Source organism: Streptomyces fragilis (genome assembly GCF_003112515.1).
GTDB lineage: Bacteria > Actinomycetota > Actinomycetes > Streptomycetales > Streptomycetaceae > Streptomyces > Streptomyces fragilis.
In genome coordinates, this window is the sequence record NZ_BEVZ01000007.1 from 1 (window position 1) to 109693 (window position 109693).

Below are 109693 nucleotides of genomic sequence, written 5' to 3' on the forward strand. Positions count from 1 at the left end.
GGCAGGTTCAGCGCGAAGCCGATGCCGGGGCCGAGCAGCGACATGATCGTGTAGGTCAGGACCGCGGAGACCGCCAGCGACAGCAGCGCGACGAAACCGAGGCCGCGGTAGTACGTCAGCAGGTAGATCACGACGAGCGCGAGGCCGATGGCGCCGGCGATCAGACCGCCCTGGAGCTGTTCGCTGCCGAGGGCCGGGGTGACCGTGGTGACGCTGTCCTCCTCGAAGGTCAGCGGGAGGGCGCCGTAGGACAGCATGTTCGCCAGGGCCTGGGCCTCCTCCTGGCCGAAGCTGCCGGAGATCTCGGCGTTGCCGCCGGTCAGCGCCTCGCTGACGCGCGGGTCGGAGACGACCTCGCCGTCGAGCACGATGGCGAACTGGTTCTGCGGGCTGGGCTGGGTGGCCAGCTTGCCGGTGATGTCGCCGAACTTCTTCCGGCCCTCGGAGGTGAACTCCATGGTGACGGTCCAGCCGGCGCCGGTCTGGGTGTTCAGGACGGCCTGGGCGTCGTCGACGTCGGTGCCGTCGACCTCGGCGGGGCCGAGGATGTACTTCTGCCACGGACCCTCGCCGTTGCGGCCGCAGGCGACGGTGGCGTCCTCGGGCTTGCTGTCCTTGCCGGCGGTGGCGCGCTGCTCGGGGTCGGTGCAGTCGAGCTTGGCGTAGGCGGCCTGCACCTTCTCGTCGACCGGCGCGGTGGTCTGCGCGGGCACGGGGTTCTCCGCCGGGGCCTCGGAGGCGCCGGTGGCGTCCGGGGAGGGGGTGGCGGTGGCGGCCTTGAGGCCCTCGGTCAGCGCACGGCCCTGGGGCGAGGCGGAGGCCTTCGCGGACGGGTCGGAGGCCTCGGGGGCGGAGGGCGACGCGTCGGTCTTGCCCGACGGATCGGCCTTGCCCGTGGGGTCGGCCGACGGGGAGGCCCCGTCGGTGGCGCCCGGCGTCGGAACCGCGGCCTCGCCGCCGGAGACGTCGAGCTGCACCACGGGACGGAAGTACAGCTTGGCGGTGGTGCCGACCTGGTCCCGGGCCTGCTGCGAGTTGGTGCCCTTGGGGACGTTGACGATGATGTTCTTGTCGCCCTGGGTCTGAACCTCGGCCTCGGAGACGCCCAGGCCGTTGACCCGGCGCTCCATGATGTCGACCGCCGTGGCCATGTTCGTCGGGTTGATCGCCGACTCCTGACCCTTCTCGGCGACCGCGCGCAGCGTGATGCTGGTGCCGCCGGCCAGGTCGATGCCGAGACGCGGGGTGGTGTGGCCGGAGACGAACATGCCTCCGGTGAGCGCCACCAGGGCGATCAGGATCAGGGCGAGGGCGCGTCCCGGCTTGCCCGGCGCGTTCGCGCTGCGGCCCTTCTTAGGTGCTGCCACCTTCTCGTACTCCCTCTCGGGCCGCCGCGCGCACCTGTGCGGTCGGCGGACGGCCATGACAAGTTCGGACCCCGTACGGAACGCGGGCGTTCCCCCCCGGGGTGCGCGGGGCGCGACCGGTCACCCCCCACGCCGGAGCGTGCCTACTTGGCGTCGGACTCGCCGTCGGTCTTCCTCGGCTCGTCCTCGGCCTTCTTGCCCAGGTCGACGACCTGCTCGTCGGCGACGGCACGGGTGTCCGCGTCGGCGTCCTCGTCGGTGAGGGAGGAGGCGTCGTCGGGGACGACGTCGTCCTTCAGCTCGGCCTCGATGCCGTGCACGATGCGGTTGTACTCGTCATCGGTCAGGACCGCGCCGATGGAGTTCTTCGCGAAGAGCAGCTCCACGCCGGGACCCGCGTCGAGCAGGACCGTCTCGTCGCTGACCTCCTTGACCGTGGCGTACATGCCCCCGATCGTCCGGACGCCGGTACCGGGCTGCATCTGATTCCGCATCTCGGCGGCCTGCTGCTGCTTCTTCTTGGCCGAGCGGGTCATCAGGAACATGGCCCCGATAAGAATGATGAACGGGAAAAGGGTCAAGATATCCACGGGACGGAGATTTCCTTCGCACGACCGCGATCGTGAGCGGCCTGTTGACGGGGGCTGGGGTGGGCGCCGCCCACAGGGGCGGCATCGGCGGAGTCTAAGCGAGCCCGCGCGCATGGAACAACGCCCAGCATGTCACCGGGGTTCCTTCCGTAGCGAGCTTTACCTCCCGTCACACGCCCCTCACGCCCCGAACAGGTCGCCTTGTCCGTTCCCCGCCGTCCTGCCCGCGGCGCCGGGCGCCGAGGCGCCCGGCGGGGTGAGCCCCAGGTGGGCCCAGGCCGCGGGGGTGGCGATCCGGCCGCGGGGCGTGCGGGCCAGCAGGCCCTCCCGCACCAGGAACGGCTCGGCGACCTCCTCGACCGTCTCGCGCTCCTCCCCCACGGCCACGGCCAGCGTGGACAGACCCACCGGGCCGCCGCCGAACAGCTTGAGCAGCGCCTCCAGCACGCCCCGGTCCAGCCGGTCCAGCCCGCGGGTGTCCACCTCGTACACCTGGAGCGCCGCGGAAGCCACCTCACGGGTGATGACGCCGTCCGCCTTGACCTGCGCGTAGTCGCGCACGCGGCGCAGCAGCCGGTTGGCGATGCGGGGGGTGCCGCGGGAGCGGCCGGCGATCTCGGCGGCGCCCTCGGCGTCGATCTCCACGTCGAGCAGCCGGGCCGAGCGGTGGATGACGCGCTCCAGCTCGTCGGGGGCGTAGAACTCCATGTGCGCGGTGAACCCGAAGCGGTCCCGCAGCGGCGGCGGCAGCAGTCCGGCCCGGGTGGTGGCCCCGACCAGGGTGAACGGGGGCAGTTCCAGCGGGATGGCGGTCGCGCCGGGGCCCTTGCCGACGACCACGTCGACCCGGAAGTCCTCCATGGCCATGTACAGCATCTCCTCGGCGGGCCGCGACATGCGGTGGATCTCGTCGAGGAAGAGGACCTCGCCCTCCTGGAGCGAGGAGAGGATCGCGGCGAGGTCGCCGGCGTGCTGGATGGCCGGGCCGCTGGTGATGCGGATCGGGGCGCCCATCTCGGCCGCGATGATCATGGAGAGGGTGGTCTTGCCCAGGCCGGGCGCGCCGGAGAGCAGCACGTGGTCGGCGGTGGCGCCGCGGGCGCGGGCGGCCCGCAGCACCAGGTCGAGCTGCTCGCGGACCTTCTCCTGACCGATGAACTCGCCCAGGTCCTTGGGGCGCAGCGCGGCCTCGACGGCCTGGTCCTCGCCGTCCGCGGAGGCGCCGACCAGCCGCTCGGGGGCGGTGAGGTCGTCGGTGGTGTCGTCCCAGTTCACCCAGGTCTCCTAGCGGGCTCGGTTGAGGGTCTGCAGCGCGGCCTTCAGCAGGCGCCCGACCTGCGGGTCGGCCTCCGCCTCGGCCTGCGGGGCGACCGCGTCGACGGCCTCGTCGGCCTCGCGGGCCGCGTAGCCGAGGCCGACCAGGGCGGCGTGCAGCTGCTCGCGCCAGCCGGCCGGGCCGGGAGCGAGGCCGGCTGCGGGGCGGGCGGGCGAGCCGACGGGCGCGCCGAGCCGGTCCTTGAGCTCCAGCAGCAGCTTCTGGGCGCCCTTCTTGCCGATGCCGGGGACGGCGGTGAGCGCCTTCTCGTCGCCGGAGGCCACCGCGCGGCGCAGCGCGTCGGGGCTGTGCACGGCGAGCATGGCCTGGGCGAGGCGGGGGCCGACGCCGCTGGCCGTCTGCAGCAGCTCGAAGACCTGCCGCTCGTCGTCGTCGGCGAAGCCGTAGAGCGTCAGGGAGTCCTCGCGCACCACCAGCGAGGTGGCCAGGCGGGCGTTCTCCCCCTGGCGGAGCCGGGAGAGGGTGTCGGGGGTGCACTGGACGGCGATGCCGATGCCGCCCACCTCGACCACGGCGGAGTCCGGGGCGAGGGCGGCGACCGGGCCGCTCACGAAGACGATCATGACGGGCGGCCTTTCGGTTGCGGGGTGTCGGCCTGCGGGGGGTCGACCGGGGAGGACGGGGCGCCGGGTGAGGGCTCCGGGGGGCGGGCCCTGGCCGGACGGGGCCGGCCGAGGGTGCGCGTGGTGTGCTGGTTGCGCAGTGCCTGCCGGTCCACCGCCATCTGCAGGCGGTTCTGCGCGGGGGCGCGCCAGATGTGGCAGATGGCCAGCGCCAGCGCGTCCGCCGCGTCGGCCGGCTTCGGCGGCGCGTCCAGCCGCAGCAGGCGCGTGACCATGGCCCCGACCTGCGCCTTGTCGGCGCGGCCGCTGCCGGTGACGGCGGCCTTGACCTCGCTGGGGGTGTGCAGCGCGACGGGGATGCCCCGCCGGGCCGCGCAGACCATGGCGACGGCGCTGGCCTGGGCGGTGCCCATCACGGTGCTGACGTTGTGCTGGGCGAAGACCCGCTCCACGGCGACGAACTCGGGCCGGTACTCGTCCAGCCACCGCTCGAGCCCTTGCTCCAGGGCGACCAGCCGGAGCGCGGGCTCGGCGTCCACGGGCGTGCGGACCACGCCGACGCCGCGCATGGTCAGCGGCCGCCCGGCGACCCCTTCCACCACGCCGACGCCGCACCGGGTCAGCCCCGGGTCCACCCCCAGTACCCGCACAGCGTTCGCCTCCTGGCTCGTTCCCGCGTTCGTTCACCTGTTCCCGCAGGCAGGAAGGCTATCGCGCCGCACCGACAGCAGGGCCGAAGCGAACGGCGGGCCGGGGGAACGTGTCCGTCCCGCCGGCCCGCCGCGGCGCCGCGTCCAGGTGACGCCCCTCAGGCGTCGACCTTCTCCATGACCTCGTCGGAGACGTCGAAGTTGGCGTAGACGTTCTGCACGTCGTCGCTGTCCTCGAGCGCGTCGATCAGCTTGAAGATCTTGCGCGCGCCCTCCTCGTCCAGCTCGACCTGCATGGTCGGGACGAAGTTGGCGTCGGCCGAGTCGTAGTCGATGCCGGCCTCCTGGAGGGCGGTGCGGACCGCGACCAGGTCGGTGGCCTCGCTGATGACCTCGAAGGTCTCGCCGAGGTCGTTGACCTCCTCGGCGCCCGCGTCCAGGACCGCGCCGAGGACGTCGTCCTCGGTCAGCTCGCCCTTGGGGACGATCACCACGCCCTTGCGGTGGAAGAGGTACGACACCGAACCGGGGTCGGCCATCGAACCGCCGTTGCGGGTCATGGCGACCCGGACGTCGGAGGCGGCGCGGTTGCGGTTGTCGGTGAGGCACTCGATGAGCACCGCGACGCCGTTGGGGCCGTAGCCCTCGTACATGATCGTCTCGTAGTCGACGCCGCCGGCCTCGAGGCCGCCGCCGCGCTTGACGGCCGAGTCGATGTTCTTGTTCGGGACCGACGACTTCTTGGCCTTCTGGATGGCGTCGAAGAGCGTCGGGTTGCCGTCCGGGTCGGCGCCGCCGGTCCGCGCAGCGACCTCGATGTTCTTGATCAGCTTCGCGAAGAGCTTGCCGCGCTTGGCGTCGATGACGGCCTTCTTGTGCTTCGTCGTGGCCCATTTAGAGTGGCCGGACATCTGCCTGTCTCCTTCGCGTAACCCATCACCTACGAACGGCAGAGATCCTACAAGGCTCCCGCTGTCCGCTTCGCCCGCACCATGTCGGTGAAGAGCGCGTGCACCCGGTGGTCGCCGGTCAGCTCCGGGTGGAACGCGGTGGCCAGGGCGTCGCCCTGACGCACGGCGACCACCGCGCCCTCGTGCCGGGCGAGGACCTCCACGCCCTGCCCGACCTTCTCGGCCAGGGGCGCGCGGATGAACACCCCCGTCACCGGACCGCCCTCCACGCCGGCCACCTTCAGCGGCGCCTCGAAGGACTCGTTCTGCCGCCCGAAGGCATTGCGGCGCACGGTCATGTCGATGCCGCCGACGCTCTGCTGGCCCGAGCGCGGATCGGCGATCCGGTCGGCGAGCAGGATCATCCCGGCGCAGGTCCCGTACACCGGCATCCCGGCCCGCACCCGCTCGCGCAGCGGCTCCAGCAGTCCGAACGTCTCGGCCAGCTTGGAGATCACGGTCGACTCCCCGCCCGGCAGGACCAGGCCGTCGACGGCGGCCAGCTCCTGCGGGCGGCGGACCGTGACCGGCGCGGCGCCGGCCCGGTCCAGCGCCGCGAGGTGTTCCCTGACGTCGCCCTGCAGGGCCAGGACGCCGATCACAGGACGGTCGTGCTCCGTCGTCATCTGCTGTGTCACCAGCCGCGGTTGGCGTAGCGCTCCGACTCGGGGAGCACGTCGCAGTTGATGCCGACCATGGCCTCGCCCAGGTTGCGGGAGGCGTCCGCGACCACCTTGGGGTCGTCGTAGAAGGTGGTGGCCTTGACGATGGCCGCGGCGCGCTTGGCCGGGTCGCCCGACTTGAAGATGCCGGAGCCGACGAAGACGCCCTCGGCGCCGAGCTGGCGCATCAGCGCCGCGTCCGCCGGAGTGGCGACGCCGCCGGCCGAGAACAGCACCACCGGCAGCTTGCCCAGCTGCGCGACCTCGCGCACCAGCTCGTAGGGGGCGCGCAGCTCCTTGGCGGCGGCGTACAGCTCGTGCTCGTCCAGGCCGCGCAGGCGGGAGATGTCGCCCTTGATCTGACGCAGGTGGCGGACCGCCTCGACGACGTTTCCGGTACCGGCCTCGCCCTTGGAGCGGATCATCGCCGCGCCCTCGGAGATCCGGCGCAGCGCCTCGCCCAGGTTGGTCGCGCCGCAGACGAACGGGGTGGTGAAGCCCCACTTGTCGGAGTGGTTGACCTCGTCGGCCGGGGTCAGCACCTCGGACTCGTCGATGTAGTCGACGCCGAGCGCCTGCAGCACCTGCGCCTCGACGAAGTGACCGATGCGGGACTTGGCCATGACGGGGATCGAAACGGCGTCGATGATGCCTTCGATCATGTCCGGGTCGGACATCCGGGCCACGCCGCCGTCCTTGCGGATGTCGGCCGGAACACGCTCCAGCGCCATCACGGCGACCGCGCCGGCGTCCTCGGCGATCTTCGCCTGCTCAGGGGTGACGACGTCCATGATGACGCCGCCCTTGAGCTGCTCGGCCATGCCGCGCTTGACGCGGGCGGTGCCGGTGACGGGGGCGGGCTCGGTGCCGTTGAGGGTGGACATGGTCATGCCTCACAGGGGGTAAAGAGGGGTGTTGTCCTTGTGAGGAAACGCCGCGGGGCGGGGGCGGGACAAGAGCCAATGTTCAGGTCGTGGCCTGCCCCGGGCACCCGCGCGGTGCGCCGCCGGGTCAGTTCACCCGCTCGACGAGGGCGGCGGGCGCCTCGTCGTCCATCTCGAAGGCCATCGGGAACGGGGCGTGCCCGGCCAGGCGGAACCAGCGCACCTTGCGGTGGCGGCGCAGGGCGCGGGCGGCGCGGACGGCGTCGTTGTGGAAGCGGCGGGCCATCGGCACGCGGCGCACCGCCTCGGCGAGTTCGCGGACCGTCTCCTCGCCGCCGGGGGCCTCGCGGACGCCCTCGACCTGCTGCGCCTCGGCGAACACCGCGCGCAGCGCCTGGCTGAGCTCGCTCTCGGCGATCTCCCGGTGTTCCTCCTCCGCCTGGCGGGCGGCGTGGGCCGCCTCGTACAGCACGATCGACGCGGCCGGGTCGAGCACGCCGGCGGTCGCCAGCTCCTGGGCGACGGAGGCGCGGCGCAGCAGCTGCGCGTCCAGGGCGGCGCGGGCGGCGTCGATCCGGGCGTGCAGGCGGTCGAGGCGGCCGGCGGTCCAGCTCAGGTACAGCCCGATCGCGACGAGGGCGACGAGGATCCAGATCAGCGTTGCGGTCACGCCCGGCAGCGTATCCGCCCGGCCCGAGCCCCCGTGCGGGACGGTTCCCGCCGGGGGCCGCGGCCCTGCGGAGCGGGGTCCCCGTGCGGACGGGGCCGACGGGGCCGGGGCCCTGGGGCCCTCAGGGGGCGAGGGCAGGCTCGTTCACCCCGCGGGCAATCGTGCCGCTGAGCGGTGCGGGTCCCCTCGGACGAAGTCCGGGGGGAGGGTGGGCGCAGGGCGGTGGGTACGCGCGGGACGGTTCGCTCCACGGGACCCGAGCCGCCCCGGGAGGCTGCCCGGACGTACCGGGAGCGGGCCGCACGGCCGAAGGCTCACGCCGGAGGGGAGGTGCCGCCCGCGCGGGGGTCAGTCGCGGGCGAGTCCCCAGCGGCGGGGGCGCAGACCCGTGGTGGCCTCGTCCGCCCCGACCGCCGCCGCTCCCGCCGTCACCGTCTCGTAGACGGACATGATGTCGGCGCCGACCGTCGCCCAGTCGAACCGCCGCACGTGCGCACTGCCCCGCTCCCGCAGCTCCGCACGGCGCGCGGGATCGCCCAGCAGCCGCACCGCCGCCTCCGCCAGCGCGTCCGCGTCCTCGTTGGCGAACAGCTCCCCCGCCACCCCGTGGTCCAGCACCTGCGCGAACGCGTCCAGGTCGGAGGCCAGCACCGGCGCTCCCGCCGACAGCGCCTCGACCAGGATGATCCCGAAGCTCTCCCCGCCCGTGTTGGGCGCCACGTACAGGTCGACGGACCGCAGCAGGCGCGCCTTGTCCTCGTCGCTGACCATGCCGAGGAACTCCACCCGGGAGCGCAGCTCCGCGGGGAGCGAGGCCACCGCCTCCTCCTCGTCGCCGCGCCCCGCGACCAGCAGCCGCGTCTCCGGCCGGGCGGCGAGGATCCCCGGCAGCGCCCGCATCAGCACCGGCAGTCCCTTGCGCGGCTCGTCGATCCGTCCTATGAACCCGATCGTGCCGCCCTGCCAGTCGGGGTTCGGCTCGGCCTCGGCGAAGAAGTCGACGTCGACGCCGTTGGGGATGACCACCGCGTCGCCGCCCAGGTGCTCCACCAGTGTGCGCCGGGCATACTCGCTGACCGCGATCCGCGCGCTGATCTTCTCCAGCGCGGCCTGCAGGATCGAGTACGCGGCGATCATCGCCCGGGAGCGGGGGTTGGAGGTGTGGAAGGTGGCCACGATGGGTCCCGACGCCGCCCAGCACGCGAGCAGTCCCAGCGAGGGCGAGGCCGGCTCGTGGATGTGGATGACGTCGAACGCCCCGTCGTGCAGCCAGCGCCGCACCCGCGCCGCGGACAGGAACCCGAAGTTGAGCCGCGCCACCGAGCCGTTGTACGGCACCGGCACCGCGCGCCCGGCGGAGACCACGTAGGGCGGCAGCGGGGTGTCGTCGTCGGCCGGGGCCAGCACGGACACCTCGTGGCCCTGCCGCACGAAGTACTCGGCCAGGTCCCGGATGTGGAACTGGACGCCGCCGGGCACGTCCCAGGAGTACGGGCAGACGATGCCGATCCTCACGCGGCCTCCTCCTTCACGTCCCGGTCGCCCTTGTCGTCCCGGTCGTCGAGGTCCGCGAGCCACAGCCGTTGCAGCATGTGCCAGTCCTCGGGGTGTTCGGCGATGCCGGACGCGAAGGCGTCGGCGACCCGCTGCGCCATGACCGCGCTCTTCTCGGCGCGCGTCCCGCTCTCCGGCACCTCCACCGGCGGGTGGATCCGCGCCTTCATCACCGGGGTGTCGTCGAACCAGAGCGTCACCGGCAGCAGCAGCGCCCCGGTCTGCTGCGCGAGTATCGCCGGGCCGGCCGGCATCCGCGCCTTCTCCCCGAAGAAGTCCACCTCGACGCCGGAGGCGGACAGGTCGCGGTCGGCGACCAGGCAGACCATCCCGCCCTTGCGCAGCCGTCGCGCCAGCGCGCCGAAGGCGGAGCCGCCGGTGTGCGGCAGCACCTCCATGCCCAGGCCCTCGCGGTAGGCGACGAACCGGTCGTACAGCGTCTCGGGCTTGAGGCGCTCGGCGACGGTGGTGAACGGGGTGCCCAGGTGGGTGGTGACCCAGGCGCCGGCGAGGTCCCAGTTGGCCATGTGCGGCAGCGCTATGATCACGCCGCGCCCGCCGCCCAGCACGTCGGTGAGCAGGTGCAGGTCCTCGGCCTCCACGCCGGCGGCGATCCGCTCCCTGCTCCACGCGGGCAGGCGGAACGACTCCATCCAGTACCGCAGGTAGGAGCGCATGCCGGCCTTCGACAGCTGGGCGAGCCGCTCGGGCGTGGCGTCCGGCACGACCCGGGCCAGGTTGCGCTCCAGCCGCAGCACGCCCGCGCCGCGGCGGCGCCACGCGGTGTCCGCGATGACGTGCCCCAGCCGCACGGCGGCCGGCTCCGGCAGCCGCTTCACGGTCGCCCAGCCCAGCCCGTACAGCGAGTCGGCGAGCTTCTCCCGCGCGCTCACCAGGCCCGCACGCTTCTCCCGCGCGCTCACGAGGCCGCCCCGGCGGTCCCCGCGGTGCCGGTGGTCCCCGCGTCCGCCTCGGCGGCCTCCCGGCGCACCGTGACCACGCGCTGGACCAGCGTCACCAGGCTGCCCACGGCGACGATCCACAGCGCGATCGGCAGCAGCACGTCGATGCCCGGCACCCCGAAGGCGTGCAGACCGGCCAGTCCGGCGGCCACCAGGGTGACCACCAGCCGCTCCGCGCGCTCGACCAGGCCGTTCACCGCGACCGGCAGGCCGATCGACTCGCCGCGCGCCTTGGTGTACGACACCACCTGGCCGCTGGCCAGGCAGAAGATCGCCACCGCGCACAGCAGCACGCTGTCCCCGCCGCCGGCGTACCACAGGGCGATGCCGCCGAAGATCGCTCCGTCGGCGACGCGGTCCAGGGTGGAGTCCAGGAAGGCGCCCCAGCGGCTGGAGCGGCCCAGCTGGCGGGCCATGTTGCCGTCCACCAGGTCGGAGAACACGAACAGCGTGATCACGATCGTGCCCCAGAAGAACTCACCCACCGGGAAGAAGGCCAGCGCCCCGGCGACCACTCCGGCGGTCCCCAGCACGGTGACCACGTCGGGGCTGACGCCCAGGCGGATGAGAAACGCGGCGAACGGTGTGAGAACACGCGTGAAGAATGCACGCGCGTACTTGTTCAGCATGGCCTTCCCGAGGGTCGTGGCGGCCGGCGCCCCTGCTGGCCACCGGCCCGGCCCATCGTAGCCACGCGCCCTGTGCGCCGAGGGCGGGGCACCCGCGGGGCAAGGTCACGTCCTGGCCACGGCCCCGCCTCGTCCAGGTCACGCCGGGCCTTTCGTTCCCTCGGATGGACGAGTCCCGGCGGCGGTGCGAAGCTCGAAGGGAACCGCGGGCGCGCGCCGGGCGCCGCCGCCGCGGTCCTCGGGACCGGGCGTCCGCTCCGGCCGGTGACGCTCACCGTCGCCGGCAGCCACTCACCGTGCACGGGAGGGCAGGATCATGGGCGACAGGAACAGCCACCACCCCGGGGCCGCCGGCAGGGCGACGACGGCCGACCGGCCCGCCTCCATCCGCAACGTGGTGCTGGTCGGCCCCACCGGATCGGGCAAGACCACGCTGGTGGAGGCGCTCGCCCAGACCGCGGGGGCGGTCAACCGGGCGGGCCGGGTCGAGGACGGCGCCACCGTCTCCGACCACGACGAGATCGAACAGCGCCGCCACCGGTCGGTGCAGCTCTCCCTGGTCCCGCTCGAATGGGACGGGATCAAGATCAACCTGCTGGACACCCCCGGCTACGCCGACTTCGTCGGAGAGCTCAGGGCCGGTCTGCGCGCGGCGGACGCGGCCCTCTTCGTGGTCTCCGCCTCCGACGGCGTGGACGGCGCCACCCGGGCGATGTGGGACGAGTGCGCGGCCGTCGGCATGCCGCGCGCCATCGTCGTCACCCACCTCGAGTCGGCCCGCACCGGTGTGGAGGAGATGACCCGGCTGTGCGCCGAGGCCTTCGGCGGCGACGACCCCGACGCCGTCCTTCCCCTCTACCTCCCGCTGCGCGGCCCCGCGGGCCCCGACGGACAGGCCCCGGTGACCGGGCTGGTCGGCCTGCTCACCAAGAAGCTCTTCGACTACTCCACCGGCGGGCGCGCCGAGCTCGAACCCGACGCGGACCGGATCCCGCTGATCGACGAAGCCCGCGACCGCCTGATCGAGGGCATCATCGCCGAGAGCGAGGACGAGGGCCTCATGGACCGTTACGTCGGCGGCGAGACCCTCGACCCCGGCGTGCTGATCGCGGACCTGGAGAAGGCCGTCTCGCGCGCCTCCTTCCACCCCGTCCTGTGCGCCGCGCCCGCCCCGCCCGGCGCCCGCCAGGGCCTGGGCACCGTGGAACTCCTCGACCTGATCACCCGCGGCTGCCCCGCCCCGCCCGAGCGCCACGCCCCGGTGGTGACCTCCCTCGACGGCACGCCCCGCGAGCTGCGGCTCGGCGACCCCGACGGGCCGCTGGTGGCCGAGGTCGTCAAGACCGCCTCCGACCCCTATGTCGGCCGCATGTCCCTGGTCCGGGTCTTCTCCGGCACCCTGCGCCCCGACACCGTCGTGCACGTCGGCGGACACGGCCTGACCGACCGCGGCCACCAGGACCACGACGTCGACGAGCGGGTCTCCGCGCTCACCAGCCCCTTCGGCAAGCAGCAGCGCCCGGTCACCCACGCCGTCGCCGGAGACCTGGTGTGCGTGGCGAAGCTCGCCCGCGCGGAGACCGGCGACACCCTCTCCGCCAAGGACGACCCGCTGCTGATGGCGCCCTGGGCGCTGCCCGACCCGCTGCTGCCGCTGGCCGTCGAGGCGCACTCCAGGACCGACGAGGACCGCCTCTCCGAGGGCCTGTCGCGCCTCGCCGCCGAGGACCCCACCATGCGGCTCGAGCAGAACCGCGACACCCGTCAGGTCGTCCTGTGGTGCCTGGGCGAGGCCCACGCCGAGGTCGCGCTGGAGCGGCTGCGGACCCGCTACGGCGTCCAGGTCGACGTCGTCCCGCACCGGGTGGCGCTGCGCGAGACCTTCGCGGGGCCCGCCGCCGGGCGCGGACGGCACGTCAAACAGTCCGGCGGACACGGGCAGTTCGCGATCTGCGAGATCCGGGTGGAGCCGCTGCCCGCGGGCTCCGGCGTCGAGTTCGTCGACCGGGTGGTCGGCGGCGCGGTGCCCCGGCAGTTCGTCCCCTCCGTCGAGAAGGGCGTCCGCGCCCAGGCCGCCAAGGGGCTCGGCTCCGGCCACCCGCTCACCGACGTGCGGGTCACCCTCCTCGACGGCAAGGCCCACTCGGTGGACTCCTCCGACGCCGCCTTCCAGACGGCCGGCGCGCTCGCCCTGCGGGAGGCCGCCGCCGGTGCGCGGCTGCACGTCCTGGAACCGGTGGCCGAGGTGGACGTGTTGATCGGCGACGAGTACGTCGGCTCCGTGATGAGCGACCTGTCCACCCGCCGCGGCCGGGTCCTGGGCACCGAACAGGCCGAGCCGGGACGGATGCTGGTGCGCGCCGAGATCCCCGAGCTGGAGATCGACCGCTACGCGGTGGAACTGCGCTCGCTCTCGCACGGCACCGCCGGCTTCGCCCGCCGGTACCTGCGCCACGAACCCGTCCCCGAGCACGTGGTGAAGCGGCTGCGCGAGAAGGTGGCGGCGCCCGCCTGACCTCCCGGAACCGGGCGGCCCCGCAACAGTGCGCCCCGGAACGGGGGTTGACCACGCCCCCGTCCTGGGCAGTCTGTGTAGTGCGCGACCGCGGCCCGGCCGGCCGGCGTCCGGCGGACGATTCCGCCGGGGACCGCCGGACGGCCGGCAGGGCCGATAGGCTGACGAACCGATGGTCCGGTCGCGCGGGCAGGCCAGGACACACCGCCGCGGAGGAACCGTGGCAGGGGGGCGGAGACAACCGTGTCGAGCGACGCATTCGGGCCGATGGTGCCGGCGGCCGGCGGCGAGGGGCAGAAGGCCACCTTCGCGCTGGCCTCCGCGGCCTACCGGGACGACCCGGTCGAGAAGATCCTCGACGCCGACAACGAGTGGCACCGCTCCACCGTCAACCCGGGCAGGTCCTGGGCCAGGATCTTCCGTCCCAACCTCGGCGAGGCCTTCTCCCGCGCGGTGGTCGACCGGCTCCTCACGCCCGGCCGCAAGCCCGTCGTCCAGTCCTTCGGCATGGACCCGCAGACCGTCGTCGAGCACTGCCTGGCCGCCAACGGCCTGCGCCGCACCCGCGACATCCGCCTCACCGCCGTGATGCTGCTGTGCGGTGTGCTCTTCCTGCCGGGCCTGCTCGCCTGGCTGCTGGTCTTCACCATCCGGGCCACCCTCGCCAAGGTCGAGAACCGCCGGACCTCCGGCATGGGCAACGTCCTGCTGACCGCCTTCGGCCTGCTCGCCGTCGTCTTCCTCGTACAGATGCCCTTCGGCGGCATTTGGGCCTGGTACTCGCGCGGCGCGGTGATCGCGCCGGTGATCGGCTGGGTGGTCGCCAAGCGGATCTGCGAAGGCACCGCCCGGGACCTGCGCGACCGGTGGGCCAGCCTGCTCTCCGGCTCCAGCATCGGCGCCAAGGTCCCCGAGGCCGTCCCCTCCAACCCGGGCGAGACCGCCGCCGAGCAGCTGCGCCAGTCCCTCACCCGGCTCGGCGCCGAGCAGCGGTCCAACGTCGTCTTCTACGCCGGCCCCAAGGGCATCCTCGGCATGGGCACCCGCTGGGGCAGCTGGCAGCTCGCCGAGGACCTGGAACCCGCCGAGGAGGACAAGGAGATCTACGCCTTCCGCAGCTGGGACGTGGTCCGCGCCATTCACGCCAAGCTCTCCCTGATGGACCGCACCCCGGTCCCCACCGAGGGCATCTCCAAGCCCTCGATAGAGCACTGGATCGTCTCCCCCGTCGGTGAGGGCGCCGACGCCGTCGCCCGGCCCGAGGGTTCCGACGTCGACGGCTTCCGCTACAAGTCGCACGCCATACAGCAGATCTGCAACCGTCAGCAGTTCGGCAGCGGCGACCGCCACTACCTGGGCGTCCAGTGGGTCACCTGGGAGGGCCAGCTGGTCCTCAGCATGCTGATCACGGTGACGGTGCTCTACCAGACCCTGCGCATCGAGGTCACCGGCCACGCGCTGGGCCCGGTGCACGGCCTGTTCAACTCCAAGCCGGCGGCCAAGGAGAAGACCGTCGAGAAGGCGTTCAAGCCCTGGGAGAAGCGGACCGTCACCCTCCCGCTCGTCGACAGCGACGAGGTGGTGCGTCTGGCCGCCCGCGCGCCGATGACCTGGTTCCCCAAGCAGCTCAACTGGCTCGGCGGCAGCCTCACCCTGCCGGAGCCGTTCGGCCTGCGCCACGCCTGGGCCGAGCAGCCCTGGCGCCACCGCTTCATGGCCGACGACGCCATGCGGGTGGCCACGCCGGTGCTGCGGGCCGTCCACCAGGCGGTGATCGGCATGCTGCGCGAGCACGGGGTCAACACCGAGAAGTTCGGCGCGCGGTCCTCCGTCGTCAGCGGCGCGGTGCAGGACCCCACGCCGCGCAAGGCGGACACCTACGACGCGTAGGGCAGGCGCCCTGCACCCGGGCCCGCGCGCCCGTCAGGCCGCGGGCCCGACGGGACGAGGCTTCCGTCAGGCCTCGGGCCAGGCCGCGGCGATCATGGCGCGGGTGTCGGCCAGCAGCTGCGGCAGCACCTTGGTCTGCCCCACCACCGGCATGAAGTTGGTGTCCCCGCCCCAGCGGGGCACCACGTGCTGGTGCAGGTGCGCGGCGATCCCGGCCCCGGCGACCGTCCCCTGGTTCATGCCGATGTTGAACCCGTGCGCCCCGGAGCAGACCCGCAGCGCCTTCATCGCCTGCTTGGTGAGCTCCCCCAGCTCCGCCGTCTCCTCGGCGGTCAGCCCCGTGTAGTCGGCGACGTGCCGGTAGGGCACCACCATCAGGTGGCCGCCGGTGTACGGGTAGAGGTTCAGCACGGCGTACACGTGAGCCCCGCGCCGGACCACCAGCCCGTCCTCGTCCGACTTGGCCGGGATCGAACAGAACGGGCACCCGTCGCCGGCCTCGGGCCCGGTGGGCTTGTTCTCGCCCTGGACGTAGGCCATGCGGTGGGGGGTCCACAGCCGCTGGAAGGCGTCCGGCGAACCCACCCCGATCTGCAGCTCCGGCTCACTCGTCATACCACGCAGCATATGGCGTCGCCCGTACGGAACGTGTCGCCGGGGGCGCACGGCCCGGGTCGCCCGCCAGGCTGGCGGGATGGACAACCGTGACCCCCGCGAGGACCGCGCGGAGATCCCGCTCGCCGTGGCCTCGCTGCTGTTCCTCGCCGCCTACGCCCTCCTGGTCCTGAGCAGCGGGCTGCCCGACGTGTGGCACAGCCTCGCCCTCGCGGTGATCGCCGCGGTGTGGCTGCTCTTCGCCCTCGACTACGCGGCCCGCTGGCGCCGCAGCGGCCAGGGCCCGCGCTTCGTGCGCACCCACTGGCTGGACACGCTGGTCCTGCTCCTGCCCCTGCTGCGCCCGCTGCGGATCGTCCGGCTCTACGAGGCGGTGACGCGGCGGCGCGGGCAGCCGCGGTTCTCCCTGCAGGCGCGGGTGATGTTCTACGCCGGGGTGTCCGTGCTGCTGATCGGCTTCGCCGGGGCTCTGGCCGTCTACCAGCAGGAGCGGGGCGCCCCCGGCGCCACCATCCGCACCTTCGGCGACTCGGTGTGGTGGGCCTGTTCCACCCTGGCCACCGTCGGCTACGGCGACGTGACCCCGGTGACGTTCATGGGGCGGACCATCGCGGTCGCCCTGATGGCCTGCGGTCTCGCCCTGCTCGGCGCGGTCACCGGCTCCTTCGCCTCGTGGCTGATGACGGTCTTCTCCACGGACGAGGAACGCGGAAGGCCCCCGGGGAGCTGAGCCTCCCGGGGGCCTTCCGTCAGGACGTCACACCTGGACGCGGCGCTCCACGACGTCGACGAGCTTGGCGATCGCCTCGTCCCGCGCGATGCCGTTCTCCTGGGAACCGTCGCGGTAGCGGAAGGAGACCGTGCCGGCGTGCATGTCGTCGTCACCGACGATGATCATGAACGGCACCTTCTGCTTCTGCGCGTTGCGGATCTTCTTCTGCATGCGGTCCGAGGAGGCGTCGACCTCCACGCGCAGGCCCTTCCTCTTCGCCTCGGCGGCGAACTCCCGCAGGTACTCCACGTGCGCGTCGCCGATCGGGATGCCGACCGCCTGCACCGGGGCCAGCCACGCCGGGAACGCGCCCGCGTAGTGCTCGAGCAGCACCGCGAAGAACCGCTCGATGGACCCGAACAGCGCGCGGTGGATCATCACCGGCCGCTGCTTGGTGCCGTCGGCCGCGGTGTACTCGAGGTTGAACCGCTCCGGCAGGTTGAAGTCGAGCTGCACGGTGGACATCTGCCAGGTCCGGCCGATCGCGTCCTTGGCCTGGACGGAGATCTTCGGACCGTAGAACGCCGCGCCGCCCGGGTCCGGGACCAGCGGGAGGCCCTGCTTCTCGGCCACCTGCCGCAGCGTCTCGGTGGCCTCCTCCCACACCTCGTCGGAGCCGACGAACTTCTCCGGGTCCTTGGTGGAGAGCTCCAGGTAGAAGTCGGTGAGGCCGTAGTCGCGCAGCAGGTTCAGGACGAAGGTGAGCGTCTTGTCGAGCTCCTCCGCCATCTGCTCCTTGGTGCAGTAGATGTGCGCGTCGTCCTGGGTGAAGCCGCGGGCGCGGGTCAGGCCGTGCACCACGCCGGACTTCTCGTACCGGTACACCGTCCCGAACTCGAAGAGGCGCAGCGGCAGTTCACGGTAGGACCGGCCGCGCGCGTCGAAGACGAGGTTGTGCATCGGGCAGTTCATGGGCTTGAGGTAGTAGTCCACGCCCTCGTCGAGCTGCATGGGCGGGTACATGCCGTCGGCGTACCAGTCCAGGTGGCCCGAGGTCTCGAAGAGCTTCCCCTTCGTCGCGTGCGGGGTGTAGACGAACTCGTAGCCCTCCTCCTCGTGGCGGCGGCGCGAGTAGTCCTCCATGACCCGGCGGACGATGCCGCCCCTGGGGTGGAAGACGGCGAGGCCGGAACCGATCTGCTCGGGGATCGAGAACAGGTCGAGCTCGCTGCCCAGCTTGCGGTGGTCGCGCTTCTCCGCCTCGGCGAGGAACTCCAGGTGCTGCTTCAGCTCGTCCTTGGACGGCCACGCGGTGCCGTAGATGCGCTGCAGCATCGGGTTCTTCTCGCTGCCCCGCCAGTACGCAGCCGCGTTGCGCATCAGCTTGAACGCCGGGATCAGACGGGTCGAGGGCAGGTGGGGACCGCGGCAGAGGTCCTTCCAGCACAGCTCGCCGGTCTTGGCGTCCAGGTTGTCGTAGATGGTCAGCTCGCCGGCGCCCACCTCGACGTCCGCGCCGTCGTCGGAGGAGGCGGAGCCCTTGAGGCCGATCAGCTCGAGCTTGTACGGCTCGTCCGCGAGCTCCTCGCGGGCGGCCTCGTCGCTCACCACGCGGCGGGAGAACCTCTGGCCGCGCTTCTGGATCTCCTGCATCTTCTTCTCGACGGCCTTGAGATCCTCCGGCGTGAACGGCTTCTCGACGTCGAAGTCGTAGTAGAAGCCGTCCTTGACCGGCGGGCCGATGCCCAGCTTGGCCTCCGGGAAGAGCTCCTGGACGGCCTGCGCCATGACGTGCGCGGTGGAGTGGCGCAGGATGTCGAGACCGTCCGCGGAGGAGATCTCGACGCCCTCGACGCTCTCGCCGTCCTTCAGCTCGTACGCGAGGTCCCGCAGCTCGCCGTCGACGCGGGCGGCCACGATCGAGCGCTCGCCGGCGAAGAGGTCGGCGGCCGTAGTGCCCGTCGTCACCACGCGCTCTTCCCGCTCGGAATCGCGTTGGATGATCACACGGACGTCTGACACCGGTCTCTCCTGACTGAAGGCCCTGCTGAGGTGAAGGTCTCGCCACGTCACGGGCGACGTGTACGGGAATCCTACCGAGCCGCGCGCACCCCGCGCGAAGCGGTTACCCTCCGCAGTCCTCCCCGCACGCCTCCTCGAAGAAGTCCAGGTTCTCCTGCAGGGACTTCATCAGCCGCTCGCGTTCGTCCTCGTCCACGGTGACCGGGGAGAGCCCGCGGGCGCCGGTGAGGCGGCGGAAGCCGGCCTTGCTGTCCAGCCGCCCGTCCAGCCGGACCGGCAGCCCGACCAGGTGCGCCTGGCCCGCGATCCGGTACGACTCCTCGTCCAGGGTGACGCGCACGTGCGGGACCTCCGCCCCGGCCAGCACCCGCAGCCGCACGGTGCCGGCCCCGTCGGCGCGGTCGCGCCGCATCCGCTCCACGGTGCCGGTGAGCCGCACCGCGACGGAGGGCTCCGCGCGCTGGTAGCGGGCGCCGGCCTCGCGCAGTGCGGGCAGGTCGCCGGGCGAGAACTCCACCGGCTCGGCGTCGGGGCCGCAGCCCGGGGGGATGCCGGCCGCGGGCGCCCAGGAGATAGTCACGCCCGCTCCCTCGGTTCCCCGCACCAGGGTGATCAGCGCCTCGGTCAGCTCCCGGCTCACCCCGGCCCCGACGGCGGCGTCGAAGGCGTCCATTCCTCCGGTGGCCCGCCGGTGGTCGACGGCCTCCCGGGCGGCGCGGAGGGCCTGGTGCAGCCGGACCGCCAGCGGCCGGGCCGGCACGACGGGGGCGAAGGCGGTGAGGACGCGGCCGCCGGACGAGACGCCCAGCGGCAGCACGTCCTCCAGCGCGGCCGCGGCGGCCCGGCGGTGGCGGGCACCGTGGTAGCCGGTGCGGGCGCGCCCGGCCAGCGCGGCGGCGAGCAGGGTGTGGCGGGCGGCCGAGCGCAGGCCCTCCTCGGCCGTCCAGGGCGCCGCCGGGCTCCCGGCGGCGCGGCCCTCGGGGACGTCGCGCCGCCAGCGGATCTCGTCGCTGGGGACGGCGAGGCCGAGCAGGATCTCGCGGGCGGCGCCGTCCCCGGTCCGCGCGAGGGCGTCCAGGGCCTCGCCGAGCAGGTCGGCGCTGTCGGGGAAGGCGCGGCTCTCCGGAACGAGCAGGCTGGTGCGCGCGCCGCCCGGCCCGGGCGGCGTCCACCTGCCGTACCGGCCGGGCGCTCCCCCGCGCCGGCGCCAGCCGTGGCGGGCCAGCAGGGCGGCGAGGACGGCGGGGTCGGCCTGCGCGGCGTCGGGCGGGACGTCCGGGGGCCGCGGTGCGGAGGCCCTCCGGAGCCCGCGCGCGCTCGGCAGCAGGGGGCGGACCGTCTCCCCCGCGGGGTCGGCGGGGTGGGCGCGGGCCGGGCGTCCGCGGCGCGGTCCGGGCCCTGGTTCGTCGATCGGTCGGTGCGTCACGGCATGCCTCCCCTGCCGACCCGGTTCATGATCTCGCAGAGCGCCCGGTCGTCGAAGATGCGCGAGGTCGGCACCCGCACGGTGGTGCGGGTGCGGCCGGTGACCGGGTGGCCGGCGAGGTTGACCCAGTAGCAGCAGTGCCTGAGGTCGAGCCGGTCGTGCCCCGCGGACAGCCACTGGTCGCGCGAGCGGGGCACCAGCATCACCACGAGGATCTTGTGGACGGTGACGGGAGTGCGGGCCAGCTTCGCCAGGTGGCTGTTGTCCAGCGTGAAGGAGAAGTGCCGTCCCGGCGGACGGGGCGGTATCTGGTAGGTGGCCTTCAGCTGGACCTTGATGGTGACCTCGTCGTCCACGGTGTGGCCGGGCGAGCTGTGGCTGACGTGCCAGTCGATGCCGTTGTCCGGGAACGGCTGGGACAGCGAGCAGCCGGCCGCCGCCGCGACGGCGTGCAGATATCCCACCTGCAGGGTCTCCATGCAGGCGGTGGTGGCGAGTGTGCCGCGCTGGTGCGCCGCGCGGTCGGGCAGCAGCCCCCCGCGCTCGGGCTGCGCCGTGGCCATGCCCAACAGCCTCTCCGGCCGGACGGTTCGAGGTGCGGGCCGCTGAACTGCGCGGACCCGTATCTCTGTTGTCTCCTCGCGGCGTACGCCGCAAACGGTCCGGGTATCACCGCTGCACGACGGACGATCCGTCTGCCGCCTTGCGTGTGCGGGGAGTTGAGCGAGGGGTTGCGGGGACATGACGTGCTGGTACGAGGGCCCACTGGCCGCCTTCGACACGGAGACGACCGGGGTGGACGTGGAGACGGACCGGGTGGTGTCGGCCGCCCTGGTGGTGCAGGACGCGCCGGGGACCCGGCCGCGCGTGACGCGCTGGCTGGTGAACCCGGGCGTGCCGGTGCCCGAGGAGGCGACGGCGGTGCACGGACTGACGCAGGACCACCTGGAGCGCAACGGCCGCTGGCCGGCGCCGGTGATGTACGAGATAGGCCGGGCGCTGGGTGAGCAGGCCGCGGCGGGGCGGCCGCTGGTGGTGATGAACGCGCCGTTCGACCTGACGCTGCTGGACCGGGAGCTGCGCCGCCACCGGGCGTCCTCGCTGGAGCGCTGGTTCCGTTCGGCGCCGCTGAGGGTCCTCGACCCGCGGGTGCTGGACAAGCACTTCGACCGGTACCGCAAGGGGCGCCGGACCCTGGCCGACCTGTGCGAGTACTACGGCGTGGAGCTGGCCGAGGCGCACGACGCGGCGGCGGACGCGCTGGCGGCGCTGGACGTGACGCGTGCGGTGGGGCGGCGGTTCGCCTCCCGGCTGGAGCGGCTGAGCCCGGCGGAGCTGCACACGCTGCAGCAGACCTGGCACGCGGCGCAGGCCAGGGGGCTGGAGGCGTGGTTCGCGCGCAGCGGCGTGCCGGAGGCGGTGGACCGGTCCTGGCCGCTGCGCCCGGGCCTGACCGCGGCGGCGTGAACGCACGACGTCCGGACGAACGACGGAGGCGACCCGGCCGCAGTACTGCGGACTCGGATCGCCTCCGGTGGTGTGGGCGATACTGGGTTCGAACCAGTGACCTCTTCGGTGTGAACGAAGCGCTCTCCCGCTGAGCTAATCGCCCGGGAACGCACTGAACAATACAGGTCCGACGGCCCTTCGTTCAAACCGCTTCCCCGCCGCCCGTCAGGAACGCCTCCAGGCCGCGGCGCCCGCCGCGCATCATCAGGGCGTGGTTGGCCCGCAGCAGCGGCCGGCCGGGCACGCCGAGCAGGCGCAACAGGGGTTTGGCGAGGTCGGTGTCCTGGTCGTGGAGGACCAGGGTGCCGGCGCCGGCCGGGCGGACGGTCCAGCGCATCCAGCCCTCCAGGTCACCGAAGAGCGCGGCCTCGAGCACACCGTCGTCCGGTTCGTGACGGACGGCCCTGAGCTCCATGCGCAGGTCGTACGGGAGGAGCGAGCGGACCAGGACCCGCCCGGAGGCCTCCCCGGTCCGCTCCGCCTCCCGCACCTGTGGCCACCAGCGGGGGTAGTCGTCGACGCGTTCCAGGACGCCGTAGACCTCCGCGGGCGGCGCGGACAGGCTCCAGCGCCCCCTGAAGCGGTACCGGGTGAGCTCGCTCGGTCTCATGCCCCCAGTGTCCACGAGGCGTTCGGCGCCCCTCCGCGGGGCGGCCGGCGAACGCGCGCGCGGCCCCGTCGAGTTGCGGCGCGCCCTCCGCGGAGGACGGTGTTCCTTTTTCGCGCATTCACTTCCGGCCGTGAATTGACGCACTTGGGCAGACACTTGACGGACCGCCGGATAAACGGAGGAAGAGGGTCCGCGAACGCCGTGGGAATTGCGCGGTGTTCCACGAAAAAGAATCGTCGAATTCCGGACCGAATTATTCGGCCCGGCTGCGGGCCCGCGGCCGGGGGACGCAAAGCGAGGAGGGCCCGGTTCCGCGTTTCGGCGGATCCGGGCCCTCCTCGTCGGTGGGCGATACTGGGTTCGAACCAGTGACCTCTTCGGTGTGAACGAAGCGCTCTCCCGCTGAGCTAATCGCCCGGGCGCAGGAAGAACATTACCCCATGTCAGGCGGTGCTCCGCACCACCCCGGTCAGCGCCGCCCGGCGTTCCAGGGCATGACGAGACCGAACTTCCAGAGGTAGACGCCCACCAGGGTGCCGACGATCACCAGCGCGACGGCGGTGAGGATCAGGTTGCGGCGTCGCACCCTGGGGTCCAGCGCCTTCTGCGCGGCCTCGGTGACCTTGCGCTTCGTCCAGCGCAGCACCAGCTGGGCCCAGACGAACTCGGTGGCCCAGATCGCCATGCCGGCGAAGATGACCACCCAGCCGGGACCGGGCAGCGGCAGCAGCAGCACGCCGCCGCCGACCACGGCGAGGCCGATCAGGAAGACGCCGACCTGCCAGCTCAGGTGGAGCGGCCGGCTCCGGCGGACGAACCGGGGGGCGCGCGAGCCGAGGCCCCGGCCGTGCCCGCCGTCCCCCGCTCCGGAGCCCTCCGTGTCCGCCACCTCGCTCATGGTGGCGCCGGTGCCCGGCGCGCCGCCTTCCGTGCCGTCGGCCGGGGTCCCACGATCGTCCTGTGTCACGTCGGATTCCACCTCGCCCGCTGTCGTGCGCATCCCCCGCGTCCCCCCAGGTTCGTCACTCCCCGTATTCATCACCGAAACCCTACCCGAGGGAAAGTGATCACCGGAATGGTCGCTTCAAAGGAAGTACCCTCGGCCAGAAGAGGTACATAAACGCACGCAAAACCCTCAGAGGGGTTTACAACGGCATCGTGTGTGGCATGTCGATTTCGCCGACGTGCGAATCCCCGAGCGCACACTGAGCGAAAGGCCCTGGCGCTTATGAACACCACGGTCAGCTGCGAGCTGCACCTGCGCCTCGTTGTATCGAGCGAGTCCTCACTGCCTGTCCCCGCAGGCCTGCGGTACGACACGGCCGACCCCTACGCCGTGCACGCCACCTTCCACACCGGAGCCGAGGAGACGGTCGAATGGGTGTTCGCCCGTGACCTCCTCGCCGAAGGGCTGCACCGGCCCACCGGCACGGGCGACGTCCGTGTCTGGCCGTCCCGCAGTCACGGTCAGGGGGTCGTCTGCATCGCCCTCAGCTCCCCCGAGGGCGAGGCCCTGCTCGAGGCCCCGGCGCGGGCCCTGGAGTCCTTCCTGAAGCGTACGGACGCCGCCGTGCCACCCGGCACGGAGCACCGGCACTTCGATCTCGACCAGGAGCTCTCGCACATCCTGGCGGAGAGCTAGGGCGGGAGACCCCCGGGGCGCCTCCGGCCCCGGTCCCCACCACCACTCCAGCAACCTCGGCCGTCCACTCGGGGAGACGGCCGGGGCCGGCGCAAGCACCACGCGAGCCGGCGCGACTCCACCCACACACCGGCGCCGTCGCCGCGGTCACCCTCCGCGGCGGCGGCGCCGGTGCGTCCGGGGGCGGACAGCCGTGACGGACGTTCGCTCCCGGCGTGCGGATCGGCCCCTCCTCCTGCCCGAAAAGCCATTACGATCGGCCACCATCGGCGGGCGGCCCACGCAAGCCAGGCAGGGAGCGACACGTGCTGATCACCCACGACACCCGGTGTGCCCTCGACGCGGTGGTGGATCTGGTGAACACCGCGCCGGAGGACGGCGTGGCGGAGGGACTGCCGGACGTCGGCGCGCTCCGGGAGTTCGTGGCGGGGCACCGGATCAGCGACGTGGGAACCCTGTCCGAGCTGGACCTCTCCGCGGTCCGGCGGCTCCGGGGCCGGTTCGCGGCGGTGTTCGCCGCCCCGGACGCCCGGATCGCCGCCGGGCTGATCAACGAGCTGGTCGCGGCCGCGGGCACCACGCCCCGGCTGACCGACCACGACGGCTACGACTGGCACGTCCACTACTTCGCGCCCGGGGCCTCCGTCGCCGACCACCTGGCCGCGGACTGCGGGATGGCGCTGGCCTTCTTCGTGGTCGCCGGGGAGCAGGAGAGGCTGCGGCGGTGCGAGGCGCCCGACTGCCGGCGCGCGTTCGTCGACCTCTCGCGCAACCGTTCGCGGCGCTACTGCGACAGCCGCACCTGCGGGAACCGCCTCCACGTCGCGGCCTACCGGGCCCGGCGCAAGGAGGCCGCGGGCTGAGCCGCGCCCTCGCCCCCCGGGACCCCTCGGCGGGCCGTGCGGGAACGCCGCCCCCGACGGGTGTCGCCGGGGACGCGCGCGGTCGGCTCACAGCAGCAGCAGGTCGTGCAGCGCTGCCATGAGGAAGAGGCTCCCGATCACCGCCAGGAAGATCATCAGCGGCGGCTGGGAGAGGGCGAAGAGGCACCCGCGGGGCTCGTGCTCGTCTCCTTCCGGAGACGTGGCGGCCTCGCTCCGAGTCGTGTCCAGCATCTCGGGAGCATCATGGGTCAGCGCGGGACCCGTGGGCCAACGGCGGCCGCGTCGTGCCAGGTAGTGCGCCCGGCAGGCGTCGACGGGCACGGTTCGCGACCGGAACGGACCGCTCGCGGGGCGCAGCATGATCACCGACCGAAAAGGTCGGATCATATGCCTCTCGGATCCGGAGACCCGACGACCTCAGATGCCGTGCTTCTTCAGGATCGCCTCGATGTCGCTGAAGTCGTCCTGGTCGCCGGACCCGGCCGCGGGCCCACGGCCCCCGCCCTCCTTGGCCGGGGGCACCGCGCGGCGCGGGGGCGCCGCCGCGGCGGCGGGCCGTCCGCCCTCGCCGGAGGGCGCCGCCTCCGCCCTGCGCAGCCGGCGTCGCTCCACGGCGCGGGTCAGCAGGAAGAGCAGCCAGGCGGCGCCGAGCAGGCCGAAACCGGCCCAGGCCATCGGGCTGAAGGCGGTCTCCGCGGCCCAGGCGACCGCGCCGGTCATCACCAGGCCGAGCGGTATCAGGGCGTACGCGGCGATCCGGGCGGCCGTCAGGAAACGGCGCCGGAAGGCGGTGATCGCGGCGATGCCCAGGCCTGCCGCGGACACCGCGCTGCAGATGGTCTCGGCGAGCATCGGGCCTCCTGACGGACGGGGCGGGGCGGTCACGCTCCCTCCATCGTGCCCCCGCGGCACACCGCGGCGCCACGGATCCGGGCCGAAATCAGGGACATCCCCCAGGCCGCCCCTGAGGAGCGGGCGGCGTGGCGCGGCTGGGAGACTGGTCCCATGAGCGACACCTCCTCCAGCACCCCCGCCCCCCTCGTGCTCGACGTCTGGTGCGAGCTGCAGTGCCCCGACTGCCGCACCGCCCTGGACGACGTCCGCGCCCTCCGCGCCCGCTACGGCGACCGGCTGGAGGTACGGCTGCGCCACTTCCCGCTGGAGAAGCACAAGCACGCCTTCGCCGCGGCGCAGGCCGCCGAGGAGGCGCTGGAGCAGGGCAAGGGCTGGGAGTACGTGGAGGCCGTCCTCGGCAGGGTCGAGGAGCTGGACCGCCGCGGAGAGCCGCTGCTGGTCGACGTCGCGCGCGACCTCGGGCTCGACGCGGAGGAGTTCGACACGGCGCTGGTCGACGGCCGGCACATCCTGGTCGTCGACGCCGACCAGGCCGAGGGCAAGGCGATCGGGGTCACGGGGACGCCGACGTACGTCATCGACGGTGAGCGCCTCGACGGCGGCAGGTCCCAGGACGGCCTCCGCGCCCGGATCGAGTCCATCGCCGACCGCCTCCTCGCCTGAGGTTCCCGGCCGGCGGCGGGCCGGGGCGTACGGTGCCGCGCGGATCACGGCGTGGTCCGCGCGGGCGGCCCGCGGGTCAGAGCAGGGGCTTGTACAGGTGGTGGTGGGTGGGGCGGTAGCCGAGGGAGGCGTAGAGGCGTTCCGCGGGGACGTTGCCCGCGAAGACGTTGAGGCACACGGCAGAGTGTCCCGCCGCCCCCGCCCGCTCCTCCGCGAGCCGCATCAGCAGCCGCCCGAACCCCCGCCCGCGCACCGCCTCCTCGGTCATGACCTGGTAGACGTACGCCGGCTCCGTCTCCCCCGCGCCCAGCCGCAGCCACAGCAGTCCCGCCCGCTCCCCCTGGAACTCCAGCACCCGGAACTCCATGCCCGCGGTGGCGAGTCCGTCCGGCAGCAGCCGCCGCTGGTCCGCGCGGGACCTGGCGAGGGCCTCGGCCTCGGGCACCCCGCGGGCGATCCAGTCGCGGGCGTACTGCTCGGCCTCCGTCGCGCGCCAGGCCTCGAACTCCTCGGGCGTCATGGACCGCACGCGGCTGCCGGCCGGCAGTTCCACCGGCGCGGCCCCCGACGCGGGCGGGACGGCGAGCCGCTTCTCCAGGTTCCGGTTGCGTTCGGTGTACCCGAGCGCGGCGGCCAGCCGCAGGCCCGCCTCGGCCTCCGCCGGCACCGTGGCCTCGATCCGCCGGCAGCCCCAGATCCGGGCGACCTCCTCGGCGGCCAGCGCGGCCACCGTGGCCCGGCCGCGCCGGCGGTCCGCCTCGTCGATCCGCAGGTCCAGCACGCGTGCCACCGTGTCCCCGAACACCGGCGAGGTGCCCAGGCGCACGGCGCCGACGGGCCTGCTGTTCACGCACACCTGGAAGCGGCGCGAGCGGGTCCCGTCGGCCTCCTGCTGCAACGGCTCGGTGGGCCGCAGGGTGGTGGTCATGCCGTGTTCCTACCCCACCGGCGGCCCCACGGCCACCTGGTGCCCCGACCGTTTCCCGCGCCGGTTCAGGGGTCGAGGTCGTCGCCCGACCGCTCCGCGAAGAGCCGCATCGCCTTCGCCGTCAACGGACCCTCGACACCGGGCAGTTCACGGTCGTCCACGCGGTGCACCGCCTGCACGTCGCGGAGCGAGGAGGTCAGGAACACCTCGTCGGCGCGCTCCAGGACGTCCAGCGGCAGGTCGGTCTCCCGCGCGCCGGTCCACTCGGCCACCAGCTCGCGGGTGATGCCGGCCAGGCACCCGGAGGCGAGCGGCGGGGTGAGGATCTCGCCGCCCAGGACGACGAAGACGTTGGAGCCGGTCCCCTCGCAGAGCTGCCCGACGGTGTTGCCGAACAGGGCCTCGGAAGCGCCGTGTTCGTGTGCGCGGGCGAGCGCGACGACGTTCTCCGCGTAGGAGGTGGTCTTCAGTCCGGTGAGCGCGCCGCGTTCGTTGCGGGTCCACGGCACGGTGATCACCGCGGTGGAGTCGGGGCGTGCCTTGGCCTCGCCGAGCGCCACCACCAGCGTGGTGCCCCGGTCACCGCGGTCGGAGCCGAGCGGGCCGTGGCCGCCTGTGTAGGTGATCCGCAGCCGCCCCAGCGGGAGGCCCGGGTTGGCGTCGATCACGGCCTCGCAGGCGCGGCGGACCTCGCCGGCGTCCGGGGCGGGAAGGCCCAGCCCCCGGGCCGACCGGGCGAGCCGGTCCAGGTGGCGGGTGAGGGCGAAGGGCTTCCCGTCGACCGTCTTCACCGTCTCGAAGATGCCGTCCCCCACGGTCAGGCCGTGGTCGAGGACGGAGACGCGGGCGGACTCGATGTCCTTGAGCCCGCCGTCGAGCCATATCTTCACGAAAGGGTCCCTCCACTGGTGTCGTGCGTTCCCGACGCTACCGCGAGCAGCCGGGACGCCTTGAGCTCGGTCTCCGCCCACTCCCGCTCCGGGTCGGAGTCCCAGGTGATCCCGGCGCCGGTCCCGAAGCGCAGCACGGCGGAGCCGGAGCCGTCCCGGTCGATCCAGAAGGTGCGGATGCCGACGGCCAGCTCGGCGCGGCCGCGGTCGGCGTCGACCCAGCCGATGCCCCCGCAGTAGGGGCCGCGCGGCCCCCGCTCGAGGGCGGCGAGGATCGTCAGGGCGCTCTCCTTGGGGGCGCCGGTCACCGAGCCGGGCGGGAAGGCGGCGGTCAGGAGCTCGGGCCAGCCGGCCCCGGGCAGCAGCTCGCCGCGCACCGTGGAGACCAGGTGGACCAGGCCGGGGTGCTTCTCGACCACGCACAGGTCGGGCACGGTGACGCTGCCGGTGCGGCAGACCCGGCCCAGGTCGTTGCGGACCAGGTCGACGATCATCACGTTCTCGGCCGTGTCCTTGGGCAGCAGGTCGGCCTCGGTCCGCCCGGTGCCCTTGATCGGGCCGGACTCCACGGTCCGCCCGTCGCGGCTGAGGAAGAGCTCCGGGGAGGCGGTGGCGATCTCCACCCCGTGTTCCGGCAGACGGATCGTTCCTGCGTACGGCGCCGGGTTGCCGCGCGCCAGCAGCGCCGTGAGGTCGTCGACGTCGGCGTGCGGGGCGACGGGCGCGGTGAGCACGCGGCAGAGGTTGGCCTGGTAGACCTCGCCGGCCGCGATGTGCCGGTGGATGCTCCGCACGCCTTCGGTGTACGCGGCGCGGTCGAGCGAGGACGTCCAGTCGCCGGAGGCGGGCGCGGGCCACCGTCCGGGGACGGGCGCGGGGACCGGCTCGGTGCGGACGTCGGCGAAGCGGGCGCAGGTCAGGCGGCCCTCGTAGTCCGCGGCGACGGCCCAGAAGCCGCTGGAGTCGAGCGCGGCGGGGTCGTCGGTGACGTCGAGCAGGCCGGTGGCGACCAGGCCGCCGAACCGGGCGAGGGGTGGGAGGTGCTGCACGCCGCCGAGTGTAGGTCGGGACCGGGCGGGGCTTCCCGGGCCGGTGGGGAGCGGGCGCCGCGGGACCTGCCGGAACGCGGTCCGGGGAGGTCCGCCGCGGCATGCTGGGCAAACGCGTTTTTGTACTGGCCCGGGAATGGGCTAAAGTTCAACACGTCGCCGGGACGCGGAAGCGGACCGAAACGACAGGCGGACGTAGCTCAGTTGGTAGAGCGCAACCTTGCCAAGGTTGAGGTCGCGAGTTCGAGCCTCGTCGTCCGCTCGCATGAAGAGCAGGGGATCTTCCCGAACCCCTGTGCTCCTGGTGGAGTGGCCGAGAGGCGAGGCAACGGCCTGCAAAGCCGTCTACACGGGTTCAAATCCCGTCTCCACCTCCAAGGACGATTAGCTCAGCGGGAGAGCGCTTCCCTGACACGGAAGAGGTCACTGGTTCAATCCCAGTATCGTCCACCGGTCCGCAAGGACCTGATCCGCAAGGATCCCCGCGCGATTAGCTCAGCGGGAGAGCGCTTCCCTGACACGGAAGAGGTCACTGGTTCAATCCCAGTATCGCGCACGCGGTAGGCACGGCCCCCGGGCCGCGCACCTGTCCCGAGGACGATTAGCTCAGCGGGAGAGCGCTTCCCTGACACGGAAGAGGTCACTGGTTCAATCCCAGTATCGTCCACACCGGCGCGAAGCCCCCGTCCACCTCGGTGGACGGGGGCTTCCGCGTTCTCCGTCCCCCGCGGCCTCGCCGCCCCGCGGCCTCGCGGCCTCGCCGCCCCGCGGCCGAGACCGCAGGGACGCCAGGGCGACGTCAGGCGGCGTCAGGACGAGAAGAGCATCCGGCCGAAGCTGTGCGGGCGGTGGTGTCCGCCGTGGCCGTGGTGGCCGGCGTGCGGCGCGCCCCAGGCCGGGGCACCCGGGGCCGCGGGCGGGGCGGGCTGGGCCCACTGGGCCTCCAGCCGGGTCAGCGTCTCCAGCTCGCCGTAGTCGAGGAAGATGCCCCGGCAGCCCGAGCACTGCTCGATCTGGACCCCGTTGCGGTTGTAGGTGTGCATCGGCGCGTGACACTTCGGACAGTGCATCGACGGATCAACTCCTCGTTTCGCGGTGCGTGTTCCTGTGGTGCTGCGGCTCTCGCCCTCACAGACTCTCCCCCGGACGCGGCCGGTTGCACCTCGAACGGACGGATTCGTCACACCGGACCGCCTCCGGGGGCCACCATGCGCCCGCAGGCGTCGACCAGCGCCTCCTCCGCCTCGTCCAGCGGCCGCCCCGCGAGGGCGGCCTTGGTGACGGACCTGGCGGCGGTCTGCACGGTCAGGGCGCGGGCGGGTACGTCCAGCGTCGGCCACGGGTCGCCCTCGGCGGGCACGGCGGGGCCCCGGGCGGCCCGGTAGGCGCGCAGGAAGCGCTGCCACTCCTCGGCGGGCAGCAGACCGCAGGCGTACCAGGAGGCGGGCCTGGCGAGGTCCCAGGCGGGGACGCCGACGCCGAGGTCGTCGACGTCTATGAGCCGCCACGGACCGTCCGGCGCGGGGTGGCGGACCAGCTGGCCCAGGTGCAGGTCTCCGTGGCAGAGCGCGGTCACGGCGCCGGGCGGGGCGGGCTCCTCGTCGCGGGCCCAGGGCGGCAGGGCCCGCCAGGCGCCCAGCAGCGCCGGGACGGCGGGGTGGCCCGGCGCGTCGGCGGCGAGCCGGGCGACCGCCAGGGCCGCCTTGCCGGGGCCGCGCATGGCGGGCAGGCCGGGGGGCGGCGGGGTGCGGTGCAGTCGCGCGGTGAGGGTGGCGGCGTCCTCCCAGGGGGCGGCGTCCGGGTCGTCGGGGTCGACGGGCCGGCCCAGCGGCCAGTGGGTCACCAGGCGCCCGCCCAGGGGGACGGGGGCCGGGTCCAGGGGCGGCAGCAGGATGTCCGGCAGGGCGGCCGCCACCGCGACGCGGGCGCGCAGGGCGGCGGGGTCGGTGCCGGGGGCGTGGGCCTTGACGACGGTGCGGTGGTGGCGGACGACGGTGGCGTCGGGGCGGTCGGCCAGGGTGTCGGTGACACAGCCCGGGCAGGGCCGGGCGGCGGGGTGGGCCGCGGCGCGCGCGTGCTCGTGGAGGTCTGCCGGCATGGCGGTGAGCGTACGCGGGCAGTGGATCACGGTGTGGACGAGGACGATGGGGCGGGACGACGCCCGTGAAAACCCCACGCCGGCGCGGCGATCGTGCCGCACCGGCGTGGTGCCGTCCGTCGTACCCCCGTCCCCACGGGGTTCGTTCGGGCCGATGTCCCCACCCGGACCGCTCTTCCGGGCCCGGGACGCGCTCGGCGCCCCGGCACCACGCCCTCGGACGACGTCTGCGTGGTCACAGGGGAAATACTCGCGCGGATTCGGGGCCGCGGCGTCATGCCCTCGGATGAACCGGGTCGCCGCGGCTACTTCCCAGGGTGGAGAAGCGGAGGCCGGAGCTTCGCCTCGTACGGGACGGCTGGTGATGTGGCTCACGCGGCGGTACGGTCGCCAAACCCCTTGTGGAGGCGGCATCTTGGCAGCCGCGAGCCCGCAAACGCGTTCCCGCGGGGGTGAGCGGGCGCGGCCTGAACGCGCGGCGCGGCCGGGAAACGTAAGCTGTTGGCTCGTCAGACGGACCGGGCAGCGGGGATGAACATGGCGATGATGCGCCTCAGGCGCGAGGACCCGCGCGTCGTCGGCTCGTTCAGGCTGCACCGGCGGCTCGGCGCGGGCGGGATGGGCGTGGTCTACCTGGGCTCCGACCGGCGGGGCCAGCGGGTCGCGCTCAAGGTGATCCGGCCGGACCTGGCCGAGGACCAGGAGTTCCGGTCGCGTTTCGCCCGCGAGGTGTCGGCGGCGCGGCGGATCCGGGGCGGCTGCACGGCGCGGCTGGTGGCGGCGGACCTGGAGGCCGAGCGGCCCTGGTTCGCCACGCAGTACGTGCCGGGGCCCTCGCTGCACGACAAGGTCGCCGAGGAGGGTCCGCTGCCGGCGGCGGAGGTCGCGGCGGTCGGTGCGGCGCTCTCCGAGGGGCTGGTCGCGGTGCACGAGGCCGGGGTGGTGCACCGGGACCTGAAGCCGTCCAACATCCTGCTCTCCCCCAAGGGCCCCCGGATCATCGACTTCGGCATCGCCTGGGCGATGGGGGCGTCCACGCTCACCCACGTCGGCACGGCGGTGGGCTCCCCCGGGTTCCTCGCCCCGGAGCAGGTGCGGGGGGCGGCGGTGACGCCGGCCACCGACGTGTTCGCGCTGGGCGCCACGCTGGCGTACGCCTCGACGGGGGACTCGCCGTTCGGGCACGGCAGCTCCGAGGTGATGCTGTACCGCGTGGTCCACGAGGAGCCGCAGCTGCGGGGCGTGCCGGGGGCGCTGGCGCCGCTGGTGCGGGCCTGTCTGGCCAAGGACCCCGAGCAGCGGCCCACGACGCTGCAGCTGTCGCTGCGGCTGAAGGAGATCGCGGCGCGGGAGGCGCAGGGGCTGGGATTGGGCGAGGCCCGGTCCGCCGGACGGGACGACGGTGCGGCGGGCTCGGCCTCGGCCGCGACGGTGCGGACGCCGGTGCCGCGGGGGTCCGCGCCGTCCGCCTCGGCGGGGCGCACGCCGGTGCGGTCCCCGGGGGGCGCTGCTTCGCCCTCCCCTGCCGAGGCGCGGCGGGCCTCCGCCTCCCCCACGCCGGCGCGGCGGCGGCCTCCCTCCACCGGGGGGAGCCGGCCGGGCCGCAAGGGGGCCGCCCCCTCGCGGGGCGGTCGCGCGGCGCCCGGGACGGGTGCGGGCACGGGCGGCTCGCGCAGCGGGACGAAGCTGCGGCCGGCCAATCCGCGGCTGCTGCGGCAGCGGCTGACCGTGTTCGTGGTGGTGACACTGCTGGCGGCGCTGGGGATCGCCACGGTCCAGGGCTGTCAGGGGCCTTCCGACGCGGCGGGGCTCGGCCCCGGTCCGGGTCATGCCGCCACGGCGGCGGGCGCCCCGCCGGGCTGACCCCTCCGCGGCCGCCCGCGGCGGGCCGCACGGAACCGCGGCGGGCTCGGGGACGGCCGCGGGGTGCGGCGACGGGCCGAGGGCACCCGGCGGGCTCACGCAGCCGTGGCGGGCTCACGGAGGGTCGCCGGGTGCGGCGGAGGGCCTCAGGCCGGGCGGGGGCGGGTGGCGTAGAAGGCCACGGCGGAGGCGGCGGCGACGTTGAGGGAGTCGACGCCCTCGGCCATGGGGATGGTGACGTGGAGGTCCGCCTCGGCCAGGACGCGCGGGCTGAGGCCGTCGCCCTCGGTGCCGAAGACGAGGGCCAGGCGCTCGTCTTCGCGCGCGGCCAGCTCGTCCAGCGTGACGGCCTGCTCGCTCAGGCAGAACGCGGCCACCGTGAAGCCCGCCTCCCGCAGCCGCCCGACGTCCGCGGGCCACGTCTCCAGCCGGGTCCACGGCACCTGGAACACCGTGCCCATCGACACCTTCACCGCCCGCCGGTACAGCGGGTCCGCGCACCGCGGGGTGAGCAGCACCGCGTCGACGCCCAGCGCGGCGGCGTTGCGGAAGGCGGCGCCGATGTTGGCGTGGTCGACGATGTCCTCGAAGACGGCCACCCTCCGCGCCCCCGGCAGGAGTTCCGCGACGTCGCGCAGCGGCTCGCGCGCCATGGAGGCGAGCGCCCCGCGGTGCACGTGGTAGCCGGTGACCTGTTCGGCGACCTCGGGCGTCACCAGGAGGACGGGCGCGTCGGTCGCCTCGACGACGTCGGCCATCACGCCCGCCCACTTGGGCGTGAGCATCATCGACCGCATGGCGTGGCCGCCGTCGACGGCCCGCCGGATCACCTTCTCGCCCTCGGCGATGAACAGGCCTTCGGCGGGTTCCCGGCGGCGGCGCAGCTCGACGTCGGTGAGGTCGGTGTAGTCGGCGAGCCGGGGGTCGGCGGGGTCGTCGACGAGGACGGGTTCGGCCATGGGGTGCGGTGCCTTCACGTGAGCGTGGCGGCGCCGACGGAGACCACCGGGCCGATGACGATGACGGCGGGCGGCCGGACGTCCTCGGCGCGGACGACCTCGCCGACGGTCGCCAGGGTGGCGTCCACCCGCCGCTGGGCGCTGGTGGTGCCCTCCTGGACGAGGGCGACGGGGGTGTCGGGCGCCTTGCCGTGGGCGATCAGCGCCTCGGCGATGCGGCCGATCTTGTCGACGCCCATCAGGATGACGAGCGTGCCGGTGAGCTTCGCCATGGCCGCCCAGTCGACCAGCGAGCGCGCGTCGTCGGGGGCGACGTGGCCGCTGAGGACGGTGAACTCGTGGGCGACGCCCCGGTGGGTGACCGGGATGCCGGCGGCGGCCGGGACGGAGATGGACGAGGAGATGCCGGGGACCACGGTGCAGGGGATGCCGGCCTCGGCGAGCGCCTGGGCCTCCTCCATGCCGCGGCCGAAGACGAACGGATCGCCGCCCTTGAGGCGGACCACGGCCTTGCCCTGCTGGGCGTGCTCGATCAGGGCGTTGTTGATGGCCTCCTGGGCCATGTAGCGCCCGTAGGGGATCTTCGCCGCGTCGATGACCTCGACGTGCGGCGGGAGTTCGTCGAGCAGGTCGCGGGGGCCGAGCCGGTCGGCGATGACGACGTCGGCCTCGGCGAGCAGCCTGCGGCCGCGCACGGTGATCAGGTCGGGGTCGCCGGGGCCGCCGCCGACCAGGGCGACGCCGGGGCTCTTGATGCGGTGCTGCGGGGCGACCAGGGTGTTGTCGCGCAGGCCCTCGACGACGGCGTCGCGGATGGCGGCGGTGTGGCGCGGGTCGCGGTCCTTGGCCTCGGTGGTGAGGACGGCGACGGTGACGCCTCCGGCGCGGCCGGTGGCGGGGGTCCAGGCGGTGGCGGCGTCGGCGTCGTCGGAGCGGACGCACCAGACGCGGCCGCGCTCGGCCTCGGCGGAGGCGGCGGCGTTGGCCTCGGGGTCGCTGGTGGCGACGACGGCGTACCAGGCGCCCTCCAGGTCGCCGTCGGCGTAGCGGCGGCGCTGCCAGGCGATCTCGCCGGCGTCGGCCATCGCCTCGACGGACGGGGTGGCGGACGGGGAGACCAGGGTGACGTCGGCGCCGGCCGCGACCAGGGCGGGGAGGCGGCGCTGGGCGACCTGCCCGCCGCCGAGCACGACCACTCGACGGCCGGTGAGGCGCAGGCCCACGGGGTAGGCGGGGTGTTCGGCCATGGGGCGGCTCCCTGGGAACGGGCTGCTGGGGACGCTGCCGGGCCGCTTCGGGCATGCCCGGCAGGGGTGGGAGCTGCGCCGTCGGAGCTGCCCTGACAGGGGGAGTTTATGGCGTGCGGCGGGCCCGGACCGGGGCAGGGCGGTGTGATCTTCGCACGATCTCCCGCCCCGCCCGGTCCTGGCGGTGCTACTTCTCGGTGACGCCGGCCGAGTCGAAGGTGGCCACCTCGTGCATGGCACGGGCGGTGGACTGCACCAGCGGCAGCGCCAGCAGGGCGCCGGTGCCCTCGCCGAGGCGCAGGTCCAGGTCGACCAGCGGGCGCAGGCCCAGCTTGTTGAGCGCGGCGACGTGCCCCGGCTCGGCGCTGCGGTGGCCGGCGATGCAGGCGGCCAGCACCTCGGGGGCGATGGCGCGGGCCACCAGGGCGGCGGCTCCGGCGCTGACGCCGTCCAGGATGACCGGCGTGCGCAGGCAGGCGCCGCCGAGCAGCAGACCGACCATGGCGGCGTGCTCCAGGCCGCCGACGGCGGCGAGGACGCCGATCGGGTCGGCCGGGTCGGGCCGGTGCACCTCGAGGGCGCGGCGCACCACGTCGGTCTTGCGGGCCAGCGTCTCGTCGTCGATGCCGGTGCCGCGGCCGGTGACCTCGGCCGGGTCGGTCTCGGTGTAGACGGAGATCAGGGCCGCGGAGGCGGTGGTGTTGGCGATGCCCATCTCGCCGGTGAGCAGCGCCTTGTTGCCGGCGGCGACCAGGTCGCGGGCGGTCTCGATGCCCACCTCGATGGCGGCCTTGACCTCCTCGCGGGTCATCGCGGGCCCCTGCGTCATGTCGGCCGTGCCGGGCCGCACCTTGCGGGGCAGCAGGCCCTGCTGGGGCGGCAGTTCGGCGGCCACGCCGACGTCCACCACGCACAGTTCGGCGCCCACCTGGGTGGCGAAGGCGTTGCTGACCGCGCCGCCGCCGAGCATGTTGGCCACCATCTGGGCGGTGACCTCCTGCGGCCACGGGGTCACGCCCTGGGCGTGGACGCCGTGGTCGCCGGCGAACACCGCGACGGCGGCGGGCTCGGGGATCGGCGGCGGGCACTGCCGGGACAGGCCGCACAGCTGGGCGGAGATGATCTCCAGCATGCCGAGCGCGCCGGCCGGCTTGGTCATCCGCTTCTGCCGCTCCCACGCCTCGCCGAGCGCCTTGGCGTCCAGCGGGCGGATCCCGGCGATGGTCTCGGCGAGCAGGTCGTGCGGCTCCTCGCCGGGCAGCGCGCGGCGGCCGTAGGCCTCCTCGTGCACCGCCCAGGACAGCGGGCGCCGCTTGGACCAGCCGGCCTGCACCAGTTCCGGCTCGTCCGGGAACTCGTCGACGTAGCCCACGCAGAGGTAGGCGACGACCTCGAGGTACTCGGGCAGGCCGAGGGCGCGGACCATCTCCCGCTCGTCGAAGAAGCTCACCCAGCCGACGCCGAGGCCCTCGGCGCGCGCGGCGAGCCAGAGGTTCTCGACGGCCAGGGCCGCGGAGTAGGGGGCCATCTGCGGCTGGGTGTACCGGCCGAGTGTGTGCTGTCCGCCGCGGGTCGGGTCGGCGGTGACGACGATGTTCACCGGAGTGTCGAGGATGGCCTCGATCTTCATCTCCTTGAACTTCTTCGCCCGGCCCTTGGGCAGCGACTTGGCGTACGCCTCGCGCTGGGCCATGGCCAGTTCGTGCATCTGCTGCCGGGTCTCCTCGGAGCGGATGACGACGAAGTCCCAGGGCTGGGAGTGCCCGACGGACGGCGCATGGTGCGCGGCCTCCAGGACGCGGCGCAGCACCTCGTGCGGGATCGGGTCGGGGCGGAAGCCCTGGCGGATGTCGCGGCGCTCGCGCATCACGCGGAGCACGGCCTCGCGTTCGGCCTCGGCGTATCCCGGTGCGGCGGGCTGGGGCTCGGCGTCCTGGCCGGCGGCCGGCTCGGCGAGTTCCTCCGCCACGGCGGGGGTGTCCTCGCCGACGGGGGCGGGCCGGACGGGGGCCGTGTCCGCGGCCTCGGCCTCGGCCTCGGGGAGCGCCTGCTCCTCGGCCCGCTCCGCCTCCGCGTCCTCGGCCGGTGCGGCCGGTGCGGCCTCGGCGGCGTCCGGCTGCGGGGTCCCGAGGTTCTCGGGCTCCACCGCCGTCGGCTCGGGGGCGATGCTCTCGCCCTCGCGGGGGGCGGGGACGAGCGCGACGGGGGCCTGCGGCTGCTCGGCTGCCGTGGCCTCGGCGGGGGCCTCCGCGGGCTGCTCGGGAGCGGTCTGGGCCCCGTGGTCGGCGACGGCGTCGGTGAGCGGGGCGGGGCCGGTCCGGAACTGCTCGAACTCCCCGTCCGCGACTGCCTGCTCGGCTTCGGCGTGCTCGGCTGCGGCGTGCTGAGCAGCGGCGTGCTCGGCGGCAGCCTGTTCCGCCGCGGCGTGCTCGGCGGCGGCCTGCTCGGCCGCGGCCTGCTCGGCGGCGGCCTGCTCGGCTGCGGCCTGCTGGGCGAGGGCCTGCTCCGCGGCAGCCTGCTCCGCGGCGGCGTGCTCCGCCGCCTGGGCGGCCGGGTCGGCGGACTCCGCGTCCGGGGCCTGGGCGGGCCACGCCTCCCCCGCAGCGGCCGCGGGGTAACCGGGGGCGGGGGCCAGGTGCGGCGGGGCCGGGACGGTGCCGGGGACCGGCACGAACTCGCCCAGCGGCTGCTCGGCCAGGGCGAACTGCCCGGAGGCGTCCGGCCCGTGGGCCGCGGCCTGCTGCGCCGCGGCGGCCTGCTGCGCGGCGGCCAGGTCGTGGGCCGCGATGCCGTGCCGGCCGCCGAGCGTGCCGTGCCCGGAGAGGGTGTCGTTGGGGAAGCTCTGCTGCAGGGCGGCGGCGTCCTGACCCGCGTACGTGTCCTGCGCGCCGCCGTGGGCGTCCTGCGGGGCGCCGTGGGCGTCCTGCGGCGCGGTGGCGAACGGCTCCTGCCCGGCGAACGTGTCCTGCCCCGCGGTCTCCTGGCCGGCGTAGGCCTGCTGTGCGGCGGCGGGGTACTGGCCGGTGCCGCCGTCGGCCTGGGCGGCGTAGGGCTCGCCCGCGCCGAGGGAGGCGTCGGCGGCCGGGTAGGCCTCCCCGCCCGTGGCGTAGGCGTCCGCGGCCGCCTGCCCGTTCCGGGCGGCGGCGGTCTGCTCGGGGTGGTCCTGGGCCGTCTCCTGCCCGGTGGGCACGCCGCCCCACGGCGTGGGGTGCTGAGTGGCGGGGCCGCCGCCCGGGGTCTCCGGGGCCGCGCCCTGCTGCCCCGACTGCCGGACGACGGTGGCGGGTCCGCGGTCGGCGAGGGACCGCACGGGGCTCATCGAGGCGTCGGGGGTCGGCGGGCCGAGGTGCAGCGGGCGACGCGGGCCGGCCCGTCCGGGCGCCTGGGCGGCGGCGCCGAGGTCGTAACTCCCGCTGTCGTGGACGCCGGTGGCGTGCGAGGTCGCTCCGGCGCCCTGCGGGACGGAGCCCGGGACGCCCTGCTCGGGCAGACCCGGCAGGCCGTGGTGCCCCGGGCCGCCGTGCTCCGGCGCGCCCTGGGCCGCGCCGCCGGTCTGGTCCGCTCCGGCGGTCTGCTCGGCGTAGGCCGGGTACCCGGCCGCGCCCTGCTGCTCCGCGTAGGCCTGCTGCTCCGGGTACGCCTGTTCCGCGTAGACCTGCTGACCATGGGCCTGCTGACCGTGGGCCTGCTGGGCGTGACCGTGCTGGTCCGCGTAGGCGCCCTCCGGGTAGCCGCCCTCGGCGTAACCGCCCTCCGGGTACGCGCCTTCCTGCCCCGGCGGCACCTCGTTGCCCCAGGCGCCCTGGGCGCCCGGCAGCAGGAGCTGGTCTTCCTCGGCGGTCGGCTCGGAGAGGTAGGTGTAGGAACCCGGCGCGGGGACGCCCGGCTGTTCCACCGTGCCTGCGCTCTCCGGCAGTCCCTCGCCCGGGACCTGGCCGGTGTCGGTCATGCGTACCCCTCGCCCATCGGTTGGTGCTTCTGACGACCTGCTCGTCCGGAGCGGCGCGCGGACCGCCCGTCCTGTTGAACGAGCGGGCCCGCCGAGCGGCACGAGAGACCCGCCCAGTCGGACGAGGAGCCGACGACTCGTATTGTCGCCGTCCCCCGCCCTCCGGTGCAGGCCGATGCGGCAAGGTCCGTGGTGGAACCCGCCCTCTCGTGCGCCTCCGGCGCCGTCGTACCGCACCCGTCCTCCGGCCGGCGGTCTTGTCCGGACATGGTCCGACGAGAACCGAATTCCAGGCGTAGTACAACGATCGGCCAGCCTACCCCGCGCCCCGAGACCGTTCGATCACGGGGCGCTACTGACGGCGGACGGCGCCGTGCCGCCGCGCGTCACCGGGCCCGCTCGCGCAGCCTCTCCCCGCAGAGCAGGAATCCGACGCTGCGGCCCTTCTCGGTCCACTGTTCGGCGTCGAGGGCGACGGACTGCAGGAGCGAACAGTCGACCGCGAACCCGCGCTCGGCCAGGCGGCGGCCCGCGAGTTCGGCGGCGTCCCGGGTGGGGACGTGGGCGACGATCCGCTCGGGCCGGCGGTCGGCGACGGCGGCGATCACCTCCGCTCCCCCGTCGGCGATCCGCACCACGTCGGGCTCGGGCAGGTCCTCCAGGACGTGCGGGGCGGCGCCCCGGACGGTCTGGAGCTGGACGCCTGAGCGGCGGGCGGCGCGCTCGGTGCGGGCGCAGGCCTCCAGGTCGCGGTCGACGGCGATCACGGCGGCCCCGGCGCGGGCGGCCTCGACGGCGAACGCGCCGCTGCCGCAGCCGATGTCCCAGACGAGGTCGCCCAGGCGCGGGCCCAGCCGGGACAGCTGGGCGGCCCGCAGGGGTTCCGCCTCCGCCTCGCCCAGCGGCCCGTCGTAGCAGTCGGAGGGCAGCACCCAGCCGCGGGGGCCGGTGGGCGCGCGGCCGGCGATCCAGGGGGCGGACTCCGCGTTGGTCGGGGCGCCGATGGCGATCACCACGTTGGGGTCGCGCCAGCTGTGGTCGGCGGCGCGGTCGGAGGTGACGATGCTCACCTGCTCGCGGTCGGTGCCGAGTTCCTCGCAGACCACGAAGGTGCGGGGCGCGCCCTCGAGGAGCAGCCCGAGTTCGGCGGGCCCGGCGCCCGGGGCGGTGAGGACGGCGACCTTGGTGTGGGCGCGGCAGACGTTGACGGCCCGGCGCAGGGTGCGCGGCTGGGCGACGACGACCAGGGCGTCGTCCCAGGGCATTCCGGCGCGGGCGAAGGCGGCGGCGACGGAGGAGACGGCCGGGACCACCTCGACCTCGAGCCCGAACTCCGGTGCGCGCAGGGTGCGGACGACGCCGAAGAAGCCGGGGTCCCCGTCGGCGAGGACCACGGCGGTGCCGCGGTGGCCGGCGATCCGGCGGGCGGCGAGCGGGAGACTGCCGAGGGGGACGCGTTCGGCGGTGGGCGGCACCTCGGGCAGGGCCAGGTGGTGGGGGGCTCCGGCCACCAGGGTGGCGGCGCCGAGCGCGGAGAGTCCGGCGGCGGTCAGAGGCGAGCCGTCCCAGCCGATCACGGTGACGCGGTCGGCCATCGTCGTCAGTCTCCAGGGGGTGGTGGGCGGTGCTGTCCGCGGGCGGTCGGGCGGGCCCTGTCGTGGGCGCGCTGTGAGGTTACCCCGCGGACGGGGGACCAAGGGTCAGTCCCAGTCCGCGTACTCGCCGGCGCCCTCGAAGTCCTCCGGGAGCAGGCTCCAGACGATGAGGTCGGTGCGTACGTCGCTCCACACGCCGGTGTCGTCCTTCGCCCGGGCTATGAAGGCGCCGCGCAGCACGCCCTCGCTGATGCAGCCGATCTTCTGCGCGACCTGCTGGGAGGCGGCGTTGTCGGCGGCGGTGCGCAGTTCCATGCGCTCGAACTTCTGGTCGCGGAAGAGCCACTGGGCGGCGGCCAGGACGGCCTCGGTGGCGTAGCCCTCGCCGCGTGCCCAGGGGGCGATCACGTAGGCGACCTCGGCGGAGCGGAGCCGCCAGTCGGTGTGGTGCAGGCGGAGCGTGCCGACCAGGCGCTGGGTGAGGAACTCGGTGACGGCCAGGACGATGCCGCGGCCCTCGGTGCGCTCGGCGGGGGCGCCCTCGGCGATCCAGCGCCGGGCGTGCTCCTCGGTGTAGGGGTGCGGGACGGAGGTCCAGGCGACGACCTGCTCGTCGTTCAGCATCTCGGTGTAGGCGGGGACGTCCGCCTCCTCGAGCGGACGCAGGACCAACCGCTCCGTGCTGATGGAGATGTCGGGGAAGGTGCCGTTCATGCGCCGCTCCGTGGTGTCGGGGAACCGTTCGGACCTGCTGAACTTTTCAGCATGCAGCATGAAATCACCGATCAGGACGGCGGGGTCCACTCCGGCGGCCGGAGTGGACCCCGCTTTCCTGACGGAGCGTCGGTCAGGACGTGTCGTCGTTCCGGAAGGGTCAGAACGAGGCGATGACGGAGCCGGCGTACTTGTCCTCGATGAACTTCTTCACCTCGGGGGAGGTGAGCAGCTTGGCGAGCTTCTTGACGCGGGGGTCGTCCTCGGAGCCCTCCTTGACGGCGAGGAAGTTGCCGTAGGGGTTGTTCTCCGCGGACTCCAGGACCAGGGCGTCCTCGGCGGGCTGCAGGTCGGACTCGATGGCGTAGTTGCCGTTGACGACGGCGGCGTCGACGTCGTCGAGGGAGCGCGGGGTCTGCGCGGCCTCGAGCTCCTTGAACTGGAGCTTCTTGGGGTTCTTGACGATGTCTGCGGGGGTGGCCGAGCTGTCGGCGCCCTTCTTGAGCTCGATCAGGCCGTTGTCGGCGAGGAGCTTGAGCGCGCGGGCCTCGTTCACCGTGTCGTTGGGGACGGCGATGGTGGCGCCGCTCTTCAGGTCGTCGGCGCTCTTGATCTTGTGCGAGTAGAGGCCGAGCGGCTCGAGGTGGACGGTGACGACCGGCGCGATGTGGGTGCCGTTTTTCTTGTTGAAGTCGTCGAGGTACGGCTGGTTCTGGAAGTAGTTGGCGTCGACCGACCCGTCCTCGGTGGCGGTGTTCGGAGTCACGTAGTCGGTGAACTCCTTGACCTCGAGGTCCAGACCGGCCTTCTCCGCCAGGTTGTCCTTGACGAAGGTGAGGATCTCCGCGTGGGGGACGGGGCTGGCGGCGACGACCAGCGGGTCGTCGGAGGAGGCGGCCTTGTCGTCACCGGAGCCGCCGCAGGCGGTCAGGCCCAGCGAGAGGGCTCCGGCGGTCAGGACGGCGGTGGCGACCTTGACGTTGAAAAGCTTGGCGGTGTTACGCACGAAAAGTGCCTTTCCGTTGCGGCACGCGGGGCGTGCCTGGTGGTGCTCCCCCGCGTCGGGTGGTGCGGGGAGGTCTGGGGGTGGGGCCGGCCGTGGAGCCGGCCCCGCTTCGGCCGTGGGGCCTGCCCGGCCTAGGCGGTCCTGCGGATCCCGGCGGCGTCGGTGGCCGTCGCGGTGTCGGGCTCCTTGGCCTTCAGCAGCCGCAGCCGTGGCGCGGGGCCGCCGCGTCCGCCGCGGCGGTGCAGGGCGCGGGCCCCGGCGTCGCCGGCGAACTGGATGAGGGCGATCACCACGGCGAGGACCGCCACGGTGACCCACATCAGCCCGGTCTCGAACCGCTGGTAGCCGTAGCGGATGGCGATGTCGCCGAGTCCGCCGGCGCCGACCGTGCCGGCCATCGCGGAGTAGCCGATGAGCGCGACGACGGTGGTGGTGGCGGAGGAGATCAGCGAGGGCAGCGCCTCGGGGACGAGGACCTTGCGGACGATCGTCCAGGTGTTGCCGCCCATCGCCTGCACGGCCTCGACCAGTCCGTGGTCGACCTCGCGGACGGCGGTCTCGACCAGGCGGGCGAAGAACGGGATGGCGCCGATGGCCAGCGGCACGATGGCGGCGTCGCGGCCGATGGTGGTGCCCGTGATCAGGCGGGTGAAGCTCATCAGCGCGACCATCAGGATGATGAACGGCAGCGAGCGGGCGATGTTGACGACCTGGCCGATCACCTTGTTGGCGACGACGTTCTGCAGCAGGCCGCCGCGGTCGGTGAGGACCAGCAGGACGCCCAGCGGCAGGCCGCCGACGATCGCGATCAGGGTGGACCAGCCGACCATGTACAGGGTGTCCCAGCTGGCCTGGCTGAGCAGCGGCTGCATTTCGGACCAGGTCACTTGGTCACTTCCTTCGCGTTGACGACGGCCTTCGCGTTGACGACGGCCTCCTCGTCGGGGTCGACGGCCTCTTCGTCGGGGTCGACGAGCTCGACCTGGAGGCCCTGCTCGCGCAGGAAGCCGACGGGAACGACGTTGTCCTCGTAGCGGCCGGGCAGTTCGATGCGCATCCGGCCGATCTGGGCGCCGCCGACGGTGTCGACCGCGGCGCCCAGGATGGAGACGTCCACGTTGTAGTTGCGGGCGAGCTGGGAGATGACCGGGCGGCCGGTGGACTCGCCGTGGAAGGTGATGTCCAGGACGGTGCCGGCCGGGCCGGAGGGGTCGCCGCCGACCGGGAAGAGCGCGGCGGCGAGCTGGGAGCCGGGGGTGGCGAGCAGTTCGCCGACGGTGCCGGACTCGACGACGCGGCCGCGCTCCATGAGGGCCGCGGAGTCGCAGACCGTCTTGACGACGTCCATCTCGTGGGTGATCAGCAGCACGGTCAGGCCGAGCTGCCGGTTGAGGTCGCGCAGCAGCTGGAGGATCGAGCGGGTGGTCTCCGGGTCGAGGGCGCTGGTCGCCTCGTCGGACAGGAGGACCTTGGGGTCGCCGGCCAGGGCGCGGGCGATGCCGACGCGCTGCTTCTGACCGCCGGAGAGCTGGGCCGGGTAGGCCTTGGCCTTGTCGGCGAGGCCGACCAGGTCGAGCAGTTCGAGGGCCTTGGCGGAGCGCTCGCGGCCGGAGCGGCCGAGGATCTCCAGGGGGAGCTCGACGTTCTCCTGCACGGTGCGCGAGGAGAGCAGGTTGAAGTGCTGGAAGACCATGCCGATGCGGCTGCGGGCCTGGCGCAGCGCCTTGGAGGCGCGGGGGCCGCGCCCGGCGAGGGCGGTGAGGTCCTGGCCGTCGACCGTGACCGTGCCGGAGGTGGGCCGCTCCAGGAGGTTGACGCAGCGGATAAGGGAGGACTTGCCGGCGCCGGACTGGCCGATGACGCCGAAGACCTCACCTTCGCGGACGTGGAGGTCGACGCCGTCGATGGCGGTGACCTCACGGCCGCCGGAGCGGTAGATCTTGGTCAGACCCGAGGTGGTGATCACAGGGGTTTCCGTCACTGTCGAGTGCCGGGGGCGCTGTGGCGCCCCGGTCACGGGTGCATTCGGTCGGACCGCGGCACGGCGCGTCGCTCCGGCTCCGGCCACAGCGGGGCGGCGGAGGGAGGACGGGGGATCCGTGGTGCGCGGGCGGCACGGTGAGGCCGCGGGGCTCGCTTCGGGGCGCGAGGCCAAACGTCTTGCAGGGGCCCTCTAACAGGCGCACATTCGACACAGACAACGAGCACCGGGCGTCGGGGTCGCCTCGGTCGCAGGGGTGGTGCGGCTCGTCGTGGTCATGGGCGCAAGTAAATCAGACGATCACAGGCAAGAGGGGCAGGGTGTCCGGCATGCGGACACCCTGTCCGGTCGGCGGCCGGGTAGGTGTCCGGTTCGACCCGGTTCAGGCGATGCGGGAGACCGCGATGCCGTCCGGCGTGACCTGGGCCGACAGGGCGGACAGGTCCGGGACCACCAGGTCGGCCTCCAGTTCGTGCGCCGGGTGGGTTGTGGCCAACGCCACCGTGCGCATGCCGGCCGCGCGGCCGGAGCGCAGGCCGGCGGGTGCGTCCTCGAAGACGAGGCAGCGGGACGGGTCGACGCCCAGCGCCTCGGCGGCGAGCAGGTAGGGCTCCGGATCGGGCTTGCCGCGGGTGATGTCGTCGGCGGCGACCAGGGTCGTGGCCGTGAGGCCGACCCAGGCGAGCCGGGCCTCGGCGAGCCGGCGGGAGGCGGAGGTGACGACGGCCCACCGGTCGGCGGGCAGACCGTGCAGGAACTCCCGGGTGCCGGGAAGCGCGGCCACTCCCCCGTGCGGGACGTCCTCCACCTCGATCTCCTCGATCCGGGCGACGGCGGCGGGCACCCGGTCGGCGGGCAGCAGGTCGGCGACTATCTCCGCGGCGGGGCGGCCGTGCAGCTCGATCGCACCGAACTGCTCGCGGGTGACGCCGTGCTCGTGGGCCCAGGCCGTCCAGGAGCGGGTGACGGAGTCCAGGGAGGACAGGAGCGTGCCGTCGTTGTCGAACAGCAGGGCGTCGGCGTGGAGGATCGTCATGCCCGTGACCCTAGCCAAGGCCCCGGGGCGGCCTCGCGGGGCCGCCCCGGGCGCTCGCGCGCGGGCCCGGAGGGCGGGGGCGAGCGGGCCCGGAGGGCGGGGGCGGGCGACGGGGGGACATTCCTCCCGTAATACAGTCTCCGCATGCTCGTAGCCCTGACCGTGGCGACCGCCGTGGCCGCACTCCTCCTCGCCGCCTGGTGCGGCTGGGCCGCCTGGCGCGACCAGCCGACCAAGGACTGGCACTTCATCGGCATGGGTGTGGTCGCGCTGCTGGCCACCGTGCAGCTGGTGGTCGGTGTGGTGCAGCTGGCCCGCGGCGAGAAGCCGGAGCAGGGCACGGTGATCTACGTGGCCTACCTGCTCGGCGCCTTCGCCTGCGTGCCGGCGGCGGGCTTCATGTCGCTGGCCGAGCGCACCCGCTGGGGTTCGCTCACGGTGGCGGCGGGCGGTTTCGTCCTGGCCGTGCTGCAGGTGCGGCTCTACGACATCTGGGGAGCCTGAGATGGAGCCGGAGCGCACGACCGCACCCCGCCGGAGGCTGATCTCCGGGCCGGGCGTCCTCCTGGTGTGGCTGTACGGCGTGATGGTGGTCGGAGCGGTGTCCCGCTCGGCCTACCAGATCTCCACCGAGTTCGACCGGGCGCCGCTGGCCTACTCGCTGTCGGCGCTGGCCGGTGTGGTCTACGGCTTCATCACCTACACGCTGGTGCGCGGCGGCGAGCGGGCCCGGCGGGCGGCGGTGGTGTGCTGCGCCGCCGAGCTGCTCGGTGTCCTGGTGGTGGGCGCCTGGACGCTGGCCGACCCCGGGGCGTTCCCGGACGCGACGGTCTGGTCGGACTTCGGGATGGGCTACCTCTTCATCCCGGTGCTGCTGCCGGTGACCGCCCTGTACTGGCTGGTCCGGGGCGCCGCCGGGGACCGCTGGACCGTCACGGCGTAGACCGCCGCCGGGTTGTCCCCACCCGGACGGCGGTCAGGCCGTCGCCACGCGGACCGCGGCCAGGCCCTCACGGCGCGGACCGCGGTCAGGCCGTCACGGCGTGGACCGCGGTCAGGCCGTCGCCGCGTAGACGGCCGTCCCGGCGTCCGGGTCCTGGCCCACGGCCGCCGTCCGCTCGAGGACGATCCGCGGGATGCCGTCGGGCCCCTCGGCGCGGCCGGTGGCCCGGTAGCCGAGGCGGCGGTAGAGCCGCAGCCCGGGCTCGCTGCGGTTGCCGGCGCTCAGCCGGAAGGCCGCCACCTGGGAGCTCTCGGTCACCGCGGCCTCGGCGGCGCGCAGCAGCCGGGCGCCGATGCCGTGGCCCTGCAGGCGGGGGTGGACGCACAGTCCGTCGATCTCGCCCGCGCCGTCGGCGGTCACCCGGCCGTAGACGGCGCCGATCACCTCCTCGCCCAGGCGGGCCACGCAGACGATGCCCGAGGCGATCTCCGCGCGGACGTCGGCGAGGGCCTCCGTCAGCGGGCCCAGGCGGTGGTCGCCGTAGATCACGGCCTCGCTCTGGAAGCACAGATACCTGAGCCGGAAGATCTGCTCGGCGTCCTGCTCGGTCGCCCTGGAGATGGTCACGCTCATGCCCATGTGTGCATGCCTCCCGCTCACTTGCTCACCAGTGGTCCATCACACCTATCCCCGCCTCGGACGCGGCGCAACCTCCGGACCGAGCAGCCGCCGCAGACATCCCAGACATCGGGAGCGTTCCGGTCCGAGACTGCCCTGTGAGATACCCAACTCCCGGGCGATCTCCCGGTAGGTGAGGTCGCGCGGCGAGAAGAGCGCGGTGAGCAGCCGGGGGCAGCGGCCGGGCAGCCGCCGGACGGCGTCCTGCAGGGTGCGGCGGCGGGCCGAGGCCAGGGCCAGCTGCTCGGGACCGGGCCACGTCTCGTCTGCCGGGTCGCGGCGCAGGGCGCGTTCCCGGTGTGCGGCGCGGCGGACGGCGCGGGCCTCGGCGCGTACCGCCCCGCGCACCCAGCGGGCGGGGTCGTGCGGCGGGTCGGCCCGCTGGAGGCGTTCCAGGAGCCGGAGCCATACGGCCTGTTCCAGGTCCCGCGCCTCGGCTCCGGCGGCGACGGCCTCGGCCGCGGCCTCGGCGGCCAGCAGGGGGCGCAGCCGGGCCACCATGTCGTGCGGCTTCATACGCTCTCAGGACGGCGGTCCGGCGGCGGCGGTTGCCGCCCGAGGACCGATTTCACCCGGGGGAAGGCCCCCGGGTGCGCCCGGTTGACGCCGGTCGCACCCGGGGGCTCCGAGGCCGTGGGCCGTCACCCGCCGGGTGGACGGTCGGCCGGGCGGCCGGCGGGTCAGCGTGCCGCGCGCCAGAGCTCGCGGGCCAGCAGGCCGGTGTCGGGCTGGTCGGTGAAGACGCCGTCGATGCCCGTGTCGAAGTAGACGCTGAAGGCCGCGAGCGCGTCGCCGTAGGCGTCGGGCTCCCCGCCGCGGCGGAAGTCCGCCGGGAGGAACGGGTTCTCGTTGCGCATCGTGTACGGGTGGAGCACCAGGCCCGCCCGGTGCGCGTCGGCGACCAGGGTGGTCGGCGAGGTCAGCTTCCCGGCCGCGTCACGCGGGACGATCAGGTCGAGGGTGGGTCCGATGCCGTCCGCGAAGGTGGCGATCCAGGCGAGGCCCTGCGGGGTGATCAGGTCGGAGACCTTGCGCGGGTCGCCCTGCTGCTGGAGGTCCCAGGGGCGCGTGCCCGCCGAGGACAGCAGCACGGCGAGCGGGTTGTCGACCAGTTCGCGCATCCTGCGGATGCTGGTCGGCTCGAAGGACTGCAGGAGCACGGGCGAGGTGCGGCGGTGCTTGCCGTGCCGCCGCAGCACCTTGGCGAGACGTTCCTCCAGCGGCAGGCCCTGCTCGCGGAAGTAGGTGGGGTGCTTGAGTTCCGGGTAGACGAAGACCGGCCTGCCGCGCCTGCGGGTCTGCTCGTCCTGCCAGCGCAGCACCTCCTCGAAGGTGGGGATCTCCCACACGCCGTCGTAGAGGGTGTTGTGCGGGCGGTTGGCCGGCACGCGCTCCTTGGCGCGCAGGGTCTTCAGCTCGGCCAGCGTGAAGTCCTCGGCGAACCAGCCGGTGGTGGGGACGCCGTCCAGCGACTTGGTGGTGCGGCGGCCGGCGAACTCGGGATGGGCGGCGACGTCGGTGGTGCCGCCGATCTCGGGCTCGTGGCGGCACACCAGGTGGCCGTCCTTGGTGATCACCAGGTCGCCGGCCTCGACGATGTCCGCGCCCATGTCCAGGGCGAGCTGGTACGCGCCGAGGGTGTGCTCGGGGCGGTAGCCGCTGGCGCCCCGGTGGGCGATCACGGCGGGCTTCGGCAGCCCGGCAAGGCCCCGGCCGCGCCCCGCGTCTCCCTCGGCGGCCACCGCGGCGCCGCCCGTCCCCAGCGCGGCCGCGGAGGCGCCCAGCAGCGCGGCCCCCAGCACGGCCCGCCGTCCGGCGCCCCGGGCGGGCCCGCCGGAGGCCGCCGCCGGGCCTGCGGCTTCCGCCGGTCCTGCGGGTCCTGCGGGTCCTTCGCATCTCGCCATCGGTGCTCCCTCGTGAGATCAGGGACAACAGGTCGGCCGGATCGTAGGTGCGCGTCCGTGACGGTTGAAGGTCCCCGGAACGACGGGGCGGAAAACAGCGGGTGTCCGCTCGGGCTCGTGCCGTGTTCCACCCGTGTGACGTACCGATGTCGCATCCAGCCGGTCAGGTGACGCGAGGTCAACAGTGTGCAACGGACCCGTCAAGCGGATGTGCGCCGTGGGCATCCGCGCGAGTATCGTCCTCACCTGCACGGACTCGTCCGTTTCCGTCGGACCCCTTGACATGGGAGGGCTCGTTGTCCCGCTTCGCGCTCATCAAGGCAGTGCTCGGACCGATCATGCGCCTGATGTTCCGCCCGCGCGTCGAAGGCGCGGAGAACATTCCCGGGACGGGAGCGGTGATCCTGGCCGGAAACCACCTCACCTTCATCGACTCCATCGTGCTCCCCCTGGTCACCGACCGGCAGGTCCTCTTCATCGGCAAGGACGAGTACGTCACCGGCAAGGGGATCAAGGGCCGCCTGATGGCCTGGTTCTTCACCGGCGTCGGCATGATCCCGGTCGACCGTGACGGTGCGAACGGCGGCGTGGCGGCCCTGATGACGGGCCGGCGGGTGCTGGAGGAGGGCAAGGTCTTCGGCATCTACCCGGAGGGCACCCGCTCCCCCGACGGCCGCCTCTACCGGGGCCGCACCGGCATCGCGCGGCTGACCCTGATGACCGGCGCGCCGGTGGTGCCGTTCGCCATGATCGGCACGGACAAGCTGCAGCCCGGCGGCAACGGCATCCCGCGGCCCGGCCGGGTCACGGTGCGGTTCGGCGAGCCGATGGAGTTCTCCCGCTACGAGGGCATGGACCGCGACCGGTACGTGCTGCGGGCGGTCACCGACTCGGTCATGACCGAGGTCATGCGGCTGTCGGGCCAGGAGTACGTCGACATGTACGCCACCAAGGCCAAGGCGGCCTGACGGGAGCCGCCTTCCGATGCGGGAGCCGCCTTCCCGTTCGGGAGGCGTCTTCCCGTTCCCCCGCACGGCTTCGGCCCCGTCCCGCTGACGTCAGCGGGACGGGGCCGAAGCCGTGCGGGGGCGTGGGATCAGCCGCGGTGGGCGGCGGCCCAGGCGTGCTGGGCGGCGACGTTCTGCTTGACCTCGGCGAGCTGGACGGCGACCGCGCTCGGGGCGGTGCCGCCGCGGCCGTCGCGGGAGGCCAGGGCGCCGGGGACGTTCAGGACGGTCCGCACCTCGGGGGTGAGGTGCTCGCTGATCTTGGCGAACTGCTCGTCGGTCAGCTCGTCGAGCTCCTTGCCGTCCGCCTCCGCGGCCTTCACGCACTCCCCGGCCACCTCGTGCGCGACCCGGAACGGCACACCCTGCTTGACCAGCCACTCCGCGATGTCGGTGGCCAGCGAGAACCCGGCCGGGGCCAGCTCCTCCATCCGCTCACGGTGCACGGTGAGGGTGGCCATCATGCCGGTGAAGGCGGGGAGCAGGACCTCGAGCTGGTCGATGGAGTCGAAGACCGGCTCCTTGTCCTCCTGCAGGTCGCGGTTGTACGCGAGCGGGAGGGCCTTGAGGGTGGCCATCAGCCCCGTGAGGTTGCCGATCAGCCGGCCGGACTTGCCGCGCGCCAGCTCGGCGATGTCCGGGTTCTTCTTCTGCGGCATGATCGAGGAGCCGGTGGAGAAGGCGTCGTGCAGGGTGACGAAGGAGAACTCCTTCGTGTTCCAGATGATGATCTCCTCGGCGATCCGGGAGACGTTGACGCCGATCATCGCGGTGATGAACGCGAATTCCGCGACGAAGTCCCGCGAGGCGGTGCCGTCGATGGAGTTGGCCACGGAGCCGTGCTCGAAGCCGAGGTCCTTGGCGACCGCCTCCGGGTCGAGGCCGAGCGAGGACCCGGCCAGCGCGCCCGAGCCGTAGGGGGAGACGGCGGTGCGCTCGTCCCACTGCCGCAGCCGCTCGGCGTCCCGGGTGAGGGCCTGGACGTGGGCCAGCACGTGGTGCGCGAAGAGCACCGGCTGGGCGTGCTGCAGGTGGGTGCGGCCGGGCATGGCGACGTCCGGGTGGGCCTCGGCGAGGCCGATCAGCGCGTCCTGGAGGTCGGCGATCAGCCCGCCGACGATCCGCGCGTGGTCGCGCAGGTACATCCGGAACAGCGTGGCGACCTGGTCGTTGCGGGACCGGCCGGCGCGCAGCTTGCCGCCGAGGTCCGGGCCGAGCCGCTCCAGCAGCCCGCGCTCGAGTGCGGTGTGGACGTCCTCGTCGGCGATGGTGCCCACGAAGGCGCCGGAGGCGACGTCCTGCTCGAGCTGGTCGAGCCCGGCGGTCATGCGCTCGAGCTCGTCGGCGGTGAGCAGTCCGGCCTGGTGCAGCACACGGGCGTGGGCGCGGGAGCCCGCGATGTCGTAGGGCGCCAGCCGCCAGTCGAAGTGGACCGACGCCGAGAGCTTCGCCAGCGCCTCGGCGGGACCGTCGGCGAACCGGCCGCCCCAGAGGCGGACGTCACCGCTGTTGCTGCTCACTTGCTGCTCCTCGTTGCCGAAGGCCGATGGGGTGCGACCGGCGTGACCCGTCGCCGCACCGTCGTTCTGCATGATTATGCATTGCTCCGCATGAATCGTCAATCCGCACCTCCGGTGGCGTCGCCACCGCCGGCGGCCCGGTCCGTCGTGCCGCCGCGTCCACACCTCGGAACTCCCGTACGCCGCGGACGACTTCGCAGGAGGATGGCCGCATGGGTAAGTCATACGACCGGATCGACGACCGGCTCCGCGCTTTCATCGAGGCTCAGCCCGTCTTCTTCACCGCCACCGCTCCGCTCGCCGCCGATGGCACGGTGAACCTGTCCCCCAAGGGCCTCAAGGGGTCCCTGGCCGTGCTGGACGACCACACCGTCGCGTACCTCGACTTCGCCGGGTCGAACGCCGAGACCGTGGCGCACCTGCGTGAGAACGGGCGGATCACCCTGATGTGGTGCGCCTGGCAGGGCCCGCCGACCGTGCTGCGGGTGCACGGTACCGGTGAGGCCGTCTTCCGCGACGATCCCCGCTTCCCGGAGCTGCTCGCGCACTTCCCGGACATCGAGCCCGGCGATCACGGGCTGCGGGCGATCGTCGTGGTGACCGCCCGGACGGTGCGGGACGCCTGCGGGTACGCCGTCCCGTACATGAGCTACGAGAGCGACCGGGAGCTGCACGGGAAGCGGTTCTCGCGGGACGACGACGATTCGCTGAGCGCGTACTTCGCCAAGAAGGACCACATCGCGACCAGCATCGACGGCCTGCCCGGCGTGCCGCTCCCGCTGCCTCCGGTGGCTCGCTGACGATGGGCACATGCGCCTGCGCCCCGGTGTCGCCGCGATCGCCCTGTGCCTGCCCCTGCTCGCCGCCCAGGCCGCGCCGGGCCCTCCCCCGCCGCTGCCCGCGCGGATGGCGGACACCGGCGGCGGGTCCCAGCTGATCACCGCGGAGGCGGCGACCGCCGGCAGCACCACCGGCACGCTCACCTGGTGGGACCGCACTCCCGCCGGCTGGACGCGGGCCGGGTCGGCGCCCGCCCGGTTCGGGGCGAACGGGCCGGCCGACGGGGCGACCCGCCGGCAGGGCACCGCCACCACGCCCACCGGCCTGTACGACCTGCCGTTCGCCTTCGGCGTCAAGCCCGCTCCCGCGGACGTGCGCGTGCGGTACCGGCGGGTGGGGCCCGACTCCTGGTGGTGCCAGGACAACGACTCGCGCGCCTACAACCGCTGGAGCGAGCCGCTGGCCGCGGACTGCCGGCCCGGCGAGGCCGAGCACCTGATCGCCTACCGCGAGCAGTACGCGCACGCCCTGGTGATCGGCTTCAACTACCGCCGGCCGGTGCGGGAGCGCGGCGCGGGCATCTTCCTGCACGTGCACGGCCGCGGCGCGACGGCCGGCTGCGTCTCCGTGCCGGCCGACGCGATGCGCCGCGTCCTGCGCTGGACCGACCCGGCCCGCGACCCGCACATCGCCATCGGCACGGCGGACGGGCCGACGGCGATCACGCGGTACTGAGCGGCCGCCGGGCGAACCGGGACGGCAGCCGGGCGAACCGGGACGGCAGCCGGGCGAACCGGGTCGACCGCCGGGCGTGCCCGGCGCGCTGTCAGGGGGTGGTCCGGCGGCTGTTCTGGGCCAGCGACAGCAGGTGGTCGGCGAGCGCCTGGCCGCCGGTGGGCTCCCGGCTGATCAGCAGCAGGGTGTCGTCGCCGGCGATGGTGCCCAGGATGTCGTGCAGCTCCGCCTGGTCGATGGCCGAGGCGAGGAACTGGGCGGCCCCGGGAGGGGTGCGCAGGACCACGAGGTTGGCGGAGGCCTCCGCGGAGATCAGCAGCTCCCCGGAGAGCCGCCGCATCCGCTCCTCCTTGGCGGACTCCCCCAGCGGCGCGCGCGGGGTGCGGAAGCCGCCCTCGCTGGGCACCGCGTAGATCAGTTCGCCGTCGGTGTTGCGGATCTTCACCGCGTTCAGCTCGTCGAGGTCCCGGGAGAGTGTCGCCTGGGTGACGCTCAGCCCGTCGTCGGCGAGCAGCTTGGCGAGCTGGCTCTGCGAGCGCACCGGCTGCCGGTTGAGGATGTCGACGATCCGGCGGTGCCGGGCGGTGCGGGTCTGCGGCACGGCGGGCCCGCCCTGCTGCTCGTGGTCCTGCGCCTGACTCATCGTGTTCTTCGTCTCCGGATCCGGTTCGTCCGCCCCTCGGCGGTTGTTCCGCCCTCGGCGGTTCTTCCGCCTAGCGGGTCGTGGCGTCGGCCGTCGCGGCGGCCGTGGCGAGGATGCCGGGGAGCGCCTGGAGGAAGGCGTCCGTCTCCGCGTCGCTCAGGGTCAGCGGGGGCATCAGCCGCACGACGTCGGGGGCGGGCGCGTTCACCAGGAACCCGGCCTCCTGGGCCGCCTGTTGCACGCGGGGTGCGAGCGGCCCGGTGAGCACGATACCCAGCAGCAGCCCCTCGCCCCGGACGTGGGAGACCGCCGCGTCTCCGAGCGCCTCGATCCCGGTGACCAGACGCTCGCTCTGCCGCTTGACGTTGTCGAGCAGTCCGTCGGCGGCGATGGTGTCCAGGACGGCGAGGCCGGCCGCGCAGGCGACCGGGTTGCCGCCGAACGTGGTGCCGTGGTGGCCGGGCAGGAACAGCTCGGCGGCGCGGCCGAAGGCGACGACGGCGCCGAGCGGCAGACCGCCGCCGAGGCCCTTGGCCAGCGTGACCACGTCGGGCAGCACGCCCTCGTGGGCCTGGTAGGCGAACCAGTGGCCGGTGCGGCCGACGCCGGTCTGGACCTCGTCGAGGACCAGCAGCGCGCCGTTCGCGGCGGTGATGGCCCGGGCGGCCTTGAGGTAGCCGGCCGGGGGCACCACCACGCCGTTCTCGCCCTGCACCGGCTCGATGATCACCATGGCGGTGTCCTCGGTGACGGCGGCCGCGAGGGCCTGCGCGTCGCCGTAGGGCACGTGGGTGACGTCGCCGGGCAGCGGGAGGAAGGGTTCCCGCTTGCCGGGCTGGCCGGTGAGGGCCAGCGCGCCCATGGTGCGGCCGTGGAAGCCGCCCTCGGTGGCCACCACGTGGCCGCGGCCGGTGAGCCGGCCGAGCTTGAAGGCGGCTTCGTTGGCCTCGGTGCCGGAGTTGCAGAAGAAGACCCGGCCGGCCCGCCCGAACAGCTCGAGCAGACGCTCGGCGAGGGCCACGGTGGGCTCGGCGGCGAAGAAGTTGGAGATGTGGCCCAGCGAGGCGATCTGCCGGGACACCGCCTCGACGATCGCCGGGTGGGCGTGGCCGAGGGCGTTGACGGCGATGCCTCCGACGAAGTCGAGGTACTCCTTGCCGTCGGCGTCCCAGACCCTGGCGCCCTCGCCGCGGGTGAGCGCCAGCCGGGGGGTGCCGTAGTTGTTCATCAGGGCGCCGTTCCAGCGCTCCTTCAGTTCGGTGTCGCTCACGACTGCCCCTCCTCGTCGGCGACGACGGGTCCGTCCGGCACGACCATCGTGCCGATGCCCTCGTCGGTGAAGATCTCCAGCAGGATCGAGTGCTGGACCCGGCCGTCGATGACGCGGGCGTTGCCGACGCCGTTGCGCACGGCGTGCAGGCAGCCCTCCATCTTCGGCACCATGCCGGCGGAAAGCTCCGGCAGGAGTTTCTCGAGCTCGCTCGCGGTGAGGCGGCTGATCACCTCGTCGCTGTTCGGCCAGTCCTCGTAGAGGCCCTCGACGTCGGTGAGGACCATGAGGGTTTCCGCGTCGAGCGCCGCAGCGAGTGCCGCAGCCGCCGTATCAGCATTGACGTTGTAGACATGTCCGTCGTCCTGGGAACGGGCGATCGAGGAGACGACCGGGATGCGGCCGTCCGCCAGCAGCGCCTCGACGGCGCCGGTGTCGATCGCGGTGATCTCTCCGACCCGGCCGATGTCGACGAGTTCGCCGTCGATCTCGGCCAGGTGCTTGGTGGCGGTCAGGGTGTGGGCGTCCTCGCCGGTGAGGCCGACGGCGAGCGGGCCGTGCTGGTTGAGCAGGCCGACCAGTTCGCGCTGGACCTGCCCGGCGAGCACCATCCGGACCACGTCCATGGCCTCCTCGGTGGTGACCCGCAGACCGGCCTTGAACTCGCTGACGATGCCGTGCCGGTCGAGCGCGGCGCTGATCTGCGGGCCGCCGCCGTGCACGACGACCGGCTTGAGGCCGGCGTGGTGCAGGAAGACGACGTCCTGCGCGAAGGCAGCCTTGAGCTGCTCGTCGACCATGGCGTTGCCGCCGAACTTGATGACGACGGTCTTCCCGCGGTGGCGGGTCAGCCAGGGCAGCGCCTCGATGAGGATCTGCGCCTTGGGCAGGGCGGTGTGCCGACGGGTGGGCCCGCTGCTGTTCTTCTTCTCGGCTGTCGTCATGAGGAGTACGCGCTGTTCTCGTGGACGTAGTCGGCGGTGAGGTCGTTGGTCCAGATGGTGGCGGTCTCGTCGCCGGCCGCGAGGTCGGCGACGATGTGCACCTCGCGGTAGCGCATGTCGACCAGTTCGCGGTCCTCACCGACGCCGCCGCCCTTGCAGACCCAGACGCCGTTGATGGCGACGTTGAGCCGGTCGGGTTCGAAGGCGGCGCTCGTGGTACCGATGGCGGAGAGGACCCTGCCCCAGTTGGGGTCCTCCCCGTGGATGGCGCACTTGAGGAGGTTGTTGCGGGCGATGGAGCGGCCGACCTCGACGGCGTCGGCCTCGGTGGCGGCGTTGACCACCTCCACCTTGATGTCCTTGCTGGCGCCCTCGGCGTCCTGGATCAGCTGCTGGCCGAGGTCGTCGCAGACGGCGCGGACGGCGGCGGCGAACTCCGCCTCGTCGGGGGTGACTCCGGAGGCGCCGGAGGCGAGCAGCAGCACGGTGTCGTTGGTGGACATGCAGCCGTCGGAGTCGACGCGGTCGAAGGTGACGCGGGTGGCGTCGCGCAGGGCCTTGTCGAGGACGGCGGAGTCGAGGTCGGCGTCCGTGGTGATCACGACGAGCATGGTGGCCAGACCCGGGGCGAGCATGCCCGCGCCCTTGGCCATGCCGCCGACCGTCCAGCCGTCGCCGACGGCCACCGAGGTCTTGTGCACGGTGTCGGTGGTCTTGATGGCGATGGCGGCCTTCTCGCCGCCGTGCTCGGAGAGGCGGCCGGCGGCCGTCTCCACTCCGGGCAGCAGCTTGTCCATCGGGAGCAGCACGCCGATCAGGCCGGTCGAGCAGACCGCGACCTGGGCGGCGTTGAGGCCGAGGACCTCGGCGGCCTTCTCCGCGGTGGCGTGCGTGTCCTGGAAGCCCTTCGGTCCGGTGCAGGCGTTGGCGCCACCGGAGTTGAGGACGACGGCGGACACCTCGCCGCCCCTGAGGACCTGTTCGGACCACAGCACCGGTGCGGCCTTGACGCGGTTGGAGGTGAAGACACCCGCGGCGGCCAGGCGGGGGCCGTTGTTGACGACCAGGGCGAGGTCGGGGTTGCCGTTCTCCTTGATCCCGGCGGCGATGCCCGCCGCCGTGAATCCCTTGGCTGCCGTGACGCTCACTGCATCTCCTCGTTGGCTTCTCCGCCCGTGCGGTGCAGCGGTGCGGCCGTGGTGGTCTGCGGCCCGGCGGCCGCGCGGACTCCCCCAGCTGCCGCTGGGCGGTGCCCGCGGCTCACGGGGCGGTGCCCGCGGCTCACGGGGCGACTCCGATCGTGGAAAGTCCGGTGGTCTCGTCCAGGCCCAGGGCGATGTTCATGCTCTGCACGGCGCCGCCCGCGGTGCCCTTGGTGAGGTTGTCGACGGCGGCGACGGCGATCAGGCGACCGGTGGCCTCGTCGTACGCGACCTGCACCTGCACCGCGTTGGAGCCGACGACCGATCCGGTGGCCGGCCACTGCCCCTCGGGGAGCAGGTGGACGAACGGCTCGTCCGCGTACGCCTTCGCGTAGGCGTCCCGCACCGTCTCGGCGGTGACGCCCGGCTTCGCCTTGGCGCTGCAGGTGGCGAGGATGCCGCGCGGCATGGGCGCGAGCATCGGCGTGAACGAGACGCTCACCCGCTCCCCGGCGGCGGCGCTGAGGTTCTGGATCATCTCCGGCGTGTGCCGGTGGCCGCCGCCGACGCCGTAGGGCGACATGGAGCCCATGACCTCGCTGCCCAGCAGGTGCGGCTTGGCGGCCTTGCCGGCGCCGGAGGTGCCGGAGGCGGCGACGATCACGGCCTCCGGCTCGGCCAGGGCGGCGGCGTACGCCGGGAACAGCGCGAGCGAGACGGCGGTCGGGTAGCAACCGGGCACCGCGACACGCTTGGACCCCTCCAGCGCGGCGCGGGCGCCCGGCAGTTCGGGCAGGCCGTAGGGCCAGGTGCCGGCGTGGGCGCTGCCGTAGAAGCGCTCCCAGTCGGCGGCGTCCTTCAGCCGGAAGTCCGCGCCCACGTCGATCACCAACAAGTCGGGGCCGAGCTGCTCGGCGACCGGCGCGGACTGGCCGTGCGGCAGCGCGAGGAACACGACGTCGTGCCCGGCGAGCACGTCGGGGGTGGTCGCCTCCAGCACCCTGTCGGCCAGCGGCAGCAGGTGCGGCTGCAGCGCGCCGAGCGGCTGCCCCGCGTTGGAGTTCCCGGTCAGCGCGCCGATCTCCACCTCGGGGTGCGCCAGCAGCAGCCTCAGCAGCTCTCCGCCCGCGTATCCACTCGCTCCGGCAACCGCCGCTCGTACCGTCATGGGTCCTCCCTATCGATGGCACGACTATACGGTGACGCGCATTTTTATGCAATGAGGTGATCCGGGAGTGGACGCGGGGTGTGGTGTGTCGGCCGGATCTGCGGGGCTCGACCGCCACGGGGAGGAGGCGTGGCGTGACGGTCGGCGCATGACCCGCACCGGACCGGACCGGACCTCACCGGACCGGATCGGATCGGATCGGATCGGGCGGGATCGGATCGGAGGTGCCGGTGCAGGGTCCGTCGGGTCCGTCAGGTCCGTCAGCCGCCGAGCAGGTCCTCCGGGCGGAGGGGGATGCCGCGGAGGTGGCGGCCGCGTTCGCGCATGGTGACGAGGAGGCGGTGCCCCTCGGCGGCGGGGACGAGGCCGCGGGCGATCGCCTCGCGCATCACGCCCACGGTGTCCAGCACCCGGATGCCCCGGCGGCGGGCGTAGCGGCCCGCGTCGGCGTCGTCGGTGATCCACACGGCGGTGCGGAACTCCCGCCGGGACTCGATGACGGCCAGCGTCTCCGCCTCGCCGAGGTGCTGCAGCGGCCGGTGCGCCAGGCCGCCGAAGACCACGCGCCGCAGTCGCTCGACCAGCACCTGTTCGGCCTCGCCGTCGACCTCGATCGGTTCGCCCAGCCATCCCGCCCCGTCGACCAGCCCGCCGAGGGCCGGGAGGTGGACGGCCGACCGCCGCGCCTCGTAAGCGACGGCCTGGGTCCAGCGGCCCCGGTCGTCCAGGACCTTCTCCAGTAACGCGAGCCGGTCCACCGCCGCGAAGCTGCACAGGACCGTGTTGTCGGGGAACCACCAAGGTCTGCTCATGGCTGGAAGACGAGGTCGCCCTTCTCCTCGGCGGGCAGGGCCGCGACCGGCGGCTCCGGGGCCAGCTGCTCGCGCAGGACGTCGGCCTCCCGGTCCAGGTAGGCGGCGAGCGGCCGCAGCGTGGTCTCGGCCGCTTCATACGCGTCGTAGAGGCGGCGGGCGGGGCCGGACGGGACGCGCTCGGCGACGGCGGAGGCCGTGCGGTCCTGCAGCCGGCCGGCCTCGCCGACGAGGAGGTGGCACTGCTCGGTCGTCATCCCGCGCAGGGTCCTGCGCCCCTCGCCGGAGATCACGCCGAGCTGGTGGAGGCGGGCGGCCAGCGCGCTGGGCGAGACCTGGAACCGCACGACCAGCGCGGCCCGCGTCGCCTCGGACAGGTCGGCGGTTCCGACGGGCCCGTCGGAGCCGTCGGGGCCGACCGTCCTGGGCAGGTGCCCGGCCTTCTCCACCGCGAGCCCCACCTCCCGCTCCGGCATCAGAAAGCCGGCGGCGAAGACGTTGGCGCGGACCTCGTCGTAGTTCTTCTGGTGGCCCGGCGCCAGATGCCGCTCCGCCAGCGGCTGTTGGGCGTCGCGGGCGAGCACGTGACCCAGCTCGTGGGCGAGGGTGAAGCGCTGGCGCGTCCACCGGTCGGTGCGGGCGAGGAGGACAAGACGGAACGCGTCGGTGTGCCAGGCGACGCCGTCCACCCCTCCTGGCAGGCCCACTTGGGCGACGTCGACCCCGAAGACCTGGTCGACGACGTCGACCAGCTGGGGGGTGTCCAGCTCCGCCACCGAGGCCACCCCGTGGGACTCCAGCAGGGCCAGGGCTTCCCGGGCCAGCGCCTCACCCTGGTCGACAAACCGCTCCACGCCCTTCGGTGGCGCGGGCAGCTCCGGCAAGGGGCGGCCGCGGCCGAGGGCCTCGAGCACCTCGTAGGCGCCGGTGAAGCGGCGCAGCAGGGACTCGAGCGAGGCGTCGGAGCGGCTGTCCGCCACCGCCGCATTGCCGCCGGTGCCGCCGGTGCCCTCGGTGCCCTCGGTGCCGGCGATTCCACCGGTTCCGCTCGTTCCACCGGTCCGTGCGGCCGGATGCGCAGTCGGGGGCGCGGTAGGGACGCTCCGCCCCTGCCCCGCTGCCCCTGCCGTCCTCGCCGCTGCGGCCGCCCCGGTCGTCCTCGCGGCGAAGCTCGGCCGGAGCGGTTCGCGGCCGCTGAGCAGCCAGTCGACCGTCGTGTCGCCGAACTCCGCGACGCGGGCGAGGTCCAGCGAGGTGAAGCGGCGAACTCCGTTGAGAGACTTGGACAGTTTGTCCGCGGTCAGCCCGACCCGCTGCGCGAACGCCGCCTGGCTGAGGGACGCCGCGTCCATGACTTTGCGTACCCGGTCGTGCACAGACTCGTCCATATGTCGACGCTAGACCCGCGTTGCGAAAATCGCAATGCCCCTTTCGGGCGGCCTTCCGGGCGGCCTTCCACCCGGCGCCGTCCGCGGTCAAGATGGAGGCGTGATCGCCGCTCCTCCCGACGAACCCGTCGAGCCTCCGCCCGCCGTCGCCGCGCTGGCCGGCGGACGGCCGGTCCGGGCGGTGTGGCGCAACCTGCTCGGCGGACTGACCTTCCGGATCGGAGGCGAGGCGGCCGACAAAGACTCCAACGACCCTCCGCGCTTCGCCAAGTGGGCTCCCGCCGGCAGCGGGCTGGACCTGCGGGCCGAGGCGGTCCGGCTGCGCTGGGCCGCCCCATACACCGCCGTGCCGCCCGTACTTGCGGATGGCGGGGACGCCACGGGAACCTGGCTGCTCACCCGGGGGCTGCCCGGTACGTCCGCCGTGGACGAGCGGTGGACGACGGACCCATCGACCGCGGTCCACGCCGTAGGCGCCGGGCTGCGCGCCCTGCACGACGCCCTCCCGGTCGCGGACTGCCCGTTCGACTGGTCGGTGGAGCGCCGGCTGGCCAGGGCCCGCGCCCGCGTGGCGTCGGGCGTCGTGGACCCCGCCGCCTGGCCGGTGGAGCTCCGCCACCTGGGCACCGTGCAACGCGCGATGCGCCTGCTGGAGGACCCGCCCCCGGTCGACCGCCGGGTCGTCTGCCACGGCGACGCCTGCGCCCCCAACACGCTGGTCGGTGACGACGGCGAGCCCGTCGGCCACGTCGATCTCGGCGCCCTCGGCGTGGCCGACCGCTGGGCCGACCTCGCCGTCGCCACGTGGAGCACCCGGTGGAACTACGGTCCGGGGTGGGAGGAAGTTCTGCTCGCCGCCTACGGCGTCGAGGCGGACCCGGAGCGGATCACCTATTACCGGGTGCTGTGGGAGCTGACCGGCTGACCGCCACGGCCCGGCCGTGCGTCGCCGCAGACGGCGTGGCCCTCACCTCGCCCTTTCGGCCAGGGTTGAAAGGCGTGGCCGCCGGCTCCTCCTCGCGCACAGACTCTCCCTGGTCGTTCCGGGCTCCAGCTCCCGGAACGCTTCCCAGGACGTCGATACGGTCGATACGGAGGAAGACATGGCGAAGCGCGCGATGGTGAAGATGGCCGCCCTGGCGATCGGGGCCGCCTCCCTGGCGGGGGTGATGCCGGCGTCGGCCTCGGCCTCCCCGCAGTCCGTACAGCTGTGCCAGGACTCCGGCGCAGCGCTGAAGTACAAGTACTACACGTCGAGCGGCACCATCGCGACGTGGAGCAAGACCTGTAGCGGCAGCTACTCGCTCAACTCCGGCGGGTACAGCATCTACGCGGGCGGCTGGTCGGGTTACGTCTACTTCAGCGACGGCACCTCCAGCGACTTCTGCGACGGGGAGACCCGGTACCTGGGCGGCAGGCGGGTCGTCAAGATCTACATGGCCGCGGCCAAGATCGAGGAGTGCGTGTAGGACCGCAGGGCCCGGGTGCCCCCGCGCCCGCCGTGCCGTGACGTGAACGCGCGGCACGGCGGCCCGTCGTCCGCCGGGGCCCGGCCGTCCGGGCCTCGGCGGGCGGACGCGGGGCACCTGAGCCCCACGGGAGGCTAGGCGAGGGGGATGTCGACCCCGTGCTCCTCCACGGCCCGGGATCCGCGGATGCGCCGGTCCGCCTCCGCGATGGCGAGGTCGTTGATGCTCGCCTCCCGCCGCCGCATCAGCCCGCGCACGTCGAACTCCCAGAGCTCGTTGCCGTAGCTGCGCCACCACCGGCCTTCCGCGTCGTGCCACTCGTACTGGAAGCGCACCGCGATCCGGTCACCGTCGAAGGCCCACAGGCTCTTGCGCAGTGCGTAGTCGAGCTCGCGCTCCCACTTGCGCGTCAGGAAGGCGACGATCTCCTCCCGGCCCCGCACGAACTCGTCCCGGTTCCGCCAGACCGAGTCCGGCGTGTACGCCGAGGCCACGCGCCGCGGATCGCGGGTGTTCCAGGCGTCCTCGGCGGCCTGGACCTTTCGCAGGGCGGTCTCCCGTGTGAACGGCGGGTAGGGCGGTCGATCGTCGGTCACGCCAGCCTCCTCCATGTGGAGAACGTGCGTTCTCCACGTCTCGCCGCCTAAGGTAGAGAACGCCCGTTCTCGACGCAAGGAGTTCCGATGCCCGCCCCGCTCACCGAGGAGCAGAACCGCCGCGCCCGCGAGGACCTGCTGGACGCGGCGGAGAGGCTGTTCTACGAACGGGGCATCCAGGCGGTGGGCATGGACCAGGTCCGGGCGGCCTCCGACCTCCCCCTGAAGCGGATCTACCGTCTCTTCCCCACCAAGGAGGACCTGGTGGTGGCGATGCTGCGGCGCCGCGACCGGCGCTGGCGGGAGAGCCTGACCGTCAGCGTGGAGCAGGTCGCCGATCCCCGGGCACGCGTCCTGGCGGTCTTCGACTGGCTGGCCGGCTGGTTCGCCGAGCCCGGCTTCCGGGGCTGCGCCTGGATCAACGCCCACGGAGAGCTCGGCTCCTCCTCCCCCGCCGTGCTGGCCGAAGTCCGTTCCCACAAGCGGGCGTTCCGCGCACAGCTCGCCGAGTGGGCGCTCGCAGCGGGCGTGCCGGCCGCCGCCGACGCGGTTTTCCTGCTGGCCGAGGGCGCCGTGGTCACCGCGGGCATCGCCGGGGACCCGGCGCCGGCCCGTCAGGCACGGTCGGCCGCGGCGGCGCTGCTGGCTCAGCAGGGCGGCGTTCAGCAGTGCGGCGTTCAGCAGGGCGGCGAGACGACGGACCCGTCCGGTTCCGCCCCGGCCTCGATCTCGTAGACCTGCCCCGACGCGAAAGCGGGCCCCGGGTCCACGTCGTGCGAACGGCGGATCTCCTCCACGGTGGTGAAGTACAGCGTGACGACCCGCGCGCTCCCGTCGCCACCCTTGGTGAAGCACACGTCCCGGTGTTGTCCCGTGGAGCCCGGTGGGGGCGCGGGCAGGTCCATCGGCGGGGCGACGGAGGGCTCAGGGTTCGCGACGTACGTCCACCCCTCCGCGCGGGCCACCCGGCGGTAGTGGGCGACCACCTCCTCCGCCGTACCGGGGTGGACGAACAGCCGTCGCGCCGAGAGCCACGCGTCACCGCTGTCGTCCGAGCACGAGGAGTACCCCCCGGCCTCTCCCCCGGCCGCCCTCGCGCCCGGCGGCGGCGAGGCCAGCAGCGGCGTCTCCTCCAGCTCCCGCATCAGGCTCCCCGTCCCCTCACAGCCCTCGAACGGGGACAGCGCGGAACACCCCACCGGCCCGCCGGCGAGCAGGACCACGGACAGCACCACGGTGGCCACGCGACCGACAGCGGCGGGAGGAAGCACCGGTCGCCGAGGCCTTGCCCTCACCGCCGGGCGGACGGCACCGGATGTCGCTGCCATACCGGTCGGCGTGGGGTCGTCCACGAGGGTCCGCACGCCCTCCGCCGTCAAGGCCCGCAGCGGGCACACGGCGTCTGCGACGCGCGCCTCGCCGTCACCCGTTCCCCTGGCCGACGGTTCCGCGCGTAGGCGGCGTCGGTGAACGGTCGGGACGAGGCGCATGCTTCACGATTCCCTTCGTCACCGTGGGCGGGTCCGCGCACGCTATCCGTGCACCTGGCTCGTGAGCAACGCGACAATCACGCCGGCATCGTCGCAGACACGCCGCCTACCACGGCCCGTCAGTGGGCCCAGGGCAGGCGGAGGGCCTCCAGTTCGGGATCGTGGAGTACCGCTTCGACGAGGCTCGGTGGGCCGGCGACCTTGGTGCCCCACAGGTCGTAGTCGGTGCACAGGACCCAGGAGTGGTCGGCCGCCCAGAGGTTGGACGGGCTGAAGTCGGCTTCGGGGCAGTCGTACAGGGCCTCCGCGTCGCCGAGCCGGCCCGCGCGGACGTCGAGGGTGTCGAAGTCGCCGCGCGTCAGGGGGCTGTAGTAGGCGAGGCAGGGGGTGTCGGGGCCGACGGGGCTGTGGTCGGTGAGGACGGCGATCAGCCGGGTCCAGGTCTCGCGGTCCAGGCTTCCCTCGGTCGGTGGGACGACGCCGAGTGGCCAACTGCCGCCCTTCTTGGCCGAGGGGAAGCAGCGGAAGCACGGCAGCACCCCTTCGGGCACGACCGGATCGCCGGTCCGCCGGGCCAGTTCGGCCCAGCGCAGGCGTCGCCGGCCGGGGCCCGGGTGCCGGGCGCGGCCCAGTCCACCACCCGTGACGATCGTTTCGGCGTCGAGGTCGACGTCCCCCACGACGTGCCGCTGGACGCTCCCGTCCGCCGGCCTGGCCCGGTGGTGGTCGTCGTGCGAGACCTCGCCGGGCCCGCTCTGGTGCTCGTACATGGCGTTGAGCACCCACACCGCGTCGGGCATCGCCGGAGGCATGAAGCCGGTGAGGCCGTCGCCGCACAGCTCCCGCAGCCAGTCGGCGGCCCCGGGCGGAGCGGGCGGCCACCACCGGCTCGCCAGGAGGCCAGGTTCTTCGGGCATGCGCCCATCGTCGCAGGTCAGGCTGGTTGCTCCCCGGGGAGGGTCACTGTCGGCGCGCGGGTCCGTGCACCTGCCGTCAGGGCCTCGTCCCACTCGTCCCGCTCGTCCCCTGACGCGGTGGCCGGAGTGACGGAAAGGGCGCCCCGAACGGCGTGACGTCCGGGCGGGCGGTCATGGACGGCATGGACCCCGCCGGCCCCGGCCTCCACACCCCCGGGCCCGCCACCCGCCGCACAGGGGTGGAGGCGGGGGCCCCGCAGCAGCGGCAGGAGTCGGCCCGGTTCAGGCGGTGCCACTCCAGGAGGTCCAGGACGCGGGCGCGAACCCTCTCGTGACGGCTGTGGAGTTGCCCGCGCAACAGTGCGGCGCTCTCACGCATGCCGGTGAGGGCGGTGGCCCGCACGGCGGGGTCCGGGTCGTCGGCGAAGGGGAGCAGCGCCGTGTCGGGGAGGGCACGGAGCATCCGCAGCGCCGACAGCGCGCGGGCGCGCACCGCGGGGTCCGGGTGGCGGGTGAGCGGGTGGAGCAGGTCGGCGTCCTCCTGGTGCCCCTGCTCCGCGAGCCCGATGACCGCGGGCGGCACGACGGCCGCCGGGTCGGCGCACAGGGCACGGTAGTGGGCACGGGGATCACCGCCGGCCGCACGCAGGTCCCGGCACGCCGTCGCGCGGACGGCGGCGGAGAGGTCGGTCAGGTACCGGGACACCTCGTCTCCGCGGCCGGCGTCGCGGAGCCGTCCGACGGCGGCGGCGCGCACGTACGTGTCGCGGGCGGCGAGGAGGCGGTCGAGGTGGGCGTGCGCGTCGGGGTGGGCGAGGAGTGCGTCGCAGCCGTGCCGCCGCAACTTCCGGTACGCGTGGCCGACGGCCGTGTCGGCCAGGTCCGGGGCCCGCAGGAGGCCGGCCCGGACCGCCCACGCGAACGTCTCCAGGCGGACGCCGTACGCGCGCTCGGTGTCCAGGTGTCGCAGCAGCCAGGACCGGGCGTCGTCGACGGCCGTCCGCTGTCCGGACGTGAGCGCCAGGTCCGCCGCCGTGCGGACGGCCCACCGGCGCACGCTCTCGTCCGGGTGCTGCGCGGCGAGGGCCCAGAGTTCGGCCGTGGTGAGCTGTCCGTGAGCGGCGGCCGCGCGCAGCCCGGCGAGGCGGGAGCCGTGGCCCCCGTTCGCGGCTTGTACGAGGGCCTCGGCCGGCGGCCCGCCGAGGGGGCCGAGTATCGCGTCCCGTGCCCAGTGGCCGCGTGCCCGCGCCCCCATCAGCACGGCGAGCAGCGCCAGTTCGCGGAGTTCTGCCTCGCTGGCCTCGCGAAGACGCGGGGCGAGGGCGGCTCGGGCGAGGTCGCGCACCCGCTCGTCGGCGTCCGCGCTGCGGATCAGGACGAGCGGCACGACGAGCCGCGCCACGGGCTCGGGCAGGGCCCGCGCCTCGACGAGGGCGAGCGCCGCCGCGCGCATGCGGGGGTCCGCGTGGGCGAGGCAGAGAACGATCTCCGACTCGGTGGGCGGCACGCTCCAGGAGGGGCCCTCGGGACGCGCACCGTTGCCCGTGTCGGGGCCGGGCGCCTGCCAGTACGGAGCCCGGGACCAGTCGGCCGTCTCCCGCTCGTCGACGCGCGGGAAGCCGACCCGGATCCGGTTGTGCCGTGTCCGGCCGCGGTCCGTCACGGTGGAGGTGCCCCGGTGGACGTCCCCGTCGAGGCGCAGCCAGTCGCCGGCTTGCCGGCAGGCGCCGACCGCCGCCTCCACCCGCCGCCCGAGAAGCAGTCGCCGGGCAGGGGTGTACAGCTGTGTGGGGCCGAGCCGGTACGTACGCATGGACAGACTGTAGGTCCCGTCCCCACCTGCCTCACCAGCGGTTTCTCCACTGTCGTCGATCACGACGCCGCGTGTCGCGTCTCCGCCACTCCGTCCGCGTGCCGTCCCGTGCGCGATGCGTATTCCCCGTGGAGACACCGGCGCGGCTTGGTAGGTTCCGGCCCTAGGTGACCTGCGCATGCGCGGGCTTGCAAGCTCGGGGAGGGCCGGATGCCGATGGAGTTGGCGCACGAGAACGTGGGAATGCCGGATCTGTACCGCCGAGGACTCCGGCCCGGGACGGCGGGCCTCGAGGTGCTGCTCGTGGACATCGAGGCCGATCTGGTCATCCGGGACGGCAGCCAGGTCGTGCTCGCGGAAGGGTACTTCCCCGTGGCCGAGTTGGCGCGGGAGCTGGCGCTCTGGCTTCGCCGGCCGGACGGTGAGCGGGGTGACTTCGCCTTCGACTCGATGTCCTACCCGGACGTGGGTGAGGTGCGGATCGCGGCGTCGCCCGAAGGGTGGCGCGTCGGGTCGGTCTCCACCCCGGACACCTGGACCTCGCCCGTCGCATGGGATGTTCTGGTGGCGGAGGTCGGGCGGTTCGTGGCGGCCGTGCGCGACGACGTGAAGGCGATGGGCGTGCGGCCCGGCCTGATCCCCGGACCCTGAGGCCGGGTCCGGTGCGGCTCGCGCCGCCGCGGCCGGCGACCTGTGCGGGACCTCGGCGCTAGACGCGCTCCAGAGGGCGGTGCGGGAAGGGCGGGACCTCCACCTCGACGGCGTCGCCCGGGCGGACGGTGCCGGTGTGCCGTACCACGGCCATGACGCCCGCCTTGAACGTGAAGTCACCGGACGACGGGTCGATCGTGAACATCTCGCCCAGCAGCCCTTGGCGGAAGTCGTTGATCTTCGCGCACGGGTTGCGCAGGCCGGTCACCTCGACCACCGCGTCCTGTCCGAGGTGGAGCAGGGTGCCGGTCGGGAGGCCGAGGAGGTCGACGTCGCGGGTGGTGATGTTCTCGCCGAGCCCGCCGGCGGAGACGTCGAACCCCTTCAGCGCGAGCTCCGCGAAAAGCTCCTCGTGCATCAGGTGCACCTGACGGAGGTTGGGCAGGTCGGGCTCGTACGTCATGCGGAACTGGTGGCGGATGGTCCTCCCGGCGTGGACGTCGCCCTCCACCCCGAGACCTTCCAGAAGCGTGACGGACGGCTGGTTGGGTTTGCTGAACGCGTACTCCGGATTGCGGCTCACCGCGGTGACCCGGCCTTCGGTCATGGCGTGCCCCCACCTCTCGTCGGTCTGCGGCAGCCGATCATAGGGCGACGCGTGCACGTCCGCGAGGAAACCGCGATGACGGCAGTGGCATGATGACCGGCGGGCGGACGGGGGCCGCCGACGTGCCGCGTCACGGCAGGAACGGCAGCCCCCGGCATACCGTTCCGCGTCCATCGGGAGGAACCGCGGTCATGGATGGGGCAGTTACGGAGCGGGGCCAGGGCGGCCGTGCCACCGTGCGAGGCAGGGGCACGCGGCACCGTCTGCTGCTCGCGGCGGGCACCTTGACGGCCCTCACGGCGCTCGCGGGCTGCTCCGGCTCCGGGGACGGCCCCGTATGCACGTTGATCGGCATGGACTCCGGTGTCACCGTGGCATGGCGCACCGCCGACTTCCCCGACGACACCACGACGGTCCGGGTGTGTGTGAACGGCACATGCGAGGAGAGGCGGTCCGCCGAGGCGGAGGTTCCCGTGCTACGGGTCACCGTGCCGCTCCGGCAGGACATCGGCGGGAAGACGGTCACCGTGCGGTTGACGGTGACCGCGGGGAAGGACGAGCACGTCGTCACGACGGACGCCAGGCGGGTGAAGCTCACGGAGCAGCATCCCAACGGCGCCTCCTGCCCGCCCACCGCGTGGACGGCCACCCTGCGCGCCCACCCGTCGAAGGGGCTCATCTCCGCCAAGGGCCTCCCGCTGCGGTGACGTCGGCGAGGGGCGCGGCGGGAGGAATCCAGGCCGCGCCCCGGTGAGCTCCCGACCGGGCGTCATCCGTCGACGTCGAGGGCGGTTCCGTAGAGCCGGTCCGCCTTGAGCCTGAGCACCGCCTGGGCGACCATCCCGGTGATGGCCAGGCCCCCGCGCGACCATCCCGGTGACGCCCGCCCCCGGTCCGGCGCGGCTGCGCGTCCGCCGGACCGGGCGGTCCCCATCGTGGAGGCACGGCCAGGGAAGCCCGACCAGGAGGGTGAGACACCGCATGACGAACCCGAACACCGACGACGCGGCCGCGGCGGACCACGCGCTGAAGGCCAAGCACCGGGCGATGTGGGCGCAGGGCGACTACCCCTCGATCGCCGCCGAACTGATCGCCGGCATGGGCCCCCTGCTGGTGCAACGGAGCGGGGTGGGCCCCGGGCAGCGGGTGCTGGACGTCGCGGCGGGCACCGGCAACGCCTCGATCCCGGCCGCGCTGACCGGTGCGCAGGTCGTGGCGAGTGACCTGACGCCCGAGCTGCTGGAGGTCGGGCGCGCGCTGGCGGCCGAACGCGGCGTGGAGATCGAGTGGCGCGAGGCGGACGCGGAGCAACTGCCGTTCGGCGACGGCGAGTTCGACGTCGTGCTCTCCGTGGTGGGGGTCATGTTCGCGCCGCACCACCGCGCCGCCGCCGACGAACTGCTCCGCGTCTGCCGCCCGGGCGGCACGATCGGACTGATCGCGTGGACCCCGGAGGGCTTCCTGGGGCACATGCTGGCGGTGATGAAGCCGTTCATGCCGCCCCTGCCGCCGGGTGCGCAGCCGCCCCCGCTCTGGGGTACCGAGGAGCACGTCCGTGAGCTCCTCGGCGACCGGGTCGAGGAGCTGAGCGCCGAACGCCGCGAGCTGGTGGTCGACGCGTTCGCCTCCCCCGAGGAGTTCCGGGACTACTTCAAGCAGCGGTACGGACCGACCATCGCCGCCTACCGGGCCATCGGCGACGACCCGGACCGCACGGCCCAGCTCGACCGTGCCCTGGCCGACCTCGCTCGGGAGCACGACCGGGGTGAGGGCGACGGCGTCGTCATGGACTGGGAGTTCCTGCTGGTCACCGCGACCCGCGCCGCGGGCGCCTGAGAGGGCGCCGAGTCGTCGTCGGCCCTCGGGGCAGAGGTGCGTCGGCCCGGGTCACGGAGCGTCGAACACGGTCACGGTCAGCGCCTTGTCCCACCGAGCGGCGGCCAGGTCGTCGTGGCGGATCACGAACTTCGTGTAGTACTCCTCGTAGATCCGTCCCTGGTTGGCGAGCGGTATCCATTCGCTCGCCAACCGGACGGCGTCCTCCTCCGTACAGGCCGGCCATCCCCCCTTCGCGGAGGTCTTCACCGCGATGCCGCCGACCGTCTCCTCGTCGTCGGCGTACCCGCCGATGACGAGGTAGGCGCCTGACGACCAGAGGTCGTGGGCCAGGGACCGGAGTTCGTCCAGGTGCGGCAGTTCGCGCTCCATGTAGCGGGCCAACCGCTGCTGGAAGGGCGACATGTCGTCCCGTTCGAGATCCTCCCAGAACTCGTGCCAGTCCTCGTCGCCCTCCTCGAGCCAGAGGGGCAGCTCGGCTTCGAGCTCCGCGCGGACGTCGATCCGTTCACCGGCGCACGCGGGATGCGGAGGCTCCGCGAGCACGGTGTCGGTGCCGACCGGTACGTACACGACCCGCGCGTACTGCCCCGGACCGGCCCACGGTTCGTCGAAGTCCATCTCCTGGTGCACGAAGAACGGCAGCGTCCCGTCCGCCGGCAGGTCGAAGCCCTCGATCCTCGGCAGCGCGCCGCAGTCGACGGAGAGCAGCAACGGCAACGGGACGTCCCCGGCGGACGGCCACGTCATGCCCACCGGCAGCCGCGGCACCCCACCGATGTGCCCGACCGGAGGCCCCTCGCCTCTCCCGGACAGTCCGATCGCCAGACGAAGGTGCCGGCTGAACCTGCTGATCTCGTCGTCCGGGATGCCCAACTCGAGTGCTGCCCGGCGGAATTCGCCCTGATGATCCATGCCCGAGAAGATAGACCGGTGCCCCGTCGCAGCGGACACCGGTGACCTCGTTGGAGGACGGCCGGGGTGAGGTCGGCCGGTGCGCCAAGTCGCTTGACCCGCCTGTCGGTTCAGCCCGTGACGATCAGGTTGCTGGCCCTCAGCGCCTCCACCATCTCGGGCGGGGCGTCCGCCGTCGAGCCGGTCGCGTAGGGCGGCTCGGGCGCGTACTCGATGACCAGCTGGATCGACTCGGCGACCCGCGGGCCCGCGGCCAGACCTGCCAGGTGGAGCGCCAGGTCGATCCCGGCCGAGACCCCGGCCGACGTGGCGTACGTGCCGTCGACGACGATCCGCTCGTCGCCGACGGGGGTCGCGCCGAACGCCTCCAGCATGTCGAGACAGATCCAGTGCGAGGTGGCCCGGCGGCCGGTGAGCAGACCGGCCGCGGCCAGCAGGAGCGAGCCGGAGCAGACGGACGTGGTCCAGGTGGTGCCCGCGTCGACCTCGCGGATCCAGTCCAGCGTGGGCCCGTCCTCGAGCAGGGCCGCGCAGCCGGGGCCGCCGGGGACGAGGAGCACGTCCGGGTCGGTCACCTCGGCGAACCCGGCGTCCGCGGTGAGGGCGAGGCTGCCCATGTCGGTGCGCACGGGGCCGGGCCGGGCGGCGGTGAAGACGACCTCCGCACCGGGGACGCGGGACAGGACCTCGTAGGGCCCGACCGCGTCCAGCGCGGTGAGTTGGTCGTACAGCAGGACGGCGATCTTCATGCTCATCGGTTACCTCCGTGGGTGCGTCGGGCGGGTGCTGAAGCTGGCGCGTGGGTGGTGCTTGCGGGGGCGGCGGTGCGCGCGGCGGGCGACGGCCGGAAGCGGCGCCGGTACTCGGCCGGCGGCACGGACAGCGCGCGGACGAAGGCCCGCCGCATCGCCTCGGGGGTGCCGTAGCCGCAGGCGCGGGCGATCTCCTCGACGCCGTCCTCGGTGTCCTCCAGGCGGCGGCGCGCGGTCTCCAGGCGGGCGGCGTCCACGTACCGTCCGGGCGTCATGCCGACCTCGGCGGCGAAGGACCGCGCGAAGTGGCGCGGTGACAGGGCGGCGCGGCGGGCCAGCGCCTCGACGCTCAGGTCGTCGTCCGGATGCTCGGCGATCCAGCTCTGCACCTCCCGCAACGGATGCCGCTGCGCGAGCTGTGCGGCGAGCTGGGTGCTGAACTGGGCCTGGTCGCCCGGCCGTCGGAGGAACACCACCAAGTGCCGGGCCACCGTCAGCGCGACGTCCCGGCCGAGGTCCTCCTCGACCAGCGCGAGGGCGAGGTCGATCCCGGCGGTGACTCCGGCCGAGGTGGCGACATTGCCGTCCCGCACGAAGATCGGCTCGGCGGCCACCTCGGTGTCCGGGAAGCGGCGCGCGAGGGTGTCGCAGTACGCCCAATGGGTGGTGGCCCGCCGCCCGGTCAGCAGACCGGCCTCGGCCAGCAGGAACGCGCCGGTGCAGACGGACACGATCCGCTCCGCCCCGGCCGCCAGTTCCCGGATCCCGCGCACCACCGCCGGGTCGGGTTCGGCGGTCCCCGCGCCGCCCGGCACCACCAGCGTGTGCGGAGGCCCGGCGTCGGCCAGGTCGGTGTCCGGCAGCAGGCGCAGCCCGCTCGACGTCCGCACCGGTCCGCCGCCCGGACCGGCGGTCCACACCCGGTAGGCGTCCGGCCGCCCGACGGCTTCAGCGGCCCCGGTGAAGACCTCCAGGGGGCCGGTGACGTCGAGGCTCTGCACTCCGTCGTGGAGCACGACGAGCACGCTGCGCTTCCTCATGCCTACGAGCGTGGCAGCGGCCGGTCATGGCGGCAACGACGGGTTTCCCACCTTTCCTGCCACGCTCCCCGACCGCCGCGCTCCACCTCGACGGGCCGCCCGGTCACGGGCGGTCGGGCCACGTCTTGTCAGCGCCAGCCCAGGGCCGGGGCGACGTGGGTGAGGACGGCGTCCAGGACGTGGGCGTTGTAGTCGACGCCCAGCTGGTTCGGGACCGTGAGCAGCAGCGTGTCGGCGGCGGCGATCGCCTCGTCCTTCGCCAGCTGCTCGGCCAGGACGTCCGGCTCGGCGGCGTAGGAGCGCCCGAACACGGCCCGCGTCTTGGGGTCGATGTTGCCGAAGTGGTCCTCGGAGTCGGTCTCCCTGCCGAAGTAGGCACGGTCGCGGTCGTCGACCAGCGGGAACACCGAGCGGCTGACCGAGACGCGCGGCTCACGCCCGTGCCCGGCCTCCTTCCACGCCTCCCGGTACGCCTCGATCTGCTTGCGCTGCTGGACGTGCAGGGGCTCGCCGCTCTCGTCGTCCTTGAGGGTGGAGCTCTGCAGGTTCATGCCCAGCTTGGCGGCCCAGACGGCGGTGGCGTTGGAGCCGGAACCCCACCAGAGCCGTTCCCGCAGGCCTTCGGAGTGCGGCTCCAGGCGGAGCAGCCCGGGCGGGTTGGGGAACATGGGACGCGGGTTGGGCCGGGCGAAGCCCTTGCCCTTGAGCACCTCGAGCAGGACCTCGGTGTGATTGCGCGCCATGTCGGCGTCGTCGCCGCCCTCCGGCGGCTGGTAGCCGAAATAGCGCCAGCCGTCGATCACCTGTTCCGGTGAACCGCGGCTGAGACCGAGCTGGAGCCGGCCGCCGGATATCAGGTCGGCGGCGCCCGCGTCCTCCGCCATGTACATGGGGTTCTCGTAGCGCATGTCGATCACGCCGGTGCCGATCTCGATCCGGCTGGTGCGCGCGCCGATCGCCGCGAGCAGCGGGAAAGGGGAGGCGTACTGCTGGGCGAAGTGGTGCACGCGGAAGTACGCGCCGTCCACGCCCACCTCCTCGGCGGCGACGGCGAGGTCGATCGCCTGGAGCAGCGCGTCGGAGGCGGTCCGGGTCCGCGAGTGCGGGGTGTCCGACCAGTGCCCGAAGGAGAGGAAGCCGATCTTCTTCATATGTTGTTCAACGCTTCCGGGGCGGGTTCATTCCGTCGTGGAGCAGCGGCGATGATGGCTGCGGGCGGGAGCGGACCGCCCGAGGAGCCGAAGGCGGGAAGGGGAGGCGGCGAGCCGTGCCGGAGGAGTTCCACCCGGTGCCGGACCTGTGGGCGTACCTGCCCGGGACCTGGCGCACCGAGCGCACCGTGCGCGATCTGGCCACCGGGGACGAGGGCCGGTTCCGCGGGACGACCGTGTTCGAGCCGTCTCCGGGGCCGGAGGGCGGGCTGGTGCAGCGGGAGGACGGCGACTTCGTGTGGCAGGGCGTCTCCCGTCCGGCCGGCCGCACGTTGCGGCTGCTGCCCGGGAGCACCCCCGGCTCGGCGGACGTGCGGTTCGCCGACGGACGGGAGTTCCACGCGTTGGACCTGTCGACGGGACGGTTCGTCGCCCCGCACCCCTGCGCCGCCGACCTGTACGAGGGCGAGTTCACGGTGCTGGACGCAGACCGGTGGCGCACGGTGTGGCGGGTGCGGGGGCCGGCGAAGGACCTGGTCCTCACCACGGAATACGTGCGGGAGACGGCGGAGCCCCGGTCCCCCCGGGAGACGGCGGAGCCCCGGTCCCCCCGGGAGACGGCGGAGCCCCGGTCCGCCCGGGAGGCGGCGGGGACCCGCGAGGGCGGCGCCGGTCAGGCCCGCACCGGCGGCGCGTAGGGCACGTCCAGGCGGAGGGTCCAGCGGCCGGGGCGGCCCAGGACGGTGACCGCCGAGAGCGGGCGGACGTCGACGTTCCAGTAGACGGACGGCGGCGCCTTGAGGGCGTAGGTGAGCGCCGCCCGGATCACCCCGGGTTCCGCGACGGCGATGATGGTGGCCCCGTCGTCCGAGGGCCGGGTGTCGAGCCAGCCTCCGACGCGGGTGATGAACGCGAGCAGCGACTCCCCGCCGTGCGGCGCGGAGCGCGGGTCGGCGAGCCAGGCGTCGACGGCCTGCGGCTCGCGGGCCATCGCCTCGGCGAGGGTCATGCCGCGCCACCGTCCCATGTCGCAGTCGCGAAGGGCGGGCTGCACCATCGGGACGTAGCCCAGCAGGTCCCCGGTGGCCCGGCTGCGCGGGGTGGGCGAGCAGTAGCGCAGGTCGGCGGCGGCCAGCGGCGCCAGGCCCGGGACGACGCGCTGGATCCCCTCCCAGCCCTCCCGGTCCAGCGGGCTGTCGTCGTCGAAGCGCTCGGCGATCGGGCGGGTGCTGCTCGCGGCTGCAACGAAGGTGACCCGAACATGCATGCGGTGATGGTCGACCCGCGGGGAGGGCGGGTCAAGAGGGCCGACCCCGGCCGGTAACCCGCCCGGTGGCCCTCCTGTGCGGCCGGGTACCGGTGTGCGCCCGGTGTTCAGTGGAGCTGCAGCGCCATCCAGTCGTCCGGCCGCGCGAGGGGCTCGAAGCCGAGGCGGGTGTAGACGTCGTGGGCGTCGTGGGTGGCGAGCATGATGCGGCGCAGCCCGAGGCCGCTCAGCTCCTCGCGCACCCGGGCCACCATGGCGGTGCCCAGGCCCTTGCCCCGCACCTCCGGGTCGACGTAGACGTCGCAGAGCCAGGCGAAGGTGGCCCGGTCGGTGACCGCGCGGGCGTAGGCGGCCTGGGCCCCGGTGACGACGTCGTACATCCCGAAGTTCATCGAGCCGGCCATCGCCGCGTCCTGCTTCTCCCGGGAGCGGCCGAGCGCCCAGTAGGCGTCGGTGGACAGCCACCGGTGCACCCGGCCGGCGTCCACGCGGGCCGGATCGGCGGAGAACTCGTATCCCTGCGGCAGGGACGGCAGGGGCGGGAGGGGCGGGAGGGGCGGCAAGGCCGGCGGAAGCGTCATGGCGGGAGGCTTCCACGGGCCCTCGAGCGGCCGCAACGCGATATGGGACGCGGGACGGCCACCGCCCGGACGCCGGCCCGACCGGCCGGCACCCCACCCGGCCCGCTGCCCCTGCCGGACCCGCGTTCCGCTCGTAGACTCGGACGAGGGGGCTCCCGGGAACGTATCGCTGGACGAGACGACCACTGGACGAGGAGGCCCGCCGATGTACGCACGTGTGGGAGACCGGCTGCTGACCCACGGAAGGGTGGTCGGAGCGGCCGACCGGACGGCCGAGGTGATCGAGGTGCTCGGCCCGGAGGGTTCCCCGCCCTACCGGGTGCGGCTGGACGACGGCAACGAGGCGATGGTCTGGCCCGGCCCGGACACCGAGGTGAAGCACCTGACCACCGGTCGGGGCGTCACCGACAGCGGCGGCCACCGCCTGTAGCGAGGCCCCGGCCCGCGCGGACGACGCCACCGGACGACACCACCGGAGACGCGCCTGAACGCGGCGCCGCCGGACGACACCACTGGACGACCCGCCCGGACGCTCAGCCGCCGTAGTGGTCCGCGACGACCCGGGCCATGGCGCCGCTCGGGTCGGCCGCGACCTCCTTGGCGGAGAAGAACACGTGACCCCCCACCTCGGGCAGCGCGGCCGCGAGCTCGAGGTGGCGGGACAGTTCGCGCGTGTTCTGCCAGGCGGCGGCCTGCTTCGGGTCGCCCGCCTTGTAGAGCGCCTCGCCGAGGTACAGGGCGGTGCCGGAGCCGCGTGCGGTGTCCGCCCACCACTCGGCGAGCACCGCGTAGTCCGCCGCGCTCTGCCCGATGTGCCAGTACAGCTGCGGCACCACGTAGTCGATCCAGCCGCCGCGCACCCACTTGCGGGTGTCGGCGTACAGGTCGTCGTACGTCTGCACGCCGCCGCGGGTGTCGGAACCGCGCCGGTCCGTGGAGGCGTTGCGCCAGACGCCGAACGGGCTGATCCCGAACCGCGTCCCCGGACGGGCGGCGCGGATCCGCGCGGCGGTCTCCTTGACCAGCAGGTCGACGTTGTTGCGGCGCCAGGCGGCGCGGGAGGGGAACGCGGCCCCGTGCGCCTTGTGGGCGGCCGCGTCGCCGAAGGTCTGTCCCGCCACCGGGTACGGGTAGAAGTAGTCGTCGAAGTGGACCGCGTCGACCGGGTACCGCTTCACGGCGTCGAGGACGGCGTCCTGCACGAAGGCGCGGACCTCCGGCAGGCCCGGGTTGTAGTACAGCTTGCCGCCGTAGGGCACCACCCAGTCCGGGTGCCTGCGCGCGGGGTGCCCGGCGACCAGGCGGGACGGCTGGGTGTGCGCGGCCACCCGGAAGGGGTTGAACCAGGCGTGCAGCTCGAGCCCGCGGGCATGCGCCTCGGTCACGGCGGTGCCCAGCGGGTCCCAGCCGGGGTTCTTGCCCTGGGTGCCGGTGAGGTAGGCGGACCAGGGCTCGTACCGGGACGGCCAGAAGGCGTCCGCGGTGGGCCTGACCTGGAAGATCACGGTGTTCAGCCGCCGCCGCACCGCGGCGTCCAGGTACCGCAGCAGTTCGTCGCGCTGGCGGGCGGCGCTCAGTCCGGGGCGCGAGGGCCAGTCCCGGTTGCCCACGGTGGCCAGCCACATCCCGCGCATCGCCCCGGCCGGCGCCCCGCCACCGCCGCCCGCGCGCGCGGGGCCGGTCACGGCCGAGCCTCCGGCCGCCGGCGCGGCGGCGCCCGTGGCCAGCAGGGCGGGCATCGCCGTGACGGCGACGGTGGCGAACGTCCGCCGGGAGAGTCCTGCCATCGGATGTGACCCCTCACGTTTCGCGGCTGCCCGGCCACGGGCAGTACCGCTGGGACAGCGGCCACCCAGCATGCCCCACCCGAATGATCGATCGTCGGAGCCGCGAAGGTAACGTGCTCGATCGGAGCAGGCGCCGACCGACGGCACCCTGTCCGACCCGATGATCACGAAAGGGACGATGTGAGCGACATCGAACGCGTGGGAGTGGTGGGCTCCGGCCAGATGGGAGCCGGTATCGCCGAGGTCTGCGCCCGCGCCGGTCTGGACGTGAAGGTCGCCGAGGCGACCGGCGAGGCCCTGGAGATCGGACGCACCCGGGTCTTCACCTCTCTCCAGCGGGCGGTGGAGCGGGGCAAGCTCACCGAGGAGGAGCGCGAGGCCACCGAGGCGCGCCTGGACTTCACCACGGACCTCGGCGAGTTCCACGACCGCGACCTGGTCATCGAGGCCGTCGTGGAGAACGAGCAGGTCAAGACGGAGATCTTCCAGGTCCTCGACCAGGTGGTCACCCGCCCGGACGCCATCCTGGCCTCCAACACCTCCTCGATCCCGCTGGTGAAGCTGGCGGTCGCCACCTCGCGGCCCGACCAGGTGGTGGGCATCCACTTCTTCAACCCGGCGCCGGTGCAGCAGCTCGTCGAACTGATCCCCGCGCTGACCACCTCCGAGGGCACCCTCAGCCGCGCGCAGCTGTTCGCCGAGAAGGCGCTCGGCAAGCACTCCATCCGCGCCCAAGACCGCTCCGGCTTCGTGGTCAACGCGCTGCTGATCCCCTACCTCCTGTCGGCGATCCGGATGTTCGAGTCCGGCATCGCCAGCCGTGAGGACATCGACAACGGCATGGAGATGGGCTGCGCCCACCCGATGGGCCCCCTCAAACTCGCCGACCTGATCGGCCTGGACACGGTGGCCTCGGTCGCCTACTCCATGTACGAGGAGTACAAGGAGCCCCTGTACGCCGCCCCGCCGCTGCTCCAGCGCATGGTCGACGCGGGCCGGCTCGGCCGCAAGACGGGGTCGGGGTTCTACACCTACGGCTGACGTCGTCCGACCGCGCGCCCGGGGGCTCCCAGCTGCACCCGCAGCTCGGAGCCCTCCCACGTCACCACGCGCCGCCGGCCCTGAGGTGCTCCGCCTCCTGGAGGAGCCAGGACGCGGTGATCACCTCGGCGTTGCCGGTGAGGGCGCCGGCTGCCCGCGTCAGAGCCGTGGCCGCCGTTCCCGGCTCGGACCGGCCCATCGCGCGCGCCGCCTCCGCCAGGTCCACCGCGGCGGCGCGTTCCGCCGCGCCGGCGATCTGGAGGGTGGCCGAGGCCCGCTCGGCGGACTCGGCGCTGCGGTCCCAGTCGCCGGCCTTCCAGTGCGCCCAGGCCAGGTTGCAGAGACAGACTCCCTCGGCCCGCGGATTCTCCATGAGGGAGGCTTCCCGCAGGGCGTCCTCGAGAGCGGCCCGCGCTTCGTCCGTGCGCCGGAGGGCGAGGAGGGCAAGCCCTTGGGCGTTGAGCGCGTAGGCGATCGCTTCCTGGCTGCCCGCCGCCCGGTACGCCTCGGCGGCGCGGGCTCCGGAGCGCACCGTTTCCTCCCAGCGGCCGAGCGTCAGCAGGGCGATCGTGCGGGCGTTCCAGGCTCGTGCGTCCGTCAGGGGCTGACCCGTCCGGGAGGCGACGGCGCCCAGTTCGTCCGCGGCGGCCAGTGCCTCCTCGCCCCTGTGGAGGTAACTGAGGGTCAGGCTGAGCGAGAGGAGGGCATGGATCTCGGTCTCCGTGTCGCCGCTGCGGCGAGCGAGTGCGCTCGCCTCCGACAGTGGCTCGACGGAGTCCTCCGGCCTGCCCAACTGCCGGTAGGTGTCGCCCAGTCCGAACACGGCGCTCTGCAGCGCCACCGGGTCGTCGAGCCGTCGGGCCAGCTCCGCTCCCTGGCGGAAGAGGTCCAGCGCCTGTTCCATGGGTCCGCCGCTGAGGCGTGCGTGGCCGTAGGCGATCAGGTGGGTGAGGCGCGCCCGGTCGTCGTGCACCAGCCCGTCGATCACTGCGTGGAAGGAGAGGGCGGTGAGGACCGACCCCTTCCACACCATCCATTCGCTGATCTCTCCGAGGACCATGGCGGCGTCGTCGTGATCGCCTGCGCGGACGAGGTGCAGGAACTGGCGCCGCAACGGCTCGAGGTCGTCCAGGGTGCGCCAGGCGGGGGCGGGCATCGCGGCGTTGGCGTACCAGTCGGCGATCCGGCGCTCGGTGGTGCGTCGTCCTGACGGGCCGTCCAGTGGCATGCCGGCATAGGCGAGATCGGCGTCCATCGGGTGGAGCGAGAAGGTGCGGGTGGCCCGGTGGGCGGAGACCAGCCGCACGTGGAGCAGTTTGCTGAGTGCCAGTCCGAGATCCACCTCGGGGTCGATCCGGGACACGATCTCCTCGAGAGCACCGCGGGACACCGGGGTGCGGAGGGCGGCGAGCACCTGGAGCACGGTGCGGCTCGGTCCGTCGAGGCGGCGGTACCGGTCGTGGGCCAGCGCTTCGACCACGTTCTCGCGCTGGACGAAGTCCTCCAGGACCTGGTGCAGGGTCGGGAGTTCGATGCTCTGGTCGGCCAGCGCGCCCACCATGAGCTCGAGTGCCCGCGGCACGCCGTGCACACGGACGGAGGCGCTCAGCAGCTCCTCGTCGGAGAGCTCGGCGAGGCCGAGGGCACCGTCGCGGTCCAGTTCCCGCAGCAGTTCCACGGCCTCGTCCGCTCCCAGGCCTTCGGTCAGCTCGACCTGTGCGGCGAATCTCCGCAGCTCGGGCTTGAGTCGCACGGGTATCTGGGTGGTGATCAGCAGGCGTGGGGCCGTCCCGGTGCGGAACAGACAGTCGAGGAAGACGGCGATCTCCTCGTCGGTGATGTCTCCCTCGTCGGTCAGGAGATCCTCGAAGTTGTCCATGAGGATGACGACCAGGCGGTCGCCGAGCGCCTCGAACAGTTCCTGGACCTTGTCCGGGACGGGAAGACCGCTCGCCCAGACACTCTCCAGGTGTCTTCGGACGTCGGCGGGCAGCAGTCGGGCGCAGTCGAAGAAGAGGCGCTCCAGCGAGATGCCGGAGGTGCGCGTGCTGAGGTTGACCAAGCCGGAGACGACGGGGATCCGGGTACGGCCGGGCCATGCCCCGCGGTCGAGTTGTTCCATCAGCTTGGCCGCGAGCGCGCTCTTGCCCATGCCGCGCCGTCCGACGACAGAAACCATGCGGATGGTGGGGTCGGCCAGGTGCCAGCCGGCGCGGGCCAGTTGTTCCGTACGGTTCTTGAAGAGCTCGATGCCGTGGGCCACGGGAAGGCCGATGACTCTTTTCCGTGGGCGCTCCGAGCCCGCGTTCTGCTCGTCCCCGGCGACGTGCGGGGTATCCGGGGTGCGGACGAGCGGCAGGTCGGTCGGGGCCTCGACGCCGAGAAGTCCGGCCAGGGCCGTGGCGGCGGCGGTGTCGGCCTGGCGGAGGGCGGTGTCGATGCGGACGGCAGTCAGCCTGCCCGACCCCTCCCAGCGATGGTGTTCGGCGATCACACCGACGATCGCGTCACCGGCCCAGAGAGCGGCGCCCGACATCCCCGCCCAGGGGGACGACCTGGGATCGGGGTCCCCGCCCGCGGGGGCGACGGTGATCTCCAGTGTCCCGGTACGGAGGTTGGAGAGCGCCGCGACGGTTCCGTCCGCCTGATGGAGTTCGCGGAACGCCCCGCCTCCGGGCCTCCTGCGCTGCTTCCAGAGCGGGAATCCGGCGGCGTGGACGGGAACGACGGCGTGCCGCTCCTCCGGGACACGGGCGAAGCGGGCGGGCTCCACCGGATCACCACCGGCCGGGCGTTCGAGGGTGAGCACGGCCAGGTCGGTGGCGGGGTCGGCCCAGGACACCTGGGCGGTGGCCGACCACTCCCCGGGGCGGTCCGCGTCGCAGCGGACGGTCACCTCCGTGGCGTCCGAGACCACGTGCGCCGCGGTGAGGACGCACGCTCCGGTGACGCGGTATCCCGACCCCCGACGCCTGCCGTCGGGGGTCGCCACGATGATCTCCGCGATGCGCCGCGGCTCGATGCCCGCGGTGGACCGATGTGCTGTGCTCATCGACGGCTCTCTTTCGCCTTCCCGGCTTCCGCGGGGACGGATGTCAGTACTCGTCGAGGAGTTCGCGACCGGATATCAGCGTGGGCTGATCCGGGCGGTCGGTTCGGACGGGGCGCAACGTGAGGTTGATGCGCTGGGTGAGGGCCGTCGCGCGTCGGGCGGACGCTCCGACCTCGAAGACCCAGAACTTCAACTGGGCGCCGGGCTCGCGGCTCCGCTCCACTCCGACGCTCACCTCGAGTTCGATCTGTTCGGCTTCGAAGCGCAGGTCCGCACCTTCGCCCTCGGCCATGGCGCGGCTCAGTTCGCGTCGCAACTGAGCGATCATCTGCGACAGTTCGACGGCATCGTCCACCTGGTGCTCCCCCGTTCGATCTCCCGTGCCGAGCATATCCGGAGCCCGGACGAGGTGAAGGGGCCCCGGCCGGGGCCCGGACGCTGCTCCCTCCGCACCCTGCCGTTCGGGTGGTCGCCGCCAAGCCGGCGGGCATGGCGGTGCGTTCCGCGGGGCCGCCGGGTCGAGGGTGGGGGACGGTTCGACGCAGGGTCCCACCTGGCCCGGTCCCCCACGGCCGGCACCATCCGAGGAGGACGGCATGACCGCCACCTACACCTTCGACGTCTTCATGAGCCTGGACGGCTTCGGCGCCGCCGGCGGCGACTGGACCGGCTACTGGGGCAAGCAGGGACCGGAGCTGCTGGAACACCGCCTGGGGCTGTACGAGGCGGAGCAGCGGATGGTGCTGGGGGCGAACACCTACCGGCTGTTCGCCCGGATGCTCGCGGAGAGCACGGAGGACTCCGACGTGCGCGACCCGTGGGTGACCAGGATGAGGAACCTGCCCCTGACGGTGGTGTCGACGACGCTGGCCGAGCCCCTCGACTGGCCGGACGCCGCCGTGGTGGGCGGCGACGCGGTCGAGGTGGTCGCCCGGCTGAAGGAGGAGTCGGACGTGCCCCTGCGCTCGCACGGCAGCCTGTCCATGAACCGGGCCTTGCTGGCCGCCGGGCTGGTGGACCGGCTGCAGGTGACGCTCTTCCCCGTCGTGACGGGCCGGACGGGGCTGGACCCGATCTTCGCGGGCGCCGAGGGCTTCGACCTGGAGCTGCTGGAGAGCCGGACCCTGGACGGGCGCATCCAGGAGCTGGTCTACCGGCCCACTCTGCACTGACCTGGCCTGACCGGAGCCCCGGGTGGCCGGTGAGGTCCGCCGTCCGGTGCCAGGTCCGGACCGCACGGTAGAGGCCCTCTCGTCTGCGGGCACATGTCGTAGTACCTGCCGCCGTGGCCGGTTCCGAAACGATCGGGTTGGCCATGGGAGCGCCAACGTGCGGGCCCTTTCGGGGAATTGTGAGCATCCTCATCCCTGCGAACCGCATGCGCGCGGGGACCGTCCTACGACCCGATGCCTTCAAGAAGCGAACGCTGAAGAACGGGAAGGACCCTCATGAAACTCACGCTCAAGGCCGCGGCGGTAGCGGCAGCCATCGCCTCGACCGTCGTCCTGGCGGCCCCGGGAACCGCCTCGGCCGACCCCAAGGACGGCTTCGTCGCGGGGAAGATCTACCTCTTCGACGGCCACAACAACACCGGTGACGTGCTGCAGCTCGAACCGGCGGACATCCTCAACATCGGCTGGGCGTGGAACGACCGGGCCAGTTCGGTGTGGAACCTCAGCAACGATCAGGTCTGCATCTGGACCGACATCGACCACCGCGGCTACTACTTCAGCATCCCGGCGGGCGCGAAGCAGGAACTGCTGTTCCTCTACGACAACGCGGTGTCCTCCATCTCGGTCAGCGGCTGCGGAGGCTGAGCCGGCCGATCGACCGCCCCCGCCGTCCGTCCGCGCTTCGAGGGGACGGCGGGATGCGGCCGCCCGCCCCTCCGCGTTCCGGCGGGCGCCCGGCCCTTCTGCCGTAGCCGGTCCGATTCCGCTCGACCTGGCATCGAGGACCGTGAGTTCCGGCAACGGTTCGCGCGCGAGGTGGCGGCCGCCCGGGCGCGTGAACGAGGTGTTCACCGCAGGCGTGGTGGACGCGGATCCAGGGGCGGACCCGCCGTGGCTGGCCCCCGCCTACGTGCCGGGTGTCTCGCTGGACACCGCCGTCGCCCTGACGGCGGGCGGCGCCTCGGGGACCGGCACCGCCACCGGGGTGTTCGCGTTCTACCCGGCGCCCTCCAACGCCCAGGTGCCGCGCGGGTCGTCGGTGGCGGGGACCTTCGAGAACGGGGTGCTCACGTTGCGGGCGACCCACCGGATCGAGCAGCCGCCGGGCTGTCTCACGGTCGCCCTCCAGGCCGCGTGCGACCCTTCGGCCCCCGGCCATCCGGACGGACGGGTCCACGGGGCCAACCGCACGACCTTCTCGGCCGACCGGGCCTGAACACCGCTCTCACCTGCGAGGGCCGGGACCGTCCTGGTCGGCGGTGGCGACGGTGTCGCGGATGCGGCCCAGCAGGGTGCGCAGGGTGGTGCGGTCCTCGGAGGTGAGGGCGCCGGTGGCGGCACGCAGGGCCTCGCGGTCCATCGCCTCGGCCTCCTGGTGGCAGGCACGGCCCGCGTCGGTGAGGGCGAGCAGGTGGGCGCGGCGGTCCGTGGGGTGCGGGAGGCGGACGACCAGACCGTCGCGCTCCAGGGCGTCGACGACGCTGGTGGCCGTGCGGGCGGCGACGCCGAGCATGTCGCTGAGGTCGCGCATGCGCATCGGCTCGGCGGCGTGGGCGAGGAACCGCAGGGCGCGCAACTGGGCGACGGTGGTGCCCTTCTCGGCCAGCCTGCTGTCGACGAAGAGCCGCAGACGGTGGGTCGTCGCGAACAACTCGTCGATCAGCGGGTCACTGCTGCCCGGGACGTTCCTCACCTTGATGCTCCTGTGCTCGTGGCGGTCGGCGACTTACGCCCCCGTTCCTACCGCACACGCGGGGCGGGAGCGGGCCCGGTGGCCCGGATCGGTCCGAGCTCCACCGGAACGGGATGTACTGAGGCTACACATACTGAGTATACTCAGCACATGCCCGTTCGCCCGCTGCGCCTCGACCAGCGCATAGTCGTCCCCGTCGTCTGTGTGGTCACCGCGTTCATGTCCATCGTGGACGGAGCCGGCACCACCGTCGCCCTGCCCTCCATCGGACGTGACTTCGGACTCGCCACCGCGGGTCTCGACGCCGTCGTCGTGGTCTACCCCGTCTGTGTGGGCCTCGCCGTTCCCCTGTCGGCCTGGCTCGGCGACCGCTTCGGCGGACGCCGCACCGTCCTGACGGCCTTCGCCGTCTTCACCGCCGCCTCCGGACTCTGCGGCGTGGCCGGGTCACTGGGCGAACTCGTCCTGTGGCGCGCCCTCCAGGGTCTCGCCGCCGGCATCCTGCTGCCGGTCACCGGAGCCCTGCTGTACCGCACCTTCAGCCTGTCCGAGCAGGTGAAGGTCTCCCGCTACATGATCATCCCGCAGCAGGTGGCGCCCGCCCTGGCCCCGATGGGCGCGGGCTGGCTGGTCGACAACATGACCTGGCGCTGGGTCTTCTACGCCAACCTGCCGATCGGTGTCGCCGTCCTCGTCTTCGGCCTGCTCTTCCTCGAGGAGCACCGCGACCACGTCCCCGGCCGCCTGGACGTGCCCGGCCTGGTCCTGACGGCCTTCGGCACCGCCGGGCTGATGTTCGGCGTCAGCGAGGCCGCCGAGATGGGCTGGAGCAGCGTGCCGGTGCTGGCCGGCCTGGTCGGCGGCGCGGTGCTGCTGACGGCGGCCGTGGCGGTGGAGCTGCGGGTGCCCGAACCGGCCCTGCGGGTGCGGTTGTTCACCGACCGCCTGTTCCGCGACACCAACATCGTCGCCTTCCTCGGCTTCACCGCGTTCATGGGCGGGATGTTCGTCGGCCCGCTCTTCCTGCAGCAGGGGCTGGGGCTGAGCGCGTGGGTGTCCGGGTCCAGCACCTTCTCGGAGGCGTTCGGCGTGCTGCTCACCATGCAGCTCGTCACGCCGCTCTACGCCCGGATCGGTCCGCGCCGGCTCGTCGGCTACGGGCTGCTCGGCGTGGCGCTGGTGCTGGTCGCCTTCTCCCGGCTGGACGCGGACTCCTCGCTGTGGACGTTCCGCGCGCTGATGTTCCTGCTGGGGGCGGCGATGGGCGGGGTGTTCATGCCCACCACTGTCGCCTCGTTCACCGGCATCGGGAAGGCGGACGTCTCCCATGCCGCGACCCTGAACACGGTGGTCCGGCAGGCGGCCGGCGCGACCGCCCCCGCGGTGGCGACCGTGGTCCTGGCCTCGGCCGCCGCGGTCGGCACCGGGGCCGACACCCACCCGCCGGTCTCCGCCTTCCAGCAGGCGTACCTGGTGCTCGCGGTGATCTCCGCGGTCGCCGCCGTCTTCGCCTTCACGATGCCGGACCGCGCCGCGCGGATCGCCGCCTCGGACCGGGCCGCCGCCGCGCGGCGGGAGTCCGTGGACGCCTGACCCCGGGCCGCGGCCCCCGCCGGCCACGGATGCCACCGGGGCCGCCGGGGCCGCGGCCCCACTCCGGGGCCGCGGCTGCCGACGCGGTCGCGGGCCCTCGGCTCAGGTGGCCCCGAAGGTCACGCCCGCGTGCCCCGGCGCCGGTGCTCACACCTTGCGCACCCGCAGCACGCCGGTCAGCAGCGGGAGGGTGAACTCCCCGTGGGCGGTCTCCGGCCGGCTCGTGAGGAAGGCGTGGACGCGGTCCAGCAGCGCCCGCCGTTCCTCGTCCGGCATGACCAGGACTCCGGCGCGGGTCCCGAGGGTCGCGACGAGGGAGGCCGCGGTGCGGGTCTGCCCGTGCGGGAAGAGCTCCTGTTCCGGCGAGCCGAAGCACGCGGGGCCGCCGCCGGCGGGCAGGTGCATCGCGGCCGTCCCGGCGCGCCAGCTGCCGGGGGTGTCGCGCGGGCCGATGGCCGCGCTGCCGCTGACGCGGGCGAGTCCGGCGACCCAGTCGACCGCGTCGTCCATGGTGTTCCACAGGCCGGCCAGCACGCCGCCGGGGGCCAGGACCCTGGCGATCTCGGGGCCGGCGACGGCCATGTCGAACCAGTGCATGGCGTTGCCGGCCACCACGGCGTCCACCGAGCCGTCCGGCAGCGGGATCGCCTCGGCGCTGCCGGGCAGGGCGCGCACGCCGGGCAGGGCGCGGCGCAGTTCGGCCAGCATCGCCGGGTCGGGCTCCACCGCGACCACGTCGGCGCCGAGCCGGGACAGGGTGGCGGTCAGCTTGCCGGTGCCGGCTCCGAGATCGAGTACGCGCGCTCCGGGGGCGGGCTCGAGGGCCCAGCGCACGGCGGCGTGGGCGTAGTCGGGGCGGTGCTCGGCGTAGGCGGTCGCGGCCGCGCCGAAGGAGGAGGCGTGCGTCGCCTTCGTCTCACTGTCCATCCGTGCACGCTAGCGTCACCGCTCCCGGGCGGCCACCGTGCGTCACCGGGTCAGGAGCCTGCCGGGTGCGGCACGTCACCGGGTCAGGAGCCTCACCGGGTCGTACACGTCACCGGGTCAAGGGCCTCACCGGGTCAGGGGCGCGAGGTCGGGCCGACGGTCAGACGGCGAGCCTGGCGAGGGTCCACAGGACCATCAGGTCCAGGACCATCACGGCGATGCACCAGACCGGGTAGTAGGGGATGAACATGAACTGGGTGACCAGGCTGACCGCGGCGAGCGCCAGGCCGGCCGGGCGGCCCCAGGGGACGCCGCGCAGGAGCGCGATCCCTCCGATCAGCAGCGCGACGCCGATGACGAGGTGGATCCAGCCCCAGGCCGTGAGGTCGAACCGGTACTCGTAGTGCAGCGGCGTGCCGAAGAGGCGGTCGCGGGCGATGCCCGTGATGCCCTGGAGGACGCTGAGCGCACCGCTGAGGACCAGGCCGATGCCGGCGAACTGGTTGGGGGTCTCCGGACGGTCGTCGGCCCGCGTCCTGTCGTGTCGCACCTCACCGGGGATGCCCGCCATGGCTGTCACCTTTCGTCCTGGTGCTTGAACCGGCGGCGGCGTTTTCCGCCACCTTCACAGCCTGGGTCGGGCGTGGGCCGGGGGCGAGCGCACCGGACCCGTCCGGGTGACGGTCCGTCGGCCGCCCGGGGCGTCCCGCGCGGAGCGCGGCTCAGTTCCACCCGGCCTCCGTGACCGCCTCGGCGGCCCGCCGGGTGATCTCCTCGGGCGGCGGCGAGGCGTCCAGGGTGGCGCCCCGCTCGTCGGGCTGGAGCGGCTCGAGGACGGCGAGCTGGGAGTCGAGCAGGGTCTCCGGCATGAAGTGCCCGGTGCGGCCGTGGAGCCGGGCCTCGAGGAGCGCGCGCTCGGCGGTGAGGTGGAGGAAGAACGCGGACGGGCAGGAGGAGCGCAGCGCGTCGCGGTAGCGCCGGCGCAGGGCGGAGCAGGACACCACTCCCCCGCTGCCGTCGGCGTCGTGGTCGTCGAGCCAGCGCCCCACGGTCTCCAGCCAGGAGCGGCGGTCGTGGTCGTCGAGGGGGACGCCGGAGGACATCTTGCGGATGTTGGCGGGCGGGTGGAAGTCGTCCGCCTCGGCGAAGGGCAGGCCGAGCCGCTCCGCGAGGAGCCGGGCGACCGTGGACTTGCCCACGCCGGACACCCCGATGACCACCACGCACGGGCGCCGGTCGCCGGGGCGGGGGCGGGCTCCGCCGGGAAGGGTCACTGCGGGAGCACCGCGTCCTGGTGGAGGAGATCCTCCCGTCGCTCGGGAGTGTGGCGGCGCGGCGGCCCGTCGGAGCCGGCCGGGTACTCCTCCAGCGGCACCAGGCCCCGCTCCCAGGCCGACAGCACCGGTTCGACGACCCGCCAGGACTCCTCGGCCTCGTCGCCGCGGATGGAGAGGGCGGGGTCGCCGCGCAGCACGTCCAGCAGCAGCCGGCCGTAGGCGGGCAGGGCGGGCGGGTCCATCCGGGCGCTGAGCGAGACCTGCGTGAGCTTCTTCACCTGGGAGCCGACGACGTTGAGGTCCAGGCTCAGGCTCTCCGGGTCGAGACCGAAGCGCAGGACGTTGGGCCGGACGTCCTCGTCCTGCGCGAACGGCAGGTGGGGGACGGGCCGGAAGCGTACCGCGACCTCCATGCGGTCACGGCCGAGGCCCTTGCCGGTGCGCAGCCGGAATCTGGTGCCCGCCCAGCGCCAGCTGTCGAGCTCCAGCTCGACCTCGGCGAAGGTCTCCGTCCGTCGTCCCGCGTCCACCCCGTCCTCGTCGGTGTAGGCGGGCACGTCGTGGTCGCCGGCGCGCCCGGCGGCGTAGCGGGCCCGGCGGGTGCGGTGGACGACGTCGGCGTCGGTCAGGCGGCGCACCGAGCGCAGCACGTCCACCTTCCGGTCGCGCAGGTCCCGCTCGCCGAGGGTCAGCGGTGGCTCCATGGCGACCAGGCAGAGGATCTGCAGCAGGTGGTTCTGGATCATGTCCTTGAGCGCGCCGACGTGGTCGTAGTAGCCGGCCCTGCCCTCCAGGGCGAGGGTCTCGTCCCAGACGATGTCCACCTCGGCGATGTGGGTGCTGTTCCAGATCGGTTCCATGACCCGGTTGGCGAGCCTGCTGCCGAGCAGGTTCTGCACGGTGGTCATGGCCAGGAAGTGGTCCACGCGGAACACCGCCTGCTCGGGCAGCACGTCGGCGAGGAGCCGGTTGAGCTCCTCGGCGTCCCGCAGGCTCTCGCCGAACGGCTTCTCCGTCACGATGCGGCTGCCGTGGGGCAGTTCCGCCTCGTGCAGGGCGGTCACCGTCGCGGCGAAGAGCGCGGGGGGCAGCGCCAGGTAGACGGCGACGGGATCGTCGCCGGCGACGACGGCGGCCACCTCGGCGGGGTCGGTGACGTCGACCTTGCGGTAGCCGCAGGCGGCCGTGACGGCGCGCACGGCGTCGTGGGGCAGGTCGGCGCCGTGGCGTTCGAGCTGGGCGGCGGCCCACCGGCGGTACCGTTCGCCGTCCCAGTCCTCCCTGCTGCCGGCGGTCAGGGTGAACCGGTCGTCGATGTGCCCGGCGGCGTGGAGGGCGGCCAGGGCCGGCAGGAGGTAGCGACCGGTCAGGTCGCCGGTGCCGCCGAGGACGACGAGTCGCCGGATGTTCATCGCCTGCCGCCCGTCCCGCGTGCCGTGCGCCGTCCGGGGCCGGCGCCGGCGCGGACCCCGGTGCGGCTGAACGTCAGGGGGAAGTTGCCCATGATTGCTCCGGTCGTCCGGTCGGCCGCGCGGGCGACCCTCCCGTCCCCGCCCGGGCTTCTCCTCCTCACCCTCACCGAGGCCGCGGCGGACCGCAATCGGGCTCCGCGGTGATTGATGCGTTCAGGGCATCTCGCGGGGTGGATCCTTCGCGCGGTGCGCGGGGGCGGCTCCTAGTCTGATCATCATGACGAGCACAGGCGCGCAGAGAGCTTTCATCGGTTCGTTCACGACGAGCGGCGGGCGGGGCATCGTCCAGGCCACCGTGGATCCCGGCACCGGGGCGCTGACCCCGACGGACGCCGTCGCCACCGTGCCCAACCCGTCGTACCTGGCCCTCGGGCGGGGGGCGGGCGGACCGGTCCTGTACTGCGTGTCGGAGACGGCCGAGGGGGCGGTGGCCGCCTACGACGTCTCCGGGGCCGCGCCGGAGCCGATCGGCCGCCCGGTGCCGGTGCGGGGAGCCGATCCGACGCATCTGGCCGTGGCCGGCCGTCACCTGGTGACGGCCAACTACAGCTCCGGCAGCGTGACGGCGCTCCCGCTGGCCGCGGACGGCGCCCCGGGCGCCCCGAGCGGGCAGCTGGGCAACGAGGGGTCAGGCCCGGACGCCGACCGTCAGGAGGGTCCGCACGCCCACCAGGTGGTGGTGCCCGACGCGTCGGGCCGCTGGGTGCTGAGCGTCGACCTGGGCACCGACGAGGTGCGGGTCTGCGAGCTGGACGCCGCCTCCGGGGAGCTGCGCCTGCACGCGGCGCTGCGGCTGCCGCCCGGCACGGGCCCGCGCCACCTGGCCGTCCACCCCCGCGGCACGCACGTGTACGTGCTCGGCGAGCTGCGTCCGGTGGTCACCGTGTGCCGGTGGGACGGTGCGGGCGGGGAGCTGCGGGCGGTCGGCGAGTACCCGCTGTTCCCGGACGGCACGGACGCGCACGTCCAGCCGTCCGCGCCGGTCGTCTCCCTCGACGGGCGGCGGCTGTGGGCGGCGGTCCGCGGCACGGACACCATCGTGGTCCTGGCGGTCTCGGAGGACGGGGAGGGCCTGGAGGTCCTCACGTCGGTCCCGTGCGGCGGGAGTTGGCCGCGCGACCTGGTGCTGCACCCCTCGGGCGGCCGGCTGTACGCGGCCAACGAGCGGTCGGGGGACGTGACCTGGTTCGACCTCGACGAGGACGGCGTCCCGCGGCGGGCCGGGTCGCTCGACCTGCCCGCGCCCTCCAGCGTCCTGTTCGTCTGAGGCCGCGCCCCCGGCACACGCCCGGACGGCGCGGAAGCCTGGCGGCTTGTCCCGGCGGCGTGGCCCGACTGCGCGGCCCGGCGGCGCGGCCCGACTGCTCGGCCGATCTGTATTACGGTCCCGAATGTACTGTTTGTCGGGACATGGCGCGCCCCCGGCGGCGCCCGGCGCCGAAGGAGGAGGCAGGATGGCCGACCAGCGGGAGCAGGGGGAGCCGGGCCGCGTGGTGGTCGGGGTGGACGGGTCGGCCCCGTCCAGGGCCGCGTTGCGGTGGGCGGTCCGGTACGCGGAACGCACCGGGGGGACGGTGGAGGCGCTGAACGCCTGGGACTTCCCCCACTTCCACGGCAGCCTGGGGTGGCTGCCCCCGCCGAGCAGCGACGAGGCGGCCCTGCGGACGCGCGCGCTGGAGGAGCTGGAGGAGGCGGTGCTGGAGACCGCGGGCCCCCGGCCACAGGCGCCCGTCCACAGCGAGGTGCGGTACGGCACGGCCGCCGGCGTGCTGATCGACGCGTCCCGGGGCGCCGAACTGCTGGTGGTCGGGGCGCGCGGACTCGGGGGTTTCTCCGGGCTGCTGCTGGGGTCGGTGTCCCAGCACTGCGTGCAGCACGCCGCCTGCCCGGTGGTGGTGATCCGCCACACCGAGGGCGACGACACCGGTGATGACGCAGCGTGACGCGGTTTCACACTCCGTGTGAGCCGGGGGTGCGCATATGCCAGACGCACACTCTCCCACGCTTCCCCGCCGGCGCTGTTGACTGCTGGTACGACAATCGGCCGGCCGAGGCCGGAGGTCGGTGAGGGAAGGAGCGAACGGTGAACGCCACCCCCGAACAGCCGGTGGTGCCCAAGGAGGTCGCCGAGCTGCGCCGCCGCTGCGACGTGGCGCAGGCACGCGTCGACGGCGGACTGGCCCTGCTCGGCCACCGCGCCGAGGAGACGGCGAAGGAGCTGGACGCCCTCGCCGAGCGGGTAACCGCGCTGGAACGCAACCGCTGGCCCCTGCGGGCGGTGGCCACGCTCGCCTCCCTGGGAGCGCTGGCCGTGACCGTCTGGCAGGCCGTGGGCAACTGATCCGCGGTGGCCGGCCGCGCCACCGGCCGGCCCCCCGGTGGGCGGCCGCGGACCGTGACCACCACTCGCACGCTCGCACGTCGCAGCACGCCCTCCGGGCCGCACGCACGCATGATGGTGCGGGTGATCAGCGTCCTCTTCGCCGTGCTCACCGCGTTCAGCAACGGCACGGCAACGGTGCTGCAGCGCCAGGCCGCCCGCCGGATCCCCGACGACCAGACGATGCGGCTGTCCCTCTTCGGGCGGCTGCTGCGGCAGAAGGTGTGGCTGGCGGGCATCGCCATGGTGATCGTGGCCGCCGTCTGCCAGGCGGTGGCCCTGGCCACCGGACCGATCGCCCTGGTCCAGCCGATCTTCGTGATCGAGCTGCCGGCGACCCTGCTGATCGCGGGCCTGATCACCCGTACCCGGGTACGGGGCCGCCTGTGGGCCGGCGTGGCCGCGGTGACGGGCGGGCTGGCGCTCGCCCTCGCCTCCGCCGACCCGGTCGGCGGGCACGGAGGCGTCGACGGGGAGACCTGGGTCCTCGCGCTGCTGGCGACCGCCGCCTTCGAGACCGCGCTGATCGTCGCCGCGCGGAGCACGCGCGGCGACGCCCGCGGCGCGCTGCTGGGTCTGGCGGCGGCCTGCGCGTACTCGCTGACCGCGGCGCTGATGAAGGACGCGATGGCACGGCTGGACGCCGGCGGCGTGGGGGCGCTGCTGACGGCGTGGCAGCTCTACGCCACCGCCGCCGTGGGGGTGGGCGCGCTGTTCCTGCTGCAGAACGCCCTCCAGGCCGGCTCGCTGGTCGCAGTCCAGCCGATGCTCACCCTCGGCGACGCGCTGATCAGCGTCTGCTTCGGGGTGACGCTGTTCGGCGAGCACGTGCGCACCGGCTGGTGGCTGCTGCCGCAGCTGGCCGGGCTGGCCCTGATCGCCCTCGGCTGCGTCGTCCTGGCCCGCTCCCCCCTGGCCGCGGGAGGAGGCGCGGAGGGCGCCCCCTCCCCCGCCCCGTAGACGGGAGCGGCGCGCCGGCGGGTGGGTCAGGCCGCCGGGTCGTGGCCGAGCCGCAGGTGGTGCAGGAGCAGCAGCGCGGCCGCCATGCCGGAGGCGGGAACCTCGCCCCGGGCGACCAGGTCGGGAACGAGCTTCAGCGGCACCCACTCCCGCCGCTGGGACTCGAAGTCGTCCACCGGAGGACCGGCGAACTCCCCGCCCTCGGCCCAGTACACGTGATGCCGGGCGTCGGTGAGCCCGTTGCTCGGCTCGACGCTCATCAGGTGCCGCAGCGGCCCCGGCCGCCAGCCGGTCTCCTCCTCCAGCTCACGCGCCGCCGCCGCCACGAGGTCCTCCCCGTCCTCCACCACCCCCGCGGCCAGCTCCCACCCCCAGCTGTCGGTGATGAACCGGTGCCGCCACAACAGCAGCGCCTCGTCGGCCTCGTTGACGATCGTGGCCACGGCGACGGGCCGCATGCGGATCAGGTAGTGGTCCAGGTGCCGCCCGTCGGGCAGCCGGACGTCGGCCAGGTTGACGTCGAACCACCGGTTTCCGTACACGTGTTGCTCACTCAGTTTCGCCCACTGCATGTTTCTGCCACCTTTCGACGGTTCTCGACGAGTGAGTGGCAATATCGCAGCAGCGCGGGGGCCGGCAGCAGGGCCCATGAGGGAGCGGAACGGCTCGCGGTACGGCTCGTGCGGGGCCTACCGCAGCGGCACCCGCAGCGCCGCGTCGATGAGTTCGGCCGCCTCGCGGGTGGCCGCGCAGTCGTTGCGCAGCAGGTGTTCGCGCACCGTGCGCAGCCGGTCCCGGAGCCTCTGCGACTCCACGCCTCGGGCCAGCCGGGCCATCTCCGCGGCGGTGACGGCCGCCTTGTCCGCGTCCCCGCGGCGCAGTTCGATCTGGCTGAGCATGGCCAGCCGGTGCACCCGGCCGCGGTCGTGCGCCGGAGTGCCTACGGCTGCCTCGGCGTGCGCTCCGGCGGCGGTCAGGTCGCCGAGGCTCAGCAGCGCCTCCGCCACCTGCACGTTGACCAGGCCCGGCTGGACGTAGCCGGTCTCGTCGGGTTCGTGGCCGCGGTGGATGCGCTCGGCGGCCTGCTCCGCCCGCCGGATGCGGGCGAGCGCGCCCGCGCCGTCGCCGAGGTGTGCGTACGCCTTGGCCTGCATGGCGTAGAGGTCGGAGGCCAGGGCCGGGGTGATGTCCCGCCCGGCCGTGCGTAACGCCGCCTCCGCGAACGCGACGGCCTGGCGGAACTCCCGCATGAACAGGGCCTGGTTGACGAGCAGGGCGATGACGTACGCGCCCAGCCCGCGGTCGCCGCTGGCCTTCGCCAGCCGCAGCGCCTGGTGGAAGTACCGCTGGGCGAGGCCCTGGGCGTCGGAGTCGTAGGCGCAGATCCCGGCCACGGCGACCAACGCGCCTGTGGCGCGGTGCAGTTGGCGCCCCGTGGAGTCGGGGTAACTGCCCCGCAGCAGCGGAGCCGCCTCGTTGTTGAGGAAGCCGACCACCCGGGCGCGGGTCGCCACCCCGCCGGCCTTGCGGTACATGTGCTCGTAGTGGGTGCGCGCCGCCCGCAGCGTCTCGATGTCGTCCGGGGACACCCGCAGGCTGCCGCCGCGGGAGACGTCGGCGTCCTCCGGCGGGTTCTCCCACTCCCACACCGGCATCACGGCCGGCGTCCCGGTCACGGCGGGCGCGCCCAGGACGTGCGGCCGCTGGAGTTCGTCGGAGCGCCACAGCGCGGTGGCGCGGTCCACGAAGCCGGACAGCGAACCCGCGTGCGGCGAGGCGGGCGCTCCGGGGACGCCGAGGCCGATGTCGTCCAGCGTCACCGGACGGCGCAGGCGGGCGGAGAGCACCTCGCAGATCAGGTCCGGCACCTGGCCGCGGGGCCGCTGCCCCTTCAGCCACCGGGCCACGGCGGTGTGTTCGTAGCGCAGGGGCAGGCCGCGGGCCTGCCCGGCGGCGTTCACCCGGGCGGCCAGACCGGCGTGCGAGACGCCCGCCTCGTCGAGGAGCGCGTCCAGCAGGGTGTTGGGCTGTCTCGGGGTCATGTGGGGTGCCCTCCGGTGCCTCGGTTCCGCCAGGGTAGTGGGTCCCGGTTCACACGGGGTGCGAACGGAACGCCGCATGAGGCCCGGTACGCGTGCTTACGCCACTCCGGGGCGGCACGGTTCCCTGGTCGCTCGGCGGGCCGCCGTCTCCCCCCTCACGCCACCGACGCCGGCCCGCCGTCCACCCCTTCCCCCGCACGGCTTCCCCCCGCACGGACGCGGGCCCGCCCTCCGGTGAGGAGGACGGGCCCGCGTCCGGGTGGAGCCCCGGTGGTCCCGGCGGTCACGCCCCGCGCAGCACCGCGCCGAAGCGCTCGGCCGCCGTGGCGACCGCGGCGTCGCGGGCGGCCGAGGCCTCGTCCGCGGTCAGCGTCCGGTCGGCCGCGCGGAAGCGCAGCGCGTAGGCGAGGGACTTGCGGCCGTCGCCCAGCTGCTCCTCGTTGTGGTAGACGTCGAACAGCCGGATGGCCTCCAGCAGTTCGCCCGCCCCCTCGCGCAGCGCGGCCTCGACCTCGGCGGCCGGGACGGCCTGGTCGACGACGAGCGCCACGTCCTGGGTGGCGACCGGCATGGCGGAGATCCGCGGCGCGCTCGGCACACCGGCCGAGGCGCGCTCCAGCGCGTCCAGGTCGATCTCCATGGCCGAGGTCCGGGCCGGCAGGCCCAGCGTCTTCAGCACGCCGGGGTGCAGCTCGCCGGCGTGGCCGATCACCCGCTCCTCGCCGTCGAGCACCACCAGCAGCTCGGCGCAGCGGCCCGGGTGCCACGGCTCGTACTGGCCCTTGCGGACGATCAGCTCGGTCCCCGCCTCACGGGCGAGGATCCGGGCCGCCTCGACGGCGTCGGCCCAGTCGGACGGGCGTCCCTTGCCCCACCAGCCGGCCTGCTCACGGGCGCCGGCCAGGACGACCGCGGCGTGCTTGGGCTGGTCGGGCAGCGCCGCCTGGAGGGTGGCGAGGTCCTCGTCGGCGGGGCGGCCGTGCACCGGCAGGATGCCGGCGACGCTCCGCTCGGCCTTCGGGTGGAAGACCAGGCCCGTCTCGAAGAGCGCGAGGTCGTGCGAGCCGCGGCCGTCGTTGCGCCGCAGCGCGCCGAGCAGGCCCGGCAGCAGCGTGGTGCGCAGCGCCGGCTCCTCGTCGGAGAGCGGGTTGACGAGGGTGACCAGGGTGCGCCGCGGGTCGTCGGCGGGGACGTTCAGCTGGTCGAGGACCGCGGTGCCCATGAACGGGTAGGTGAGCGCCTCGACGTAGCCGGCGGCGGCCAGCGCGCGGCCGATCCGGCGGTGCAGCCGCTGGCGGGGGGTGAGCCCGCGTCCGGCCGGGGGCCTGGGCAGCGTGGAGGGCAGGTTCTCGTAGCCCTCGAGCCGGATGACCTCCTCGGCGAGGTCGTTCGGGTCGGTGAGGTCGGGCCGCCAGGACGGCACGGACACGACGAGCTCGTCCTGCCCGTAGACGTCGCAGCCGATCTCCTGCAGGCGGCGCACCACCGTCTCGCGGCCGTACGTCATGCCCGCCACCTTGTCGGGGTGGTCGGCCGGGATGGTGATGGTGGCCGGCGCGGAGGGCGCGACGACCTCGGTGACGCCCGCGTCGGCGGTGCCGCCGGCCAGCAGCACCAGCAGGTCCACGGTGCGCTGCGCTGCGGCCGCCGCGGCCAGCGGGTCGACGCCCCGCTCGAAGCGGCGGGATGCCTCGCTGGACAGCTTGTGCCGGCGCGCGGTGCGGGCGATGGCGATCGGGTCGAAGTGGGCCGACTCGATGACCACCTCGGTGGTGTGGCTCTCCAGACCGTCACCGATCTCCGTGTGGGCGCCGCCCATGACGCCGGCCAGGCCGATCGGCCCGCGGTCGTCGACGATGACCAGGTCCTCGGGGTCGAGGGTGCGGGTCACGTCGTCCAGCGTGGTGAGCTTCTCGCCCTTCTCCGCCCGGCGCACGCCGATCGCGCCCTGGACACGGGTGCGGTCGTAGGCGTGCAGCGGCTGGCCGAGCTCCAGCATCACGTAGTTGGTGATGTCGACGGCCAGCGAGATCGGGCGCATGCCGGCCTTCTGGAGGCGGCGCTTGAGCCAGATCGGCGAGCGGGTCTCCGGCTCGATGCCGGTGACGGTGCGGGCGGTGAACCGGTCGCAGCCGCGCGGGTCGGTGATCTGGACGGGGTAGCCGAACGCGTTGGGCGCGGGCACGTCGAGCAGCGCCGGGTCGCGCAGCGGCAGGCCGTAGGCGGTGGCGGTCTCGCGGGCGACGCCGCGCATCGACAGGCAGTAACCCCGGTCGGGGGTGACCGCGATGTCGAGGACCTCGTCGACCAGCTCCAGCAGCTCGATGGCGTCGGTGCCCACCTCGTGCTCGGGCGGCAGGACGATGATGCCGTGGCTGCCGTCGTCGCCCATGCCGAGCTCGTCGGTGGAGCAGATCATGCCGTGCGAGACCTTGCCGTAGGTCTTGCGGGCGGCGATGTGGAACCCGCCGGGCAGGGTGGCGCCGGGCAGGACCACGACGACCTTGTCGCCGACGGAGAAGTTCCGGGCGCCGCAGACGATCTCCTGCGGCTCACCGGTGCCGTTGGCCTGGCCGACGTCGACGGTGCAGAAGCGGATGGGCTTCTTGAAGCCCTCCAGCTCCTCGATGGTCAGCACCTGGCCGACGACCAGCGGGCCCTTGAGGTCGGCGCCGAGCTGCTCGACGGTCTCGACCTCCAGACCGGCCGAAATGAGCTTGGCCTGGACGTCGCGCCCGGTCTCCGTCGCCGGCAGGTCGACGTACTCCCGCAGCCAAGAAAGCGGGACCCGCATCAGATCTCCATCCCGAACGGCCGGGTGAACCGGACGTCACCCTCGACCATGTCTCGCATGTCTTCGACGTTGTGGCGGAACATCAGCATCCGCTCGATGCCGAACCCGAAGGCGAAGCCGCTGTACTTCTCCGGGTCGACGCCGCAGGCGGTCAGCACCCGCGGGTTGACCATGCCGCAGCCGCCCAGCTCGATCCAGCCCTCGCTGGAGCAGGTGCGGCAGGGACGGTCGGGGTTGCCGATCGACTCGCCCTTGCAGACGTAGCAGAGCATGTCCATCTCGGCGGACGGCTCGGTGAACGGGAAGAAGTTCGGCCGCAGCCGGGTCTTCATGTCCGCGCCGAACAGCGCCTGCACCATGTGGTCCAGGGTGCCCTTGAGGTCCGCCATGGTCAGGCCCTCGTCGACGGCGAGGAGCTCGATCTGGTGGAAGACGGGGGTGTGCGTGGCGTCCAGCTCGTCGGTGCGGTAGACGCGGCCCGGGCAGACCACGTAGACCGGGGGCTCCCGGTCGAGCAGGGCGCGCGCCTGCACCGGGGAGGTGTGGGTGCGCAGCACGACGCCGGACTCGCCGTCGGTGGTTCCGGGGCCCTGCGGTCCCTCGACGAAGAAGGTGTCCTGCATCTGCCGGGCCGGGTGGTCCGGGCCGAAGTTCAGGGCGTCGAAGTTGAACCACTCCGCCTCGACCTCGGGGCCCTCGGCGATCTCGTAGCCCATCGAGACGAAGACGTCCGCGACGCGCTCCATCATGGTGGTCAGCGGGTGGCGGGCGCCGGCCGGGACGCGGTCGTAGGGGAGGGTGACGTCCACCGACTCCTCGACCAGGACACGGGCGTCGCGCTCGGCCTCCAGCTCGGCCTGACGGACGGCGAGGGCCTTGTTGACGGCGCCGCGGGCCTGACCCACGCGCTTGCCCGCCTCGGCCTTGGCCTGCGGCGGCAGGGCGCCGATCTCGCGGTTGGCGAGAGCCAGCGGCGAGGCGCCGCCGGCGTGGGCGGTCTTCGCCTCCTGGAGGGCCTCGAGCGAGTCGGCGGCGGCGAAGGCGGCGAGCGCCTCGTCCCGCATGCGCTCGATGTTTTCCGGTTTCAACGCCTCGACCTCTACCGGGTCGTACGACTTATTCGGTGCCGACATCTCTTCCCGTGCTCTTCCGATTGGCTGGCTGGAGTGGCCCCGCCGGGACGGCCTGTCCTGGGCCGCCGTCCGGGTGGTGGGACGACGTGTCCCGGGAACGGGGACACAAAGGTGCCAGGGGCCGAGTCTAACGGGGCGGGTATGCGCTGCTGCGCCCGTGGGCCGCGGTCCGGCGTCGGTGACCTCTGGAGGTGGTCCCTCAGAGGAGGTACGCCGGGGTGCCCACGGGCAGGGTAAATCGGAACTGGGCGCCGCCGGAGGCGGCCCGCCCTACCGTGATGACCCCGGAGTGGGCCTCGACGATGCCCTTGACGATGTAGAGCCCGAGGCCGGTGCCACCGCGCTTGCTGCCCCGCCAGAAGCGGGTGAAGACGCGGTTCATGGACTCCTCCGGGATGCCGGGGCCCTCGTCGCTCACCGTGACCGACGTGGCGGCCTCCTCCCCTTCGCGGGGCGAGGCCTGGGCCGTGACGTCGATGGTGACAGTCCCGCCGCCGTGGCGCACGGCGTTTTCCAGCAGGTTGCCGAGCACCTGGTCGATCTTGTCGGGGTCGGCCCACAAGCCGGGCAGCGGCCGCTCGACGCGCAGCCGGAACCGGTCGGGGCTCTGGCCGGCGGCGACGTAGGCCTGGATGTGGCGGTCGACGGCGGCGGCGATGTCGACGGGCTGGCGGCGCAGCTCCAGACGGCCCGAGTCGATGCGGGAGATGTCGAGGAGCTCCGCGATCAGCCGGGTGACGCGGTCGGCGTCGGCATCGACGGTCTCCAGCATCAGCCGCTTCTGGTCGTCGGTGAAGCGCTCCCACTTGGCCAGCAGGGTGGCCGTGAAGCCCTTGACGGAGGTGAGCGGCGAGCGCAGCTCGTGGGCGACGGTGGCGATCAGCTCGGCGTGGCTGCGCTCGGTGCGGCGGCGGGCCTCGGTGTCGCGCAGGCACACCACCACCCGGCGCACCGGACCGGTGGGGCGCTCACGGACGTACCGGGCGGAGACCAGGACCTCGCGGCCGCCGGGCAGCAGCAGGTTGCGCTCCGGCTGGCGGGTGCGGATGGTGAGTCCGTCGTACGGGTCGGTCAGCCGCCACCAGCGGCGGCCCTCCAGGTCCTCCAGCGGGAGGGCCCGCTCCAGGGACAGTCCGAGGGCCTCCCCGGCCGGGGTGGCGGTGATGCGCTCGGCGGCGGCGTTGAAGCAGACCACCCGGCCGCGCTCGTCGGCGACCACCAGGCCGTCGGGCAGCTCGTCGGGGCCCACCGCGGGCGGGTCCGGCGCGTCCTCGCGCGCGGGCGGCGCGCCCGGCGCGGTGCCGGACGGCCTGCCCGTTGGTGTCCTGGTGCCGACGCTCATCCCCGTACCCGCCTCTGTCTGTTGGGAGGGCCCCCGAGGCAGTCACCCTACTAGCTGTCGGTGACGGAGCGGCACCCTCCGGCGGCGCGCTGTGCACGGGCGGACGCGTAGAGGCACACGGCGGCGGCCGTGGCGAGGTTGAGGCTCTCGGCCTTGCCGTGGATCGGGACGCGCACCACGGCGTCCGCGAGCGCGCGGGTCTCCTCCGGCAGGCCCCAGGCCTCGTTGCCGAAGACCCAGGCGGTGGGCCCGCCCATGGAGCCGGTGTCCAGCTCGTGGTCGAGGTCGTGGGTGCCCGCGCCGTCCGCGGCCAGCACGCTCACACCGGCCTCCTTGAGCCCGGCGACGGCCCGCTCGACGGGCACCCCGACCGCCACCGGCAGGTGGAAGTGGGAGCCGACGGAGGCGCGGACGGCCTTCGGGTTGTACAGGTCGACGGAGGCGTCGGTGAGCACCACGGCCTCGGCGCCCGCCGCGTCGGCGCAGCGCAGCACGGTGCCCGCGTTGCCGGGGTCGCGGACGTTGGCGAGGACGGCGACCAGCCGCGGACGGGCCCGGAGGATCTCCTCGAACGGGGTGTCCAGGAAGCGGCAGACGCCGACCAGGCCCTGCGGGGTGACGGTGGTGGAGATGTCGGCGATCACCTGCTCGTCCGCCAGGTGGACCCGGGCGCCGGCCGAGCGGGCGTCGCCGACGATGTCCGGGTAGCGGTCGGCAGCCTCGGGCGTGCTGAACAGCTCCACCAGCGTGGCCGTGCCCGTCTCCCCGCGGTGCGCCGCCGCCTCGCGGACCGCCTGCGGCCCCTCGGCGAGGAAGAGCCGCTCCTTGCTCCGGAAGTTCCGCTTCGCCAGCCGCCGGGCTGCGGCGACACGAGGGGAACGCGGGGAGATCAGCTCGGGGGCTGCGGAGGGCATGGGCTCACCTTCGGAAGAAGCGGGAACGACGGGGCCTCGGAGCCGGCGCCCGTCGCGAGGGAGGGCGCGGGGGCCGCGGGCGGGGCGGGCGGCGCGGGGCCGGGCGGTGGGGGGCCGGGCGGTGGGGCGGTCCCCACACACGTCCGGACCCGCAGGCCGTCAGGCCTGCGGGTCCGGAGTGTCACAGCCGGTGTTCACCGGCAGACGTCACGCGGCCTTCGGCGCGTTCACGTCCGAGGGGAGCGCCTTCTGCGCGACCTCGATCAGGGCCGCGAAGGCGGTGGCGTCGTTGACGGCGAGCTCCGCGAGGATCTTGCGGTCCACCTCGACGTTGGCGGCCTTCAGACCCTGGATGAAGCGGTTGTACGTCATGCCGTTGGCGCGGGCAGCGGCGTTGATGCGCTGGATCCACAGCTGACGGAAGTCGCCCTTGCGCTTCTTGCGGTCGTTGTAGTTGTAGACCAGCGAGTGGGTGACCTGCTCCTTGGCCTTGCGGTACAGGCGCGAACGCTGACCGCGGTAGCCGGAGGCCTGCTCGAGGATCGCCCGGCGCTTCTTGTGGGCGTTGACTGCCCGCTTGACGCGTGCCACTTTTTAACTCCTTGTAGCGGGGCCGCGGTGGTTGGTCACACGGCCCGGAAACGACTTGGGTCCCGGTCTTGACTGACGTCCGGCGGCCGGGCCGCCGGGGCGTCACTTGCCGAGAAGCTTCTTGATCTTCTTGGCGTCGCCCGGGGCCATCTCGGCGTTGCCGGTGAGGCGACGCGTCAGACGGGACGACTTGTGCTCGAGCAGGTGGCGCTTGCCGGCGCGCTCACGGAGCACCTTGCCGGAGCCGGTGACCTTGAAGCGCTTGCTGGCACCGCTGTGCGACTTGTTCTTCGGCATAGCGCCGTTCTCTCCTCGTCGGTGGCGCTCCGGTGCCCGGTGCGGCTGCCTGTCGGCGGCCAGGCCGGGCACGGTGCGGAGCGTCGCTCTGTTGTGCTGGACAATCCCGGACTCGCGTCCAGGAGGATCAGGCGTCGGTCGAAGCCTCTGCCTGGCCGTCGGCGGGAGCCTCGGCCTCGGCGGCGTTCTGCGACTTGCCGGGGTTGGCCTTCGCGTCCGCCTTGCGGGCCGCCTGGGCCTCGCGGGCCTCGGCCATCGCCTCGGTCTTCTTCTTGTGCGGACCGAGGACCATGATCATGTTGCGGCCGTCCTGCTTCGGGTTCGACTCCACGAACCCGAGGTCGGCCACATCCTCCGCGAGACGCTGCAGCAGTCGGTAGCCCAGCTCGGGGCGGGACTGCTCACGACCGCGGAACATGATCGTGATCTTGACCTTGTCACCCTGCTTGAGGAACCGGACGACGTGACCCTTCTTGGTGTCGTAGTCGTGCGGGTCGATCTTCGGCCGGAGCTTCATCTCCTTGATGACCGTGTGCGCCTGGTTCTTGCGCGCCTCACGGGCCTTCATGGCCGACTCGTACTTGAACTTCCCGTAGTCCATGAGCTTGCACACGGGCGGACGGGCGTTCGCCGCGACCTCGACCAGGTCCAGGTCGTACTCCTGCGCAAGCTCCAGGGCCTTGGCAAGCGGGACAATCCCGACCTGCTCGCCGCTGGGACCGACAAGTCGCACCTCGGGAACGCGAATCCGGTCGTTGATGCGGGGCTCGGCGCTGATGGATCCTCCTCGGTAGCACCACGCGGCAGCCTGGTGTGACAGCCGCGGACGTCTGTGTCTTCGTCGGACCTAACCGCGCCGGGGCAAGAAAAATGCCCCGCACGGTCTCACAGGCGGGGCTCCTCGAACTGCTACCGGAGCACCGCCGCGATCGTCGCGGGGCGCGCATTCGGCGAACGACGTCCTGGACGGACGGCCTTCGCTGACCGGTGACCCGCCGCCCTGAGGGCAGCCAGGTGGGAGTTCGAAGGACTCCACTTGTGGGCCGGGTCCGCGTCTGGTGACACACGTGTCCGGCCGGTCGTGGACACAAGATTAGCAGGTCGCCGGGCGCGGCGCTAACCCGGTGGCGCACGCGCGGCGGCGGTGGTCCCGCGCGAGGACGGGGCCCGGCCTGCGCCTATCGTGTGGGGCATGAGTGAGAGTTCTGAGACGCCCGACTTCGACGCCATGACCCGTGACATCGCGGAGGTCCCCGCCGTCGAGGTCATCGTGACGGTCGCCGTGAACCTGATGAGCGCCGCCGCGGTCAACCTCGGGCTCACCGACGAGGGCGACAAGTACAAGGACCTCGACGAGGCCCGCAAGCTGATCCACGCCCTGGCCGGCCTGCTGGACGCGAGCGCCACCGAGATCAGCTCCTTCCACGCCGCCCCGCTGAAGGACGGCCTGAAGTCGCTGCAGCTCGCCTTCCGCGAGGCGTCAGCCGTCGCGGACGAGCCGGGTCAGGGCCCGGGCGAGAAGTACACGGGCCCCGTCTGGGGCTGACGCCCGCACTCGGCGCGCGCGACGCGGCGTACGAGACGCACGCGCACGAACGCGCAGCGCATCCAACGCTCGGTGCACGAAACGCTCAGCGCACGTACAGGGGCTCGCCCGGCAGCGAGGTTCCGGCCGGCACCACCGCCAGGTCGAGACCGCGCAGCAGGCGGGCCCTCAGCGTCTCGTCCCGCGCGAGCCGGCCCGCCAGCGAGCGGACCACCGCCGGGGCGGCGTCCGGGTCGTCCAGCACCAGCGCGAGCATCCCGTCCCGCTCCCCCGGCAGCAGGTACGCCCTCCCCACCGCGGGTTCGGCGGCGACCGTCTCGCGGACCGCGGCGGCGACGGCGGGGTCGGCCGACGGGTCGAGTGAGGTGCGGCCCTCGGCCAGCGCCAGCAGCGCCGGGCGGTTCAGCTCGTAGGCCACCGGTCCGGCCAGGTCCAGCACGATCGTGTCCGCCTTCTCGTGCGCGGCGGCGCTCAGCGCCTGGCCCAGCGGGACGGCGACGGGGCGGGCGGCCGGGTCCCACAGGGCCAGTGCCTCGGTGGAGGTGAAGGCGGGCAGCGCGGTGCGGTCGCCTGCCTTCAGGGTCGGCACGGCCATGTCACTGGTCTTCTCCCGGCGCAGGCCGTTCTCGTCCACCTCCACCTCGCCGAGGACGGCGACCACGGGAACGAGGAGGCGGGCGTCCTTCAGCGCCTCCAGCACGGGGCCGTGCGCGGTGCGGTCCTTCGACCAGGCCTCGAGGGCGGCGGCGAGGCGGGGGTCCGCGGAGCCGTCGTCGTCGGCGAACCCGGGGTCGGGGATGTTCTTGTTCACGCCCCCGACCCTATCGCCGCCCCCGGAACCGCCTCACAGCGGTCGAACGCCTCGGCCGGGGGCCCGACGGCGCCGCAGGCGTGGCCGCCGGGCGCGGTTCAGCGGCGCCGCAGGCGGGGCCGGGCGAGGACGGCGGCGCCCAGCACGAGGCCCGCGCCCACCGCCGCGGCGGGGAACGCCCAGCCCGGGGCGTCGGGCTCGCCCGCCGCCTCGCCGGGCCCGTCCCCGAAGTACCGGTCGGCGTACTGCGCGGCCACCCGCCGCTCGTCCGGCCCGCTCTTCTCCGCGGCCTCGAGCGCGGCGACGGGGTTCACCAGCCCGTGGCCGCGGGAGTCGTCGCGCCCGCCCTTCGGCGGGTCCTCGGCGGTCTCCTCGATCAGCCGCTTGACCTCGGAGGGCGTGAGCTCGGGATGCTCCGACTTGAGCAGCGCCGCCGTCCCCGACACCCACGCGGCCGCCGCGCTGGTGCCCCAGCCCTCGTAGTACTGGCCGTCCGGGTCGGCCGTCACCACGTCCACGCCCGGCGCGCTGACCGTGGCGTACCACCGCCGGGTGGAGAAGTCGGCCCGCCGGCCGTCGCGGTCCACCGCCGTCACCGCGATGACGCCGGGGTAGGCCGCCGGGTAGGAGACCCGGTTGCCGGACGCGCCGCCGTTGCCGGCCGAGGCCACCACGACGACGCCCTTGGCCAGCGCGTACTGCACTGCCTCGTCCTGCTCGGGCTCGGGGTGGGCGGACTTGGAGTCGTCGCCCAGCGAGAGGTTGATGACGTCCGCGCCGTGGTCGACGGCCCACCGGATGCCCTCGGCCAGCGCGTTCGCGCGGGTCCGCCGGGCCTTGGCCAGCTGCGGGTCGTCCTCCTCGAGGATGACCCGCACCGGCATGATCCGGGCCTCCGGGGCGAGCCCCATCACGCCGTCGCCGTGGTTCCAGCCGTGGCCGTGCCCGGCGATGATGCCCGCCATGGCGGTGCCGTGCCCCGCCCAGGCCTCGTCGCCCGGCCCGGCGCCGAAGCCGACCAGGTCCTTGCCGGTCAGCACGTTGCCCGCCAGGTCCCGGTGGTCCGCGTCGACCCCGGTGTCCAGCACGGCGACGGTGACGCCCGCGCCGCGCGTGGTCCGCCAGGCCTGCTCCGCGCGCAGCTCGCGCAGTGCCCACTGTCCGTCCCGGATCAGGTCGGCGTGCGCCACGGTCGTCGGCTGCAGCACCAGCACCGCGCCCAGCACGGCGCCCAGGCCCGCCACCCGGCGGCCGGAAGCCGCCCCGCGACGCCGCGGGGCGGTCCGGCGTGCGGGGGCGTCCTCGGACACCGCCCGGCGGGGCCGCCGGGCGTCGGCGTGGCCGGGGGTGCGAGGGGCGTGGGGGGTGTGGGTCACGACGGGGTCTCCCGGGGCGGGGCGACGGTGCTGCGGAGGTCCCGGGCGAACAGTCCGGTCAGCCGGCCCGCGTCGTGGCCCAGCCCGGCCTGCGCGGGCGCGGAGTCGACGGCGCCCTGCAGCGCGTCCGGGGCCGGCACCGGCTCGGCCACTTCCCGCCCGTCGGCCCAGCCGGAGACGGCGTAGACGACGACGGGCGCCTCGGTGAGCACGTCCAGCGCCCACGAGGCGCGCTGCTCGTCGCCGAACCCCTCGGCGAGGGTGCCCTCGGCCGCGTACGGGCGCGGCAGCCGGTCGGCGCTGCGGTCCAGCCGGCCCTTGGCCACCTTGGTGCGCAGTGCGCGCATCTGGTCGGCGTCCCCCTCGGTGAAGAGCAGGCCGACGGTGATCAGGTGGCTGCGGGTGGCGTCGGTGTAGGTGGCGCGCAGCAGGCGTTCGCAGCCGACCGCGGCGAGCGTCCTGTGCAGCGCGGGGTCGAAGGCGTCGGAGCAGTCGCCGTCGGGGGCGACCGCGACGCGCTTCCAGGTGCGGTCGGCGCCGCCGGGGCCGAGGTCCCGGCCCTTGACGGAGGGCGGGAAGAGTTCGTCGACCGGGGTGGTGCGCCACAGTTCGCGGGCCTCGGTGAAGGCGTCCGCCCCGCCGTCGGCCCCGCCGGTGATCCCCGCGGTGACGCCGGCGGCGAGCAGTCCGGTGCCCAGCAGCCCGCAGGCCAGCGCCGCGCCCAGTCGCCCGCGCGGGCGTACCGGAGCGGGAGTGGGGGCGGGGGTGGGGGCGGGCGCCAGGGGTCCGAAGGCCGGGGCGGAGGAGGCGGCGGGTGCGGCGGAGGTCGACGTGCCGGCGGCCGGCGGGCCCCACCGCGGAGGCTCGGGCGCCGGGCGCCGGGCCGGTCCCGGCGGCACGGGGCGCAGGCGGACGGTGGTCTCCTGCGCCGTCTGCCGGGCTCCCACGGCCGGGGACGTGTCGGGGAACCGCGCGGTCGCCGCGGGCGGGGGCGGCGTCTTGGACCCGGTGGCCTGCTCGGTCTCGCCGCGCTGCGGGGAACGGGGCGCGGCGGAGGGCGGCGGGTCGTGCGGCGGCCGGACCGGCGGCGCCGGACGGCGCGCTTCCGTGCTCATCTCCACCCCCGCCTCGTGCCTGGTGTGCGCGTCACTCTACGGCCAGACGCCGCCGGTACGGGAACCGGTTCTCCCGGGCGCGGCATCTGCCCGGATCGTCCCCCTACCCTGGCGTGCCCATGCCTGGCACGCTGCGACCATGACAGCCCGAGCCGCCGACCGGGCCCGGTACGACCGGGCCACCGCCCATCTCGACGCCCCCCTGGCCGTCGTCGACCTGGAGGCCTTCGACGCCAACGCCGACGACCTGGTCCGCCGGGCCGGGGGCAAACCCGTGCGGGTGGCCAGCAAGTCGGTCCGCTGCCGGCCGCTGCTGGAGCGCGTCCTGGCACGGCCGGGGTTCGCGGGGATCATGTCGTTCACCCTGGCCGAGTCCCTGTGGCTGGCCCGGGGCGGCTTCGACGACGTGCTCTGCGCCTACCCGTCGGCGGACCGCTCCGCCTTCGCCGAGCTGTGCGCCGACCCCAAGCTCGCCGCCGCGGTGACGGTGATGGTCGACGACCCGGCGCAGCTGCGGCTGATCGAGGCGGCGCGCGGGGAGGGCCGGGAGACGGTCCGGGTCTGCCTCGAGCTGGACACCTCGCTGCGGCTGCTGGGCGGGCGGATCCGGGTGGGCGCCCGCCGCTCCCCGCTGCACGCCCCGGAGCAGGTGGCCGAGATGGCGCGCGCGGTGGCCGGCCGGCCGGGGTTCCGGCTGGTCGGCGTGATGGCGTACGAGGGCCATGTCGCCGGGGTGGGCGACGCGGTGGCCGGGAAGCCGCTGAAGTCGCGTGCGGTGCGGCTGATGCAGGCCGCCGCCCGCCGCGAGCTGGCGGACCGGCGGGCGGCTGCGGTCCGGGCGGTGCGCGAGGTCGCCCCGCACCTGGAGTTCGTCAACGGCGGCGGCACGGGGAGCGTGCAGCACACGGTGGCGGAGGAGGCGGTCACCGAGGTGGCCGCGGGATCGGGGCTGTTCGCTCCGCGGCTCTTCGACCACTACACGTCCTTCCGGGCCCGCCCGGCCGCCCTGTTCGCCCAGCCGGTGGTGCGGCGGTCGGGCGTGGGCGCGGTGACGGTGCTGGGCGGCGGTTACCCGGCGTCCGGCGCCCCCGGGAAGGACCGGCTCCCGCAGCCGTACCTGCCGGAGGGGCTGAGGTACGACCCGATGGAGGGCGCCGGCGAGGTGCAGACGCCGTTGCTGGGGGCGGCCGCGGACGACCTGCTGGTCGGCGACCGGGTGTGGTTCCGTCACGCCAAGGCGGGCGAGCTGTGCGAACGCTTCGACACGCTGCACCTGGTGGAGGGCGACCGGGTCGTCGGCGCGGCCCCCACCTACCGGGGCGAGGGCATGACCTTCCTCTAGGCCGCCGGCCGCCGGCCGCCGGCCACCGGGGCCGGTCGGTCAGGGCTCACGGCGCCGTCGTCCCGCCCCGGTGGGCGGCGGCTACCGGGGCTGGTCGGGGATCACGGTGCCGTCGTCCCGCCGCACCGGGGCTCCGCTCCCGTCGGGCAGGGTGAACGCCGTCGTCGAGCAGGGGTAGCGGCCGCGCGGCGGCGCGAGCGGCTCGAGGAACATCGGCTGGACCAGCCACCTGCCGTCCGCGTCGTCGAGCGCCCGGCACATGATCTCCGGCTTGTGCCGGTCGAGCACCACCCTCAGTCCGGTGGCGTCGCCCACGAAGGTGACGTCGGTGTCCGCGTCGCCGGCGCCCAGCGCGGGACGGCGCGCGGGCCGCTGCCGCTGCCAGGCGGCGGCGCCCCGTACCCCGTAGATCCGCTCGTTGATCCAGCAGCGCTTGCCCTCGACGTAGGGGATCGCCTCGCCCCGGTTGACGCCCACTCCCCCGCAGCCCTCGGCGTCCATGGTGATCCGCCCCCGCGCGTCCGTGACGGCGCGGATGGCGACGGTGTGCCGGGCGTCCACGCCGAGCGCCCTCGACCAGACCTCGGTGACGGGCTCGAAGCCGGCGGAGACCACGTGGACCGCGAACCCGGCCCGCCGCAGGGCCGCGACGAGTTCGCGCTGCTGTTCGTAGTAGCGCACGTACGCCGGGACGGACCGGGTGCCCAGCCGGACCGTGGAGCCGACCGGTGCAGCCAGCGCCTCCTCGCGGGCCGCCGCGGCCACCTCGCGGACCTCCTGTTCGGTGAGTCCGGCGAACAGCCGGGGGACCCAGGCGTACTGGGGGACGGTGCGGCGGTGGTTCCACGAGCCGGCGAAGGCCCTGACGCCCGCGGCGGTCCGCCCGGTCTCGCGGATCAGCGAGATCTCGTCGGCGCAGGCGGGCATCGCGGAGGTGGGCATCGCCCCGCCGGCGGGCTTGCGTCCGCACGCCGCGCGCAGGGCGCCCTCGGCGGCGGGGGTGAGCCACGGGCTGGTGTCGGACCAGTCGGCGGGCCGCCGGAGCCGGTCGTGGCGCAGCGCCCAGGAGAGGGTGGCGTCGGTGACGTCGTTCTTGACGAGCGTGTTGTCCCAGTCGAAGACGGCGACCGGGCGCGCCCCGCGGTGGCCGGTGGCGCACGGCCCCACGGTGTCGATCAGACGCTGCAGCCGCTCCCGGTTGCCGTCGGCCCACTTCCCGCTGAGGCGGGGGCAGTCGCCGGCCGGCGCCGCCTCCCGGGGCGCGGCCGGCGCGGGGGCGGCCGCGGCCACCAGGGCGGTGACCGCGGCGAGGGTCCGGGCGGCCCGGAGGAGCAGGCGTCGTCGCTTCAGGTGTCCCATATGCCCGGGACCGTACACCTCTGCCCGCTACAGGGGCGTGACGTACGCGCCCGCAATGCCGCCGTCGACGAGGAAGTCGGTGGCGTTGACGAAGGAGGAGTCGTCGCTGGCGAGGAAGGCCACGGCGGCGGCGATCTCCTCGGGCTCCGCGAACCGGCCGACGGGGATGTGCACGAGCCGGCG

At 73.9% G+C, this 109693-nt stretch carries 109 protein-coding genes, 7 tRNA genes and 1 pseudogene (1 of these 117 cut by a window edge); 37 read left to right on the top strand and 80 right to left on the bottom strand.

All coding sequences use genetic code 11. The annotated features are described in order from the left end of the window. The 12 genes from Sfr03f_RS23515 to pgsA all read right to left on the bottom strand — a co-directional run. Positions 1 to 1367, bottom strand: a 1367-nt coding sequence (locus Sfr03f_RS23515) for a preprotein translocase subunit SecD (RefSeq protein ID WP_108956205.1), incomplete at its 3' end; no start/stop codon positions are given. A gap of 143 nt (positions 1368 to 1510) precedes the next feature. Then, positions 1511 to 1957: a preprotein translocase subunit YajC gene (yajC, locus tag Sfr03f_RS23520; protein ID WP_108956026.1), complete on the bottom strand. Its 447-nt coding sequence runs from the start codon at positions 1955 to 1957 to the stop codon at positions 1511 to 1513. Between the two features lie 180 nt (positions 1958 to 2137). Then, positions 2138 to 3232, bottom strand: a complete 1095-nt coding sequence (ruvB, locus tag Sfr03f_RS23525; RefSeq protein ID WP_108956027.1) for a Holliday junction branch migration DNA helicase RuvB — start codon at positions 3230 to 3232, stop codon at positions 2138 to 2140. 9 nt (positions 3233 to 3241) lie between these two features. After that, positions 3242 to 3856, bottom strand: coding sequence for a Holliday junction branch migration protein RuvA (gene ruvA, locus Sfr03f_RS23530; protein WP_108956028.1), 615 nt, complete (start codon positions 3854 to 3856; stop codon positions 3242 to 3244). Beyond that, on the bottom strand, positions 3853 to 4506 hold the full coding sequence (ruvC, locus tag Sfr03f_RS23535) for a crossover junction endodeoxyribonuclease RuvC (protein WP_108956029.1): 654 nt from the start codon (positions 4504 to 4506) through the stop codon (positions 3853 to 3855). The genes ruvA and ruvC overlap by 4 nt, the downstream gene beginning before the upstream one ends. Positions 4507 to 4664: 158 nt before the next feature. After that, on the bottom strand, positions 4665 to 5417 hold the full coding sequence (locus Sfr03f_RS23540; protein WP_108956030.1) for a YebC/PmpR family DNA-binding transcriptional regulator: 753 nt from the start codon (positions 5415 to 5417) through the stop codon (positions 4665 to 4667). A 47-nt stretch (positions 5418 to 5464) separates the two neighbouring features. Beyond that, the gene (gene pdxT / locus Sfr03f_RS23545) at positions 5465 to 6082 is read right to left on the bottom strand and encodes a pyridoxal 5'-phosphate synthase glutaminase subunit PdxT (RefSeq protein ID WP_108956031.1); all 618 of its coding nucleotides are present in this window, start codon (positions 6080 to 6082) and stop codon (positions 5465 to 5467) included. 8 nt (positions 6083 to 6090) lie between these two features. Next, positions 6091 to 7002, bottom strand: coding sequence for a pyridoxal 5'-phosphate synthase lyase subunit PdxS (pdxS, locus tag Sfr03f_RS23550; protein WP_108956206.1), 912 nt, complete (start codon positions 7000 to 7002; stop codon positions 6091 to 6093). Between the two features lie 127 nt (positions 7003 to 7129). Beyond that, the gene (locus Sfr03f_RS23555) at positions 7130 to 7672 is read right to left on the bottom strand and encodes a LemA family protein (protein ID WP_108956032.1); all 543 of its coding nucleotides are present in this window, start codon (positions 7670 to 7672) and stop codon (positions 7130 to 7132) included. A gap of 348 nt (positions 7673 to 8020) precedes the next feature. Next, positions 8021 to 9187 carry a glycosyltransferase family 4 protein gene (locus Sfr03f_RS23560; protein WP_108956033.1) on the bottom strand — a complete coding sequence of 389 codons (1167 nt, stop codon included), beginning with the start codon at positions 9185 to 9187 and terminating at the stop codon, positions 8021 to 8023. After that, positions 9184 to 10119, bottom strand: a complete 936-nt coding sequence (locus Sfr03f_RS23565; protein ID WP_108956207.1) for a phosphatidylinositol mannoside acyltransferase — start codon at positions 10117 to 10119, stop codon at positions 9184 to 9186. Before Sfr03f_RS23565 ends, Sfr03f_RS23560 begins: the two co-directional genes overlap by 4 nt. A gap of 26 nt (positions 10120 to 10145) precedes the next feature. Then, positions 10146 to 10817 carry a phosphatidylinositol phosphate synthase gene (gene pgsA, locus Sfr03f_RS23570; RefSeq protein ID WP_108956034.1) on the bottom strand — a complete coding sequence of 224 codons (672 nt, stop codon included), beginning with the start codon at positions 10815 to 10817 and terminating at the stop codon, positions 10146 to 10148. A 316-nt stretch (positions 10818 to 11133) separates the two neighbouring features. Between pgsA and Sfr03f_RS23575 the strand changes: the two genes are divergently transcribed. Continuing rightward, positions 11134 to 13332: an elongation factor G-like protein EF-G2 gene (locus tag Sfr03f_RS23575; RefSeq protein ID WP_108956035.1), complete on the top strand. Its 2199-nt coding sequence runs from the start codon at positions 11134 to 11136 to the stop codon at positions 13330 to 13332. A 267-nt stretch (positions 13333 to 13599) separates the two neighbouring features. Next, positions 13600 to 15222 (top strand): AbeC-like domain-containing protein, encoded by a 1623-nt coding sequence (locus tag Sfr03f_RS23580; RefSeq protein WP_108956036.1) that lies wholly within the window; start codon positions 13600 to 13602, stop codon positions 15220 to 15222. Between the two features lie 66 nt (positions 15223 to 15288). Here the strand turns inward: Sfr03f_RS23580 and Sfr03f_RS23585 are convergent, their stop codons facing one another. Then, the gene (locus tag Sfr03f_RS23585) at positions 15289 to 15849 is read right to left on the bottom strand and encodes an HIT family protein (protein WP_108956037.1); all 561 of its coding nucleotides are present in this window, start codon (positions 15847 to 15849) and stop codon (positions 15289 to 15291) included. A 67-nt stretch (positions 15850 to 15916) separates the two neighbouring features. On the opposite strand from Sfr03f_RS23585, the gene Sfr03f_RS23590 reads away from it, so the two are divergent. Continuing rightward, on the top strand, positions 15917 to 16567 hold the full coding sequence (locus Sfr03f_RS23590) for a potassium channel family protein (protein WP_108956038.1): 651 nt from the start codon (positions 15917 to 15919) through the stop codon (positions 16565 to 16567). 27 nt (positions 16568 to 16594) lie between these two features. Here Sfr03f_RS23590 and thrS read toward each other — a convergent pair whose 3' ends face one another. The 3 genes from thrS to Sfr03f_RS23605 form a co-directional block, all read right to left on the bottom strand. Beyond that, positions 16595 to 18571, bottom strand: a complete 1977-nt coding sequence (thrS, locus tag Sfr03f_RS23595; protein ID WP_108956039.1) for a threonine--tRNA ligase — start codon at positions 18569 to 18571, stop codon at positions 16595 to 16597. Between the two features lie 103 nt (positions 18572 to 18674). Continuing rightward, positions 18675 to 19997, bottom strand: a complete 1323-nt coding sequence (locus tag Sfr03f_RS23600) for a hypothetical protein (protein WP_372514431.1) — start codon at positions 19995 to 19997, stop codon at positions 18675 to 18677. Continuing rightward, entirely contained in the window at positions 19994 to 20560 is a 567-nt protein-coding gene (locus Sfr03f_RS23605) for a DUF4365 domain-containing protein (protein ID WP_108956040.1), read from the bottom strand. The genes Sfr03f_RS23600 and Sfr03f_RS23605 overlap by 4 nt, the downstream gene beginning before the upstream one ends. A 178-nt stretch (positions 20561 to 20738) precedes the next feature. Here Sfr03f_RS23605 and Sfr03f_RS23610 point away from each other — a divergent pair, with 178 nt between their 5' ends. After that, positions 20739 to 21464 (top strand): 3'-5' exonuclease, encoded by a 726-nt coding sequence (locus tag Sfr03f_RS23610; RefSeq protein ID WP_108956041.1) that lies wholly within the window; start codon positions 20739 to 20741, stop codon positions 21462 to 21464. A 73-nt stretch (positions 21465 to 21537) separates the two neighbouring features. Here Sfr03f_RS23610 and Sfr03f_RS23615 read toward each other — a convergent pair. The 4 genes from Sfr03f_RS23615 to Sfr03f_RS23630 all read right to left on the bottom strand — a co-directional run bounded on the left by Sfr03f_RS23615 (position 21538) and on the right by Sfr03f_RS23630 (position 23155). After that, positions 21538 to 21609: transfer RNA gene (locus tag Sfr03f_RS23615), tRNA-Val, on the bottom strand. Between the two features lie 39 nt (positions 21610 to 21648). Beyond that, positions 21649 to 22116 (bottom strand): SRPBCC family protein, encoded by a 468-nt coding sequence (locus tag Sfr03f_RS23620; RefSeq protein WP_108956042.1) that lies wholly within the window; start codon positions 22114 to 22116, stop codon positions 21649 to 21651. Between the two features lie 345 nt (positions 22117 to 22461). Continuing rightward, a tRNA-Val gene (locus Sfr03f_RS23625) sits at positions 22462 to 22533 on the bottom strand. A 52-nt stretch (positions 22534 to 22585) separates the two neighbouring features. Continuing rightward, positions 22586 to 23155, bottom strand: a complete 570-nt coding sequence (locus Sfr03f_RS23630) for a TIGR02611 family protein (protein ID WP_372514430.1) — start codon at positions 23153 to 23155, stop codon at positions 22586 to 22588. Positions 23156 to 23344: 189 nt separating this feature from the next. On the opposite strand from Sfr03f_RS23630, the gene Sfr03f_RS23635 reads away from it, so the two are divergent. Further along, on the top strand, positions 23345 to 23758 hold the full coding sequence (locus Sfr03f_RS23635) for an SsgA family sporulation/cell division regulator (protein ID WP_004002642.1): 414 nt from the start codon (positions 23345 to 23347) through the stop codon (positions 23756 to 23758). A 305-nt stretch (positions 23759 to 24063) separates the two neighbouring features. After that, a complete protein-coding gene (locus Sfr03f_RS23640; RefSeq protein WP_108956043.1) occupies positions 24064 to 24621 on the top strand; it encodes a CGNR zinc finger domain-containing protein in 558 nt (185 codons plus the stop codon). An 87-nt stretch (positions 24622 to 24708) separates the two neighbouring features. On the opposite strand, the gene Sfr03f_RS30720 is transcribed toward Sfr03f_RS23640, so the two are convergent. Then, positions 24709 to 24873 (bottom strand): hypothetical protein, encoded by a 165-nt coding sequence (locus tag Sfr03f_RS30720; RefSeq protein WP_170145144.1) that lies wholly within the window; start codon positions 24871 to 24873, stop codon positions 24709 to 24711. Positions 24874 to 25059: 186 nt separating this feature from the next. Further along, entirely contained in the window at positions 25060 to 25494 is a 435-nt protein-coding gene (locus Sfr03f_RS23645) for a hypothetical protein (protein WP_108956044.1), read from the bottom strand. A gap of 153 nt (positions 25495 to 25647) precedes the next feature. On the opposite strand from Sfr03f_RS23645, the gene Sfr03f_RS23650 reads away from it, so the two are divergent. Continuing rightward, positions 25648 to 26160 carry a DsbA family protein gene (locus tag Sfr03f_RS23650; protein ID WP_170145145.1) on the top strand — a complete coding sequence of 171 codons (513 nt, stop codon included), beginning with the start codon at positions 25648 to 25650 and terminating at the stop codon, positions 26158 to 26160. Positions 26161 to 26236: 76 nt separating this feature from the next. On the opposite strand, the gene Sfr03f_RS23655 is transcribed toward Sfr03f_RS23650, so the two are convergent. From Sfr03f_RS23655 to Sfr03f_RS23665, 3 genes are all read right to left on the bottom strand, one after another. Further along, the gene (locus tag Sfr03f_RS23655; RefSeq protein ID WP_108956045.1) at positions 26237 to 27088 is read right to left on the bottom strand and encodes a GNAT family N-acetyltransferase; all 852 of its coding nucleotides are present in this window, start codon (positions 27086 to 27088) and stop codon (positions 26237 to 26239) included. A gap of 65 nt (positions 27089 to 27153) precedes the next feature. Then, positions 27154 to 27978: an aminotransferase class IV gene (locus tag Sfr03f_RS23660; protein WP_108956046.1), complete on the bottom strand. Its 825-nt coding sequence runs from the start codon at positions 27976 to 27978 to the stop codon at positions 27154 to 27156. Further along, positions 27975 to 29027, bottom strand: a complete 1053-nt coding sequence (locus Sfr03f_RS23665) for a chorismate-binding protein (RefSeq protein WP_108956047.1) — start codon at positions 29025 to 29027, stop codon at positions 27975 to 27977. The genes Sfr03f_RS23660 and Sfr03f_RS23665 overlap by 4 nt, the downstream gene beginning before the upstream one ends. Positions 29028 to 29216: 189 nt before the next feature. Between Sfr03f_RS23665 and Sfr03f_RS23670 the strand changes: the two genes are divergently transcribed. From Sfr03f_RS23670 to Sfr03f_RS23690, 5 genes are all read left to right on the top strand, one after another. Next, positions 29217 to 29289: transfer RNA gene (locus Sfr03f_RS23670), tRNA-Gly, on the top strand. Between the two features lie 41 nt (positions 29290 to 29330). Further along, positions 29331 to 29404, top strand: a tRNA-Cys gene (locus Sfr03f_RS23675). 1 nt (position 29405) lies between these two features. After that, a tRNA-Val gene (locus tag Sfr03f_RS23680) sits at positions 29406 to 29477 on the top strand. Between the two features lie 34 nt (positions 29478 to 29511). Beyond that, positions 29512 to 29583: transfer RNA gene (locus Sfr03f_RS23685), tRNA-Val, on the top strand. A 39-nt stretch (positions 29584 to 29622) separates the two neighbouring features. Further along, positions 29623 to 29694, top strand: a tRNA-Val gene (locus Sfr03f_RS23690). Between the two features lie 142 nt (positions 29695 to 29836). On the opposite strand, the gene Sfr03f_RS23695 is transcribed toward Sfr03f_RS23690, so the two are convergent. Then, positions 29837 to 30097, bottom strand: coding sequence for a TFIIB-type zinc ribbon-containing protein (locus Sfr03f_RS23695; RefSeq protein ID WP_108956048.1), 261 nt, complete (start codon positions 30095 to 30097; stop codon positions 29837 to 29839). 110 nt (positions 30098 to 30207) lie between these two features. Further along, positions 30208 to 31125 carry a phosphotransferase gene (locus Sfr03f_RS23700; protein ID WP_108956211.1) on the bottom strand — a complete coding sequence of 306 codons (918 nt, stop codon included), beginning with the start codon at positions 31123 to 31125 and terminating at the stop codon, positions 30208 to 30210. A gap of 531 nt (positions 31126 to 31656) precedes the next feature. Between Sfr03f_RS23700 and Sfr03f_RS23705 the strand changes: the two genes are divergently transcribed. Next, positions 31657 to 32988: a serine/threonine-protein kinase gene (locus tag Sfr03f_RS23705; RefSeq protein ID WP_170145148.1), complete on the top strand. Its 1332-nt coding sequence runs from the start codon at positions 31657 to 31659 to the stop codon at positions 32986 to 32988. Positions 32989 to 33134: 146 nt separating this feature from the next. Here Sfr03f_RS23705 and Sfr03f_RS23710 read toward each other — a convergent pair whose 3' ends face one another. The 9 genes from Sfr03f_RS23710 to Sfr03f_RS23750 form a co-directional block, all read right to left on the bottom strand. Beyond that, positions 33135 to 33947, bottom strand: coding sequence for a TrmH family RNA methyltransferase (locus tag Sfr03f_RS23710; protein WP_108956050.1), 813 nt, complete (start codon positions 33945 to 33947; stop codon positions 33135 to 33137). Between the two features lie 14 nt (positions 33948 to 33961). Next, complete coding sequence (gene cobA, locus Sfr03f_RS23715; RefSeq protein WP_108956051.1) at positions 33962 to 35194, bottom strand: uroporphyrinogen-III C-methyltransferase; 1233 nt, start codon at positions 35192 to 35194, stop codon at positions 33962 to 33964. 187 nt (positions 35195 to 35381) lie between these two features. Beyond that, positions 35382 to 39143, bottom strand: a complete 3762-nt coding sequence (gene cobT / locus Sfr03f_RS23720; RefSeq protein WP_108956052.1) for a nicotinate-nucleotide--dimethylbenzimidazole phosphoribosyltransferase — start codon at positions 39141 to 39143, stop codon at positions 35382 to 35384. A gap of 386 nt (positions 39144 to 39529) precedes the next feature. After that, a complete protein-coding gene (gene cbiE / locus Sfr03f_RS23725; RefSeq protein ID WP_108956053.1) occupies positions 39530 to 40738 on the bottom strand; it encodes a precorrin-6y C5,15-methyltransferase (decarboxylating) subunit CbiE in 1209 nt (402 codons plus the stop codon). 105 nt (positions 40739 to 40843) lie between these two features. Then, positions 40844 to 41452, bottom strand: a complete 609-nt coding sequence (locus Sfr03f_RS23730; RefSeq protein WP_108956212.1) for a GNAT family N-acetyltransferase — start codon at positions 41450 to 41452, stop codon at positions 40844 to 40846. 160 nt (positions 41453 to 41612) lie between these two features. Further along, positions 41613 to 42458 (bottom strand): MetQ/NlpA family ABC transporter substrate-binding protein, encoded by an 846-nt coding sequence (locus Sfr03f_RS23735; protein ID WP_108956054.1) that lies wholly within the window; start codon positions 42456 to 42458, stop codon positions 41613 to 41615. A 131-nt stretch (positions 42459 to 42589) separates the two neighbouring features. Then, a complete protein-coding gene (locus Sfr03f_RS23740) occupies positions 42590 to 43345 on the bottom strand; it encodes a methionine ABC transporter permease (protein WP_108956055.1) in 756 nt (251 codons plus the stop codon). Beyond that, positions 43342 to 44424: a methionine ABC transporter ATP-binding protein gene (locus tag Sfr03f_RS23745; RefSeq protein WP_108956056.1), complete on the bottom strand. Its 1083-nt coding sequence runs from the start codon at positions 44422 to 44424 to the stop codon at positions 43342 to 43344. The genes Sfr03f_RS23740 and Sfr03f_RS23745 overlap by 4 nt, the downstream gene beginning before the upstream one ends. Before the next feature lie 397 nt (positions 44425 to 44821). After that, positions 44822 to 45475 carry an HAD-IA family hydrolase gene (locus Sfr03f_RS23750; RefSeq protein ID WP_108956057.1) on the bottom strand — a complete coding sequence of 218 codons (654 nt, stop codon included), beginning with the start codon at positions 45473 to 45475 and terminating at the stop codon, positions 44822 to 44824. Between the two features lie 144 nt (positions 45476 to 45619). On the opposite strand from Sfr03f_RS23750, the gene Sfr03f_RS23755 reads away from it, so the two are divergent. Then, positions 45620 to 45979, top strand: a complete 360-nt coding sequence (locus Sfr03f_RS23755; RefSeq protein WP_108956058.1) for a hypothetical protein — start codon at positions 45620 to 45622, stop codon at positions 45977 to 45979. Position 45980: 1 nt separating this feature from the next. Further along, positions 45981 to 46418, top strand: coding sequence for a hypothetical protein (locus Sfr03f_RS23760; RefSeq protein WP_108956059.1), 438 nt, complete (start codon positions 45981 to 45983; stop codon positions 46416 to 46418). Positions 46419 to 46529: 111 nt separating this feature from the next. On the opposite strand, the gene Sfr03f_RS23765 is transcribed toward Sfr03f_RS23760, so the two are convergent. From Sfr03f_RS23765 to Sfr03f_RS23775, 3 genes are all read right to left on the bottom strand, one after another. Next, positions 46530 to 47057 (bottom strand): GNAT family N-acetyltransferase, encoded by a 528-nt coding sequence (locus Sfr03f_RS23765; protein ID WP_108956060.1) that lies wholly within the window; start codon positions 47055 to 47057, stop codon positions 46530 to 46532. A 45-nt stretch (positions 47058 to 47102) separates the two neighbouring features. Continuing rightward, on the bottom strand, positions 47103 to 47612 hold the full coding sequence (locus Sfr03f_RS23770) for a sigma-70 family RNA polymerase sigma factor (RefSeq protein ID WP_245967727.1): 510 nt from the start codon (positions 47610 to 47612) through the stop codon (positions 47103 to 47105). 164 nt (positions 47613 to 47776) lie between these two features. Continuing rightward, positions 47777 to 49000, bottom strand: a complete 1224-nt coding sequence (locus Sfr03f_RS23775) for a glycerophosphodiester phosphodiesterase (protein WP_108956061.1) — start codon at positions 48998 to 49000, stop codon at positions 47777 to 47779. 278 nt (positions 49001 to 49278) lie between these two features. Between Sfr03f_RS23775 and Sfr03f_RS23780 the strand changes: the two genes are divergently transcribed. Continuing rightward, positions 49279 to 49968 (top strand): lysophospholipid acyltransferase family protein, encoded by a 690-nt coding sequence (locus tag Sfr03f_RS23780; RefSeq protein WP_108956062.1) that lies wholly within the window; start codon positions 49279 to 49281, stop codon positions 49966 to 49968. A 128-nt stretch (positions 49969 to 50096) separates the two neighbouring features. On the opposite strand, the gene argH is transcribed toward Sfr03f_RS23780, so the two are convergent. After that, positions 50097 to 51527 carry an argininosuccinate lyase gene (gene argH, locus Sfr03f_RS23785; protein WP_108956214.1) on the bottom strand — a complete coding sequence of 477 codons (1431 nt, stop codon included), beginning with the start codon at positions 51525 to 51527 and terminating at the stop codon, positions 50097 to 50099. A 212-nt stretch (positions 51528 to 51739) separates the two neighbouring features. Here argH and Sfr03f_RS23790 point away from each other — a divergent pair, with 212 nt between their 5' ends. Next, complete coding sequence (locus tag Sfr03f_RS23790; RefSeq protein ID WP_108956063.1) at positions 51740 to 52327, top strand: pyridoxamine 5'-phosphate oxidase family protein; 588 nt, start codon at positions 51740 to 51742, stop codon at positions 52325 to 52327. A gap of 10 nt (positions 52328 to 52337) precedes the next feature. Beyond that, a complete protein-coding gene (locus Sfr03f_RS23795; protein WP_108956064.1) occupies positions 52338 to 53042 on the top strand; it encodes a L,D-transpeptidase family protein in 705 nt (234 codons plus the stop codon). Between the two features lie 91 nt (positions 53043 to 53133). Here the strand turns inward: Sfr03f_RS23795 and Sfr03f_RS23800 are convergent, their stop codons facing one another. From Sfr03f_RS23800 to Sfr03f_RS23830, 7 genes are all read right to left on the bottom strand, one after another. Then, positions 53134 to 53685 (bottom strand): arginine repressor, encoded by a 552-nt coding sequence (locus tag Sfr03f_RS23800; protein WP_108956065.1) that lies wholly within the window; start codon positions 53683 to 53685, stop codon positions 53134 to 53136. Positions 53686 to 53755: 70 nt separating this feature from the next. Beyond that, entirely contained in the window at positions 53756 to 54955 is a 1200-nt protein-coding gene (locus Sfr03f_RS23805; RefSeq protein ID WP_108956066.1) for an acetylornithine transaminase, read from the bottom strand. After that, positions 54952 to 55899, bottom strand: coding sequence for an acetylglutamate kinase (gene argB, locus Sfr03f_RS23810; RefSeq protein ID WP_108956067.1), 948 nt, complete (start codon positions 55897 to 55899; stop codon positions 54952 to 54954). The genes Sfr03f_RS23805 and argB overlap by 4 nt, the downstream gene beginning before the upstream one ends. Next, complete coding sequence (gene argJ / locus Sfr03f_RS23815) at positions 55896 to 57047, bottom strand: bifunctional glutamate N-acetyltransferase/amino-acid acetyltransferase ArgJ (RefSeq protein WP_108956068.1); 1152 nt, start codon at positions 57045 to 57047, stop codon at positions 55896 to 55898. The genes argB and argJ overlap by 4 nt, the downstream gene beginning before the upstream one ends. Positions 57048 to 57180: 133 nt before the next feature. Further along, positions 57181 to 58209 carry an N-acetyl-gamma-glutamyl-phosphate reductase gene (gene argC, locus Sfr03f_RS23820; RefSeq protein ID WP_108956069.1) on the bottom strand — a complete coding sequence of 343 codons (1029 nt, stop codon included), beginning with the start codon at positions 58207 to 58209 and terminating at the stop codon, positions 57181 to 57183. Positions 58210 to 58469: 260 nt separating this feature from the next. Continuing rightward, entirely contained in the window at positions 58470 to 59021 is a 552-nt protein-coding gene (locus Sfr03f_RS23825; protein WP_108956070.1) for a PIN domain-containing protein, read from the bottom strand. Beyond that, positions 59018 to 60409 carry a helix-turn-helix domain-containing protein gene (locus Sfr03f_RS23830; protein WP_108956071.1) on the bottom strand — a complete coding sequence of 464 codons (1392 nt, stop codon included), beginning with the start codon at positions 60407 to 60409 and terminating at the stop codon, positions 59018 to 59020. Before Sfr03f_RS23830 ends, Sfr03f_RS23825 begins: the two co-directional genes overlap by 4 nt. 100 nt (positions 60410 to 60509) lie before the next feature. On the opposite strand from Sfr03f_RS23830, the gene Sfr03f_RS23835 reads away from it, so the two are divergent. Both Sfr03f_RS23835 and Sfr03f_RS23840 read left to right on the top strand, forming a co-directional pair. After that, positions 60510 to 61334 (top strand): aminoglycoside 3'-phosphotransferase, encoded by an 825-nt coding sequence (locus Sfr03f_RS23835; protein ID WP_245967728.1) that lies wholly within the window; start codon positions 60510 to 60512, stop codon positions 61332 to 61334. 178 nt (positions 61335 to 61512) lie between these two features. Beyond that, positions 61513 to 61878, top strand: a complete 366-nt coding sequence (locus tag Sfr03f_RS23840; RefSeq protein ID WP_108956073.1) for a hypothetical protein — start codon at positions 61513 to 61515, stop codon at positions 61876 to 61878. 134 nt (positions 61879 to 62012) lie between these two features. On the opposite strand, the gene Sfr03f_RS23845 is transcribed toward Sfr03f_RS23840, so the two are convergent. Then, on the bottom strand, positions 62013 to 62474 hold the full coding sequence (locus Sfr03f_RS23845; protein ID WP_108956074.1) for a nuclear transport factor 2 family protein: 462 nt from the start codon (positions 62472 to 62474) through the stop codon (positions 62013 to 62015). An 87-nt stretch (positions 62475 to 62561) separates the two neighbouring features. Here Sfr03f_RS23845 and Sfr03f_RS23850 point away from each other — a divergent pair, with 87 nt between their 5' ends. Further along, positions 62562 to 63209, top strand: coding sequence for a TetR/AcrR family transcriptional regulator (locus tag Sfr03f_RS23850; RefSeq protein WP_108956075.1), 648 nt, complete (start codon positions 62562 to 62564; stop codon positions 63207 to 63209). On the opposite strand, the gene Sfr03f_RS23855 is transcribed toward Sfr03f_RS23850, so the two are convergent. The 3 genes from Sfr03f_RS23855 to Sfr03f_RS23865 all read right to left on the bottom strand — a co-directional run bounded on the left by Sfr03f_RS23855 (position 63152) and on the right by Sfr03f_RS23865 (position 66694). Continuing rightward, complete coding sequence (locus Sfr03f_RS23855; protein ID WP_108956076.1) at positions 63152 to 63718, bottom strand: hypothetical protein; 567 nt, start codon at positions 63716 to 63718, stop codon at positions 63152 to 63154. The genes Sfr03f_RS23850 and Sfr03f_RS23855 overlap by 58 nt on opposite strands. A gap of 365 nt (positions 63719 to 64083) precedes the next feature. Then, positions 64084 to 64881, bottom strand: a complete 798-nt coding sequence (locus Sfr03f_RS23860; protein WP_108956077.1) for a hypothetical protein — start codon at positions 64879 to 64881, stop codon at positions 64084 to 64086. 76 nt (positions 64882 to 64957) lie between these two features. Next, positions 64958 to 66694, bottom strand: a complete 1737-nt coding sequence (locus tag Sfr03f_RS23865) for a hypothetical protein (protein ID WP_108956078.1) — start codon at positions 66692 to 66694, stop codon at positions 64958 to 64960. Between the two features lie 210 nt (positions 66695 to 66904). On the opposite strand from Sfr03f_RS23865, the gene Sfr03f_RS30385 reads away from it, so the two are divergent. Next, positions 66905 to 67345, top strand: a complete 441-nt coding sequence (locus tag Sfr03f_RS30385; RefSeq protein WP_159105729.1) for a DUF7878 domain-containing protein — start codon at positions 66905 to 66907, stop codon at positions 67343 to 67345. Positions 67346 to 67403: 58 nt separating this feature from the next. Here the strand turns inward: Sfr03f_RS30385 and Sfr03f_RS23880 are convergent, their stop codons facing one another. Further along, positions 67404 to 67952 (bottom strand): MOSC domain-containing protein, encoded by a 549-nt coding sequence (locus Sfr03f_RS23880; protein ID WP_108956081.1) that lies wholly within the window; start codon positions 67950 to 67952, stop codon positions 67404 to 67406. A gap of 191 nt (positions 67953 to 68143) precedes the next feature. Between Sfr03f_RS23880 and Sfr03f_RS23885 the strand changes: the two genes are divergently transcribed. Both Sfr03f_RS23885 and Sfr03f_RS23890 read left to right on the top strand, forming a co-directional pair. After that, on the top strand, positions 68144 to 68659 hold the full coding sequence (locus Sfr03f_RS23885) for a hypothetical protein (RefSeq protein WP_108956082.1): 516 nt from the start codon (positions 68144 to 68146) through the stop codon (positions 68657 to 68659). Between the two features lie 274 nt (positions 68660 to 68933). Next, positions 68934 to 69788, top strand: a complete 855-nt coding sequence (locus Sfr03f_RS23890) for a class I SAM-dependent methyltransferase (protein ID WP_108956083.1) — start codon at positions 68934 to 68936, stop codon at positions 69786 to 69788. A gap of 51 nt (positions 69789 to 69839) precedes the next feature. Here the strand turns inward: Sfr03f_RS23890 and Sfr03f_RS23895 are convergent, their stop codons facing one another. The 4 genes from Sfr03f_RS23895 to Sfr03f_RS23910 form a co-directional block, all read right to left on the bottom strand. Next, positions 69840 to 70703: a DUF1963 domain-containing protein gene (locus Sfr03f_RS23895; protein WP_108956084.1), complete on the bottom strand. Its 864-nt coding sequence runs from the start codon at positions 70701 to 70703 to the stop codon at positions 69840 to 69842. 110 nt (positions 70704 to 70813) lie between these two features. Continuing rightward, positions 70814 to 71452 (bottom strand): DJ-1/PfpI family protein, encoded by a 639-nt coding sequence (locus tag Sfr03f_RS23900; protein WP_108956085.1) that lies wholly within the window; start codon positions 71450 to 71452, stop codon positions 70814 to 70816. Positions 71453 to 71454: 2 nt separating this feature from the next. After that, complete coding sequence (locus tag Sfr03f_RS23905) at positions 71455 to 72495, bottom strand: GlxA family transcriptional regulator (RefSeq protein WP_108956086.1); 1041 nt, start codon at positions 72493 to 72495, stop codon at positions 71455 to 71457. 128 nt (positions 72496 to 72623) lie between these two features. Further along, positions 72624 to 73646 carry an LLM class flavin-dependent oxidoreductase gene (locus tag Sfr03f_RS23910; protein WP_108956087.1) on the bottom strand — a complete coding sequence of 341 codons (1023 nt, stop codon included), beginning with the start codon at positions 73644 to 73646 and terminating at the stop codon, positions 72624 to 72626. A 116-nt stretch (positions 73647 to 73762) separates the two neighbouring features. On the opposite strand from Sfr03f_RS23910, the pseudogene Sfr03f_RS23915 reads away from it, so the two are divergent. Beyond that, positions 73763 to 74206, top strand: a pseudogene (locus tag Sfr03f_RS23915) (DUF6314 family protein); the annotation flags it as partial. A 113-nt stretch (positions 74207 to 74319) separates the two neighbouring features. On the opposite strand, the gene Sfr03f_RS23920 reads toward Sfr03f_RS23915, so the two are convergent. Beyond that, on the bottom strand, positions 74320 to 74913 hold the full coding sequence (locus Sfr03f_RS23920) for a histidine phosphatase family protein (RefSeq protein ID WP_108956088.1): 594 nt from the start codon (positions 74911 to 74913) through the stop codon (positions 74320 to 74322). A gap of 107 nt (positions 74914 to 75020) precedes the next feature. Beyond that, entirely contained in the window at positions 75021 to 75494 is a 474-nt protein-coding gene (locus tag Sfr03f_RS23925; RefSeq protein WP_108956089.1) for a GNAT family N-acetyltransferase, read from the bottom strand. Positions 75495 to 75699: 205 nt separating this feature from the next. On the opposite strand from Sfr03f_RS23925, the gene Sfr03f_RS23930 reads away from it, so the two are divergent. Continuing rightward, positions 75700 to 75924, top strand: a complete 225-nt coding sequence (locus tag Sfr03f_RS23930) for a DUF1918 domain-containing protein (protein WP_108956090.1) — start codon at positions 75700 to 75702, stop codon at positions 75922 to 75924. A gap of 103 nt (positions 75925 to 76027) precedes the next feature. On the opposite strand, the gene Sfr03f_RS23935 is transcribed toward Sfr03f_RS23930, so the two are convergent. Then, positions 76028 to 77281 (bottom strand): glycoside hydrolase family 10-like protein, encoded by a 1254-nt coding sequence (locus Sfr03f_RS23935; RefSeq protein ID WP_108956091.1) that lies wholly within the window; start codon positions 77279 to 77281, stop codon positions 76028 to 76030. A gap of 180 nt (positions 77282 to 77461) precedes the next feature. Here Sfr03f_RS23935 and Sfr03f_RS23940 point away from each other — a divergent pair, with 180 nt between their 5' ends. Beyond that, positions 77462 to 78322 carry a 3-hydroxybutyryl-CoA dehydrogenase gene (locus Sfr03f_RS23940; protein ID WP_170145146.1) on the top strand — a complete coding sequence of 287 codons (861 nt, stop codon included), beginning with the start codon at positions 77462 to 77464 and terminating at the stop codon, positions 78320 to 78322. A gap of 61 nt (positions 78323 to 78383) precedes the next feature. Here the strand turns inward: Sfr03f_RS23940 and Sfr03f_RS23945 are convergent, their stop codons facing one another. After that, positions 78384 to 81374 carry a trypsin-like peptidase domain-containing protein gene (locus Sfr03f_RS23945; protein ID WP_108956093.1) on the bottom strand — a complete coding sequence of 997 codons (2991 nt, stop codon included), beginning with the start codon at positions 81372 to 81374 and terminating at the stop codon, positions 78384 to 78386. Between the two features lie 43 nt (positions 81375 to 81417). Further along, positions 81418 to 81729 (bottom strand): trypco2 family protein, encoded by a 312-nt coding sequence (locus Sfr03f_RS23950; RefSeq protein WP_108956094.1) that lies wholly within the window; start codon positions 81727 to 81729, stop codon positions 81418 to 81420. Positions 81730 to 81970: 241 nt separating this feature from the next. Between Sfr03f_RS23950 and Sfr03f_RS23955 the strand changes: the two genes are divergently transcribed. The 3 genes from Sfr03f_RS23955 (at position 81971) to Sfr03f_RS31600 (ending at position 83762) form a co-directional block, all read left to right on the top strand. Then, positions 81971 to 82546: a dihydrofolate reductase family protein gene (locus Sfr03f_RS23955; protein WP_108956095.1), complete on the top strand. Its 576-nt coding sequence runs from the start codon at positions 81971 to 81973 to the stop codon at positions 82544 to 82546. Between the two features lie 276 nt (positions 82547 to 82822). Next, positions 82823 to 83191, top strand: a complete 369-nt coding sequence (locus Sfr03f_RS23960) for a peptidase inhibitor family I36 protein (protein WP_108956096.1) — start codon at positions 82823 to 82825, stop codon at positions 83189 to 83191. A 190-nt stretch (positions 83192 to 83381) separates the two neighbouring features. Continuing rightward, complete coding sequence (locus Sfr03f_RS31600; RefSeq protein ID WP_108956097.1) at positions 83382 to 83762, top strand: hypothetical protein; 381 nt, start codon at positions 83382 to 83384, stop codon at positions 83760 to 83762. Between the two features lie 9 nt (positions 83763 to 83771). On the opposite strand, the gene Sfr03f_RS23970 is transcribed toward Sfr03f_RS31600, so the two are convergent. Beyond that, positions 83772 to 84239: a MarR family winged helix-turn-helix transcriptional regulator gene (locus tag Sfr03f_RS23970; RefSeq protein WP_108956098.1), complete on the bottom strand. Its 468-nt coding sequence runs from the start codon at positions 84237 to 84239 to the stop codon at positions 83772 to 83774. Between the two features lie 150 nt (positions 84240 to 84389). Here Sfr03f_RS23970 and Sfr03f_RS23975 point away from each other — a divergent pair, with 150 nt between their 5' ends. Further along, positions 84390 to 85832 carry a DHA2 family efflux MFS transporter permease subunit gene (locus Sfr03f_RS23975; protein WP_108956099.1) on the top strand — a complete coding sequence of 481 codons (1443 nt, stop codon included), beginning with the start codon at positions 84390 to 84392 and terminating at the stop codon, positions 85830 to 85832. A 147-nt stretch (positions 85833 to 85979) separates the two neighbouring features. On the opposite strand, the gene Sfr03f_RS23980 is transcribed toward Sfr03f_RS23975, so the two are convergent. The 4 genes from Sfr03f_RS23980 to Sfr03f_RS23995 form a co-directional block, all read right to left on the bottom strand. Continuing rightward, positions 85980 to 86759, bottom strand: a complete 780-nt coding sequence (locus Sfr03f_RS23980; protein WP_108956100.1) for a class I SAM-dependent methyltransferase — start codon at positions 86757 to 86759, stop codon at positions 85980 to 85982. Between the two features lie 160 nt (positions 86760 to 86919). Next, on the bottom strand, positions 86920 to 87330 hold the full coding sequence (locus Sfr03f_RS23985; RefSeq protein WP_245967730.1) for a DUF7144 family membrane protein: 411 nt from the start codon (positions 87328 to 87330) through the stop codon (positions 86920 to 86922). A gap of 151 nt (positions 87331 to 87481) precedes the next feature. Beyond that, complete coding sequence (locus Sfr03f_RS23990; protein ID WP_245967731.1) at positions 87482 to 87958, bottom strand: gluconokinase; 477 nt, start codon at positions 87956 to 87958, stop codon at positions 87482 to 87484. Positions 87959 to 88029: 71 nt separating this feature from the next. Further along, on the bottom strand, positions 88030 to 89448 hold the full coding sequence (locus Sfr03f_RS23995; RefSeq protein ID WP_108956102.1) for a glucose-6-phosphate dehydrogenase: 1419 nt from the start codon (positions 89446 to 89448) through the stop codon (positions 88030 to 88032). A 277-nt stretch (positions 89449 to 89725) separates the two neighbouring features. Here Sfr03f_RS23995 and Sfr03f_RS24000 point away from each other — a divergent pair, with 277 nt between their 5' ends. From Sfr03f_RS24000 to Sfr03f_RS24015, 4 genes are all read left to right on the top strand, one after another. Then, positions 89726 to 90775: a lactonase family protein gene (locus Sfr03f_RS24000; RefSeq protein ID WP_108956103.1), complete on the top strand. Its 1050-nt coding sequence runs from the start codon at positions 89726 to 89728 to the stop codon at positions 90773 to 90775. A gap of 187 nt (positions 90776 to 90962) precedes the next feature. Continuing rightward, positions 90963 to 91451, top strand: a complete 489-nt coding sequence (locus tag Sfr03f_RS24005; protein WP_108956104.1) for a universal stress protein — start codon at positions 90963 to 90965, stop codon at positions 91449 to 91451. Between the two features lie 140 nt (positions 91452 to 91591). Further along, entirely contained in the window at positions 91592 to 91849 is a 258-nt protein-coding gene (locus Sfr03f_RS24010) for a hypothetical protein (RefSeq protein WP_108956105.1), read from the top strand. Between the two features lie 123 nt (positions 91850 to 91972). Then, on the top strand, positions 91973 to 92848 hold the full coding sequence (locus tag Sfr03f_RS24015; RefSeq protein WP_174721642.1) for a DMT family transporter: 876 nt from the start codon (positions 91973 to 91975) through the stop codon (positions 92846 to 92848). A 26-nt stretch (positions 92849 to 92874) separates the two neighbouring features. Here Sfr03f_RS24015 and Sfr03f_RS24020 read toward each other — a convergent pair whose 3' ends face one another. From Sfr03f_RS24020 to infC, 9 genes are all read right to left on the bottom strand, one after another. Further along, positions 92875 to 93420, bottom strand: a complete 546-nt coding sequence (locus Sfr03f_RS24020) for an NUDIX domain-containing protein (protein ID WP_108956107.1) — start codon at positions 93418 to 93420, stop codon at positions 92875 to 92877. Between the two features lie 117 nt (positions 93421 to 93537). Continuing rightward, positions 93538 to 94890 (bottom strand): NsdA family TPR-like regulatory protein, encoded by a 1353-nt coding sequence (locus tag Sfr03f_RS24025; protein ID WP_108956108.1) that lies wholly within the window; start codon positions 94888 to 94890, stop codon positions 93538 to 93540. Positions 94891 to 95173: 283 nt separating this feature from the next. Then, positions 95174 to 97684 carry a phenylalanine--tRNA ligase subunit beta gene (pheT, locus tag Sfr03f_RS24030; RefSeq protein WP_108956109.1) on the bottom strand — a complete coding sequence of 837 codons (2511 nt, stop codon included), beginning with the start codon at positions 97682 to 97684 and terminating at the stop codon, positions 95174 to 95176. Then, entirely contained in the window at positions 97684 to 98817 is a 1134-nt protein-coding gene (pheS, locus tag Sfr03f_RS24035; RefSeq protein WP_108956110.1) for a phenylalanine--tRNA ligase subunit alpha, read from the bottom strand. The genes pheT and pheS overlap by 1 nt, the downstream gene beginning before the upstream one ends. A 199-nt stretch (positions 98818 to 99016) precedes the next feature. Further along, the gene (locus Sfr03f_RS24040; protein WP_108956111.1) at positions 99017 to 100159 is read right to left on the bottom strand and encodes a sensor histidine kinase; all 1143 of its coding nucleotides are present in this window, start codon (positions 100157 to 100159) and stop codon (positions 99017 to 99019) included. A 50-nt stretch (positions 100160 to 100209) separates the two neighbouring features. After that, positions 100210 to 101073 (bottom strand): TrmH family RNA methyltransferase, encoded by an 864-nt coding sequence (locus Sfr03f_RS24045; protein WP_108956112.1) that lies wholly within the window; start codon positions 101071 to 101073, stop codon positions 100210 to 100212. 207 nt (positions 101074 to 101280) lie between these two features. Further along, positions 101281 to 101664 carry a 50S ribosomal protein L20 gene (rplT, locus tag Sfr03f_RS24050; protein ID WP_108956113.1) on the bottom strand — a complete coding sequence of 128 codons (384 nt, stop codon included), beginning with the start codon at positions 101662 to 101664 and terminating at the stop codon, positions 101281 to 101283. A gap of 102 nt (positions 101665 to 101766) precedes the next feature. Continuing rightward, positions 101767 to 101961, bottom strand: a complete 195-nt coding sequence (gene rpmI, locus Sfr03f_RS24055) for a 50S ribosomal protein L35 (RefSeq protein ID WP_007829094.1) — start codon at positions 101959 to 101961, stop codon at positions 101767 to 101769. A 127-nt stretch (positions 101962 to 102088) separates the two neighbouring features. After that, positions 102089 to 102739 (bottom strand): translation initiation factor IF-3, encoded by a 651-nt coding sequence (gene infC, locus Sfr03f_RS24060; protein ID WP_108956114.1) that lies wholly within the window; start codon positions 102737 to 102739, stop codon positions 102089 to 102091. Between the two features lie 414 nt (positions 102740 to 103153). Here infC and Sfr03f_RS24065 point away from each other — a divergent pair, with 414 nt between their 5' ends. Further along, positions 103154 to 103507, top strand: a complete 354-nt coding sequence (locus Sfr03f_RS24065) for a DUF1844 domain-containing protein (RefSeq protein WP_108956115.1) — start codon at positions 103154 to 103156, stop codon at positions 103505 to 103507. 85 nt (positions 103508 to 103592) lie between these two features. On the opposite strand, the gene Sfr03f_RS24070 is transcribed toward Sfr03f_RS24065, so the two are convergent. The 3 genes from Sfr03f_RS24070 to Sfr03f_RS24080 all read right to left on the bottom strand — a co-directional run bounded on the left by Sfr03f_RS24070 (position 103593) and on the right by Sfr03f_RS24080 (position 106809). Then, positions 103593 to 104318, bottom strand: a complete 726-nt coding sequence (locus Sfr03f_RS24070; RefSeq protein ID WP_108956116.1) for an SseB family protein — start codon at positions 104316 to 104318, stop codon at positions 103593 to 103595. A 98-nt stretch (positions 104319 to 104416) separates the two neighbouring features. Further along, a complete protein-coding gene (gene mycP, locus Sfr03f_RS24075; RefSeq protein ID WP_108956216.1) occupies positions 104417 to 105628 on the bottom strand; it encodes a type VII secretion-associated serine protease mycosin in 1212 nt (403 codons plus the stop codon). Positions 105629 to 105690: 62 nt separating this feature from the next. Next, complete coding sequence (locus tag Sfr03f_RS24080) at positions 105691 to 106809, bottom strand: hypothetical protein (RefSeq protein ID WP_159105730.1); 1119 nt, start codon at positions 106807 to 106809, stop codon at positions 105691 to 105693. A gap of 139 nt (positions 106810 to 106948) precedes the next feature. On the opposite strand from Sfr03f_RS24080, the gene Sfr03f_RS24085 reads away from it, so the two are divergent. Next, entirely contained in the window at positions 106949 to 108151 is a 1203-nt protein-coding gene (locus Sfr03f_RS24085; protein ID WP_108956118.1) for an amino acid deaminase/aldolase, read from the top strand. 81 nt (positions 108152 to 108232) lie between these two features. Here Sfr03f_RS24085 and Sfr03f_RS24090 read toward each other — a convergent pair whose 3' ends face one another. Further along, positions 108233 to 109510 (bottom strand): haloacid dehalogenase-like hydrolase, encoded by a 1278-nt coding sequence (locus Sfr03f_RS24090; protein WP_108956119.1) that lies wholly within the window; start codon positions 109508 to 109510, stop codon positions 108233 to 108235. A 27-nt stretch (positions 109511 to 109537) separates the two neighbouring features. Continuing rightward, positions 109538 to 109693, bottom strand: partial view of a 3-oxoacyl-ACP reductase gene (locus Sfr03f_RS24095; RefSeq protein WP_108956120.1) — the 3' portion only. 636 nt of this gene lie beyond the right edge of the window; only the last 156 of its 792 coding nucleotides appear in the window; its start codon lies beyond the right edge, outside the window; the stop codon is at positions 109538 to 109540.

Coding starts and splice junctions, on each gene's coding strand:
- argC (WP_108956069.1), bottom strand. CDS start 58,209: ATGACGGTACGAGCGGCGGTTGCCGGAGCGAGTGGATACGCGGGCGGA.
- Sfr03f_RS23765 (WP_108956060.1), bottom strand. CDS start 47,057: ATGGGCATGAGCGTGACCATCTCCAGGGCGACCGAGCAGGACGCCGAG.
- Sfr03f_RS24045 (WP_108956112.1), bottom strand. CDS start 101,073: ATGCCCTCCGCAGCCCCCGAGCTGATCTCCCCGCGTTCCCCTCGTGTC.
- Sfr03f_RS23580 (WP_108956036.1), top strand. CDS start 13,600: ATGGTGCCGGCGGCCGGCGGCGAGGGGCAGAAGGCCACCTTCGCGCTG.
- Sfr03f_RS23905 (WP_108956086.1), bottom strand. CDS start 72,495: ATGAGGAAGCGCAGCGTGCTCGTCGTGCTCCACGACGGAGTGCAGAGC.
- Sfr03f_RS23800 (WP_108956065.1), bottom strand. CDS start 53,685: ATGAGTCAGGCGCAGGACCACGAGCAGCAGGGCGGGCCCGCCGTGCCG.
- Sfr03f_RS24090 (WP_108956119.1), bottom strand. CDS start 109,510: ATGGGACACCTGAAGCGACGACGCCTGCTCCTCCGGGCCGCCCGGACC.
- pheT (WP_108956109.1), bottom strand. CDS start 97,684: ATGCGGGTCCCGCTTTCTTGGCTGCGGGAGTACGTCGACCTGCCGGCG.
- Sfr03f_RS23890 (WP_108956083.1), top strand. CDS start 68,934: ATGACGAACCCGAACACCGACGACGCGGCCGCGGCGGACCACGCGCTG.
- Sfr03f_RS24020 (WP_108956107.1), bottom strand. CDS start 93,420: ATGCAGTGGGCGAAACTGAGTGAGCAACACGTGTACGGAAACCGGTGG.
- Sfr03f_RS23850 (WP_108956075.1), top strand. CDS start 62,562: ATGCCCGCCCCGCTCACCGAGGAGCAGAACCGCCGCGCCCGCGAGGAC.
- Sfr03f_RS24085 (WP_108956118.1), top strand. CDS start 106,949: ATGACAGCCCGAGCCGCCGACCGGGCCCGGTACGACCGGGCCACCGCC.
- Sfr03f_RS23985 (WP_245967730.1), bottom strand. CDS start 87,330: ATGGCGGGCATCCCCGGTGAGGTGCGACACGACAGGACGCGGGCCGAC.
- Sfr03f_RS30385 (WP_159105729.1), top strand. CDS start 66,905: ATGCCGATGGAGTTGGCGCACGAGAACGTGGGAATGCCGGATCTGTAC.
- pdxT (WP_108956031.1), bottom strand. CDS start 6,082: ATGACGACGGAGCACGACCGTCCTGTGATCGGCGTCCTGGCCCTGCAG.
- Sfr03f_RS23925 (WP_108956089.1), bottom strand. CDS start 75,494: ATGACGCTTCCGCCGGCCTTGCCGCCCCTCCCGCCCCTCCCGCCCCTG.
- Sfr03f_RS30720 (WP_170145144.1), bottom strand. CDS start 24,873: ATGCTGGACACGACTCGGAGCGAGGCCGCCACGTCTCCGGAAGGAGAC.
- Sfr03f_RS23825 (WP_108956070.1), bottom strand. CDS start 59,021: ATGAGCAGACCTTGGTGGTTCCCCGACAACACGGTCCTGTGCAGCTTC.
- Sfr03f_RS23710 (WP_108956050.1), bottom strand. CDS start 33,947: ATGGCCGAACCCGTCCTCGTCGACGACCCCGCCGACCCCCGGCTCGCC.
- argB (WP_108956067.1), bottom strand. CDS start 55,899: ATGACGACAGCCGAGAAGAAGAACAGCAGCGGGCCCACCCGTCGGCAC.
- Sfr03f_RS23900 (WP_108956085.1), bottom strand. CDS start 71,452: ATGAAGATCGCCGTCCTGCTGTACGACCAACTCACCGCGCTGGACGCG.
- Sfr03f_RS23885 (WP_108956082.1), top strand. CDS start 68,144: ATGGATGGGGCAGTTACGGAGCGGGGCCAGGGCGGCCGTGCCACCGTG.
- Sfr03f_RS23605 (WP_108956040.1), bottom strand. CDS start 20,560: ATGGCCACGGCGCAGCCCGAGCGCGGGGGGCTGCTGCCCGACCGCGCG.
- Sfr03f_RS23830 (WP_108956071.1), bottom strand. CDS start 60,409: ATGGACGAGTCTGTGCACGACCGGGTACGCAAAGTCATGGACGCGGCG.
- Sfr03f_RS23975 (WP_108956099.1), top strand. CDS start 84,390: ATGCCCGTTCGCCCGCTGCGCCTCGACCAGCGCATAGTCGTCCCCGTC.
- Sfr03f_RS23910 (WP_108956087.1), bottom strand. CDS start 73,646: ATGAAGAAGATCGGCTTCCTCTCCTTCGGGCACTGGTCGGACACCCCG.
- Sfr03f_RS23610 (WP_108956041.1), top strand. CDS start 20,739: ATGACGTGCTGGTACGAGGGCCCACTGGCCGCCTTCGACACGGAGACG.
- Sfr03f_RS23755 (WP_108956058.1), top strand. CDS start 45,620: ATGCTCGTAGCCCTGACCGTGGCGACCGCCGTGGCCGCACTCCTCCTC.
- rpmI (WP_007829094.1), bottom strand. CDS start 101,961: ATGCCGAAGAACAAGTCGCACAGCGGTGCCAGCAAGCGCTTCAAGGTC.
- Sfr03f_RS23700 (WP_108956211.1), bottom strand. CDS start 31,125: ATGCCGGCAGACCTCCACGAGCACGCGCGCGCCGCGGCCCACCCCGCC.
- Sfr03f_RS23655 (WP_108956045.1), bottom strand. CDS start 27,088: ATGACCACCACCCTGCGGCCCACCGAGCCGTTGCAGCAGGAGGCCGAC.
- Sfr03f_RS23955 (WP_108956095.1), top strand. CDS start 81,971: ATGACCGCCACCTACACCTTCGACGTCTTCATGAGCCTGGACGGCTTC.
- Sfr03f_RS23590 (WP_108956038.1), top strand. CDS start 15,917: ATGGACAACCGTGACCCCCGCGAGGACCGCGCGGAGATCCCGCTCGCC.
- cobA (WP_108956051.1), bottom strand. CDS start 35,194: ATGGCCGAACACCCCGCCTACCCCGTGGGCCTGCGCCTCACCGGCCGT.
- Sfr03f_RS23935 (WP_108956091.1), bottom strand. CDS start 77,281: ATGGCAGGACTCTCCCGGCGGACGTTCGCCACCGTCGCCGTCACGGCG.
- ruvA (WP_108956028.1), bottom strand. CDS start 3,856: ATGATCGTCTTCGTGAGCGGCCCGGTCGCCGCCCTCGCCCCGGACTCC.
- Sfr03f_RS23630 (WP_372514430.1), bottom strand. CDS start 23,155: ATGAATACGGGGAGTGACGAACCTGGGGGGACGCGGGGGATGCGCACG.
- Sfr03f_RS24000 (WP_108956103.1), top strand. CDS start 89,726: ATGACGAGCACAGGCGCGCAGAGAGCTTTCATCGGTTCGTTCACGACG.
- Sfr03f_RS23635 (WP_004002642.1), top strand. CDS start 23,345: ATGAACACCACGGTCAGCTGCGAGCTGCACCTGCGCCTCGTTGTATCG.
- Sfr03f_RS23995 (WP_108956102.1), bottom strand. CDS start 89,448: ATGAACATCCGGCGACTCGTCGTCCTCGGCGGCACCGGCGACCTGACC.
- pgsA (WP_108956034.1), bottom strand. CDS start 10,817: ATGCTGAACAAGTACGCGCGTGCATTCTTCACGCGTGTTCTCACACCG.
- Sfr03f_RS23775 (WP_108956061.1), bottom strand. CDS start 49,000: ATGGCGAGATGCGAAGGACCCGCAGGACCCGCAGGACCGGCGGAAGCC.
- Sfr03f_RS23860 (WP_108956077.1), bottom strand. CDS start 64,881: ATGCCCGAAGAACCTGGCCTCCTGGCGAGCCGGTGGTGGCCGCCCGCT.
- Sfr03f_RS24080 (WP_159105730.1), bottom strand. CDS start 106,809: ATGAGCACGGAAGCGCGCCGTCCGGCGCCGCCGGTCCGGCCGCCGCAC.
- Sfr03f_RS23795 (WP_108956064.1), top strand. CDS start 52,338: ATGCGCCTGCGCCCCGGTGTCGCCGCGATCGCCCTGTGCCTGCCCCTG.
- Sfr03f_RS23695 (WP_108956048.1), bottom strand. CDS start 30,097: ATGCACTGTCCGAAGTGTCACGCGCCGATGCACACCTACAACCGCAAC.
- pdxS (WP_108956206.1), bottom strand. CDS start 7,002: ATGTCCACCCTCAACGGCACCGAGCCCGCCCCCGTCACCGGCACCGCC.
- Sfr03f_RS23750 (WP_108956057.1), bottom strand. CDS start 45,475: ATGACGATCCTCCACGCCGACGCCCTGCTGTTCGACAACGACGGCACG.
- Sfr03f_RS24025 (WP_108956108.1), bottom strand. CDS start 94,890: ATGACCCCGAGACAGCCCAACACCCTGCTGGACGCGCTCCTCGACGAG.
- Sfr03f_RS23880 (WP_108956081.1), bottom strand. CDS start 67,952: ATGACCGAAGGCCGGGTCACCGCGGTGAGCCGCAATCCGGAGTACGCG.
- Sfr03f_RS23620 (WP_108956042.1), bottom strand. CDS start 22,116: ATGAGACCGAGCGAGCTCACCCGGTACCGCTTCAGGGGGCGCTGGAGC.
- Sfr03f_RS24065 (WP_108956115.1), top strand. CDS start 103,154: ATGAGTGAGAGTTCTGAGACGCCCGACTTCGACGCCATGACCCGTGAC.
- Sfr03f_RS23575 (WP_108956035.1), top strand. CDS start 11,134: ATGGGCGACAGGAACAGCCACCACCCCGGGGCCGCCGGCAGGGCGACG.
- Sfr03f_RS23760 (WP_108956059.1), top strand. CDS start 45,981: ATGGAGCCGGAGCGCACGACCGCACCCCGCCGGAGGCTGATCTCCGGG.
- Sfr03f_RS24040 (WP_108956111.1), bottom strand. CDS start 100,159: ATGAGCGTCGGCACCAGGACACCAACGGGCAGGCCGTCCGGCACCGCG.
- Sfr03f_RS23730 (WP_108956212.1), bottom strand. CDS start 41,452: ATGAACGGCACCTTCCCCGACATCTCCATCAGCACGGAGCGGTTGGTC.
- Sfr03f_RS23865 (WP_108956078.1), bottom strand. CDS start 66,694: ATGCGTACGTACCGGCTCGGCCCCACACAGCTGTACACCCCTGCCCGG.
- Sfr03f_RS23650 (WP_170145145.1), top strand. CDS start 25,648: ATGAGCGACACCTCCTCCAGCACCCCCGCCCCCCTCGTGCTCGACGTC.
- Sfr03f_RS24005 (WP_108956104.1), top strand. CDS start 90,963: ATGGCCGACCAGCGGGAGCAGGGGGAGCCGGGCCGCGTGGTGGTCGGG.
- Sfr03f_RS23895 (WP_108956084.1), bottom strand. CDS start 70,703: ATGGATCATCAGGGCGAATTCCGCCGGGCAGCACTCGAGTTGGGCATC.
- Sfr03f_RS23920 (WP_108956088.1), bottom strand. CDS start 74,913: ATGCATGTTCGGGTCACCTTCGTTGCAGCCGCGAGCAGCACCCGCCCG.
- Sfr03f_RS23540 (WP_108956030.1), bottom strand. CDS start 5,417: ATGTCCGGCCACTCTAAATGGGCCACGACGAAGCACAAGAAGGCCGTC.
- Sfr03f_RS23645 (WP_108956044.1), bottom strand. CDS start 25,494: ATGCTCGCCGAGACCATCTGCAGCGCGGTGTCCGCGGCAGGCCTGGGC.
- Sfr03f_RS23930 (WP_108956090.1), top strand. CDS start 75,700: ATGTACGCACGTGTGGGAGACCGGCTGCTGACCCACGGAAGGGTGGTC.
- Sfr03f_RS23705 (WP_170145148.1), top strand. CDS start 31,657: ATGAACATGGCGATGATGCGCCTCAGGCGCGAGGACCCGCGCGTCGTC.
- Sfr03f_RS23960 (WP_108956096.1), top strand. CDS start 82,823: ATGAAACTCACGCTCAAGGCCGCGGCGGTAGCGGCAGCCATCGCCTCG.
- Sfr03f_RS23770 (WP_245967727.1), bottom strand. CDS start 47,612: ATGAAGCCGCACGACATGGTGGCCCGGCTGCGCCCCCTGCTGGCCGCC.
- pheS (WP_108956110.1), bottom strand. CDS start 98,817: ATGTCGGCACCGAATAAGTCGTACGACCCGGTAGAGGTCGAGGCGTTG.
- Sfr03f_RS23840 (WP_108956073.1), top strand. CDS start 61,513: ATGGCGAAGCGCGCGATGGTGAAGATGGCCGCCCTGGCGATCGGGGCC.
- cobT (WP_108956052.1), bottom strand. CDS start 39,143: ATGACCGACACCGGCCAGGTCCCGGGCGAGGGACTGCCGGAGAGCGCA.
- cbiE (WP_108956053.1), bottom strand. CDS start 40,738: ATGGCCGACCGCGTCACCGTGATCGGCTGGGACGGCTCGCCTCTGACC.
- Sfr03f_RS23585 (WP_108956037.1), bottom strand. CDS start 15,849: ATGCTGCGTGGTATGACGAGTGAGCCGGAGCTGCAGATCGGGGTGGGT.
- Sfr03f_RS23945 (WP_108956093.1), bottom strand. CDS start 81,374: ATGAGCACAGCACATCGGTCCACCGCGGGCATCGAGCCGCGGCGCATC.
- Sfr03f_RS23980 (WP_108956100.1), bottom strand. CDS start 86,759: ATGGACAGTGAGACGAAGGCGACGCACGCCTCCTCCTTCGGCGCGGCC.
- Sfr03f_RS23790 (WP_108956063.1), top strand. CDS start 51,740: ATGGGTAAGTCATACGACCGGATCGACGACCGGCTCCGCGCTTTCATC.